Source organism: Lentzea alba (genome assembly GCF_011067745.1).
GTDB classification, from domain to species: Bacteria; Actinomycetota; Actinomycetes; order Mycobacteriales; family Pseudonocardiaceae; genus Lentzea; species Lentzea alba.
Genome location: NZ_JAAMPJ010000012.1, coordinates 114,265 through 229,607, shown reverse-complemented (window position 1 = coordinate 229,607; position 115,343 = coordinate 114,265). Strand labels below are relative to the sequence as shown.

Sequence of the window (115,343 nt, the reverse complement as noted above, 5' to 3'; positions counted from 1 at the left end):
CCGCTGCCACCTCGGGCCGCCGCCTGGACGCGGACTTCCGCTGCTCGTTCGTGTGCGGCAGCGGCGCTGTTGAAGCTCTCGCGCAGACTCTCCCGCGCTTGTGCCGCGTGGTGCAGGGCTTCAGCCAGTGCGGCCACCGCCGTTTCGGCATCTCCCGCCGTCGACGCTCTACCGCCGCGCGTGCTGAGCTGGGCACGGCGTGCCGACAGCTCGCGGATGCGCTCCGCGGTACCGCGCACCCGCGCTTCTGCCCGCCCTCCGGACGTCACCGAGAAAGCGTCGCGCCCCTCTGACCGCGGCACAAGTGCCCAACTCGCCCAGATCAACCAGCTGGGTTGTCGTGCAACGGCGTCACGGTGGCAGTGGGAGCTTCGGGCATGCGCACCAGTGGCTGCAGCGGCAGCGTGACGTTGGTGTCGGACATGGTTTCCAGGTGTTGCAGCATGATGCCTTCGCGCAGCGCCCACGGGCAGATCCGCACCCTCTCGACGCCCAGCGCGCTCATCGTCACGTGGGCCCCCGCCAGCAGTTGTCTGGCCCTCGGCTGCGACACCCCGCGCAACCGCGCCCGCTGCGCCGCGGACATCCTGGCCAGGCGGGGAATCCACCTCCGCACGTCCTCGATGGTCAGCTCCCGCCGGACGAACGGGCCTTCGCGTTGCGGCGGTGCCCCGGCCAGGCGGGCGAGCTGCTTGAACGTCTTCGAGGTGGCCACGATCCGGCGGGGCGTGCCCTCCCAGCGCAACCGGTCGACCACCTCGCCCAGCGTGTCGCGGACGTGCCAGCGCAGCGCCTTGACCTCGGCCTTCTTCGGCGGGTCGTGGTGCAGGAACGCGCGGGTCAACCGGCCCGCCCCCACCGGGAGCGACAGCGCGAGCTCGGGATCGGCGTCGCGGCCGAGTGCGATCTCCATCGAGCCGCCGCCGATGTCGAGCAGCAGCAGACGGCCGACCGACCAGCCGTACCACCGGTGCGCGGCCAGATAGGTCAGCCGCGCCTCCTCTTCTCCGGCGAGGAACTGCGGCCGGATGCCGATCGTCCGCTGGATGCGGTCGATGATCTCGTCGCGGTTGGTCGCGTCTCGCACCGCGGACGTGGCGAACGGGTACAGCTGGTCGACACCGTGGCGATGAGCGGCGGACACGGCGTCCGCGACTGCGACCGCGACGCGCTCGACGCCCTCGGGACTCACCGACCCGTCCGGCATGATCTCCTCGCCCAGCAGGGTCGGCGCCTTCACCGAGTGGGCCGGCAGCGGCGGAGCGCCCGGCCGCACGTCGACCACCTGCAACTGCGCTGAGTTCGACCCGATGTCCAGCACGCCAAGACGCATGCAGTGCGCATACCCGCGTCACGGCCGGTCTCAACCACGGTTTCACGCCCCGGAAACGTGACGTTGTTCCGTGTTTGCTTGCGGTCTGCCGGGCTAATTCCTCTGCACTTGAACGGACAGACCGGAGAGATGACGATGAGTGCTGTTGCACAACTGCGATCACTGGCACGCGAACACGTCGCCGTCGCCGCCTTCACGATCCCCCGTCTGCTGCGCCATTCGGTGTGGCGCGACGCGAACCCGCACGAGGGCGGCGGCCTCGGCGTGGTCCTGGTGCCCGGTTTCGGCGCGGGCGACTTCAGCCTCAGCCTCGCCACCACCTGGCTGCGCGACCGCGGCTACGAGCCGACCGGCGCGGGCGTCGGGTTCAACGTGGGCTGCACCTCCGAGCTGGTGGACCGCATCGAACGACGCCTGGAGGAGCACGTGGAGGCCACCGGCGGGCCGGTGGTGCTGCTGGGCCAGAGCCGCGGCGGTGGACTCGCTCGCCTGGCCGCGGCTCGCCGTCCGGACCTGGTGTGCGGGCTGGTGATGCTGGGCAGCCCGGTGCTCGATCCGATGGGCGCGCACCCGCACGTGCTGCTCGCCGCCAGGGCGCTCGCGGGGCTGTCCGCGATCGGCGTGCCCGGTCTGATGGACAACGACTGCCTGTCGGGTACCTGCTTCGAGGACAACGTCGCCGCGGCCACCACCCCGCTGGAGATGCCCGCGGTGTCGGTGTACTCCAAGTCGGACGGCATCGTGCCGTGGCAGCTCAGCCTCGACCCGTCCGCCGAGTGCGTCGAGGTGCACAGCACCCACACCGGTATGGGGGTGGACCCGGACGTGTACCTCGCCCTGCGGCCGCGCCTCGCCAGGTGGGCCGCCGAAAGGTTCGACCTGCGCGATGCCGGGTGACGAGCGACTTCTCCGGACGGCCGGATCTGCGCCGAGATGGTCACGCCCTACCCGCCCGGTGCGCCTGCCGTGCTGCCCGGTGAGGTGATCACCCAGGAGGTCGTCGACTACGTCCGCAGCGGCCTGAACGCCGGGATGCAGCTGCCCGACCCGGCCGACTCCGAACTGAAGAGCTTCCGGGTCGTGACCCGAAAGCCGTGACTCAGGAGCCGTGCCCCGGAAGCGGTGAACGGCCCGTGGTGGGGTAACCCGCAGCCATGAACCTTCATGACGCGTTGCGAGCTGTGGAGAACCTCCGTGCCGCCGACCGGCCGGCACTCGCGGTGGCGGCGGTCGCCCGGCGGTTGCTGGGGCGGTCGCGCCTGCGCGAGGTGCTGCGCGGATCGTGGCTCGGCCATCCGCTGCATCCCCTGATGATCACCGTGCCCATCGGCGCCTGGGTGTGCGCGTCGGCGCTGGACGCCCGAGCGGGCAACGAGGACGCGGCACGTCGCCTCACCGGCATCGGGCTGGCGGCGGCGCCACCGACCGTCCTCTTGGGACTGGCGGACTACGACCGGCTGGGACGGCGGCAGCAGCGGGTCGGCGTGGTGCACGCGCTCGCCAACACCACCGCGCTGGCCTGCTTCACCGCTTCCTACGCCGCGCGACGGCGGGAAGCCCACGCCGAGGGCAAGCTGCTGAGCCTGCTCGGGCTGGCGGCGATGGGCGTGGGTGGCGCGCTCGGGGGTCACCTCGCCTACGCTCAGGGCGCCGGTGTGTTCCGCTGGCAACGTCCGGCGGAGGACGAGAACGTGATCCCGTTCGAGGTGCGGCGGTCCACCCAGCGAGTCCGCTGAGACGAGCCCGTCGTCACCCTCCTCGGTTGTCCACCGCGGCGTTCAGCGTCGCGGCGACCTCGTCCAGGGCGTGGTCCGTGGTCGACCGTCCTCCGACGCGGTGCAGCAGCTCGTCTCTCGTGACCACGGGCAGGGCGCCGCGCAGCGCGTCGGTCGCGAGCTCCCCGCGGCCCGCCACCACGTAGCTGCCCTCGACCAGCACCAGCGTCGCATCCGACTGATCCGACTCGAGCAGTCTTTTCAAGTCGTCAACGGGAACAGGCATGACGACTCGCTCCTTCCCTGCGCTGATCAGCCGTCGTCGTCGCCGAAGCGGCCGCCGCCGTCCAGACCGGCACCCGGACCGTCGGGGTCGCTCGGCGCCCGGTTCGCCGCCTCTTCCTCGGTGGGCGTCAACGGCGCACCGCTCTGCTCCTCGGCCGCACCCCGTTCCACGTGGTCATGTTCTGGTTCGGTCACAACGAACTCCTCTCTTCGGTCAGCGGCAGCGCGACGGTCTCTCCGCGCGCCACCACCTGGACTTCGAACCCGGCACGGCGCCGCGAGATCTCCGCGGTGAAGTCGGACAGGGGTGACTTCATGACCCCGTACTCCTCGTAGTGCACCGGCACGGTGGTGCGCGGGGCGAGCAGCTCGATCAGGTCGGCGCCCTGCTTGCCGTCCATGGTGAGCAGCACGCCGAGCACCTTGGTGCCACCGAGGTGCACGACCGCGAGGTCGATGCCGTCGAAGCGGTCGCGGATCCGGCGCAACTCCGGATGCACCAGCGTGTCGCCGCTCAGGTAGATCCGGAACGGCAGGACACCCGCCGCCTCCCGGTACTCGATCATGGTGCCCATGACGGGAGGGAGCAGGCGTCCCAACGGCCCCAGGGCGTGTGCGCCCGGCAGCGAGGTGACCGTCAGCTTCGCCGCGCCGCGGGACAGCGCGACGGTCTCCCACGTCCGCAACGGCGCGGCTTCCCGGAATCCCCGGCGGGACAGGCGTTTCGCCGCGTGCGGGGTGGTGAACAGGGGCAGATCGCGGGCGAGCTCCCGGCTCGCCACCCGGTCGAAGTGGTCGCCGTGCAGGTGGGAGAGCACCACGGCGTCCAGCTCGGGCAGGTCGGCGATCTCGATCGCCGGATCGGTGAGCCGTCGCGACACGACGCCCTGACCGATGTGCGTCCACTGTCCTTTGTGGAGGAAGTTGGGGTCGGTCAGCAGCGTGAACGGCCCGAGCCGGAGCACCGTGGTGGCGTTGCCCACGAACTGCAGCGAGCCGGTCATGGTCAGCCCTGGTCCGGGTCGTCGGCGACCGAGTGGTCCGAGAGGCCCACGTTGCCCGTCGGGTTCGGTTCGGGATGCACCGAACCGGAACCGCTCCGCCCCGGGACGGTGTCGGCCTCGTCCGTGCCGGCTTCCTTCAGCGAGGCTCGGCTCGCTTCGTCGTACTCGTGCTCGGGGTTCTCCCGCTCGGCGCTCATGCCGAACGGCTACCCCGGCATCGGCCCGCTGAACGTGCCACCGGAAATGCGGTAACCGACCCCCGGAGTCGTCGCGATGACCGGTGGGTCACCGAGCTTGCGCCGCAACCGGCCCACCGTCACGGTGACCGTGTTGGTGAAGGGGTCGGCGTTCTCGTCCCACACCTGTTCGAGGAGGGCCTCGGCACTGAGGAAGCCGGGGCTCGCCCTCAGCAGTGCTTCCAGCACGGCGAACTCCTTCACCGAGAGGCGGAGCGGGCGCCCGTCTCGCACCGCGGTGCGCCGCAGCGGGTCCAGCTCGATCCCGGCCGCCTGCAGCGTGCGGGGCCGCGCGTGCGGTTTGCGCCGGGCCAGCGCCTGGATCCGCAGCACCAGTTCCGGGAAGTGGAACGGCTTGGCGAGGTAGTCGTCCGCGCCCAGCGTGAGGCCGCTGACCCGGTCACCGGGGGCGCTCGCCGCGGTCAGCATGAGCACCATCGGCCGTTCCACCCGTTCGGTGATCATCTGGCACAGGGTGTCGCCGTGCAGGCCGGGCAGGTCCCGGTCCAGGACGACCACGTCGTGGGCGGTGACGTCGAGCTTGGCGGCGGCGGTCAGTCCGTCGTGGGCCAGGTCGACGGCCAGGCCCTGGTCCCGCAGTCCTTCGGTGAGGACCTCGGCGAGGGCGTGGTCGTCTTCGACGACGAGGATCCTCATGCCGCCACCGGTGCGCTCACCGCGGGGAGGTGCACGGACACGCGCAGGCCGCCCTCGGGCCGGGCGAGAAGGGCGACGCGGCCGTCGTGGGCGGTGGCGACGGAGGCCACAATGGACAGACCCAGTCCCGCGGTGCCGGTGCGGTCGTCGCCGAGCCGTTCGAAGGGCAGCAGCAGCCGATCGACGTCCTGCTGGTCGAGGACCCGCCCACCGGTCTCGACGACCAGCACCATCTCCTTCTCGTGCAGCGAGCCGGTGATCCTGATCCATCCGTTGTCCTCGTTGTGCGTGACGGCGTTGTCGACGACGTTGCCGACCAGTCGTGCCAACAACGCCGGACTGCCACAGGTCGTCATCACCGGCGGCAGATCCACCGTCACGGTCAGGTTCTTGTGCTGTGCGTCGGCGCTCCTTTCGCGCAGCGCCGCGTCGACGAGCTCACCGAGGTCGACGGGAGCGGCGTCGGCCAGCGCGCCGTGCTGCGCCCGTGCCAGCACGAGGAACCCGTCGAGCAGGTGATCGACCCGGTCCAGCTGGGTCCGCAGGCGGTCCGCCAGCCGAAGGGTCGAGGCGGCCGGGTCGGGCTTGGCGACCGCGACGTCCAGCGACGCCCGCATCGTCGCCAGCGGCGTGCGGAGTTCGTGGGAGGCGTTGGCGACGAAGCGGCGCTGGGCGGTGAACGACGCTTCCAGCCGTTCGAGCAACTCGTCGATGGTGTCGGCGAGATCCTTCACCTCGTCGGCCGGACCGGTGACGGCCAGCCGCTGGTCCAGGCTGTCGGCGGAGATGCGTCGCGTGGCACCGGTGATCAGCCGCAACGGTCGCAGCACGCGCTGGGCCAGCCCCCGGCCGAGCACCAACGAGATCACCGCCATCACGACCAATGCCACCAGCGAGCCGACCAGCAACTGCCGGGACTGCTGCTCGTGCACGGTCCTCAGCTGCTCCTCCAGCAGCCGGACCCGCAGCTCCGCGCCGGCGGAACCGCCCTGCCCGACCTGATCCCCCGCCGGGGCGACGTTGCTCACGCTGCCACCGGACAGCAGGAACGTCAGGACGAGAAGCCCGGCACCGGACAACAGGAACACGACGGCGTACAAGATCGTGAACCGCCACCGCACGGTTCCTCTGCGCTGTCCGACCATGCTGTCAGCATGCCCTGGCCGACCTAACAACAGCATGACAACCGCGGTTCGGCCCGTGTTGTGCGCCGCTGCCTAGAACAGACGCATGTCAACCACCGAACACCTCCGCCGGGAGTGGACCGCGTTCCGCAGCCTCGGCCGCCTGATCGCCCTGGCGGTCGCGGGCCTCACGATCATCGCGCTGGGTCTGCTGTACGCCATGGGCAACCGTTCGTCGTGCGACGGTCCCTGCCCGGCGGTCCCCACCGCCGATGACGGCTCCTTCGTGAGCGACAGGTTCTGGTTCCGGCATCGCGAGCTGGGCGAGCAGGGCAGCATCACGGTCCGGCTCACCGCGATGACCGGGACGATCACCTATCCCCCGCCCGGCCACGACCAGATCGTGCCGGGACTGGTGCCGTGGGCGAAAGCCGGGATCATCGTCAAGGACGGTCTGCGGCAGGGCTCGCAGTACGCGGCGCTCATGATGACCGGCGCCCACGGAGTGCGCTTCCAGCACAACTACCGCCACGACGTCGCCGGAAGTGGCGGCAGCGTCACGGACCAGTCACCTCGCTGGCTGCGCCTGACCCGCGACGGCGACACCATCACCGGCTCCGAGTCGAACGACGGCGAGAGCTGGCACACCGTGGCGACGGTGCGGCTCGACGGACTTCCCGCCACCGCACAGGTCGGCCTCTTCGCGACCTCTCCCGGTGACCTCACCCTCCACCGAGTCGGCCTCGGCGGCGCGACCGAACAGGTCCGGTTCACCCAGGCGGTCGGCGTCTTCGACCACGTCACCGTCCAGGGCGGCGCCGCCGGCGCGTGGCGGAGCGAGGCGGTCGGCGACGACATGAACCGCACCGACTGGGAGAAGTACCACCACGCGTCAGGGTCGACGGAGAAGGACGGCGTCGTCACCGTCAGCGGCGTCGGCGACATCGGCCCGCTCAGCGAGCAGGGCGCACGTGTCGTCGAGAACTCCCTGATCGGCCTGGTGATCGCGCTGATCATCGTGATCGTCGTCGCCGCCCGCCACGGTGCCCGCACGGCCCAGCACTCCCGATCGGTGATCGCGGCACGTGCAGCCGTCGTCGGAGGGGCCACGTTCGTCACCGGACTGGTCGCCGTCGGCGTCGTTCTCCCGCTGAGCACGGCGATCCTGAAGGGCAACGGCATCGCGGTGCCGGCGATCCCCGTGCTGACCACCGTGCGGGTGGTCGTCGGAGTCTCCGCCGTGCTGGCGCTGTGTGCCGTTCTCGCTCTCGCGCTCGGTGTGTGGGTGCGGCGCGGTTGGGTGGCGGTCCTCATTGGACTGTCGTTGATCGCACTGCCCTATGCCGTCGCGACGTTGCCGCTGCTGCCCGACCCGGTCTCCGAGTGGCTGTTGCGGCTCACGCCGGCCGCCGCGTTCGCCGTCCAGCAGACCACGGTGGAGTACCCGCAGGTGATCGCGCATTACGCGCCCTCGGCCGGGTACTACCCGCTGCCCTGGTGGGCGGGTCTCGTCGTGCTCTGCGCGTACGCCGCCATCGTCGTGTGGGCGGCTGTGCGCCGTGAACCGGCGGCGGACGTCGACTGGCGATAATGCCTCTGACTGTCTTTCACTCAACACTGAAGCAATAGTGACTAGCACTCACACGAGCCGCGCGCGATGAGCGTGGGCTGGAAGACGATCCGGGCCGGGGCCGCGGGCTCGGAGACGACGAGCTCCGCGGCCGCGCGCCCCATCTCGTACGAGGGCTGGGCGATGACGCTGATCCCGAGCGTGCCGGCCCACGCGAAGTCGTCCATGGTCAGGAAGCCGATGTCGTCGGGCATCTTGAGGCCCCGTGCGGTCAGTGCGAGGTGAACGGCCACGGTCAACCGGCCGGTCGTGCACACCACAGCGTCGTTGCGGCGCAGCAACGACCCGACCGCGCCGTCCACCTCGTCCTCGTTGCCCACCAGCACTTCCTCGGGCTGCGGCAGACCGTGCTCGGCGAGGCCCTGCCGCAGCCCTTCCAGCCGCTTGACCTGCGTCGGCCGCGTGCCTCCGCTCACGACACCAACCTGGGACCGGCCGCAGTCGGCCAGGTGCGCGGCCATCAACCGCCCGGCCGCGACGTCGTCGAGACTGACCGAATGCAACCCCGGGGCGGTGCGCGCGACGAGCACGCACGGTGTGCCGTTCTCCGCCATCCGCCGGGCGTGGTCGTCGGCGGTCTCGTCGGCGGTGATCACCAGGCCACGCACCCGTTGCTGGTCCATCGCCCGCACCTGGGCGGCTTCCCGGTCGGCGCTGCGGTAGGTGTTGGCCAGCATGACCGGACTGCCGTTCGCCGCGGCCACCTCGTCGATCCCCCGGATCAGGTCCAGGTAGAACGGACTGCTCAAGTCCCGGATGACCACGCCGATCGTGCTCGACCGGCCGGCGAAGATGCTTTTGGTCAACGCGTTTGGGCTGTAGCCGAGGCGCTCGGCGGCCGCCCGCACCTTGGCGGCCGTCGGCTCGGCGACGAGACCTCCGTTGAGCACTCGCGAAACCGTCGCGGTGGACACCCCCGCGTGTGCGGCGACGTCACCGATCGTGACTCGCTTCATCCTGTGACCCGCCTGCCTTCCCGCACCACGATCCTGCCGCCGATCATGACGGTCCGGACGTCGTCCAGTGCCGCCGGGTCGGTCACCACCAGGTCGGCGACCGCGCCCGGCACGATCCGGCCGCGCCGGGGCGCGAGGCCGGGGAACGTGTCGGCGACGGTGGACGTGGCCATCGCGATCGCGGCGGGCAGGCCGACCACGCCCGCCTTGGTGGCCCGGTCGATCGCCAGCAGGATCGGGTCGTGGTGGCCGGCCGCGTAGTCGGTCGAGATCGTGTCCACCAGCCCCGCCTCGAACATCGCGTAGAGCAGTTCTGGCCCCAGGTCCGGCCGTCCGCCTCCGAAAGTGTCCAGAATGGACACGTCGATCACCACTCCCCGTTCCTTCAACCACGCCGCGTGGTCCAGGGCTTCTCGTGGCGTGAAGCTGGGGTGGTTGGAGTGCCCGGCGATCAGCCGCACGTCCGTCCGGGCGATCGCGGCGACCTGCGTCATCGACGCGGCGGCGTTGTGCACGAGCACCGGGACGTCGAGTTCCCGGGCCTGCTCAGCCGCTTCGGCCAGACCGCGCAACGCGATGTCGAACGCCGGCAGGACCACGCCCGACACGATCTCGCGAGCGTCTTCGACGGACAGCTTTCCGGTCAGGTTCGCGCCCGCCAACGCCTCCTCCACCGCGTCGCGGTCGAACGCCGACGTGGTGATGTGCCGGCCCAGCACCGCGATCTTCAGCTGGTTCGCCTGCCAGGCCGTGACTCGCACGCCCGTGCGCCGCGCGATCTCCTCGGGGATGTACAGGTAGCTCGCCCCGCCACCGCCGAGCGTGTGCCCCGCGCCGATCTCGCCCAACGCGACCGCGCCTTCGGCCACGGCCTGGCGCGCGGTGAAAGCCTTGTTCTCCTCGGTCAGCCCGCCTCCGTCCGCGACGATCGCCGCCTCCAGGCACGCGGGTGTGTTGCAGGAGGCCGCCTTCACGTTGACCGGATGCGCTTCGTCGGTTCTGGCAACGGCTTCCGCGGTGATGAACCCGTCAACGCAGAGCACTGCCGTCGTCCCCTCCAGCAGATGCCGGTCGAGGTTCGCGTTCACCTGCTGAAGCGGCAACGGTTCGTGGCCGCTGGGGAACAGCGGGCCGTACGCGGTGCCGTGCGTGTGGTTGTTGATCAGCCCGGGGATCACCAGCATCCCGGCCGCGTCGACGACTTCCGCCGATGGGTAGTCGCCGTTCCCCGGCTCGACGATCTCGCGGACGGTGTCGCCCTCGACCACGACGTCCACCCCGCGCCGCGGTTCGGTGCCTCGGCCGTCGACCAGGTCGCAGCCGCGGAGGACGGTCGTCATCGCGACTCCTCGAACCGTTCGAAGCGGAACGCCGCCAGCGCGTCGTCGCGATCTTCACCGAGCACCTCGTCGGCGACGAGTTCGCCGGCGTGCAAGCACAACGTCACGCCGCTGTGCGAGACCGCGAAGAAGTAGTTGCGCACCTGGGCGACCCGCCCGAGCACAGGCAGCCCGTCGCCGGGAATCGGCCGCTGTCCCGTGCGCACGCTCTCGACGGTCGCCGCCCGCATCGCCGGGTACAACGACCTGGCGTCGCGCACCAACCGGTCGACTGCCTCCTGCCCGCCCTGGTCTACTTCGCTGCAGTGCAACAGGATCCGGTCGCCGGGCTCCGGTCGCAGGTGGACGTTCGGGGCGTGCACGACCCTCGACACCGGGACCGCGACCGGCGAGGTGTACACGAGCACGCAGGGCAGGTTGCGCATCGGCAGCACCAGCCCCGCCATCGCGGAGACCTCGTCCGCCCGCGGCCCCGCGCAGTTCACGACCGCGTCCGCGGTCAGCACCCGCCCGGACTCCAGCCGCACGCTCCGCACCGCGTCACCGTTCAACTCCAGCCCGGCCACCGCGTCATCAGCCACCACGTCGACACCGCTCGACAGCAGGTGTGCGATCAACCGCGCCGGATCGACCCACGCCTCGCCGGGGAAGTACGCGGCGCCACCGGCCGGGACCCGGTCCGGATCCAGGCCGGGTTCCAGGTCCAGTGCCTCGGCACGGGTCAGCCACTTGGCCTCGTAGCCGAGCGCGAGCAGAGCGTCGACCTTCGCACGCAACGCCGCTTCGTCGGAGGTCCACTCGATGCCACCGCCACCGTGGTACCACTCGCCGAGCGGGACTTCGGCCGCCAATCGTTGGTGCGCCGCCATTCCCGCGACGTTCAGCTCGTGGTAGATCAGCGGCTGTTTGTTGCGGGAGTTGACCCACGAGAACGTCGTCCCGGACGTCCCGGAACCTGGCGCGCGGGCGTCGACGACCGTCACCTCCGCGCCACGTCGAGCCAGCGCCGCTCCCACCGCGGCGCCGTAGACACCGGCACCCACCACGACAGCCCGCATCGCACCCTCCCGGCTGATGTAACTAGTTACATGCAACTAGTTGCACAGTAGCCCCGCAGACCGCCGGCAGTCAATGAACGCGAGTGATCTTCAAATACGTGACCCGTTCTGCCGCGCGCCGTGGAATCACCCGATTGGCCCCAAACATCGTAATCATGCGAATTGGCACGCCATTGGCGCGGACCATTCGCCGACCGACACCGCAGGCCACCTGCGACGCGTCACCCAACGTGAAGGCGAAGTATCGGAAGTCATTGCTCCATTCGATAACGCCCGAACCGGCAGAAGGGGTTGCGCACACGGCTAAGCTTGGAATCTCAATTGCGACTGGAATCACGAGCCATTCCGTCCAGGTGCATGTCAAAGAACACGGAGTTTCCGGGGACCTCCGCATTTCGGTACATCAGAATGCGCACAGGAAGCGTGCAGACACCGATGACTGAGAGCAGCGGCAGACCGTTGCACGACAATTACGGCCCGGAGGCACGCGCCGCCGTCGAACGCGAGAGCGAGTTACCGACAACAGGATGGGAACGCGAGGTCGCGCGCGGCCTCGAACTGGGGCTCCCCGCTGCGGACTCCGTTGTGGACAGGCGCATTCCGACCTTCTCCCGCGGCGAGCTGCCGCACTTCGCGGGCATCAACACCTTTCTCAAGGCGCCGTTCGTGGAGGACGTCCGCACGTGCGGCGAGTACGACGTCGTCGTGCTGGGCGCCCCGTTCGACGGCGGTACCACCTACCGCCCTGGCACCCGGTTCGGGCCGCAGGGCATCCGCAAGATCTCCGCGCTGTACGGCCCGTACAACTTCGAGCTGGGCGTGGACCTGCGCGAGTCCATCACCATCGCGGACCTCGGTGACGTGTTCACCATTCCCGGCAACATCGAGAAGACCTTCGACCAGATCAGCAAGGCCGTCGGTCACGTGTACTCCTCGGGCGCCTTTCCCGTCGTGCTCGGGGGCGACCACTCGATCGGCTATCCCACCGTGCGCGGTGTTTCCGAACATCTGAGCGGAAATCTGGGGATCATCCACTTCGACCGGCACGTGGACACCCAGGAAACCGACCTGGACGAGCGGATGCACACCACGCCGTGGTTCCACGCGACGGACATCCCGAACGTGCCGGCCCGCAACCTCGTCCAGATCGGCATCGGCGGCTGGCAGGCGCCCCGCCCAGGGGTGAAGATCGGCCGCGAGCGCGGTACCACGATCATGACGGTGACCGACTGCGTGGAGATGGGCATCGAGGCCGCCGCGCAACGGGCGCTGGACGTGGCGTGGGACGGTGCCGAGGCCGTCTGGCTCAGCTTCGACGTCGACTGCCTCGACGCGGCGTTCGTCCCCGGCACCGGCTGGCCCGAACCCGGCGGGTTCCTGCCTCGCGAGGTGCTCAAGTTCATCCAGCTGGTGGCCGCGCAGCCGCTCGCCGGCATCGAGGTCGTCGAGTGCTCTCCCCCGTACGACCACGCGGAGATCACCTCGTTGATCGCCACCAGGGTCATCTGCGACACCCTCGGCTGTCTCGTCCGCGCGGGCCATCTGCCCCGTTCCGCAGGCGACTAGCCCTCCCCCACAACGGAATCTCACAGGAGTTCGGTTTGTTTTCCCGCCGCATCAGCCGTTTCTCGGCCGTACTGGTGTTGCTGTGTGCCACGGCCTGCACATCGACCCCCACGTCCACCGACAAGATCACACTGGGTCTGAGCGCGTGGCCCGGCTGGTTCCCCTGGCAGGTCGCGCACGAACAAGGCTTCTTCCGGAGCAACAACGTCGACGTCGAGCTGAAGTACTTCGACAGCTACACCGACAGCCTCAACGCCTTGTCGAGCGGTGCGATCGACGCCAACAGCCAGACGCTCAACGACACGCTCGCCTCGGTCAGCGGTGGCGCGCAGCAGACGATCATCCTCGTCAACGACAACTCCACCGGCAACGACCAGGTGATCGCCCGTGAGGGCATCTCGGGTGTCGCCGACCTGAAGGGCAAGAAGGTCGCCGTCGAGCAGGGCACCGTCGACCACTACCTGCTGCTGCTCGCCCTGACCGAGGCCGGTCTGTCGCAAAAGGACATCGAGCTGGTGCCGCTCGCCACCGACGCGGCGGCCGCGGCCTTCGTCGCGGGCAAGGTCGACGCGGTCGGCGCCTTCGCACCGTTCACCACCACCGCCCTGCAGCGCCCCGGCAGTCGCGCGATCGCGACCTCCGCCGAGTTCCCCGGCGCCATCCCCGACCACCTCGTCGTGTCCGGCGAGTTCGCGAAGAACCGCCCGGAGGCGGCGCAGGCGTTGGTGAACACGTGGTTCGACACGCTCGACTGGATCAAGCAGAACAACGGCCAGGCCATCGAGATCATGGCCAAGCGCGGTGGTGTGAGCACCGACGACTACCGCACCTACGACGCGGGTACCACCATCTTCACGTTGCGGCAGAACATCGACGCGTTCACGCCGGGCGTCACGCCCACGCACCTCAACCACCAGGCCGGCCGGATCGCGGACTTCATGGTGAGCACCGGCCTCACGCAGAAGCGGCCCTCGCTGGACGGACTGTTCGACGACAGGTTCGTCAAGGCGGTGCGGAGATGAAGACCGCACTCGCCGAGCGCGCGGCGGACGTCCGCGCCGCGTGGCCACCGCTGCCCCGCCGGACCCGCCCGCCCCGCACGCTGCTCACCATCCGCACACCGATCTCCCGCCGCGTCACGACTACGCTCACCGTTGCATCCCTGGCCGTGCCGTTCACGTTCTGGGTGGTGCTGAGCGCGAGCGGTGTCGTGCCCGCCACGTTCCTGCCGTCGCCGGGCGCCGTGCTCTCCGCCGGCTGGGAGATGGCCCGCTCGGGCGAGCTCGCGGTCGACGTGTGGACGACCACGCGGCGGGTGCTGGAAGGTTTCGGGCTCGCCGTGCTGGTGTCCGTGCCGCTCGGCATCCTGATCGGCACGTTCCACGCCGCGCAGGCGGTGTTCGAACCGGTCATCGGGCTGCTGCGCTACCTGCCCGCGAGCGCGTTCATCCCGTTGCTCATCATCTGGCTCGGGCTCGGCGAGCCCTCCAAGATCGCGATCCTGTTCATCGGCACGGTCTTCTTCAACACGCTGATGACCGCCGACGTCGTCCGGGGAGTGCCGCGCCCGCTCATCGACGTCTCCTACACGCTCGGCGCACGCCGCGGTGAGGTGTTGCGCAAGGTCGTGGTGCCGCACTCGTTGCCGGGCATCATCGACGCGGTTCGCGTCAACGCGGCGGCGGCGTGGAACTTCGTGGTGGTGGCGGAACTCGTCAACTCCACGGCCGGACTCGGCTACCGGATCGTTCGCGCGCAACGGTTCCTGCAGACGGACAAGATCTTCGCGGTGCTCGTCGTCATCGGCGTCATCGGCGTGACGATCGACGTGGCCCTGCGCCTGGTGCGCGCTCGGGTGGGGCGGTGGGCCGCATGACGCTGGAGCTCGTCGACGTCTCCATGTCCTACCCCCAGCGCGGTGGCCCGAAGCTCGCGCTCGACGGCGTGAACCTCACCGTGTCCCCGCGCGAGTTCCTCTGCGTCGTCGGCGCGAGCGGCTCCGGGAAGTCGACCCTGCTGTCGCTGGTCGCCGGGCTCACGACGCCGACCAGCGGCGAGATCACCATCGAGGGACACCCGATCACCGGGCCCGGACCGGACCGCGGACTGGTCTTCCAGACCGGGTCGCTCTACCCGTGGCGCACCGTGGAACGCAACGTCGCTTTTGGACTCGAGCTGCTCGCGCTGGACGCCGCCGAACGCCGCCGCAGGGTCGACTGGTACCTCGCCGAGACCGGCCTCGCGGACGTGCGGCGGTCGTTGCCGCGCCAGCTGTCCGGCGGCCAGCAGCAGCGCGTCGCGATCGCGAGGGCGCTGGTCTGCGAACCCGACGTGCTGTTGCTCGACGAACCGTTCGGCGCGCTGGACGTGCAGACCAAGGAGGACATGCAGCTGTTGATCAGGCAGATCTGGCGCGACACGGGCACGACCGTGCTCATGGTCACCCACGACGTCGAAGAGGCCGTGTTCCTGGGCACCAGGGTCGTCGTGCTCGCGAGCGACCCCGGTCGCGTCGCCGCCGAGGCCCGGATCCCGCTCGCGGAGGACAGGGATCTCGCCACCAAGCGCACGCCCGCGTTCCTCGGGCTGCGCGCGTCCATCGAGGACATGGTCCGCGCCCAGCACCGTTGCGGGGTGACCAGGTGAGACGAAGTGTGCTGCTGCACGGGCACTCCATCGGCCGCAAGCTCAACCTGCTGATCGTGCCTCCGCTGGTCGCCGCGGTGCTCGTGGCGGTGCCGTTCCTGCTCGGTCAGACCGGGGACGCCGGATCGGCCGCCGCCACCGCCGAGTCCGCCCGGCAGGTGCGCGAGCTGGGCAACCTGATCTGGGAACTGCAGAGGGAACGCGTGCTCACCGCCGCGCACCTCGCGTCGCCCGGCGGTGACGGCGAGAACCTGAAGCGCCAGCACGGCAACGTGGACGCCGCGGCCGAGGACGTGCGCACGGCGCTCGGCACCGAGATGTCCGACGAGCTCACGACCGCGTTGGTGCGCCTGGGTTCGCTGACCGGGATGCGGCAGAACGCCGTGCGCGGCAGCGCGTCGTTCGACGGCGTCGCGCGGACCTACCACGCCGCCATCACCGCGGTCATCGACTCGCTGCGCCTCGTGCCGCAACAGACCGGCGACGCCGAGGGCACGAGACAGCTCACCGCGCTCGAAGCACTGCTGCGCGCCTCCGAGCAGCACTCGATGCGCGACACCGGCCTGATCATCGCCGCGGCCCGGCGACAGACCGGACAGGCCGTGCAGAACGACGCCGTGATGCAGGCCCGCGCGTTCACCGAGCGGTTCGTGCAACAGGCCGACGCGGACCACGCCGCACTGGTCGTGACGGTCGAGGAGGGCACCGAGGCCCGCCAGGTCGACGAGCTCGCCACGCGGCTGCCGACCGAGCCGAGCCCGTCGTTCGCAACGGAAGCGCTGGCCGCCGTGTCCGCGCAGGCGGAGATGCGCAGGGTCGCGCAGGACCGGGTCACCGACGAGATCACCGCAGCCGCCGCGGCGCGAGCGAACCAGGCCGCCGTGGTGGTGTGGACCGTCGGCCTCGGCGGCGCCGCGCTGTTCGCCCTGGTCGTGTGGCTGGTGATCGCCGTCCGCCGCTCGATCGCGAACCCGTTGCGCAGCCTCACCGACGCGGCGGGCGCGGTGGCCGACCTGGCCGGCCGGGAACTGGTGCGCGTCACCGACACCGAGGTGCCCGACGAGCAGGTGGCGCGGCTCAGCGCGATCGACGTGTCGTCCGGCAACGAGCTGGGCCGGCTCGCCGAGGCGTTCAACCGCGTGCAGGGCACCGCGGCGCAGCTCGTGGAACGGCAGGCGATCACGCGCCGCAACGTGAGCCTGATGTTCGCCAACGTCGCCAGGCGCACGCGCAGCCTTGTAGGCAGGCAGCTCGCCCTCGTCGACGAGCTGGAACGCGACGAGCAGAACGAGAAGCTGCTCGCCGGCCTGTACCAGCTCGACCACCTGTCCACCCGGTTGCGGCGCACCGCCGACAACCTGCTCGTGATCGCGGGCACCCGCGAGGACACCAGGCTCTCCGGCCCGATGGAGCTGGGCACCGTCCTGCGTTCGGCGCTGGCGGAGATCGAGGACTACCAACGGGTCCGGCTCGGCACCGTCGCCAAGGTCACGGTGGCGCCCGCACTCGGCGCGGACCTGATCCAGCTGTTCGCCGAACTGCTGGACAACGCGACCTCGTTCTCTCCGCCGGAGTCCACTGTGGAGGTCGACATCACGTGCCCGGCCGGCAGGCCCTGCGTCGTGCGGATCGTCGACCACGGCATCGGGATGACCGAGGCCAAGCTCACCGAGGAGAACCTGCGCCTGGTGGAACGCGAGCGGCTGGACATCACGCCGACCAGCGTCCTCGGCCTGTTCGTGGTGGGCCGGCTGGCGCGCAGGCACTCGCTCGCCGTCGAGCTCCTCCCGACCGACGGCGGCGGTGTCACCGCGCGCGTCACCGTGCCGCCAGGTCTGCTCACAGTTGATGAGGGGAGCTTTCACAAACCTGAGGTTTATGAAAGCTCCCCTCATCAACTACGGACGCACGAGCAGGACTTCGGCTGGTTCATGGGCGACGACGACATCACGCTCACGTTGCCCGCCGCGATCTCCGAGCCCGACCACCTGTCCGGCGACCTGTCCACGGAGATCACGCTGGTGTCGACCGCCATCGCCCGCGTGGCGGTGCTGCCGCAGCCCTTTCCGGTGCCCGCGGCCACCCCGGAGGGCGACGGACGCGCCGGCCTGACCCGGCGGGTGCCGGGCGCCAGCCTCTCCCCCGGCCTGCGCACCGACATCACCCCGGTGCCGGCCCACCCCGCTGCCGAGCACGTCGCCGCCTGGCAGCAGCGCGACCCCGCCGCCGAACGAGCCGCCCTGGACGCGTTCGCGAACGGCCTGGCTCTGGGCGCCGCCGCCGGAGCAGGCACGCAACAGACGAAAGAGAGCAGTGAATGAGCGCGCTTCCCGCCGCACGGACCAGCGTCGAGGCCCAGAACTTCAACTGGCTCGTGTCCCGTTTCACCCAGGGCACCCCCGGCGCCCTGGCCGCGATCGCCGTGTCCTCCGACGGCCTGCTCGTCGCGATGTCGGCAGACCTGGTGCGGGAGAACGCCGACCGGCTGGCGGCGATCACCTCGGCCATGCTGAGCCTTGCGGGCGGCGTCTCCGACTGCCACCCGCTCGGCGCGCCGGACAAGGTCATCGTCGAGCTCGGCCACGGCTACCTGGTCGTCTGCACCATCAGCATCGGCTGCGCCCTGGGCGTGCTGGCGTCCAAACAGGCCAGTCTCGGCACGATCGCCTACGAGATGGCGATGTTCGCCAACCGCGCCAGCGCCGTCCTCACCCCGCAGGTGATCGAGGAACTCAAGTTCACGGTCGGGCGGTAGGGCATGCGGGACCGAGACGTCTCACTGCTGCGGCCGTACCTGCTCACCTCCGGGCGGACCGAGCCGATCGACCGCAACCTGGAGCTCGAGACCCAGGTGGTGACCAGTGATCTCGGCGCGGCGTCCCACGCGGTCCTGTCGTTCGAGCGCCGCGACATCGTGGCGCTCTGCACGAAACCCACGTCGGTGGCGGAGATCGCCGCGATTCTCGGGCTGCACGTCGGTGTGGCCCGAGTCCTCGTGGCGGACCTGGCCGCGCTCGGGTACGTCGCCGCCCACCGACCCAACGCCGACCTCGCCGGCGACCCCGCCATGATCGAGAGGATCATCCGCCGCCTTGAAGCCATCAGCTGAGCCCCGCACCCCGACGCCGGTCAAGATCATCATCGCCGGTGGCTTCGGGGTCGGCAAGACGACAGCGGTGTCGTCCATCTCGGAGATCACGCCGCTGCGCACCGAGGCGGCCATCACCACGGCGTCCGAGGACGCCGACCGCACCGCGCACACCCCGGACAAGACCACCACCACGGTGGCGCTCGACTTCGGCTGCATCACGATCGACGACGACATCAAGCTGTACCTGTTCGGCACGCCGGGCCAGGACCGCTTCGGGTTCATGTGGCGCGACCTGGTGCTGGGCGCGCTGGGCGCGCTCGTCATCGTCGACACGCGGCGCATCGACGAGTGCTATCCGGCCGTCGACTACTTCGAGAAGGCGGGCCTGCCGTTCGTCGTGGCGGTCAACCTCTTCGACGGCCGGCTCAGCCACGCCGTGGCGGACATCCGCTGGGCACTGGCGATCGGCGACCACATCCCGCTGATCAGCTTCGACGCCCGCGTGAAGCTGTCGGTCCGGGATGCGCTGCTGACCGTTCTGCGGACCACGCTGGCCAGGGCGACCGCCCCGCTGGCCTGATCACTCGACCGGCGCAATCGCACGTCCCCGAGAGGCGGTGCAAACCCGACAACGACAATGATTACCATGTTCCTCAATCTCGCCGCGGGGGTCGCGGCCGACGAGGAGGACATGTGGCTCACCTGTTGATGATCGAGAGCTGGGTCGGCGCGATGAGCTCGCTGCTGCCCAGGGCGATCAACGAGTCAGGGCACCGCTTCACCTTCATGACCCGCGATCTGCACCACTACCTGCGCGCCGCCCCCGCGCACCCGCATCCGTTGCTGGCCGCGGACAACGTGCTGACCGCGGAGACCAACGACGTGCCCGCCCTGCTCGACCACGTCGAACGCCTGCACGCGGTGCTGCGCTTCGACGGCGTGATCTCCTCGTGCGACTACTACCTCCCCACCGCCGCGCGGGTCGCCGCGCACCTGGGCCTGCCCGGTTCCGATCCCCTTGCGGTCGAACGGGCCTGCCGCAAGGACCTCACCCGCACCACCCTGCGCGAGGCGGGGGTGCCCGGTCCCCGGTTCGCCCTCGCCGAGGACTGGCCGGCACTCGCCAAGGCCGCTGCGGAGCTGGGGTACCCGCTGGTGGTCAAGCCGGTCGACCTGTGCGCCGGCATGTACGTGCGCAAGGTGACCGACGAGGCGGGGCTGCGCGAGGCGTTCGCCGCGATGGAGGCGTTCCCCGTCAACGCCCGCAACCAGCCCAGGGTGCGGACCGTGCTGGTGGAGGAGCTCCTGACCGGGCCCGAGGTGAGCGTGGAGACCGTCACCGCGGACGGCACCACGCACGTCGTCGGCGTCACCGACAAGAGCGTCGCGGGTGATCCGTGGTTCGTGGAGAGCGGGCACATGTTCCCCGCCGACCTGCCCACCGCCGAGGCCGCGGCGGTCGCCGTCGCCGCGATCGAGGCGCTGGGCCTGGACCGCTGCGTCGCGCACACCGAGGTCAAGCTGACGCCGGAAGGCCCGAAACTCGTCGAGGTCAACCCGCGTCCCGCCGGCAACCAGATCACGGAGCTGGTCCGGCGGGTGACCGGCATCGACCTTCCCGCCGTGTACGCGCAACTGGCTGTGGGCGAACGACCTGAGCCGCGCCCGGCGGACACCGGGGTGCGCAGCGCCGCGATCTCGTTCCTCCTGCCGCCGCGCTCCGGGCTGGTGGCCGCCATCAACGGCGCCGAACCGGCCCCGGACGTCGTGGAGTGGGTGCTCAAGCCGCCCGGCCACCGCGCGGGCGACCCGACCAGCAACAACAGCTACCTCGGCCACGTCGTCGTGACCGACCCGGACGGTCTCGGCGCGCGGGCGCGGGCTGAGCAGCTCGTGGGCGGTCTGTCCGTCGACTACGCCGAGGAGCCCGCGTGACGCTCACCGACCTCGTCGAACTCGTGCGTGGTGGCGGGCTGGGTCCCGATCCGGCGCTGTGCTCCGTGAGCGTCGGGTTCACCACCAGACAGGGCGCCCGGCACGCCACGCGCGGACAGTCCTACCGCAACACCGTCGTCAGCCTCCGCGTGGAGGACGCGGTCGGCTCCTGCGCGGTGGAGGACGTCGCCGACAACGAGGTGCACGGCTGTGTCGGTTCAACGGTGCTCGAACTCCTCGACCACCCGAACCCGGCCATCCGCACCGCCGCGCTCGACGCCTATCTCGCGCACGCCCGGCCGCATCACCTGTCCGCCACCAAGTCCATCACCGTCGGTCCCGGCAGTTCCCTGACCAAGTCCATGTCCCGCGCGGAGGCTGTGGTGGACCTGCTGGACCCCGCGCCGGGCGACCGGGTGCTGGTGGTCGGTGTGGTCAACTCGCTGCTGCACCACCTGCGCGAGCGCGGCGCGACCTACGTGGCGTGCGACCTCAAGGGCGGCCGGACCGAGTGGGACGAGCCGATCGCCACCGACGCGGAGCTGGACGGCTGCGACCTCGTGCTGGCCTCGGGCATGACGGTCGGCAACGGCACGTTCGAGCCGTTGCTGCGGCGCGCTGTCGCGGCGGGCACGCCGATGGTCCTGTTCGCCCAGACGGCCGCCGCGATCCTGCCCTGGTTCATCGGCAGCGGTGTGCGGGCCGTGTCCGCTGAGCCGTATCCGTTCTTCTGGCTCGACGGCGGTCCCACGACGATCCACCACTACACGGAGCGTCCGTCGTGATGATCCCGCGCCAGAACCGGCACCTGCTCGATCTGCTCGGCCAGAGCCCGGTCACCCGCATCACCACGCCGCTGCCCCACCGGCACGGCGGGTTCTGGGCCAAGCTGGAGTGCCTGAGCGCCGGCGGCATGAAAGCCCGGCCGGCCGTGTCGATGCTCCGCGCCGCTCGCGAACGCGGCGAGCTGCGTCCCGGCGCCGTGGTCGTGGAGTCCACCAGCGGCACGCTGGGGCTCGGTCTCGCGTTCGCCTGCCAGGTGTTCGGACACCCGGTGGTCCTGGTGGTGGACAACGAACTGGAGCCGTCGATGCGCGCCCTGCTGCGCGCGCACGGGGCCCGGCTCGAGGTGGTGGATCGGCCGCATCCCGTGGGCGGCTGGCAGCAGGCGCGGCTGGACCGGCTCCAGGCGGTGCTGCGCGAGTTCCCGGACGCCTACTGGCCCGACCAGTACAACAACCCGGACAACCCGCGCGGCTACGCGGGACTGGCCAGGGAGCTCGTCGAGCAGCTGGACCCGGTCGACGTCCTGGTGTGCAGCGTGGGCACCGGCGGGCACAGCGCCGGAGTCGTGCGGGAGCTGCGCCGGTACTGGCCGGGCGTGCGGCTGATCGGCGTGGACACCGTCGGCTCCACGATCTTCGGACAACCCGCGCGGGCCAGGGTGATGCGCGGACTCGGCAGCAGCATCCACCCGCGCAACGTGGCCTACGCCGAGTTCGACGAGGTGCACTGGCTGGGTCCGGTCGAGGTGGTGGACGCCTGCCGCCGGCTCGCCAGGGACGCCTTCGTCACCGGCGGCTGGAGCAGCGGCGCCGTCGCGCTGGTCGCCGCGTGGGCGGCCAGGGTCGAGCCCGGTGCGGTGGTGGCGACGATCTTCCCGGACGGTCCGCACCGCTACCTCGGCACGATCTTCGACGACGACTTCTGCCACACCCGCGGCCTGATCGGGGCCGCCTCCGACCGGCCGGTGGAGATCGGTGACGCCCACCGGGTCGAGGCGACGGGCTGGACGCGCTGCCGTTCGGTCGTCGCGCCCAAGGCGGTGGTGCTCACATGAAGCTTCGTTGGGAGGTCTACGGCCTCGAACTGGGCACGCCTCTGCGCATCTCCCGTTCCGTGATGTCACGCCGCGACGCCGTGCGGGTCGTCGTGGAGCACGACGGTCAGCAGGGCCACGGCGAAGTGGTGACCAGCACCTACTACCAGCTCGACGTCGCTGCGATCACGTCCTTTTTGGACGGTCTGCGGCCGGTGCTCGCCGGCGCGGAGTCCCCGTCGGTCGCTCTCGACCTCCTGCACGCGGACTCGGCGCTGCCGGCCGGTGTGCGGGCGGCGGTCGACGCGGCGTTGCACGACCTGCTCGGGCTGCGCCGTGACGTGCCGGTGCACGTTCTCGCCGGGGTTCCGGTCTGGCACGACACCCCGACCGCGTACACCATCGGCATCACCACGCCGGACGACGCCGCTGCGCAGGCCGCCGCGCTGACCGGACGCGGGTTCTCCGTGCTCAAGGTCAAGGCGGGCGCCGATCCGGAACGGGACGTGGCCACCGTGACCGCGGTCCGCGCCGCCGCGCCGGACGCCCGGCTGGTGCTCGACCCCAACGGTGGCTGGAGCCCGGACGAGACGGTGAAGGTGGTGGAACGACTCACCTCCGCCGGTGTCGTGCTCGACGCGGTGGAGCAACCGATCCCGCCCGGTGACCCGGACGCGCTGGCGTGGATCCGCGAACGTTGCCCGGCACCGCTGATCGCCGACGAGGACGCCGCCACGGTCGCCGACGTGCGGAAGCTGGCGGGCGCGGTGGACGCCGTCAACATCAAGCTCGCCAAGTGCGGCGGCCTGCGACCCGCGCTGGACATCGTCTCAGCCGCCCGTGACGCCCGCTTGGACGTGATGCTCGGCTGCCTGGTCGCCAGCTCACTCGGCATCGCGCCCGCCGTCCACCTCGCCGGCCACGCCAGGTGGGCCGACCTGGACGGCCACCTGCTGCTGTCCCACGACCCCTGGTCAGGCATCGGCGGCGAAACCGGCACCCTGCACCTCTCCAGCACCCCGGGCCTGGGGGTGACCCGCCGATGACCCACCCGTCCCCGCAGTTGCCACCGCACCGCCACCCATTCACCCACAAGGCCCCCACCAGCCCCACTTTTCGGCACGCGGGGCCCTTTCGTACTACTGGAGCGAACGAAAGGTCCCCGCGTGCACATTGGCAGGCAGGCGGGGATTACGGAGCGCGCTCGCCGTGGTGCCGCTTCACTCGAATGACGTCGTCTTCCATGCAAGTCCTTGTGCCGCACAACTACCGGCGACCGTGTGAGACGCCAGGTCTGGATGTGGGGCGGCGATGAAGCGGTTCGCGTTGCCGGTGCGGTTGTTGCTGGTGAACCAGTTCGCTGTCAACACCGGGTTTTATCTGCTTATTCCTTACCTCGCCGCGCATTTGGGCGGCCTCGGGATGTCCGCCGCGGTGATCGGCGTGGTGCTCGGGGTGCGGACGCTGAGTCAGCAGGGCCTGTTCCTGGTGGGCGGCACCGTGTCGGACCGGCTCGGACCGCGGACCGCCATCCTCGCCGGCTGCGCGCTGCGCGCGGTGGGGTTCGGGCTGTTCGCGATCGGTGAGTCGTTCGCCGTGGTGCTGGCCGCGTCGGTGCTCAGCGGGCTGGCGGGGGCGCTGTTCAACCCGGCGGTGCGGGCGTACATCGCGTTGGAGGCGGGAGAAGCGCGCGCCGAGGCGTTCGCCCGGTTCAACGTCTACGCCCAGGCGGGTGCGCTGTGCGGGCCGGTGCTCGGCAGCGTGTTGCTGCTGTGGGACTTCCGGGTCTCCGCGGTGGTCGCCGCCGGGATCTTCGCGGTGCTGACCGTCGCCCAGGCCGTGGTGCTGCCGAAGCGACCGGCCGCGCGCCGGGGCGGGACGATCCTCGGCGACTGGCGCGAGTGTCTGGCGAACCGGCGGTTCGTGGCGTTCACGTGTGTGCTCAGCGGGATTTTCGTGCTGCAGAACCAGCTTTACCTGCTGCTGCCGATCCAGGCACAGGAAGCCACCGGGAACGCGAGCGTGGTCGCCGCGCTGTTCATCGTCTCCACGGTCGCCACGCTGCTGTTCCAGGTCCGCATCACGCGCTTGCTGAAGAACCGGGAACGCGGACCGGTGATCGCGGCGGGGCTCGCCGTCATGGGTGCGGGATTCGTCGCGCCGGCGCTGTGGTCCGGACTCGTGCCGGTGCTCGTCGCCACGCTCGCGCTCGCGGCCGGCGTGATGATCGCGCATCCCCTGGTCTACGACCTGATCCCCTCGTTCGGCCCGGACAGTCTGGCCGGCACCCACTTCGGCGTGTTCTACCTGGGATCCGGGCTGGCCGCCGCCCTCGGCAACGCCGCGATCGGGTGGGTGATCGGGTTCGGTGACCGGTTCGCGTCACTGCTGTGCGTCGTGGTCGGCCTCGCCTGCGCCGCGGGCGTCTTCTGGCTGCACCGCCGCGGCGCGCTCACGCCACCACAGCCGGAGGTCGTTCGATGAACCTGCTCACCGACAACCCCGAGCTGTACGAGCACCAGTTCCCCGATCCCGAACACAGTGCGGCCCGGTTCGTGCACGACATCGTCACGAGGTTCGACGGCGGGCGGGACCTGCTCGACATCGGCTGCGGGACCGGGCGCGACGCGGGGTGGTTGTCCCGCAACGGTTATCGCGTCGCCGGACTGGACAGCTCGGAGGCCATGCTCGCGCACGTGCGGGAACACCACCCGGCGGTCGACGTGGCGCTGGCCGACATGCGGTCGTTCGACCTCGGCCGCCGCTTCGACGTGATCACGTGTCTGGACAGCGCGATGCTGTACTGCCACACCAACGCCGACCTCGACGCCTTCCTGGCCCGGTGCCGCACGCACCTCAACGCCGACGGCCTCCTGGTCGCCGAGATGCGCAACGGCGCGTTCTTCCTCGGCAACACCGAACTCCTCGACGGCGTGCGCACCCGCTCGGTGACGTGGCGAGGTACCGAGTACACCTCGCACACCGAGCTGTGGATCGACCACGCCGAACAGTTGTTGCGCCGCCGCCGCACCTGGGAGTGGGCCGGCACCGAACCGCTGGTGCAGCGGTCGGCCTGGCGGCTGCTGTTCCCCCAGGAGCTGCGCCACCTGCTCGACCTCGCCGGGTTCGACGTCCTCGCCCTGTTCGACTCCCCCGGCCCGCGCACCGACCAGCCCTGGACCGCCGACGCCCCGCTGAGCACAGCGCTGTCCGGCGACCGTCTCCACCTCGTGGCCCGCCTCCGCCGAAGCGGGCACCCCGGAAAGGAACCAGCATGTCCCTGAACCGCCGCGGTTTCCTCGGCCTCACCGGCCTGACGGTCGTCACCCTCGCCGGGTGCGGCACCCCGACCGGCCCTGCCGCCGCGCCCCGCACCGGTGGCAGGCTTCGCGCCGCCTTCGCGGGCGGTGGCGCCAAGGAGGTCCTCGACCCGCACCTGGCCAACCTGTTCGTCGAGGCCGCGCGGTCCAAGGCGATGTTCGACAAGCTCGCGGACCTCGGCAACGACGTGTCGCCGCAGCCACGCCTCGCCGAGAAGTGGGAGCCGAACGCGGACCTCACCCGCTGGCGGATCACCTTGCGCCAGGCCAAGTTCCACGACGGCAGACCGGTCCGCGCCCAGGACGTGCTCGCCAGCTATGCGCGCATCCTCGACCCGAACCGCGCGTTCCGCGCCAAGTCGAGCCTCGCGCTGATCGACCTGCCGAACAGCCGCGCGGTCGACGACCGCACCGTGGAGTTCGCGCTGAAGCGGCCGTTCTCCGAGTTCCCCAACGCCCTCGCGGCGTTCGGCGCGTACATCGTTCCCGAGGGCGCCGAGGACTTCGCCAAGCCTGTCGGATCGGGCGCGTTCAGCTTCGTGTCGTTCGAGCCGGGCAGGTCCGTGCTGCTCAAGCGGAACCCCGACTACTGGGAGGGCGCGCCGCTGCTCGACGAGCTGGAGTTCGTGATCGCCAACGAGGAGTCCGCGCGCACCAACGCGTTGCTGGGCGGCCAGGTCGAGTACGCGCACGACCTGACGCCGACCACCGCGCGCAGCCACGCCTCGGGCGACCGGATGGCGATCCACCGCTCCCCCAACAGCGCCGTGCAGGCGTTCGCCATGAAGCTGGACCGGCCGCCGTTCGACAACCGCGACCTGCGGGAGGCGCTGTTCCTGCTCGCCGACCGGCCGCAGCTGGTGGAGTCGGTGCTCGCGGGCAGCGGCCAGGTGGGCAACGACCTGTTCGGCAAGGACTACCAGCACTACGCCGGCGACATCCCCCAGCGGCAGCGCGACCTGGACAAGGCGAAGTTCCTGATCCGCAAGGCCGGCGCCGAGGGCCTGGTGGTCAAGCTCGACACGTCCACCGCCGCGGCCGGGATGGTCGAGGCCGCCACCGTGTTCGCCGACCAGGCCAAGGGTTCCGGCCTGACCATCGAGGTCGTCCAGGGCAACAAGGACAGCTACTGGGCCGACACGCTCAAGAACGGCTCGCTGTCGAGTTTCCGCTCCGGTGCCATGCCCATCGAGACCCACATCGCGCAACGCCTGCTCAAGGGAGCGGGCACCAACGTGACCAAGTGGAACCGGCCGGAGTTCGACGCGCTCTACGAGAAGGCGGTGTCCACTTCGGACCAGGGCGCGCGCGAAGCGGCGTACCGGGAGATGCAGCAGGTGCTGCACGCCGAGGGCGGCTACCTGATGTGGGGCTTCGCCGACTGGATCGTGGGCGCGAAGCCGAACGTCGGCGGGATCTCCACCGCACCCGCCAACACGCTCGACTGGGCCCGCTTCGACAAGGTGTGGCTGGGTTGAGCCTCGCGTCCTACACGGCCCGGCGGATCGCGCTCGGGCTGGTGCAGGTGCTCGCCGTCGTCACCCTGGTGTTCCTGCTCGTCCAGGCGCTGCCGGGAGACGCGGCGGTGGCACTGGCGGGCGACAACCCGGACCCCGCGCGGATCGCCCAGATCCGCGCGGCCATGGGCCTCGACCGTCCGGCGCCCGAGCGGTTCGTGGAGTGGCTGGTCGGGTTGCCACGACTGGACTTCGGCGTGTCGCTGGTGTCCGGGCGGCCGGTCGCGGACTTCCTGTCCGGCGGGATCGGCCCGACGCTCGTGCTGGCGGCGCTGACCCTGGTGCTGCTGGTCCCGATCTCGGTGCTGGTCGGTGTGCTGGCCGCGTTGCGCGAGGGCAGCCTGCTGGACCGGGCGTTGACGTCGATCAGCGTGGCGCTGCACTCGATCCCCGAGTTCGCGCTCGCCGTGGTGCTGATCGCGGTGTTCGGCGTGCAGCTCGCGTGGCTGCCACCGACGGCTGTCGGCGCGGATCTGTTCGCCCAGCCCGCGGTGCTGGTGCTGCCGCTGGTGGTGCTGCTGGCCCGGCCGATCTGCTCGATCAGCCGCCTGGTGCGCGCGGGCATGGTGGACGCCCTCGCGTCGGACTACGTGCGCCACGCCCGGCGGCTGGGCATCGGCGAGACGCGGGTGCGGTTCGCGCACGCGCTGCCGAACGCGCTGGCGCCGGCCGTCCAGCAGGTCGCGCGCACCACGGACTGGTTGCTGGGCGGGGTGATCGTCGTCGAGGCGGTGTTCGTGATCCCCGGCCTGGGCACCGTTCTGGTGGACGCCGTGGCCGCCCGCGACCTGCCGGTGATCCAGGGCCTGGCCGTGGTCTTCGCCGTCACCACGGTGGCCGTGAACCTGCTGGCCGACCTGGTGGCGTTCCGGCTGGCACCGCGCGCGGAGGTGGTCGCGTGAAACGGGCGGGCATCGGCGGACTGCTGATCGCGGTACCGCTGGCGTTGGCGCTGCTGGGTCCGCTGTTCGTGCCGGAGCAGCAAACCCGCAGTGCGCCTTTCATGCCGTTGGGCTTGCTGGGCACCGACTTCGTGGGTCGCGACGCCTGGTACCAGGTGCTCGCGGGTGGCCAGACGGTCGTGCTGGTGGCGTTGATCGCCACGGCGTTCTCGTACCTGGCCGGGGTGCCCTACGGCGTCCTCGCGGCCACCACCCGGCTGCGGCTGGTCGACGAGGTGCTGATGAGGCCGCTCGACGTGCTGCTGGCGGTGCCGTCACTGCTGGTGCTGATCCTCGTGGCCGCCATCGCGGGACAGGGCCTCCCGGTGCTGATCGGCGTGGTCACGCTCGTCAACTTTCCCGACGTCGCCCGGCTTTCCCGCGCGGCGGCACTCGAAATCTCGGGACGGCCCGCCCTGGAGGCGATGCGCATGCAGGGCGAGTCGTGGTGGCAGACGTCGATCGTCTACACCGGACGGTCGATGCTGCGCACGCTCGCCGCCGACGTCGGCGTCCGGCTCACCGCGGCGCTGTACCTGGTGGCGTCGGCCAGTTTCCTCGGTGTCGGGGTACCGCCCGACGCGGCGGACTGGGCCGTGATGGTGGACCGCAACCGGGGTGGGTTGTTCCTGCAGCCGCTGACCGTGGTGGTGCCCGCGTTGCTGATCGTCGCGTTGTCCGTCGGGCTGAACCTGGTGTTCGACCGCGCGCTGAGGAAGGTGCGGACATGACCCCGGTCGTGCACGTCGAGGACCTGCGGGCCGAGGCGAACGGGCACGTGCTGCTCGACGGCGTCAGCTTCGCGTTGTCCGCGGGCCGGGTGCTGGCCCTGGTCGGCGCGTCGGGCAGCGGCAAGACCACCACGGGGCTGGCTCTGCTCGGCGAGCACTCCCCCGGCGTCACGGTCAGTGGACGCGTCGAGGTGCACGGGCGCGTCGGCTTCGTACCGCAGCAACCGGCGTCCGCGCTCAACCCGGTGCGCCGGCTGGGTTCCGTGTTCCGCGAGGTGGCCGCGCTGCACGACGGTGATCCCGGCGAACTCGTGGACACGGCGCTGCGCCGGGCACGGGTGCCGGCCGACCTGCTGCGCCGCTATCCGCACCAGCTCTCCGGCGGCCAGCAGCAACGCGTGGTGCTCGCCCAGGCGTTGGTCGGCGACCCGGCGGTGCTGGTGGCCGACGAACCCACCACCGGGCAGGACGCGCTGACCCGCGCCGAGGTCGTGGACGAACTCGCCGCCGTCGTCGCCCAGGGCGTCGCACTCGTGCTGCTGACCCACGACGTCGAGGTGGTGCGGGCACTCGCCGACGAGATCGTGGTGCTGCGCGCGGGACGCGTCGTCGAAGCCGGTCCCGCGCGCGAACTGCTGACCGATCCCCGCGACGAGTACACCCGCGCGCTGCTCGACACCGCGCCGCCGATGTCCGCCGAGGTTCCCGAACGGGCGCCACGGCTGCGGGTGCGCGGCCTGACCGCCCGCTACCGCAACGCCACCGTCCTGCACGACGTGGACCTGGAGATCGGTGAACGCCTGGCGGTCGTCGGCCGCTCCGGCAGCGGCAAGACGACTCTCGGCCGTTGCCTCGCGGGTCTGCACCAGCAGGCAACCGGCGAGGTGTTGCTGCACGACCGGCCGCTCGCCAGGTCGCTGCGCCGCCGGTCGCGGACGGCTCTGGCCGCCGTGCAGTACGTGTTCCAGGACGCGCGGGGCTCGTTCGACGAGCATCGCACCGTGCTGGACCAGGTCGCCCGGACGGCGGTGCGGCTGCGCGGCGCCCGTCCCGCCGAGGCCCGTGCGTCGGCGCTCACCGCCCTGGTCCGGGTGGGCCTGGACGAGGAAACGGTGCTGCGCCTGCCGCGCGGACTGTCCGGCGGCGAGCTCCAACGAGCCGCGCTCGTGCGCGCCCTGCTCGCCGAACCCGAGGTGCTCGTGTGCGACGAGATCACCTCGGGCCTCGACGCGGTGACCCGCGCCGGGTTGCTCGACCTGCTCGCGAGCGTGCCGTGCGCGCTCGTGCTGATCAGCCACGACCTCGAGGTCGTGGCCCGCCTCGCCGACCGGGTGGTCGTGCTCCACGAAGGACGGGTCGTCGCGCACGGCCCGGTGGCGACGACCCTCGACGGCGCGAAAGAGAGGATGCAGTGAACAAGCACCACAAGGGATCCCTCGAGGTGCGGTTGGCGACTCACGCCGACCTGCCGGGGGCCCGCAGCGTCATGCTGGACACCTTCTACCGCGAGTTCGGCCACGGCTACCGCCCCCAGTGGCACACCGACGTGATCGACCTGGCCGGCACCTACCTGGACACGCCCCGGCACGCGCTGTTCGTCGCGGTCGACGGCGACGAGGTCGTGGGCACCACGGCCGTGCGGGCGCAGGGACCGGCGAGCCCGCCCCATCCGGCCTGGCTCGCCGAGCGCTACTCGGGCGACCGGACCGCGCAGCTGTTCCGGGTGTACGTCCGGCCGTCGCACCGGCGCCTCGGCCTGGCCCGTGCGCTGGTCGACGCCGCGGTCCGGTTCATCGCCGAAACCCCCGGCTACGAACAGATCTACCTGCACACCGACACCCGCGTGCCCGGTGCCGAGGCGTTCTGGCGCTCGGTCGCGGTCGAGGTGTGCGACGCGCGCGACGGTGATCCCGACCGCAACCAGACGGTGCACTTCGAGATCCCCGTCCCGGCGTTCGCCAGGTGACCTCAGTCGCGCGTGGAAACCGTTGCCCGGCGGCGGTTTCCACGCACGACCCGATCAGGCCGCCATCCCGAGCTGAGCAAGGCGGACAACGACATCGTGAACACGGCGACGAGCAGCAACATCACCGCGGGGCTCAACGCCGCGAACGGCGCCCGCTCGACGTAGGGCAGCGACTCGGCCAGCATCAGGCCCCACTCCGGCGCGGGTGGCTGGGTGCCGAGCCCGAGGAAGCCCAGCGAGGCGAGGGCCAGTGCGATGCCGGGCAGGCGGAGCACGGCGTTGCGGGCGACCGGGTCCGCGACCGCCGGGAGCACGTGCCGGAGCTCGATCCGCGACGGTGTCCCGCCGAGTGCGCGATGTGCCTTGATGTGCGTGGACGCCCGCGTCTGTTCCACCAACGCGGCGGCGTGCGCGGCCAGCGCGGGCCACGAGACCAGTGCGACGGCGAGCGAGGCGCCGAACGTGCCGGGGCCCAGCACCGCGGCCACGAGGATGCCGGCGATCACCGGCGGCACCGCGTTCGCCGCCTCCGCCGCGCCTCGCGCGAAGCCCGGCAGGAACCCGATGGCCACGGCGATCACGTAGGAGCACACGCAGACAGCGGCAGCCACCCCGACCGTCGCCGGTGCGCCGTGCGCGACGCGCGCCAGGACGTCGCGACCGAGTCCGTCCGTGCCCAGCGGGTGTGCCCAGCTCGGTGATCCGAGCCGGGCCACCGGGTCGATCCGCAGAGGGTCGCGCGTGAGGCCCCAGCCGATCACCGCCGCCGTCAGCGTCACGCTCGCCGCCGGAACGACGACGTGCCACCGGTTCGGCTCCCATCGGGACTGCGCGGGCAGAGACAGGGCGGCATCGCGCAGCGCGGGGCCCAGCATCCGCCGGCGCACCAGACCGACGGCTGCACCGGCCACCAGCCCCAGCAGGACGAGTGCGAGCACACAACCCTGCAGCATCGGCACGTCCTGCGCCCGCGCCGCACCCAGCGCCGTCCTGCCGATGCCGGGGATGGCGAAGACCGCCTCCACCGCCACGGCGCCGCCGGTCAGGCCGACCACGACCAGGCCGGCCTGAGGCAGCAAAGGAGGCAACGCGCGCCGCAGGACACCCCGGACGAGAACCGAGCGGCCGCAACCCCACGACCGCCACACACCCACCCAGGGTTCCTGGAGGACCGCGGGAAGAGCGTCGGCGAACAGCGTGCCCAGCACGGCGCCCGCGGGGACGCCGAGTGCGAGCGCGGGCAGCACCAGGTGATGCGGACCGTCCCAGCCGTACGGCGGGAACCACCCGAGCCACACGGACAGGGTCACCAGCAGCACCGCGGCGAGCAGGAACTCGGGCAGCGCGGCGAGCGCCGCCCCCGCGGCACCGGTCCCTCCGGCGGCACCGTCACGGGCGCCCCGCAGCAGGACCGGCAGGCACAGCGCGGACGACACCAGGAAAGCGACGACCAGTGCCGCGACCATCAGGGTCAGCGAGACCCCGAGCCCGGACAGCACGGCCGGCAGCACCTCGGCGCCGTTGATCCAGGACCGGCCGAGGTCGCCGCGCAGCAGTCCGGACAGCCAACCGGTGAGCATGTCGACGGGCCCGGCGTCGAGCCCGAGCTGCCGGCGCACCGCGGCCAGGGCCTCCGGCGTCGGCTCCTGCTCGGCCGACAGCGCCCGCAGCACGGACAACGCCGGATCGCGCCCGGACAGCCACGGCAGCAGTCCCACCACGACCGTGATCAGCGCGAGCGCGCCGAGCCGGGAGAACGCGACTCCCGCGCGTCCGCGCAACGGTTCCGCCATCACTTCACGTGCGTGGCTGCGGTGACGAGCGTCCGCTCCCGCGGATCCTTCACCGAGCCGGCGACCGAGGGGGCGTCACCCTGGATCACGCGTTCGTGCAGCATCGGGATGGCCGCGTCGGTGCGCAGCACGGCCGCTTCCGCCTCGAGGATCGCCGCACGACGCTGGTCACCGGCATCGGCGGCCTCCGCCTTGCGCACCGCCGCGTCGACGGTCTCGTCGCACAGCCGCGCGATGTTGAACGAGCCGGCGCAGGTGAAGTCCGACTTCAGGTAGGCGACCGGGTCACCGGAGTCGAGCACGGTCGCCCTGGACAGGATGAACGCGTCGAACTTGCCCGCCAGCATGTCCTGCTCGATGTGGGCGTACTCGCGCACGACCTGGTTCACCTTGAACCCGGCGTCCTGGAGCTGTTGCTGGACGATCGAGGCGACCTCGGGCAGTTCCGCGCGGTCGGTGAAGGTCGCCAGCGTGATCGTGGCCCCGTTCGCCCGCCCGGCGGCGGTGCGGCCGGTCAGTTCCTTGCGGGCCTGCACGGTCCACGGCAGGGCCGGCCCGAGCAGTCCCTTGGCCACGTCGGCGCGGTTCTCGTAGACGCTGCTGACGATCTGGCCGCGGTTGATCGTCTCTCGCACGGCGGCGCGCACGGCCGGATCGGCGAAGGGACCGGACTTCGTGTTGAGGTACACCGTGTTGGTGCGCGGCATCGGCACCTCGCTGATGGTCTGCGCGTCGAGCAGTGCCGCCTGCGACACCGGGACCGCCTCGGCGATGTGCGCCTCCCCGCTGCGGATCGCCGCCGCCCGCGCGGTGCCGTCCGGCACGAAGGACACGTCGATCCCCGCGGCCTTCGCCTTCTCGCCCCAGTAGCCGTCGAAGCGGTCGAGGGCGGCGCTCGTGGTCCCGTCGAGCCGCACCAGCCGGAACGGACCGCTGCCGGTGCCCACCGGGCTGGCCTTGCCGTCCGCCGCGTACGCGCTTTCGGCCAAAATGGACAGTTGAGGTGACGACAACCGCTGCGGCAGCAACGGATCCGGCGTCTCGGTCGCGACGACGAGCTTCTCCCCCGCCACCGTCGCGCTCAGCGCGACACCGTCGAGGATGCGCGGCTTCGGCACTGCCTTGGTCGCCCTGGTGAGGGAGTTCGCGGCGACCGCGGCGGTCAGGGTGCTGCCGTCGTGAAAGCTCACCCCCGGCCGGACGGTGAACTCCCAGGCGGTGTCCGAGGCGCGCCGCCACTCGGTGGCGAGCCCCGGACGGGCGTCCCCGTTGGCGTCCAGCGTCACCAGCGTCTCCGCGGTGGACCAGCGCGACAGCTTGAACGCGTCGTCGCTGAACGGCGACAGGCCCGACCGCGGCGGCTGCATCATGGCCAGCTTGATTCTCGCCTCACCGGCCGGCTCCCCCGCCCCGGACGCGAAGCATCCGGTGAGAAGTACCGAAACGGCGATCAGTCCGAGGGCGGCCATGGGCGCGCGGGGGTGCATGGAGCGTCCTGTCGTCTTGAGAGCGTGAACAACAGGACGCTAGCTCATGACAATCATTTGCATCTAGTCCACGAGTTGCACGTCACGTGACACCCTGATCAGTAGCGCACGCGGTCCGTCGCGCAGCCTGCGAGCAGCAGCATCGTGACGGCCGCGAGCACGTGGTCACCGCTGAGCGCACACATGCACGCCAGCCCGAACCACAGCAGCAGCTTCATGAAACGAGGTTAGGGGCGATGTGACGCCGAGCACAGCTGACTTAGCGAACCCTTGAGGTTGTGGCTACGAACTCGTCAGGTTGGCGTAAGCCGTTCGGACGGACTGCTCAGCCTGCGGGTCCCGGAAGTCGAAGGCGGAGCCGTCGGCGAACTCGACGCGCACGAACCACTCCGGCCGCACCTGCCTGCCCAGCGGCACGGCCAGGAACCGCCTGGCCACGCCGACCGGGGCCTCCCACCACGTGACCAACGGAGCGACCTCGCGCTGGGACCCCCGCCCCCGGCCGAACAGGCCCCCGCGGTCAGGCTCCAGCACCTCACCCTCCACCACGAGCCCCAGCCGCTGGTTGCTCAGCAGCAGCCAGCACTCGTCTCGTCCCGCGGTGAACAGGTCGGCCCAGCGCACCGCGACCTGGGCTGGACTTTGCGCGTGCGCCCAGCCCCACACGGCCGGGTCGTGGGCCCACTCGTCGGTGCAGAACCGGCCGCTGCTCACGGCGGTGGTCGGCAACGGCCACTCGGGCTCGATGATCTCGGCCTGGGGCACCTCGCCGGCGAGCGCGTGCGGTGCCTTGCCCGCTGAGCCGACGTGGCCTTTGCGTTCGACGGCCCACACGATCTGCTCGCCGTCGCGCACCCAGTGCTTCTGGGCGATCTCGGCCAGTTTGAACCTGTCCCTGGACATGATCACCCTTGTCCGTTGGCCATGGCGAGCAACCGTTGCGCGTTCTCCGGAGCCGATGTGAGCACGTCGAGCCCCGATCCGTCCACAAAGGACACGCGCAGGGCGTGAACGTCCCGGACCTGGTACTGTCGAGGCAGTTTCCTCTCGGACAGCGACACTGCGCCGATCTGCTCGCGGGGCACCTCGGCGACCGTGGTCACCTCGGCGGTCGCGACGGGCTGGTGCGGCGGATACGGGCTCTTGCCACCGAACACGTCCCGAGCGCTCTTCGCGAAGCCGCTGACCCGGTCGAGCAGGCTCTTCTCCGGTTCGGGCTCGGCGGGTTCCTCGACCAGGCTCACCTGGGCCAGCCGACGTGGGGTGAGCACCAGCCAGGACCGCGCGGACGGGCGGCACAGCCGGGTGGCGATGCCGTCGGGACGCGGGCCCCACACCACGACGTGCGGCGTGTCGGCTCCCCCGTCCTCCGGGCCGCTGCCCGCGAACGCGGCGTCCACGACACCCGCGGCCGCGTTGCCGAACGCCCCGGCGACCTTGCCCAGCCCGCCCTTCGCCGGCCTGCCCTGCCAGTCCAGGCCGGCGAGGTCGAACCGGGTGCTGCCGGCGTCGGCACCGACGCACAGCAGGATCGGTTCGCCCGGCTGGCACCAGGACTGCCGGATGGCGAGGACGCCGTCGAGCTTCACCAGTTGAACCCGCGTTCCTGAGCGTCGCGACGCTCCTCTTCGGACGGTTTGTTCTGCGCGGCGTCGTAGGCTTCCTGGCTGCCGAACTTGACGGCGCCGTCCACCGCGGCGTCGGCACCGGCGCTGAACACCGCGCCACCGACCCTGGTCTGGCCGCCGAGCATGCCGGTGAGCACGGTCTGCGCGACGTTGCCCGCCAGCGCACCCTCACCGGTCACGTTCTGCATGAACCGGTTGCCGGTGGTGGAGGCGAGCGAGGTGCCGTCGGCCCTGGTGAGGATGTTGACGACCGGGTTCGAGCCGAGGTGGCGGCCGGCCATCTGCTGGGCCATGTTGCCGCCGCGCAGGCCGTTCATCCGCTGGATGACCTGGCGCAGCGGGCCGCGCAGGCGCACCAGCAGCTTCTCGATCTGCTGCACGGCCTTGAACAGCTCCATCTGCAGCTTCGACACCCGCATGGTGATGCGCACACCGGTGCTGCCGACCTGCACGGTCGTCGTCGCACCCGCCGCCGCGACCGAACCGCCCGCGGTGATCCAGGAGGCCGCCAGCGCCGCCAGCCACTGCACGATCAGGCCGATGATCAGCTCGGTGAGGATCTGGATCACGAACTCGACGAACATGTCGAAGAGCTCGGCGATCGTCTCCAGGGTCTGCTTCAGGCCGCGAATGTCCTCGGCCAGCGCCTCGACGCCGCCGGCGAACTCGTTGACCTGCTTGCGGAAGCCGTCACCGGCCGCGCCCACCCACATGCTGGTGGTGGTCTCCGCTCGCTTCTTCTCGGACTCGGCGACCTCGTCGAGCCACTTCGCGACCTCTTCCCAGCCCTCGCCGGTGGCGCGCATCTGCTCGGGGTCGCCGATCGCCCACTCCGCGAGCTCGATCAGCGGGCTGAGCACGATCGAGACCAGGAAGCCCAGACCGTTGTCCAGCAACGCCTGACCGGGGCTGGCCAGCGTCTGCAGCAGCTCCATGCGGCCGGAGATCGTGGCGGCGGTCATCTGCGGCGGCGAGGTGGCGTCCGCCAGGTCCGCCATCGCGCCGTAGGCGGAGCTGCCGCGCTCGGCGGACTGCTGGAACCAGTTCTTCTGGTCGCCGTCGTTGAGGTCGGCGAACGTGCCAGGACCGGTCACCGCCCACCGCCCCCGAGACCTTTGCCGATCTGCCCGAACGCCTGCGAGATGCCCTGGTCGACACCCTGGTAGACGTCGAAGCTCTCCTGCAGCTGCTCACCGGTCTGCTTCAGGAACCCCTGCGCGTCGGTCGCGAGCTGCTGGCACTCCTGCAGGCTCTTGAAGTAGCCGCTGCTCAACCCGACGGCGTCGCCGATCGGGCCGAAGCACTGGTCGTCGACCCTGGCCTGTTCGAGCAGCTTCGCCAGCGCACCGAACTTCTCCGCGAGGCTGTCGCTGCCGCGCGCGAACGCGGTCAGCGCCTCCGGCTGAACGTGGAAATTCACCTGACTCCCCCTACCTCAGGTACGTGCTGGGTGGTTCCTCGTCTTCGACGTGATCTTGGGCCGGTCGGTTCCGCTGCGCGGGTCGCGGTGCGGCGGGAGGAGGGAACGGCGGCCGGGCCTGCGGCGGGTACGGCGGCTGCGGAGCACCGGGCGCAGGCGGAGCCGACGGCATCAACGGCTCGACGCCCGAGGCGGCCATGCCGTCCTTGAACTGCTGCAGCTGGTCCCCGAGGATCGGCGCCACGACCTGCTCCAGCTGCTGGGCGGCGTTCTGCGTGGCCATCCTGATCGCGTCGAGGATCTCCTGCTGCAACTGCACGTGCGAGCGGTTCATCGCGTTCGGCGCCAGCTGCAGCCCGAGCACCGCGCCCGAGGTCGCCGCGGTCACCGTGACCGCTCCGTCGCGGCTGCGGCCGACACCGCGCAGGTCCTTCATGGCCTGCTGGAGCTCACCGGCTTTCTTCGCCTGCTCCTCGAACGAGCGCATGAGCGACTGCATCCGTTGCTGGCGGTCTGTCACGACACTTCCCCCGAAACATCATCGGTCGACGTGACGAGGCTACGCGAACGAGCGACGCGCCTGGGCGCAGTGGTGACATTTCCCAGCTCATCGAACGCGCAGGAGATACAGGCCGGCGTCCCCCACGACGGCCAGCCGCTCCCCCGCGGGATCGAAGGAAACGTCCCGCAGCCGGCCGTTGACCTTGATCCAGCACACGGGACGAAGCTCGTCGATCTCGTAGAGGCCGAGCAGGCCGGAGCGCGTCACCACCGCCACGTGGCGCAGGCTCGCGGCCAGCTTGTCGGTGGTGCAGCTCAGCTGGAAGTCTCTCGCGCTCAACTCCGCGGTGGCTGTCCGCCGACCGGCGTCGAGATCCCAGACGATGATCTCCGCTGTCGTGTAACCACTGTCCTCGGCCAGGGAGACGAGGCGGGATTCGTCGGGGGTGAAGCACAGCGAAGCCCATCGCGTCGCGGCAGGTTTCTCCAGCGTGCACACGGGTTCTGGGCCGCCTGCCTGGAAAATCTTGACGGCTCCGAACCAGAAAGCCACCGCGCGCAGCGAGTTGGACGCGAACGCGACCTCGGCGTGCCATTCGTAGCCGGCGGGTTCGATCCCGGCAGCCTCCGCGCGGTCGTGCCGATCGGTGAGCGGAGGTGTCCCGAAGGGGTAGGAAAGTTGTTGCCGTGGTGGGTCTTCCGGACGGTCGGGGTCGACCAGGGCCCATTCCCGGTGACATCGAACAGCCAACTGCCGCCCGTCCGGACTCCACCGCACGGTGTCGAGCTCGCGCCAGGCCAGGTCCTGCTCCGCCGAGTTCTCGGGGTACCAGACCCGGACGACGGGCGCACCGACCGTGGCGACCATCGTGCCGGACCGCACCCACACGAGGTCGTCGTCCAGACCGTCGTCGACGCCGCAGCCGATCCTCCCGACGAGCTCCGGTGACCCCGCCGCGAGCTGCGGATCAGGTGGGACCCGCCAGGTCACCAGACTCGCCACCCGGTTCCTGTCACTGCGGTACGAACTGAGCGATCGACCGTCCGGAGACCATCCCGCGGTGTGGTAGACCAGCAGTTCAGCAGGCGACTCGCTCCACAACACGGCCTGGCTGCGCGGATCCAGGATCAGGAAACTGTCGCGTGTGGACAGTACGAGGGAGGAGCCTCCGGGCCGCCAGGCAAGTCGCACGCGTACGCCCAGGAACGCCTCGTGTTGCCACACAATCACCTCAGATGGCGACGAGACCGGACCACGCCACCACAGCAGCCGCCGGTCGGTCGTCACGGCGGCCAAGCCGTGCTCGCCGTGCCAGTCGAGCGCCACGACGTCGACGGGCGGTTTCAGGAAAGCTGGTGCACCACCCGCGACCGGCCACAGCCCGACTTCCTCCGCCGAGGAGAACGCGAGCCACGACGAGTCCGGTGCCCAGGCGATCGCCACGGGACTGCCGATCGAACGCCCGCGCGATCCGAAGGCGGTCACCTCGGCGCCGGTGCGCGCGTCGAAGATCAGGACGGTGAACACGTGCGGCGACGGCCCGCTGTCGTCCCGGAATCGGTCCGTCATGCCGACTACGGCGATGAACGCGCCGTCCGGGCTCCATCGCACCGTGTCCAGTGCCGCGCCCGGGACGACGATGACGTTCGTTTCGCTCCAGGTGCGCGTGTCCCAGATCCGGACCGTGGTGTCGTAGGCGCCGGCGGTGGCGATCAGGTTCCCGTCCGGATGGCACGTGACGGACGCGGCGGGTCCGCGGTGTCCGGCGACGACCCTGGTCAGCGCGTTCTCGGCGCGGTCGGGGAAGGGCCGCAGCGGAGTCACCCCGCCCACCTCCGGGACGTGGGAGATCCGCTCGAACAACTCCGGACGGCAGAACAGCCGGGTGTGCAGGGTGAGCGCCAGGTCGCGGCGGTCACGATGATCGACCAGCAGATGTGCCTCCTGCCGCAGCAGCGAAGCCAGCATCTCGACGGGTCCATCAGCGGCACACGCGGCCAAGTACGTGGCGACGTCGGCTTCGAACGCGAGCGGTCCATCCGACCACATGCGCTCCACCTGATATCGCATGTCGAGCAACAGCAGGCCGAGCTCATCGGCACGGCCTGCCTGCACGAGGTGGTACGCGAGCTGGTCGCCGAGCGGGCAGCCGCCGTCCAGCAAAGCCGCGCTGACAGCCGACATCGACCGGTTCTCGCGCAACGCCTCGCGGGTCACGTCGTGCAGCCGGACGCCCTCGACGCCGGACGCCGAGACCAGGCAACGGCGGACGAAGCGGTCGCATTCGATCCGCGTCTGCACGGCGCTGAGCTGCCACAGCTGCTCCAGCCAGGAGAACGGGACCAGCGTCCCCTGCGGGAAGGCCGCGATCGACCTGAGCCGGTCGACGCTCGCCACACCGGCGGAATCGGCGAGGTCCGCGAGACTCAGCTCCAGCGTGGTCGCGATGCCACGACGCAGCTCCACGTCGGACAGCTGGTCGGCGGAGGTGATGCCGTGCCGGTCGAGTTCCGCGACCACACCGGACACCGCCTCGGCGACCGGAAGCCCGTGCTGGGTCACCAAACTCCGCAAGGTGCCGCCGAGCATCGTCAGCGCCAGCGGCCATCGTCCGACCCGCGCCGCCAGTGAACCGACGTGCGCCGCGGCGTCGTCCGGCAGGTCCGCGCTCAAGATCGCCCGCGCTTCCTCGTCGTCGAGCGCGTCGACGATCACGCTGGTGCCGTCCACCACGCCGCGGTTGCGCGTGGTCACCAGACGCACGCACTGCGTCCCGCCCTCCAGGAACGGGTCCACCGCGTCACCGGCCCAGACGTCGTCCAGGACCAGAAGCAGCCGCCGTGTGGTGAGGACGTCGCGAAACGCCTCCGCCGCAGCGGGAACGGTCGCGAACACGCGCGGCGCGGTGCCTGCCACCAGCGCGGTCACGTCGCTGAGCAACGCCGCGAGCCGCTGTTCGGACGGCTTGCGCCCCAACTCGACCCACAGCACACCGTCGGAGAAACGATCGCGGACGGCCGGCTGGTGGCAGGCCCACGTCGCCATCGACGTCTTGCCGAATCCGCCGAGGCCGCTCAACACCACGGGGCGGCCCCCACCGGCGGCCGGCTCCAGCAACGCCTCCAGCAGCTGCGCGCCGAGGTGGACGCGGCCGGTGAAGTCGGCGGGCAGGCGCGGCGCCATGAACGGAGCAGCCGCGGACGGCCTGGTCCGGTCACCGATCACCACGTCGCCGATGACGGTGCCGATCTGCACGACGTTGTCCGCCGAACCGGACACCTCGTTGTGGACGGCTGGTTTCTCGTGTTCCGACCCCGGCATCCGATCATTGTCGCCGACAGGACCGGCTCACACGGTGAACTCGCAGGACCGCGGCCCACGAGCCGATGGCAGGGGGTCGCGCATCGGTTACCTTCTCCCGCCGTCGCCCGTCATACAGGTGACGACCGAGCAAGTCCGGGTCGTCGGACCGACAAGTGGAGCGGGAGAACAGGGTGCTGACGAACATCATGTACGTGACGGTCTACGTCACCGATCAGGACCGTGCGTTGAGGTTCTACACCGAAGGACTCGGCCTGGAGAAGCAGGCGGACTATCCGGGGCCTGATGGACGGTTCCTCACCGTGGGCGTCGCGGGCAGCCCGGTCAAGATCATCCTGTGGTCGCACGCGGCCGCCGCGGGGCAGCCAGGGCCGGGCGCGGTACCCGGTCCGCTCATCCTCGAGTCGGACGACCTGAGGAAAGACGTCGAGGTGTTCCGCCACCGAGGCGTGACCTTCGAACAGCCAGAACCGGAGGACTACCCGTTCGGCGTCCGCATCGAGGCAGTGGATCCGGATGGAAACCGGATCTCGCTCCGCGAGCAGCGCCTGGGGACTTCGTGACCACGACGGCTGAGTGTCCGCAGAAGCGCGTGGCCGGTGCTGGCCACGTCACGATCCCGCCCGTCTTCACCCAGGATCGAGCCGATCCGAGGAAGGTAGCAGCATGATCGACCCCAGTCCGGCGAACCTGGTCGCCGAGGTGTTCGAGGCTCAGCGCGATCGGCTCCGTGCGGTCGCCTACCGCGTGCTCGGATCGCACGCCGATGCCGAGGACGCGGTCCAGGAGGCCTGGATGCGGCTCGCGCGCCAGGACGCGGCGACCATCCAGAACCTGGCAGCCTGGCTGACCACGGTGGTCGGCCGAATCAGCCTGGACGTCCTGCGCTCGCGCCAGACCCGCCCTGAGGCACCTTACGGCGACGGGCTGACAGAACTCGTGGTGACGATCGACGACGGCCCCGCGCCGGAGGAGTACGCGGCGCTCGCCGACTCGGTCGGGCTCGCGCTCCTCACCGTCCTGGACTCGCTCGGGCCGGGTGAGCGGCTGGCATTCGTGCTGCACGACATGTTCGCGGTGCCGTTCCACGAGATCGGCCAGATCCTCGGCAAGTCCGCCGACGCCACCAAGATGCTCGCCAGCCGCGCCCGCGGAAAGGTGCGGACGACTGAGCGGCCGGCGGTAGTCGGACGCGAACAGCGCAAGGTGATCCACGCCTTCCGCGCGGCGGCGTCCGAGGGCGACTTCGAGGGGCTGCTGCGCGTGCTCGACCCGGAAGTGCAGCTGACGGTCGACACTCCTGGCGGCGTGGTCGTCACCCTCGGCGCTACCGAGGTCGCCGCCGGCGCGAAGATGTTCGCCGGCTCGGTCGCGCAGCACCAAGCCGTGCTCGTCAACGACCTTCCCGGGTACGTCTCCTGGCGCGAGGACGGTTCCCCGCTCTCCATCATCGCGTTCACGGTCGTCGACGACCGGATCACCGGCATCGAGATCCTGGTCGATCCGGGCAGGCTCGCGTCGATGCACCTTCCGGCGCCGGCGTGAGGACCGAGGCCGACTCCGCATCCCGAACAGGACTGCACCACGGCAGGTGCACGTGGTGATCAAGCAGGTGGTGCGGTGCTCAGGGCGAGCGAGAGTGCTCCAGAAGCACCCGGCGGTGCACGAGCTCGTGATCACCTGGATCATCTGCGCATGCGCAGCTCACTGTTCAACCACTCAGAACGGTCCGTCGAGCCGGGAAGCTTCCAGCTGCAGAACGACCGCATGCTCAAGGTGGACCTCACCGGCAGCGGCGGGCACTTCTTCGCCAAGCAGGGATCGATGGTCGCCTACCAGGGCGACGTCGACTTCGCCTACGAAGGCGCCGGCGGCCTCGGCAAGCTGTTCAAGAAGGCCTTCACCGGTGAAGGCATGTCGTTGATGAAGGTGTCGGGCAGCGGCGACGTGTTCCTCGCCCAGGACGCCGACGAGATCTTCGTGCTGCACCTGGAGAACGAGGGCGTCACCGTCAACGGCAAGAACGTGCTCGCCTTCGAGAGCACGCTCAAGTGGGACATCAACCGAACCGAAGGCGCGTCGATGCTCAGCGGCGGCCTGTTCAACACCACGTTCACGGGTACCGGAGCGCTGGCCGTCACCGCCTACGGGACGCCGGTCGTGCTGAACGTGGACGTGCCGACGTACGTCGACATGCAGTCCGCGGTGCTGTGGTCCACCTCGCTGCAGTCCTCGATCCGCAAGACGGCGAAGCTCGGTGCCGTCATCGGACGCGGCTCCGGCGAGGCGTACCAGCTCGCGCTGTCGGGTCAGGGCATCGTCGTCGTGCAGGCGTCGGAAGGTCACCCCGTACCGACCGCGCAGTGACACCAGTGCTCGGGTTCTCCTCGTGGGAGAACCCGAGCACCGCTGTTACGTCAGCTCAGAACGCGTAGGGCCCGAACCGGCCCCACGCCACCAGGGCCGCGCCGATGAGCAGGACCACGTTGAACGCGATGGCCTTCGGCTCCTTGCGGCGCGCGTGCACTCCCATGGCCGCCAGCATGATCACGGCCAGGCCACTGGCGGCCAGCGGCGTGAGCACCGTGGCGATGCCGGTGGCCGCGGGCAGCACGAGCCCCAGCGCGGCGGCGAACTCGGCCACACCGATCAGGCGCACCACCGGGGTGGAGAAGTCGTTGGCCCACGGCAGTTGTGCGGTGAACTTCTCGCGCGGCTGGGTGGACTTGACGATGCCGGCCATCAGGAACATCGCGGCCAGCACGCCTTGCACGACCCACAGAACCACGTTCATCGGGCAGAGGTCCTTTCCGGACGGATCAGACGGTGAAGACGCGTTCGGCGTCGTCGTGGTGGGTGTGCAGGTCCCAGTAGACCGGGGCGATCTCCTCGGCCGTGGCCGTCGGCGCACCGGGCGGGCCGTCGGTGCCGATCCACACGCCGATCGCGACGTGCGCGGCCTGGATGCCGGTACCGGCCAGCTCCTTGTGCAGGTTGATCACCCAGTTGCGCAACGCGGCCTGGGCGGCGTTGGCGTTGCCGAGCATCGGGAGCGGATCGATCGAACCGGCACCGCCGCTGTACAGCAGGGTGCCGGCGCCTGCCTCGCGCATCGCGGGCAGCACCGCCCTGGTCGCGGTGATGGCGCCGTACAGGTTGAAGTCCATCTCGCGGCGCACGTCGTCCGGAGTGGTCTGGGACGGAGTCGTCAGCGTGGTCGTGGCGATCGTCCCGGCCGGGGAGTACTCCAGGACGTCGATGCCGCCGAACCTGGTGGCGGCGTTCTTCAGCGCCTGGGTCAGCGCCTCGTGGTCTAGCACGTCGGCGGGGAACGCGGCGGCGGTGATGCCCTGGGCGGCGAGCTGGTCGACCAGGCTGTCGAGTTTGGCCTGGTTGCGGGCGACGAGGGCGACGTCGAACCCGCGGGAGCCGAAGGTGCGAGCGATGGCGAGGCCCATTCCGGGACCCGCTCCGACGATGGCGATGGTGGGCACAGCGGTCCTTTCACCTAACCGGAAAGGCCTATCCAGTTCCGGCTCGGCCCACCGTACACCAAAAACGGAAAGGGTGTTCCAGTTAGTTAGACTGACCCTCATGCCCGCCGAAACGTCCTTGCGCAGCGACGCCGAGCGCAACCGCGCGCGGATCCTCACGGCCGCCCGCGCGGTGTTCCGGCGCGACGGCCTGAACGCCTCCATGGCCTCCGTGGCCCGCGAGGCGGGGGTGGGTCTCGCCACCCTCTTCCGCCGCTTCCCCGCGAAGGAGGACCTGGTCGCCGCGGTCTTCTCCGACCGGATGGACGCCTACGCCGACGCGGTCGCCACCGCCCTCGCCGACCCCGATCCCTGGCACGGTCTCACCGAGTTCATCGAGACCGTCTGCGCGATGCAGGCCGCCGACTACGGCTTCGCCGACGTGCTGACCATGACCTTCCCGACCGCCAAGGGCCTGGAGCAACGCCGGGACGAGGCGTACCACGGCGTGGTGCGGCTCATCGAGGGCGCCAAGGCCGCGGGCAGCCTGCGTCAGGACTTCACCCCGGAGGACCTCGTGCTGCTGCACATGGCGAACGCCGGTGTCGTCAACGCGACCGGCGATGCCGCTCCCGGCGCCTGGCACCGGGTGGTCGCGCTGATGATCCAGTCCTTCGAGGCTCCCGCCCGCGGACCACTGCCCGCCTCACCCGAGCCCGACGCCATGTACCAGGCCATGCTTCGCGCCAGCCGCCAATGCCTCCCCTGAGCAGGCCGCCAGAAGTTGTGTCCGTTACCCGACCAGACCAATGCCCACCCCAGCCCCGCCCTCATTTTTCCCGGCGCGGAGGTTTCGGACAGCACATCCGGCCAGGTGCTCAGACGAGCAAGTCCCGAACTGGTCCGAGGATCGGCTCACGCTCCTGGCCTGCCTGTCGGCAACCGGGGTGGTTCCTCCGAACCACCCCCGCGCCAGTCGTGAGGCGAGAAATCACAGGCGGAAGACCGAGCGGACGCACTCGTCTTCCTTCTTCTTGAACAGCTCGTAGCCCCGCGCGCCCTCGCTCAGCGGCATGACGTGCGTCGCCAGGTGGTTGGTGGCGAGGTCGCCGGACGCGATGCGGTCCAGCAGCATCGGGATGTAGCGCTGCCCGTGCTGCTGCGCGCCGCGTACGGTCAAGCCCTTGTTCATCAAGGCGCCCAACGGGAACTTGTCCACGACCCCGGTGAAGACGCCCAGCACGAACACCGATCCGCCCTTGCGGCAGTTGTAGATCGCCTCGCGCACCGCGATCGGGCGGTCCGTCTCCAGCTTCAGCTTGCTCTTCACCTGGTCGTACACGTACTGCGGACCGGTCGAGTGCGCTTCACAGCCGACCGCCTCGATGCACACGTCCGGGCCGCGACCACCCGTGGCCTCCAGCAACGCGTCACCGACCGAGGTTTCGGCGTAGTTGATCGTCTCCACGCCGAACACCGACTCCGCCTGCCTCAACCGGTAGTCGAAGCGGTCGATGAGCAGCACGCGTTCGGCACCCAGCAACTGGGCCGCGCGGGCAGCCATCTGGCCCACCGCGCCCGCGCCCCACACGGCCACGACATCGCCCTGCTTGACGCCCCCCAGATCCGCGCCCATCCACCCGGTCGCCGCCGAGTCGGACGTGAAGAGGGCGCTCATGTCGTCCACGGCCTCGGGAATCGGGATCGCGGTGTGGTCGGCGAACGGCACGCGCACGTACTCGGCGTGGCTGCCCCGGAAGCCGCCCATCGCGTGTGAATAGCCGAAGATGCCGCCGGGATCGGCTCCCCACAGGTGCTGGGTGATCGCCGGGTTGGTGTTCGTGTTGTCGCACAACGAATACAGCTCGTTGCGGCAGTACCAGCACCGGCCGCAGGCGATGAACGAACACACCACCACGCGGTCACCCGGCCGGTGCCTGGTGACACCGGGCCCGACCTCGACGACCTCGCCCATGAACTCGTGGCCGATCACGTCACCCGCCTGCATGAACGGGATGTGGCCGGTGAGCAGGTGCAGGTCCGAGCCGCACACGGTGCTCAGCCGGACCTTGAGGATCATGTCCTGGTCGTTCAGCAGCTGGGGATCGGGCACGTCCTGCACGCGGACGTCGTTGATCCCCTCCCAGCACAACGCCTTCACAGCCGACCACCGCCACCGGCCCGGCTGGTCACCCGTTGCAGCACCTTGCCCATCGGGCCCGGATGCGTTGGCGCGGTGTCGGGCTGGATCACCTCGCCGGCCTCCAGCACCGCCTTCGCCTTGCGCAGCGCCAGCCTGACGTCGTCGTGCGACACCTCACCGGCGGGCTTGGCCCTGAGTTCGGTGCCCTTGTCGCCGGTCGCCGGCCGGATGCTGATCTCGATCTGGTCCCGCCACCGCGCCAGGTCGTCCGGCAGCGAGGACTGGACGTCGTCCGGTGAGCGGTTCACCGTCACGACCAGCCAGCGATCGGCCTGCTGGACGGCCGGGGTGCGGCGCCGTCGCCTGGCCACCGCCGCCACGGTCACCACTCCCGCGGCTAGAAACGCTTTTCCTGCTGTGTTCATGTTTCCGACCTCTCTCGGAGCACGAGTGCCGGGGATACCCCTGGCGCACCGGTTCAACTCGATTCGCGCGGGTATCACCCCCGTACGACAACCACGGGAGGTAGCGATGGCAACCGGTGAGACCGGCTTCGACGACGTCACCTACGACCTGATCTCCGTGCAGTACCACGCTCTCAAGGCAGGGCACGACTACGGCCAGTACGTCCGGGACGCGGACAACGCCGGTCGTCAGGACATCGCCGACTTCTTCCGCCGTGTCATGGAAGAGGATTCGGCGCGTGCCAAGCAGTGCCACGAGTTCATCGCGGCGCTGTCGGGATCGAGCGAATCCGGGCCCGCGGTCAGCTGAGCGGAACCCACACCGGTGATCACCGCCAGCGCGGATGTCATGCCCGCGCTGGCGGATTCGCCGACGCGCGCCTGCTCATCAGGACACCGACCACGACCAGTACCAACCCGGCCGCCAGGAACGCGAGGTCGTAGGCCAGCTCGCCTGGTCCGTGCCGGACGTGGTGCACGCCGAGGACGTGGTGGTCGACGATGCCCTCGACGAGGTTGAAGACACCCCAACCGGCCAGGATTCCGCCTGCCAGCACGGCGTTCGGCAGTGGCGGCCGCCGGTTGAGCATGGCGACGCCCACGAGCACCAGCAGCAGGCAGAGCAGGTGGAACAGGCCGTCGCCGAGCATCATCAGATGCACGTCGTCCAGCGGATACCACCCGGACAGCATGTGGTGCCAGCCGAGCAGTTGATGAATGACGATGCCGTCGACGAAGCCGCCGATGCCCAGTCCCAGCACCAGTGCCGCGCGATCCACCCACCTCATCCCGTCACCGTCCGCACCAGCAGGAACAGGTTCAGCGCCGAGATCACCAGGGCCGCCACCGCACCCGCCGCGGTGACGCCGCGACGGTTGACCGCCGCGCCCATCACGTCGGCGCGCCGGGCCAGCAGCACCAGGGGAACCAGTGCGAACGGGATGCCGAACGACAGCACGACCTGGCTCAGCACCAAGGCTTTCGTCGGGTCGACGCCCGACGCCAGCACCGCCAGCGCCGGTGTCATCGTGACCGCCCGGCGCAGCCACAGCGGGATCCGCCGGCGCAGGAACCCCTCCATGATCACCTGTCCGGAGTAGGTGCCCACGCTGGACGCGGCGAGCCCGGAAGCCAGCAGCGCCAACGCGAACGCCAGCGCCGCACCGGGACCGAGCAGCTGCCCGAGGCCGGAGTGCATGTCCTCCAACGACTCCCGCGGCGCACCGGCCTGGTGGAACGCCCCGGCCGCCACCACGAGCATGCTCACGTTCACCATTCCGGCGATGCCCAGCGCCGCCACGATGTCGGTGCGGCTGGCCCGCAGGGCACCGCGCTGGGCGTCCGGCGAGGTCGTGTGGTGGCGTTGGGTGAGCGCCGAGTGCAGGTAGATCACGTGCGGCATGACCGTGGCACCGAGCATGCCGGTCGCGAGCAGCACGCTGTCGACCCCGGCGAAACCCGGCACGAGCCCCGCTGCCGCGCCGGTCAGCGGCCCGAGGTGCAGGGTCTGGTAGAGAAATCCGCCGAGCACGATCGCGAGTAGGCCGATGATCACCGACTCGAACCGCCGCCGGCGCAGCGGGGCCAGTGCGAGGATGCCGAACGACACCACCGCGGTGATCAGCGCGGCCGGCAGCAGCGGCACGCCGAACAACAGGTTCAGCGCCACCGCCGCGCCGACGAACTCCGCCAGGTCGGTGGCCATCGCCACGAGCTCCGCCTGCACCCACAACAGCTTCGTCACGGGCCGCGGGTAGTGCTCGCGGCAGAGCTCCGGCAGGTTGCGGCCGGTCACGATGCCGAGCTTCGCCGACTGGTACTGGATGAACATCGCCAGCACGCTCGCGCTGACGATCACCCACAACAACAGGAATCCGTGCGTCGCGCCGCCCGCCATGTTCGTCGCGAAGTTGCCGGGATCGACGTAGGCGACCGCGACGACGAAGGCGGGTCCCATGACGAGCGCGGCCGACCGGACGCGAGCTGGCATCGTGATGCCGACCATCTTCGAGGCCTCCTCAGGTGAGCTTGCGGATGGCCTTCTCGATCAGCCCGAGGTTCGCGGGGCTGGTGGCGTACAGCAGCGGATCCGGTTTCGGCGCGGACGCGTGACCGCCCAACGGCTCCGGGTCCATCACGTAGGAGAACTCGTGCGCGCCGTCCGGCGCGGTGCCGGACGCCCAGCCGCCCTCGGCTCCCAGCGCCCCGTCGGAGTTGTGCCAGATCGTCCCGGCGTGCTCGGCGTGTTCCTCGTCGAACAACGCGCTCGGCGAGATCGGGCCTTCGAGGCCGTCCTCCTGCAGTTCCTCGATCGCGGCGAGCCACATGTTCTGGTGCGCCGTGTCACGGGCGAGGTTGAACTTCAGCATGTCGCGGACGCCGCTGTCGTCGGTCATGTTGTACAGCCGGGCCGTCTGCAGCCTGCCCTGCGCCTCGGCCGCGACGTTGGCGCGGAAGTCGGCCATGAGGTTGCCGCTCGCGACGATGTACCGGCCGTTCCACGGCACCCCGTTGGCGTCGGACAACGTGGGCCCGCCACCGCTCACGATGGCCTGCTGCGGGTCCATCCCGCCGATGATCGCGGCGACCACCGGGTCGTCGGACACCGCCTTGGCGGTCACCTCGGACGGCGCGCCTTCGAGCAGCCGCGCCACCATCGTCGCGAGCATCTCGACGTGGCCGATCTCCTCCGTCGCCACGTCCATGATCAGGTCCTTGTACTTGCCCTCCATCCGGCAGTTCCAGCCCTGGAACAGGTACTGCATCGTCACCGTCATCTCGCCGAACGCGCCGCCGATCAGCTCCTGGAGCTTGCGCGCGTAGTGCGCGTCCGGACGGTCCGGCTTCGCTTCGAACTGCAACCTGCTGGTGTGCAGGAACATCTCGCCTCCCGTGGGGGTGTGACTCCACGGCGAAGCTAGGCACCCGCTGTGACCCGTCCGACTCCTTGCCACCACTCCCTCGACACGGCCGCGTCACCGCCGCTGGTCAGGACGGAGCAATTTCGCCGCGGGGTGTGTGAGTCGGCAACAACCGGGCATCCGGCGACTCCTGGCCACGAGAGGAGTGAGCCTCCACCATGACCGAGCTGACCTCCGCACCGGACCAGCGGCTGCATCTCCAGTTGCTCGACGGTTTCCGGCTGGGCTTCGGCCGGACACCGATCCACGTCGTGCCCGGCGCCCAGAGACTGCTCGCGCTCCTCGCCCTGCGTGCGGCGCCGGTGCCGCGCGCCGTCGCCGCGGCCCTGCTCTGGCCGGAGGCCACCGCCCGCCGCGCCGGCGCCTGCCTGCGCTCGTCGTTGTGGCGGCTGAGCAAACCGGTACAGCTGGTCGTGGCCGTCGACGACGCGCTGACCCTGGACCTCGGGGTGGACGTCGACTTCCGGCGCGCCTGCGCGTTCACGGCCGAACCGGGCGCGAACCCCGCCGCGGTGGCGCTGCTCAAAGCCGACCTGCTGCCGGGCTGGGTCCAGCCGTGGGTGCAGGCCGAGCGGGACTGGTGGTGGCAAGCGCGGTTGCGCGCGCTGGAGGTGCTGAGCGAGAAGCTCCGGTCCTGCGGCGACCACCACCACGCACACCAGGCCGCCCTGGCCGCCGTCCAGACCGATCCCTTGCGGGAAAGCGCTCACCGGACCCTCGTCGAGCTGCATCTCGCGGACGGCAATCCCGCGCAGGCGGTGCGTCAGTACCAGAGCTACCGGGCGCTGCTGCGCGCGCAGCTCGGACTCGAACCGTCACCGCACATCCACGACCTCATGCGGCCGCTCCTGCGAAGCACGCGGTAGCGAACACGTCGGAGATCAGTCGGTCACCTGGCTCCGGCGGACCTCTGGCCTGTTCCGGCGTTGCAGTGCGCCCCAGGTCCACCCAGCTACCAGCGCACACCCCAGCGCGCCGGTCGTGTGCCCGAGCACCAACGCGACCACGCCCAGCACCACGGCGAGGACGATGAGGGCCGCATGGACGTGCCGGTGGTGTGCACGCTCGGAGGGCCATTCCAGCGTCTTGGCGAGTTTCGGATCGTCGTCGGAGAGGTTGCGTTCGATCTCGCACAACGTCTCGCGTTCGCGGTCACTGAGCACGACGCACCTGCCCGTAGGGCACGGCGTTCAGCAACGTGACGACGACCTCGACGCCGCTGGGTGTCCGGTAGGCTCGCTGTTCCCCTTGGCGGGCACCGTTGACAGCCGCTCCCAACGGCGAGTCCGGCGAGTAAACCTCGATCGTGCCGTGTTCCGCGCCGCGTGCGCCGAGCAGGAACGTCTCGGTCTCGCCGGTGTCGTCGAACCGGACGGTGAGCACCATGCCGGGTTCGGCGACGCCGTCGTCCGGAGGGTCTTCGCCCACGATCGCGTTGGTGAGGAGGTCGTTGATCTGGCGGACGCGCGTCTCTCGATCCCGCTGGGAAGTGAAGTCGCCGGTCTCGGCGCTGCCGCGTCTCGGCGCGAGCAGGGCCGTCAGTTCGTTGCGGAGCCGGTGATGCGCCTGCGGTGTCAGCCACACGCGCGGTGCGGTGCTCGTCATGATGCCTCCGTTGCAGGAGTTAGGTGCCGTCAGGGCGGTCTGGGGGGAGGTCCCGCCCTGACGGCGGGGGCGTCCGTGTGGGCCGGGTTCGGTCGGTCCACGACCCGCACGGACAGGAAGAAGGTCAGTGGTTGTCGCGGCGCAGCACGGCTTCGAAGTCGTGGGCGTAGCCGGTGGCCACGCGCACGAGGATGTCGCGCTGGACGCGGAGGAAGTCGTTCTCCTTGCGCAGCCACGCCAGTTCGGCTCGCTCGCCGTCGGTCAGCGGCGGATCGGTGGGGTCGGTTTCCACGTGGCGCTCACCTGACGGGGTCGAACTCGCGCAGCGCGGCGGGCTGTTTGCCGGTGGTGATCTGCTCCGCCAGCAAGCGTCCGGTGACGGGACCCTGGGCCAGGCCCCACATGCCGTGCCCGCCCGCCACGTACACGCCCGGAGCGCTGGTCGCGCCGATGAGAGCGCGACCGTCCGGGGTGACCGGACGCGGACCCACCCAGACGTCGGTGCGGTCCTCCCACCACACGCCGTCGAGCAGCGGCCGGGCGGAGGCGATGATCGCGTCCACTCTCGCCGCGTCCAGCGGTGCGTCCGGGTGGCGGAACTCCATGGTGCCCGCGACTCGGAGACCGTCCTGGTAGGGCGTGCACGCCACGCGTGCTTCCGGCAGGTAGACCGGACCGCGGACCGGCTTGCGCACGGGCACGGTGAACGAGTACCCACGCCCGGCCCGGACCGGAATGCGGACACCCGCTCGGGCCGCGAGTGCCGAGAGCCAGGCGCCGGTGGCCAGCACCGCCACGTCAGCGGAAATCGCGTTGCCGTCCTCGGCTTTCACGGTGACTCCGGCGTTGTCCGCACAGACGTCGGCCACCTCGAACGAACGGATCGTGGCCCCACGGGCCACCACCGCGCTGCCCAGTGCCCGCACGAACCCGCCGGGGTCGGCGAAACGCTGCCCGTCGACGCGCACACCGGCCGCCAGCGCGGGCGACGCCAGCGGGACCTGTTCCCTCAGGTCCTCTGTGGACAGTTGCGCGTACTCGACCGGTTGTCCGGTCGCCGCAAGCCGTTCCAGCTCCCGCACGAGCGACTGCGCCTGCCTCGCGGAGGTGAAGGCCGCGGTGATCGGGGCGGCGACGGTGGGCGCCTCGACGCCGTTGGCGGTGAGCACGTCGTAGGCCTCGATGCTCTCCTCGTTGAGAGGGATGTTCGCCTTCGCCACCCTGGTCCACGACGACCAGCGGCAGTGCGCGGCGAAGCGGGCCAGGAACGACCACAACTTCGGGTCGGTGGTCAGCGGGATGTGCAGTGGCGCGGCCGGGTTGAACAAGGAACGCAGCCCGTAGCGCAGCACCGCCGGTTCGTTCAGCGGGATCGCGAGCCCCGGTGCGATCCACCCGGCGTTGCCCCACGACGCGCCCGCCGCGACGCCGGTCCGGTCGACCACCGTCACCTCGACACCGCGCTCCTGCAGAAACCACGCCGTGGACAGGCCCACCACACCCGCACCGACCACCACCGCTGAGCGCGGACCGCCGTCAAGGCGCTCGACGCCGTCCATCCCTGCCTCCTGTCATCGCTGGTCCCGATGCCAGGATGCGGCGGAGGAGGCCCGAACCGATTGTCCGATTCCTACAATCGCGGGTCAGCGATTGTCGGTTTCCGACACCGTTGCCGCGAGGTCGATCATCATCGCGACCCGCTTGGCGGCGTCGTCCAGCCCGAGCCGGGTCACCTCGTTCATCTTCCGCAGCCGGTTGCGCACGGTGTTGCCGTGCACGCCGAGCCGTTCACCGGCCACGGCCAGATCGCCCTGCGCCTCGAGCCAGGCTCGCAGCGTCGCGACGTAGTCGGTGCCGTGGTCGCCGTCGTGCCTGCGCAGGTCCGCCACCGGCCCGCGCGCGGACGCCCTCCCGACCCGCGCCGCGGTCCGCAGCCGCTGCAACAGGATCTCGTCCCACGACTCGTCGTAAGCGGGCGGAGCCGTGTCGCCGGCCCGCATCTCGTGCAACGCCAGGCATTCGTCCGCTTCCTGCCGGGCAGCCGGCAGGTCCGCGGCCTCGGCGACCGCGCTGATCCCCGCCGACGTCGTGACGTTGCCGGGCAACGCCGACCTCAACGCCGCCAGCCAGTCCCGCGCCGCGTCGACCTGCTCGCCCGGCAGGACGGTGTAAATGCTGTTGCCAGCCAAGGCACTGCGTCCCGGTCGCGACCAGCCGAACCCGGTGGTCGCCTGTTCGAACGCCAGCAACACGGCCGCGTGCCGCTCGTCACCGACGTGCGCGCGCACCGCGACCACCCTGGCGGGCCCCGGCGGCAACCCGAGCTGGCTGATCACCGTCGCGGCGTCCGCCGTGCCCTCCAGCAGCCGGATCACCCACTCCGACTCCACCTGGCGCTCCAGGTCGGCGCTGGCCCGCAAGCGCAGCAGGTGCAGCGCCACGATCCGGGCGCCATCGGTCAAGGCGGTGCGCCGCGTGCCCTCCAGCGGCGCCGGGCACGCCACCCAGACCGCCCCCAGCAACTCCCGGCCCACCCGGACCGCGACCACCATCCGCCCGGTCAGGCCACGCGCGGGTTCGCCGGAGACGAACAACGGTTCATCGGACGCCAGCAGGTGCGCCCGCACGCCCGCCGCATCGAACAACTCCCGCACCCACGCGGGCACCTCCCGCCGCATGATGGTCTCCAGCCGTGCCGCGTCGACCTCCTCCTGCGGTCCCGAGTAGGCCAGCACGCGCGACAACCGGTCCTCGATGGTCACGGCACCACCGATGGCGGTGGCGAGACTGTCCGCCAACGCGAACAAGTCGGTGGGACCGCGCCCCGACTCCGTCTCCCTGCCCTCGAGCACCAGGCCGTAGACGACACCCGCGAGCTGGCTCCACGACAGGGCCGGATCCGCGAGCATCACCGCGACCCCCTCGGCCTCCCCCACCGCGACGGCGTCCGCCAGGAGTTCCTCACCGCCCCGCACGAGCACGACGACGGCACGCGCCGACACCGCCGCCCGCACGGCCTCGACCACCGACCCGGCCCCGACGGCGAGATAGACGTCGCCCACCTCGGCCCGATCGTCCGTGGCATCTCTCAGCACCACACCGCGCAACTCGGCTGACCGCGACACCGGACAGCAGCACAACCGGACTCCGTACCCGCCCAGCACGTTGACCAGACGGTCCAGCCTCACCATGAACGAACTCCCTGCCGCGCCGTTGACGCCACCGTAGATGCCGCGATCGCACAAGGCATCCCCGAGGACGAGATCCGTGATCTCCGGCCGGAGTCCGTGCCGGTCTCACCGAGCACTCCTGCGGAACACCCAGTTGCGGAACAACAGGAACCTCAACACGGTGGCCACGAGGTTGGCCAGCACGACGGCGAGGATCTCCGCGTGGCCACCCGGCGCGGTCACCTGCTGGATGAGGACGAGCGAGGCACTCGTGAGACCGAGGCCCAGGCCGAAGACGATCAGTCCCTCGAACTGGTGGCGCACCGCGCCCGCGCCTCCCCGCACCCGGAAGGTGAACCGCCGGTTGGCCGCCGTGTTGGCGATCGCGGTGACCAGCAACGCGATCAGGTTGGCCGCCTGTGCGCCGATCCCGCCGCGCAGCAACAGGAACAACGCGAGGTAGGCCAGGGTGCTCGCGACGCCGACCGCGCCGAACCGCACCAGCTGGGTGAGCAGTCCCGCCGGCACGCCGGGCCGTGGCTGTTCCAGCGGCGCCCGTCCCAGCCGGACCCGCAGTTCCGCGATCGGGATGACACCCGAGGCGAAGCCGCGCAACAGCCGCGCGATGCCCTTCACGTCGGCGATGGCGGTCGACACGATGTCGACCCGGCTGTCCGGGTCGTCCACCCAGTCCACCGGAACCTCGTGGATGCGCAGTCCGGCGCGCTCGGCGAGCACCAGCAGTTCGGTGTCGAAGAACCAGCCGGTGTCCTCGACGTGGGGCAGCAGTCCGCGGGCGACGTCGGCGCGGATGGCCTTGAAACCGCACTGCGCGTCACTGAACCGGGCGGCCAGGGTGCTGCGCAGGAGCACGTTGTAGCACCGGGAGATGAACTCCCGCTTGGGACCGCGCACGACGCGGGCACCGCGCGCCAGCCTGCTGCCGATCGCGATGTCGGAGTGACCTGACGTCAGCGCCGCCACCAGGGGAGGCAACGCGGCGAGGTCGGTGGACAGGTCGACGTCCATGTACGCCAGCACCGCGGCGTCCGATGTGGACCACACCGCCTTGAGTGCACGACCGCGGCCCTTCTCGGCGAGGTGCACCGACCGCACCTCGCTCATCTCGTCCGCCAGCGCGTCGGCGATCTGCGCCGTGCCGTCTGTGCTGGCGTTGTCGGCGATGGTGATCCGGAACGAGTGCGGGAACCGTTGCGTGAGATGCGCGTGCAGCTTCCGCACACAGGGGGCGAGGTCGTTCTCTTCGTTGTAGACGGGGACCACCACGTCGAGCACAGGTGCGGTGGTGGCCGTCGCCGTGGTTTCGGGAGCGGGCGTCGCGAGGCTCATGCGGCCAGGGTCTGCAGCGGAGATTGGCGCCCGATGTGGCAGAGCTGTGCGGAGGCTGTGAGGGCCGCAGACAGCCGCCGTTCTGGGGCCGGGCCGAGTCGTTGCCGTGATCACGGCCACGCAGGCTGGCGTTCATGCGAGCTGGGGTTTTCCTGCGCTGGGTGGCGCATCCACTGACTGTTGGGGCCACTGCGGTCCTGTTACTCAACGACCACGTCTTCAAACAGGCGTGGCCAGGTCTCGTCACCGGCAAGCTCAGTGACGTCGCCGGACTGGTGGTGGCACCGGCGGTGCTGGGGCTGCTGTTCGGGCTGTTCCGCGCCGGGCGGATCGGCGCCGCGGCGGCGACACTGCTGACCGGCGCCGGATTCGCGTGGGTCAAGCTGACCGGCACGGGCGCCGAGGTCGCGTCGGCGGTGTGGTCGGTCGTCAACGGTCCGTCGGTGGTCCTGGCCGACCCGAGCGACCTGGTCGCGTTGCCCGCACTGGGCCTCGCCTGGTGGACCTGGCGGCGGGTAGCCCAGGCGCCGCCGCTGCCGGACCGCCCGGCCCACCAGTTGCGGGTGATCTTCGCGGTGCCGTTCGCGGTGCTGGCGGTCGCCGCGACCTCGGCGCCGGGCTACACGCTCCCCTCGGTTTACTCCGTGCAGCTCGTGGGCGACCAGGTGGTGATCAGGGCGGACGGACGGTTCTACGGCTCCCCCTCCGGTGCCGGCGACTGGACGCCGCTGCCCGAGACGCCGCCCGGTGCGTTGTCCGAGCGCCGGCAGTTCGAAGCCTGCGCACCCGATGACGCCGCACACTGCTACCGGGTGCACGGCGACCCCGACGTCGACTTCGGGGACGACACGCCACGCGGCGGCCGTCTGCTCGGCGTCGACGAATCGACCGACACCGGCCGGACCTGGCACACCGCCTGGGAGGTGCCGGCCGCCCGCTGGCAGTTCGTGAAGCGCCAGCACCCGTTTCCCGGCGGGGTGGACCGCCCGGACATGGTGGCCAGTGTGGACCTCCTGGTGCGCGCCGTCTCCGGCGGACACGAGGTGATCGTGGCCAACGGCGTGGAAGGGCTCGCGGTCCGCGGCGCGGACGGCACCTGGCGTCGCGTGCCGGTCGTGGTCGCGGCGACCGGGCTGGACATCCGGCCCGCGCCGCTCACCGGGTTCGGCCAGGTGATCGGCGACGACGTCAGCAACGCCGGCATGATCACTCTGCTGGCCCTGCTGATCGGGATGTGGGTCGCGGCCGGCCGCAGCCGTGCCCGGCTCGGACACGTGCTCGTCGCGGTGCTGCCACACGTCTTCCTCCTCGTGGCGGCCATCCCGGTCACCGGCGCGGTGGTGTTCTTCACCTCCAACTCCGGGACGTCGACCGCGCCCAAGCTGGTGCTCGCGCTGTACCTGGTCGGTATCGGTGCCGGTCTCACGATGGCGCAGGGCGCGGTGCGCCGGTCCCGTGCGGCGGTGGTCAGCGCCGCCGCCGTGGTGACCGGTCTGGCGTTCCTCGGCCCCTTCCTCGGCTGGACCGTCGGCCTGCCGGCCGCGCGCGGGACGGCCATCCAACTCGGTCTGATCCTCGCGGCGGGAGGTCTGGTCCTGGTCGTCGCGACCGCCTGGTGGGCCGGCCGCGACCAGGGCCGGAGGGTGGCCGATCCCGACCGGGTCGTCCTCGACCAGCACCGGTGAGGATCCTGGCCGGCGACGGGAAACTCGCGAAGCTCTCGATGGCGCCCCAGGTTCATCGACGACGAACTCGCGGCGATCCCGGGGATCCTCGCCGTGGACGTCATCCTCACCGAGCCGCGTCGCCACTGGTTCGACAGTCACCGAACATGGCTGAGCCGGGCGAGGTGTGGCGGCGGGATCGGCAAGGCCAGTTGGTAGTAGCAGGAGTTCCGGTGACTGAGCACTGAATCGCTTGCGGGACAACACCCGCAGGGATCGGTCGAAGTGGACGAGATGCTCCGGCGTTGGCCGCACTAGGCTCGAACCGGAGACTCATCGACTGAGGGAGCTGCCGACGTGGTCGAGACGCACGACATCGTTCGCCCGCCCGCCGAACTCAGTGCGGCCCTCGCGGCCATCGGCAGCGCGACGGCCAGCGCCGAGCTCAGCCGCATGGGCATCCGCAGCGCGTTCATCCGCGGCCCGGTCTCGGTGACGCCCGGTGTGCGCGTGGCAGGGCCGGCGCTGACGCTGCAGTTCCTGCCCAAGCGGGAGGACCTGTATCCCGTCGACGAGTACGCGGAGCCGGAGAAGCAGCTGCACCGGCACGTCATGTACCACGCCCAGCCCGGCGACATGATCGTCGTCGACGCGCGTGGTGACATGGGCAGCGGCGTGTTCGGCGAGATGATGCTGACCTACTTCAAGGGTCGTGGCGGTCTCGGTGTGGTGGTCGACGGGTGCCTGCGCGACATCGGCGAGGCCAAGCACCTCGGCCTCGGGCTGTGGATCCGTGGTGCCACACCGAACTTCCACGCCCAGACCGACATCGTCCCGGCCGCCGTCAACGTGCCGGTGGCGTGCGGGGGCACGCTCGTCGAGCCGGGCGACATCGTCGTCGCCGACGACGACGGGGCGGTCGTGGTGCCGGTGAAGCTCGCGCCCGCGGTGCTGGCGGTCGCTCGGGAGCACGCGGAGTGGGAGGAATTCTCCCGGATGCGGCTGGCCGAAGGAGGCGATCTGCGGCGGTACTACCCGCTGTCGGACGAGGCCCGGCCCGAGTACGAGCGCTGGCGTGCCGAACAGGGCAAGGCATGACTCTCAGCTCCACAGCCGGTCGTGGCTCGATTCGGAGTCCCAGTGCGTCGTCTCGGCGAAGAACACCGGATCGCGCGGGTCGAGGTGGCGTTGCAGCAGTTCCTCGTCAAGGGAGCCGAACCCGAGTCCTGGCGTGTCCGGCACCGTGATGTGGCCGTTCTGGATCAGCGGACGGGGCAGGTCGGTGACGAGGTCGCTCCAGAACTCCACCTCGGCCGCGTGGTGTTCGAGTGCCAGGAAGTTCTCCGTGGCGGCGGCCAGGTGCACGCACGCCATCGTCGCGATCGGCGACGCCGCCAGGTGCAGCGCCATCGGGATCCCGCGCTCCTGCGCGTAGTCGCCGAGCCGCTTGGTCTCCGCGATCCCGCCCGCCGTCGCCGGGTCGGGGTGCACGACGCGGATGGCGCCGGCGTCGAGCAACGGCCGGAAGCCGTCGAGCAGGTAGATGTCCTCCCCCGTGCACGTCGGCACGGCGACGGCCTCGGTGAGCTGGCGCCACTGGTCGGTCAGCTGCCACGGGATCAGGTCCTCGATCCACGCCAGCGTGAACTCCTCCAGCGCGCGGCCGATCCGGATGCAGGAGTCGAGGGCGATGTGGCCGAAGTGGTCGGCGGCGAGGGCGATGTCGTAGCCGACGACGGAGCGAACGGTGTCCACATAGGACGCCAGATGATCGACGCCCTTCGCGGTGACCTGGATGCCGGTGAACGGATGCATCGTCGTCAGGTTCGCGCGGGCGCCCGGCGGCGCGATCAGCGCGCCCGGCACGTCCCACAGCAGGTCGATGCCCACGTCCATTTTCAGCATCGTGAACCCGCGCCGCCTGCGGTCGAGCAGCCGGGCGCCCATCGCGTGCGGGTCCGGCAGCGACGGCGTGTCGGCGTAGCAGCGGACCTCGTCCCGGAACCGGCCACCCATCAGCGCGTGCGCGGGCACGCCGTACGCCTTGCCGGCGAGGTCCATCAGCGCCATCTCGACGCCGGAGACCCCGCCGCCCTGGCGGCCGTGGAACCCGAACTGCTTGATCTTGCGGAAGATCTTGTCGACGTTGCAGGGGTTTTCGCCGACGAGCCGGCTCTTGAGCATGAGCGCGTAGGTGGCGCTGGCCTGGTCGCGCACCTCCCCGTAGCCGGCCAGCCCCTGGTTGGTGTCGATCCTGATGATCGACGAGCGGAACGGCACTCCGTCCACATTGGCCACCCGCAGGTCGGTGATGCGCAGGTCGCTCGGCCGGGATGACGTCGCGACGTGCTCCTCCGTGATCGCCGGGGTCATCCCTTCACGGCCCCCGCGGTGAGGCCCTCGGTCAGGAACCGCTGCCCGAACCCGTACATGATCACGACCGGGATGCTGATCAGCAGCGAGGCCGCGGCCAGCTGCCCCTGCGGCACGACGTCACCGAAGATCATCGACTGCATGCCGACGGGCAGCGTCTTGTAGTCGTCCTTGGTGATGAACACGAACGCGAACAGGAACTCGTTCCACGCGTTGGTGAGCGTGAACAGCGCGACCGCGAGCAGGCCCGGTTTGGCCAGCGGCAGCACGATGCGCAGGAACGCCCCGAACCGCGTGCAGCCGTCGACCAGCGCGGCCTCCTCGAGGTCGGCCGGGATCGACTTGAAGTACCCGACGAGCAGCCACGTCGCGAACGGCAGCGTGAACGTGGGATAGGCGAGCACGAGTGACCACAACGAGTCGTTGAGCCCGATCCCGCTCATCATCTGGTACAGCGGGATGAACAGCAGCGCGCCCGGCATCACGTAGGTGAGCAGGATCGTCACCGTGAAGCTCTCCGAACCCCGGAACCTCAACCGTGCCAACGCGTAGCCGGCCAGTGCCGCGCAGACCAGGGCGATCACGGTGGACGCCAGCGACACCAGGATCGTGTTGACGTACCAGGTGCCGAACGTGCCCGTGAACAGGTTGGTGAACTGCTCGGTGGTCCACGGGGTCGGCCAGAGGTCGTCGGTGCGCGCGACGATCTGGTTGTCGGACTTGAAGGCCGTGACCGTCATCCAGTAGAGCGGGGCGAGCACGAAGCCCAGCAGGCCCACCAGCGCGATGCCGGTGCCGGTGCCGCCGACCAGGCGTGCGGCCAGCCGGTTGCCCCGCGCCGCGAGCACGGAGACGACCCGTCCGACGGCCGCCGCGAGCACCACGAACACGCCCAGCACGAGCGCGGCCTTCCACACGATGTGCGGCGACGCCCAGACCAGCACGAGGATCGAGCCCACGACGATCACCCACGGCAGCGCCCTGCGCTGAGCGGGAGTGAGCCGCCTGCGCCCCAGGTCGCTCGCCCCCGGCTGGTCGCTGCGGCGCATCATCCGCACGAGGATCACCACGAGGACGCCGATGATCGGCAGCATCACCAGCGTGACCGCGGCGCCCGCGCCCAGCTGCAGCTGCTGGATGGCCTTCGAGTAGGCCACCATCACGTACGGGGCGGTGGCGTCCCCCGGTCCGCCCTGGGTCATCAGCCAGATCAGGTCGAAGTTGTTGAACGTCCAGATCGACGACAGCAACACCGTCACGATCATGATGTTGCGCAGGCCCGGCAGCGTGATGTGCACGAAGCGCTGCCACGGCGAGGCACCGTCCACAATGGCCGCCTCGTAGAGACCGCCGTCGATGGCCTTGAGCCCGGCCAGGAACGTCACCGTGAAGAACGGGATGCCCTTCCAGACGTTGACGAGGATGACCGCCGGCATCGCGAGCGCGGGATCGGACAACCACTCCGCGGGCCATCTGTCCACGAGCCCGACCGTGGCGAGAAAAGGCCCGATCCCGGAATCGGTGAGCAGAACGTTGACACTGCCGAAGATCGGGTCGAACAACGAGCGCCAGGTGAAGGCGGTGACGACCGTCGGCACCACCCACGGCAACAGGATCACCCCGGCGACGATCGCCCGGCCGCGGCGCATGTGGTGCAGCATCAACGCCGCGATGAGACCGAGGGTCACCTTGAAGATCTCGGCGTACGCGGTGAAGACGAACGAGTTGAGCACACCCTTGTGGAACACGGCGTCGTCGATGAGGGCGGTGTAGTTGTCCAGCCCGACGAAGACCGTCTCCGCACCGTGGCGTTCCGTGGCACTGGTGAGGATCGAGCTGACGATCGGGAAGAGGATCAGACCCGTGACGAGCAGCAGCGTCGGCCCGACGAACACCACTGCGAGGCGCCAGTCGCGCCCGAGCAGCCGTTGCGACGAGGTGAGCGAGGACGACCTGCTCGGCGCCGGACGGGCCGGCGCCGGCCGCGTGCGCAGGTCGGTCACTGCTTGTACCCCTGCTGTTCGAAGACCTGCACGATTCGGGCGTGGGTCGCGGCAACGGCTTCGGCCGGCTTGGCGCCCTGGATGACCGACTGCATCATGTCGGTCAGCAGGTAGGCGGCGGTGGCGGCTTGTTCACCGGGGCTCGGGGCCTGGGGGAACTTGAAGCCGGTCTTCGTGGTCAGCGGGAGTGGCGTGCGGGTCTGCTCGCGCAGCGCGGCGAAAGCCGGGTCACCGCTCGTGTAGTACGGGTCGGAGTCCCACACCTTGTCCCACGCGGGGTTCACCAGGCACGGCGCGCCCTTCGCGACACCGAGCAGCGCGGTCCCGCTGACCATGAACTTCGCGACCAGCTTGGCGAGGTCGGCGTTCTTCGCTCCCTTGAACACGACGAACGAGTTGGACTGGCCGTATGCGAGCGGCTTGTCGATCGCCGGTCCGGTGGCGCCGTTGAACGCGTGCGTGTTGGCGTAGACCGGGTTGTTCTTGGTCTTCGAGTCGGCGTAGACGCTGTACTGGTTGAGCGTGAGCCCCAGGATCTGGGCCAGCCAGTTCTCGTTGTTGCTCGAGTCGGTCCAGCTGCCGATCCCGGGTGGCAGCATCGGCGCGTACTTCGGGTTCGTGTAGATGTCGCCGATGAACGTGACGGCGGCGACGGTCTCCGGCGAGTTGAACACCACCTTCGTGCCGGTGTTGTCCGCGATCGCCCCGCCGTAGGTGTTGATGACGTTCGCGATGAAGCCGTTGGCATCACCCGAGCGGTTCACCGTGAGACCCCAGCCGAAGCGCCGCTTCGCCGGGTCGGAGACCTCCAAAGCGTTGTCGCGCAGCTCTTCCCACGTGTAGTGGGGCTTGAGCGGGAGCCCTTTCTCCGTGTACCAGTCCTTGCGCAGGTACATCCCGGCCGCGATGAAGTGGTACGGGATGGCGAACCAGCGCCCGCCGAACACGCAGTAGTTGGTCGCCTCCGTCGCGGGCTCCCCGTAGAGCTTGCGCATCTCCTCGACCACGTCGGTGACGTCGGTGAGGTTCCCGAGGTTGTGGAGCTGGCCGACGAACCGCTGGTCGCTCACGAACGCCAGATCGCGGCTGGTGCCCGCCTTCACCTCGGCGTCCATCTTCGCGACCATGTCGCCCGCGTCGCCGGAGACCAGGTCGTTGCGGACCGTGGTGCCGGTGGCCTGTGCGAACACCTGCAGCGATGTGTCGAGCGCCTTGTTGGCGGCCTCCGAGTACAGCTTCTGCGAGAGCATCCCCACCGACCCGCCGCGCAGCGAGGCCGCCTGGTCGAGCAGCGCCTGGGGCACCTGGACGTCGACCTGCGGCGCGGCGGGGCCACCGCCCCCGCACCCGGCGAGACCGAGTACGCCCAACGCGCTCATCCCGAGGAACGTGCGCCTCGATAAGTCCGACTTCTCTTCCATGACCACTCCTCTCGCGTCCGGCCGAGCGGACGCGTACCGACGGGGCGACGTTGCAACCGGCGGGACAGCGAGGCGAAGGCCGCGCTGCCGGGTCGTTCATGCGGCGAAGAACGGCGAAACGGAGTAGGTGCGCTAGCGGCGCCGGGCGGCCCGCCTGGTCTGCTTTCCCTTCTCCGCGAGGAGCGTGGAGTAGTTCTTGCTCAGGTGTCTGCGCATCGCCGCGCGGGCACCTTCCGGGTCGCGTGCCACGAGCGCCTCGTAGATCTCCGTGTGCTCGGCGGTGGCTCGGCGCAGCCCGGCCGGCGCCTCGTTGGTGATGCGCCGGCTGGCCGTGCCGAGCCAGCGGGCGGAGTACATGATCCGGTCGAGGATGCGGTTGTCGGCCGCCCGGCAGATCTCCATGTGGAACTCGTGGTCGACTTCGAGGTAGGCGTTGGGATCCGCTTCGAGCACCGCCATGCGGTCGATCCCATCCTTGAGCCGGTTCAGCGTCTCCTCGGTGATGCCGGCGGCGGCCATCGCGGCGAGTTCGGGTTCGAGCAGCACGCGCATCTGGTGCAGTTCCTGCAGCAGCTCGCCGACGATCTCCGGAGGCAGCCACTCGATCAGCAACGGGCTCAGGTAGTCCCACTCGGCACGGGGGCGCACCACGACGCGGCGGCCCTGCGCGACCTCGACGATGTCGAGCGAGGCGAGGATCTTGAGCGTCTCCCGCGCCACCACCCGGGAGACCCCGAACTCCCGGGAGATGTCGAGCTCCGACGGGGCCCGGCCGTCTTCGATGTCGCCGCTGACGATGCGGCGGGTCAGGAGTGCCGCCACCTGAACCGGAAGGGTCCGGACCTTGACAGCGTCCGGAGACTCTTGTCCCCTTTGCATGTCATCAGCTTATAGGACAAGTTGGACCACGCGACAGTCCGTTCCTGCACAACCCGACGGCGGGAGAGCAATGCGGATCGTGAACGTCACAACGGCGGTGGTGGCCTACCACGGTGAGGCCACGCTGGTCCGGATCGACACCGACGAGGGCCTCAGCGGGTTCGGCGAGGCCAATCCCGATGCCGGCGCGGGCGCCGTCGTCGGCATGATCGAGTTCCTGACTCCCCTCCTGATCGGTGAGGACCCGCGCAACGTCGAGCGGTGCTGGGAGAAGCTGCGGCGCAACAAGGTCTTCGCCGGTCCCCAGGGCGGGGTGTTCGTGATCGCCCTGTCCGGGATCGAGCTCGCGCTGTGGGACCTCGCGGGCAAGGCCGCGGGCCAGCCCGTGTACCGGTTGCTCGGCGGGAAGTTCCGCGACCGGATCCGCCTCTACGCCGACTGCGGCGACGGCGACGACCCGGCGGGCTCGATCGCCGGATGCGTCGACCGAGCCCAGCGGATGGTCGCCGAAGGCTTCACCGCCCTCAAGTTCGACGTCGACGACCTGCACCACCCGGCCAAGTTCGACGCCTTCAACCACACGATCAACGCCGCCGAGCTGCGGTCGATGGTCGAGCGCGTGGCAGCCGTCCGGGAAGCGATCGGACCGGACGTCGATCTGGCCATCGATCTGCACGCCCGCTACGACGTGCCGAGTGCCTGCCGGATCTCGTGGGAGCTCGAACCGTTCCACCTGATGTGGCTCGAGGAGCCGCTCCCGGCGGAGAACGTCGACGCGCTGGTGCGGGTCCGCGCGCAGACCCGCACGCCGATCTGTGCGGGCGAGAACCTGTACCTGCGGTGGGGATTCCGCGACCTGCTCGAACGCGGCGCCGTGGACGTCATCGAGCCGGACGTGCCGAAGTGCGGCGGCCTCGCCGAGGCCAAGAAGATCGCCAACCTCGCTGAGCTGCATTACGTTCCCTTCGCACCGCACCTGGTGTCCACGCCACTGGGCACGATGGCGACGTCGCACCAGTGCGGTGCGATCCCCAACTTCCTCGTCCAGGAATGGCACGCCCTCGACGAGCGCGCGGTGTGGGACAGCTACGTCCACGCGCCCGACGGGAGCGGCTCGATCGTCAAGGACGGTTACATCACGCTGCCCGACACTCCCGGCATCGGCGTGGAGCTCGACATGGACGGCGTGCGGGCGCACGCCGTCGCGGGCTACGGAGTGTTCGAGTAGGGGGACGCATACTTGGCGCCACTCGCCGCCCGACGTCCCCAGGAGTGCCGATGAAGACCCTTCGCCAGCTGCTCGCCGCAGCGCTCGTGGTGTCCACAGTGGCCGGTTGCGCCGCACGGGCCACTGTGGACACGAGCACCCTCGCCGCGGTGGGGAGCTGGTGATCGCGAGCATGCCCACAGCAACAGGACGGACATGGCGGACGAGTGCAAACGTCCGCCGGGCCCATCAGCTGATCTTGCCCACCCCCGCACCGGCCATGACCGCCGCCTTCACCGTGGCGGGGTCGTCGAGCACGTAGTTGTAGTAGGTGCGCGGTTCCTCCACGGTGCCACTGCAGTCGGGCTGCCCGGACTCGCCGGTGAACAGGTTGTTCCGGGCCACGCAGCGGCCCGCCGGTCCCGCGTAGTGGTTGCTCACCGGCTCCTCGACGTTCTCGAAGTGGTTGCCCTCGACGACGCAACCCGAGTTCGCCTGGCACGCGACGCCCACGTCGCTGTTGCGGACGTAGTAGTTGTTGAACAGGTGCACCGGTTCACCGAAGCGGACTCGCGGGTTGCGTTGCGGGGTCTGGTCGAACCAGTTGTGGTGATAGGTGATCTTCAACCGGCCGATGTCCTGGGCGCCGTTCTTGTCGTCGTGACCGAGCAGCATGTTCTTGGTGTGGTGGTGGGTGTGGTTCCAGGAGACGGTGATGTAGCTGGAGCCGCGTTTGATGTCGACGGCACCGTCGTAGCCGTTCGACAGGTCGTTGTGGTCGATCCAGACGTGGTGGGAGAACATCTGGACGTTGATCCCGTCGTCGGACCAGTTGCGGAACACCAGGTTGCGGATGATCACGTTGTGCACGGCGTTCGGCGGGGGCGCGGTGACGGCGTCGTCGATCGGCAGGCCGACGTTCAGGCCGCCGCCGGTGAAGCCGGAGTTCGCGCCGATGCCGACGATCGTCTTGTCGGACGCCACGTTGTGCATGCCGGCGGGCAACGCGATCATGCCGCGCACGCAGATCGTCAGCGGACCCGTCTGGCCGATCGCGCTCAGCACTTCTGCTGCCGTGTCGACCTCGATCGTGGGACCGCCCGCGCCGCCGGTGGTGCCGTTCTGGCCCCAGGCGTTGACCGAGGCGAACCCGGCCGGCGCACCGGTGGTGGTGCAGGTGCCCGGTGTCGGCGGTGTGGTCGTCGTCGTGGTCGGCGGTGTTCCGGTGCCGGGCGTGTCGGTCACCAGCACGTCGTCGAACGCCGCGCCGGTGTAGTGGGTCGACACGCCGGCCTTGCCGCTGCCGAAGGTGCTGTCGGTCGCGGTGACGACCTGGACGTTGTCGAGGAATCCGCGCAGCGTCGTGCCGAACGCCTCGAGTCGCAGGGTCGCCCAGGTGCCGATCGGCACGCTGGCGGGCGCGGAGACGAGCGGGGTGAAGCCGCCGCCCACCCGTTTGCCCAGCACGACGGCGCCGGAGTTGGTCACCGCCAGGTAGTAGTAGTTGCTGGTGCTCTGCGCTCTGGCGAGCACGGCCGCGTGCCGGTTCGCACCGTTGAACGCGATCGGCCGCACCCGTGCCTGCACCGCCTGGTCCGTCCAGCCCGACCCCGCCAGCGCTTTGGCGTCGGTGCTCGTGCCTGCCTGCTGGAAGGCGCCCGCGGTGACCGTCCAGGTGCCGCCGTTGGTGCTCCATCCGTTCGAGTTGCCGTCACCGAAGTCGTCGGCGAGCAGCGTCGCCGCCGAGGCGGCCGGGAACGCCGCCAGGGTCGCGACCAGGGTGAGACTGCCCGCCGCCGCGGCGAGCCTGAGCTTGTGGCGCATGCGCTTCTCCTCAGATCTTGCCCACGCCGACGCCCGCTCGGACGATGCGGGGCACGTCGGCGGGGTTGTCGAGGCTGTACGGGTAGAAGGTGCGCGGTTCCTGGACCGTGCCCGCGGTCTGCGGGACGCCCGAGCCCGCGAAGACGTTGTTGCGCTGGACGACGCGCCCTGGACCACTGTCGCCGTAGCCGACGAGGATCGGGTGTGGCACGTTCTCGAAGTAGTTGCCCTCGACCAGCACACCGCCGTCCATTGTGGACGCCACGCCGTAGAGTTCGTTGGCGCGGAAGTAGTTGTTGTAGACGTGCACGGGTTCGCCGAACCGCACGCGGGGGTGCCGCTGCCGCGAACCGTCGAAGAAGTTGTGGTGGATGCTGACCTTGAGGTGACCCTTGTCGGTGCTCGCCGCGCCGTCGGAGTGACCGATCAGCATCGACTTGTCGCTGCCGCGGAACCAGTTCCAGGACACGGTCACGTACTCGGCGCCGCGCACGATGTCCACCGAGCCGTCGACCGCACCCGAGAACTCGTTGTGGTCGACCCAGATGTGGTGGGAGTTCTGGCCGACGTTGACGGCGTCGTCCTCGGCGTTGGTGAAGCGGAGGTTGCGCACGATCACGTTGTACGAGCGGTAGAAGTCCAGCCCGCCGCCGTTGATCACCGCGGAGGTGCCGAGGCCGACGACCGTCTTGTTCGGGCGCACGCCCTGCTTGCTGGAGATGGTGATCGTGCCGGACACCTGGATGATCAGGGCGCCGACCGTGTCGATGTAGTCGAGGAACTGCTCGGAGGTGGTGGCGGTGACGACCCTGCCGCCCGCGCCTCCGGTGGTTCCGTTCTGCCCCAGCGTGTTCACGCTCGCGAACCCGTCCGGGACGGCGGCGGCAGCAGCAGCGGTGGCCGGTGTGGCGAGGTTGCCGGCGACGAGGGCGCCCGCGGTGCCCGCGAGCAGGGTGCGGCGGGTGATCCGGAAGTTCTCGGTCATCGCGGACTCCTTCAGATCCTGCCGACGCCGGCACCCGCGGTGACGGACGCCTTGACGGTGCCCGAAGCCTCTGCGGTGTACTGGTACGGAATGGCTGCCACAGTGCCGTTGACCTCGCACGGTCCGGAGTTGGTCAGCGAGTTGTCGCGTGCCACCAACCGGCCGGGGTCGGAGTCGGCATAACCGCTCTTCGACCAGCACGCCTGTTGCACGTTCTCGAAGACGTTGCCCTCGACGAGCAGACCGGCGTTCATCAGAGAAGCGATGGCGTACGAGTCGGAGTTGTTGTTGATGTTGGTGTAGTAGTTGTTGAACACGTGGACGGTCTCGCCGAAGCGCACTCGCGGGCTGCGCTCGAACGTGCGGTCGAACCAGTTGTGGTGGTACGTGACCCGCAGATGCCCGCGGTCCTCACCGGCGTTGCCGTCCGAGTGGCCGACCAGTGAGGTCTTCCAGTGGTTGCGGACGACGTTCCACGACACCGTGACGTAGTCGGCGCCGTGGGTGATGTCGAGCATGCCGTCGTAGTAGTCGGGGTCGTTCTCGATGGTGCTGGACATCGTGTTGTGGTCGATCCAGATGTGGCTGGCGTTCTCGATCTGGATCGCGTCGTTTCCGCGCACGCCACGGATGTTCATGTTCTGGATGATCACGTTGGCGGGCTTCATGTCCTCGATGTTGAGGGTCGTCCCGGAGATGCCCGATCCCGCGCCGACACCGCGAACCGTCTTGTTCGCGGCGATCTCGACGGTGCCCGAGCCGCTCAGCATGCCGTTGACCAGGATCGTCTTGGCACCGGACGACTGCGCCTGCGTCTTGAAGTCGGCGAACGTGCTGACGGTGACCGTCGAGCCGCCCGCACCCCCGGTCGTGCCACCGGCCTGCGCGGCCCAGCCGACCAGCCCACCCGGCGGCGGAGGCGTCGTGCCACCGCCTTCGAAGTCGAGGAAGTCGACGTTGGGCAGGCCGCCCGCGGTGGTCGGGTTCAGCCGGATCGTGTTGCTGCCCGCGTTCACCTGGACGGTCAGCGTCTTGGTCACCCAGGTCGACCACGCCCCGGTGCCCTCGAACGACGGCGACTGCACCGCGGACCCGTTCACCACGAGGCTGGCCGGCCGGGCGGTGGTGGTGCCGTTGGCGAACCGGATCCCCAGCGTCGCGCTGCCGGCCGCCGCCGCGGTCACCGTGAACTGGGCATAGCCGCCCGTCGAGTTCGTGCCGTTGCAGAACCCGGCGCCGCTGAAACCGGACCAGTTGGAATCGATCGTGCCGGAGCAGACCGCCGGCGAGGATTCCGCCTCATGCCGGACCGGCGCGGCCAGCGCGCCGCTGGACGAAACAGCGACCAGTGCACCGGCCAAAAGTCCCACGCAGGAATACAGGGCTTTCAAACGCATAGTAGGTCTCCGTTGATCTACTCGTCGTCAGACAGGGTTGGACGCGATCAGGAGCACTCTTCACAAACGTTGGTACGACTAAAACCGGGCGCCCACGTCGGCGTTGTTGGCGGGCCGCAGGAAATTCGACGACGGAATCGATCCGTCGGTGTTGCGCGGGCCGGTGACGACGGCCGGGTTCGTGCTCTGCAACGACCACGAGCCGCCGATGTTCCACGAGTTGCCGCTGCCGGTGGAGGTGGAGCCGAGCGAGACGTTGGTTCCGTTGGCGACGGCGAGGTTCTTGGTGAGGGTGCTGGAGGACCGGTTGAAGGCGAACCCGGTCTTCGGGTTGTCCCACGCGGTGCTGCGCTCGATCCGGTGGCCGCCGGGGTTGTTGTTGTCGACGAAGCCGCCGGTGGCGTTGTCCCACGTCATGCAGTTGCGCACGGTGTGGCCGGCCGCCACGCCGTTGCCACCCAGCTTGAAGCCGTTGCCGTCACCGACGAAGTTCGGGAGGTTCCAGCGGTTGAAGCCGTTGCCCCACGCGAGGCTGTTCTCCACGACGATCGGCGACTCGAACATCCAGAAGTCGAGGCCGTCGTCGGAGTTGTTCCAGAGCCGTGCGCCGCGCACGACGTTGCCGCTGCCCGCGCCCTCCTTGATGGCGAGGCCGTCGGCACTCTCGCCGTTCTTGCGCGGGTCGCGGTTGCCGTAGCTGTCCAGGTTGATGATCTGGTTGTTGCTCGAGCCCTGGACGAGATGCAGCCCGGACTCGTAGTTGTCCCGCGTCACGAGCCGGTCGTAGACGTTGTTGCTGGCGTCCAGGCCGAAGATGCCGTACGGCCCGTGGACGATCTCCAGGCCGATGAGCCGCCAGTGGTCGCCCTCGATGTGGATCGCACCGCGCTCGGCGCGCGGGATGCTGGAGCCGACCGCGCCCGGCGTGTGGGGCATGTTCTCGCCGTCGATGATCACGCGCTCGTTGTTGTAGCCGCGCAGGGTGATCGGCGCGCTCGACGTGCCGTTCTTCAGGATCTGAACGTTCGTGCTCGGCGCGTACGTGCCGCCGCGCAGATAGATGGTGTCGCCGGGCTGGGCGCGGTCCACCGCCTTCTGCACGGTCTTCAACGGCGCCGCCTGCGTGCCGGGGTTGCTGTCGCTGCCGTTGGTCGCGACGAACAGCGAGGTCGCCGCGTCCGCATTGGACGGCAAACCCACGGCAACACCCACGGCTAATCCAGCCGCAATGAGCAAAAGCTTCATTGTTCACGTCCCTGAATTGCGTCAACGTGTCCGGGAGCGCTCCCAGGCACGTTAACGCAAATCCACGGAAAGTTGCAATGTTCCATGCGGGCTAATGCTCACGCCCATTCATGAATGTGAACCGAAGAAATAACCGCGTCAGGGCTGGAACACCGGGGTGGCCCAGTAGTAGCTGTCGTTCCAGGTCTGCGTGGGGAACCCGTTGTCGTAGCTGAAGACACCCGCGTGCGCGGGCAGGACGAACGGGGCGTGGACCACCGTCGCCGGGAAGAAGTTCTCGGTCGCCTGGTACTCGCCGAGGTACGCGGTGTACGACGCGACGTACTCCTCGCCCGGCACCACCGGCACGGGCGTGGCGAACGAGTCGGGGTACGTCCCGGTGACGCCCTGATCGGCGAGCAACGTCCCGTCCGCCCGCCACAACCGCACCCTGCTGACCCGGCTGGGCTTCGACCAGACGCTGATCGAGCTCACGGAGCCCGGCCGGTCGACCTTGAACCGCAGCCCCAGTTCCACCCGTCGCGACTCGGCCACGTCCTCGTAGGGACGGTCCGTGCGGAAGGTGCACCAGTAGCAGACGCCGAGCTCGGGTGCGGGCACACCGACGTACAGCCTCCGGGGCGCGGAAACCTCGCCGAACAGGGTGTCGGTGTTGACCCGGCTGACGATCGTGTAGACGCCGGGCTCCTGCGGCGTGAACTCGTACGACCACAGCGCCTGGATGATGCCGGTTTCCCCGCCCAGCCGCGCGACGGCGGTCCGGTAGCCGGGTTCCCAGGTCGAGCCGCCGTCGAACGACACCTCGTAGGCCTCCAGCAGATCGGGCCCGTAGTGCTGGTCCCAGCCGCCGCCCGAGATCAGCACGGGCTCGCCCACCTCGACCTGCCCGTTGTTCGAGGGCGTGTAGATCTGGGATCGCGGGAGCGGGTCGGCCGCGTGAGCGGTACCCGAGGACAACAACAGCACGGTTGCGGCGGCCACCAAAACCTTGCGCCGCACCGATCTGACGCGGGTCGGGTCGATAAAGTCCTGCCAGGACATGCGTTTTCTCCTCGCGATCGCTCGACACGGGGAGGATTCCCCCGAGGTTGATCGCGCGAAGTGACGTGCCCGCTACACAGTGCGTCGACCAGCGCAGTGCAGGCCACGCAGACGGACCGTCACTTGACGCCGACCGGCAGAACACGCATCAGCACGGGCACCGTGGCGGCCGCGACGACGGTGTGCATCACGATGAGCGCCAGCGAGTTCGCCACGGTGGCGCCCGCCGCGAGAATCCCCAGATCCGGAATCCACGAGAGCGCGACCACAACGGGCACCAGCACGCGCAACACCCGCCGCGGCGCACGGGCGAAGCGGCGCACGAGGTACCAGCCGAGCGCGCCGAGCAGGATGCCGATCACCGTGGCGGGCGCGTACTCCCCCAGCGCCAGCCCCGTGCGTTCCGCGTCGGCCGGAATCACCATGCCCGCAAGCAGAGCGATCAGCGAGTTGACCGCGATCGAGACCACCGCGGCTCCGAGCAGGCCGACGACGACCTCGCCGGCTGTGGGCGCGAGAGCGGAGGAGCGAGCGGGGAAGCTGCTGTCGGCCATGAGCCCCGTCCTTAGGTAGGCTTTTTGCAAGTGGTCACTTGCAAGCTAGCGATGTCGACACCTAGATGCAAGTGACCACTTGCATTGGCGACGCATCGAGGAGGATCGAGTGGCTGGCCGGGTGCCCGACAAGGCGGTGTTCGACGCGGCCCTGGAGGTGATCGCCGAACAGGGCTACGAACGCGCGACCACCCGCGCGATCGCCGACGCCGCCGGAATCAACGAGGCGACGCTGTTCCGCCGGTTCAGCTCCAAGGAAAACCTGCTGCGCCAAGCCGTGCGCGGCAACTTCGCGGAGTTCGCGCTCGACCTGGACACACCGGGCGACGACGTGACCGCCGACCTGCTCACGATCGTGAGCTACTACGCCCGGCTCTACGAGACCCGCGGCGGCGTGGTGCTCACCCTGATGCGGGAGGCGAAGTTCAGCCCGGAGGTGGCGGCGGTGCTCACCGAGCCGGAGTCCCTGCTGGAGAAGGTGGACGAGGTCATCCTGCACCACCAGCGGCGGGGAGCCCTCGTCGTCGAGCCTCCGCGGCACACGTTCTTCGCTTTGGTCGGCCCGGTGATGATGCGGGCCATCGCCCGGCGGGTCGATCAGCGAGCCACCCAGGCGCCCGCGGATCCCGAGGCCGTGGTCCGGCGGTTCCTCGACGGGCACCGGGGTCGAGCCGACGTTTGAGCAGGTGGAACTGGCGGAAGTGCCGGTTTGGCATTACCGGGCCGGGTCGTTTCATCGCCGCTGCGCGACGATTGCGATTGGGGCTTGACGGCTCGGCTTCGCCTTCGCCCCACCAAGGCTGGCGGGGCGATCAGACGGCGGTATGGAGAAGGTTTCTCCGAGGTGTACGGTTTTCGTCCAGCCAGCGTGGCGCGTAGAACGTGGGGATGCCGTGCTCCATTGTCACGTCCCATTCACTTTGATGGATGAGCGTGTGGTGGTGGCGGCAGAGCAGGACGGCATTGTCGACTGACGTGTCGCCGCCGTCTGACCAGTGGCGCACGTGGTGGCCGTCGCATTGTCTGGGTGGTCTGCCGCAGCCGGGGAACGCGCAGCCGCGGTCGCGGGCGACGAGGGTGCGGCGGATTCCGGCGGTGAAGGTGCGGGTCTTGCGGCCGATGTCCATCGGCTGCGACTTCGCCCCCAGCAGCAGCGGGATGATGCCCGCGCTGCAGGCGAGCTGGCGGACCTGGTCGGCCGGGACGTGCTCGCCGTTGTCCAGCGTGGCCTGGCCGACCTGCTTGGCGAGGTCGTCGTAGCGCATGGTCACGGTGAGCGTGACCGGTTCGCCGCCGTGCTCGGGCAGCTGGTCGGCACGCAGCATCAGGTCGACCAGCTCCGCCAGCGCGTCACCTTCACGCACGGCCCGTGGCCGCAGGTCGGGACCGTCCTCGACGGTCTCCGGGCGCGGCTTCGCCAGCGGATCGAGCAGCGCCTCGTACTTGGCGCCAGTCACCGTGTCCAGCAGTGCCCGGATCTCCAGCATGCCGTTCTTCCAGTTCATCACATGCTGGTTGACCTGCGGCGCGGCCTCGGCCTCACGCGGCTCAGGATCGTTCTGATAGAGCAAGTAGGCCAGTTCCTTGCCGAACACGCGCACCGCACTGGGCTCATGCTCCCGAGCAAAGCCCACCACGGACTCTTCGGCCTCGGCGGGCAGTGCCTTCATCACCTCGGCGACCACCGCGACGTGCTCGACCGACAACGCACCCTCGGCCACAGCGTCAGCGGTCACCGGAAGCACGGGCGCGAGCTCACTGCCGGTCGGCGTGATCTCACCACCCAAAAGCCCGGCGTTCGTGACCCATTTCTTGGCCGTGGTGAGATCCCAGCGGACCGCGTGCCGCAACACCTGCGGCAAATTCTTGTACCCGAGCTCGCCCGCAGCCCCACGCCGATCCAACTCGGCAATCTTCTGCAACACGGAATTCTCACGAACCCGAATCTCCACCACCTCATCAACGAGGCTGCGCAGCAGCTCGTCGGTGGGGAGGAGTCGGGTTTCGATCACGTGTTCTACTTTACCGCAAGATCACGACGGGATAACGCCTAAAGGCGACCACGATAGAGTGAACCGCTGGCCAAGCGGCGATAAGGCGACCATCGCGCGATTGGGGCTTGACTTTGGGTGCGAGGTGCTACCGTGTTCGGATCGGCCGGGCGCTCTATCAGCCCGGCTTTTACAGGCCGATATGCGCCTCGCAAGGGCCCCGAAGTCAAGCCCCAATCGCAATCGTCGCGCAGCGGCGATGAAACGACCCGGCCCGGTAATGTCAGCTGATAACCCGGACCCAGCCGACCTTGACGGGCCGATCACCGTCGCCCCTGAGCGCGGCGGTCGGCACAGGAGCATGATTTTCGGCCAGGACCGATGAGTTCACGCGGCCACCGCAGTCCAACCATCGACCAAGAGCGGAAGGAAGCCCCATGACCCAGCTGGTGAAGGTCCAGAACTTCGTCGTGTCGCGGGACGGGTTCGGCGCCGGTGAGGACCAGAGTTTCGAGAGGCCGTTCGGCCACGCCGATCCTGGCACCATGTTCGCGTGGGCCGGCGCCACCGCGAGCTGGCCCAACCGCACCGACCCCGGTGGCAGCCGCGGCCTCGACGACTACTTCACCCGCGACTTCGCGCACAACATCGGCGCGGAGATCATGGGGCGCAACAAGTTCAGCCCGCACCGCGGGCCCTGGCAGAACCACGACTGGCAGGGCTGGTGGGGCGACGAGCCGCCGTTCCACACCCCGGTTTTCGTGCTGACCCACCACGAACGGCCGTCGTTCACCCTGTCCGACACGACGTTCCACTTCGTGAACGGCGAGCCGGCCGACGCCCTTCGGCTCGCGAAGCAGGCCGCACAGGGCAAGGACGTCCGGATCGGCGGCGGCGCCACCACCATCAGGTCGTTCCTCGACGCCGACCTGATCGACACCCTGCACGTCGCGGTGTCCCCCGTCGAGCTCGGGTCCGGGGTGTCGCTGTGGAAGACGCCCGACGAACTGCTCGACCGGTTCCACCTCGACGTCGTGCCGAGCTCGAGCGGCGTGACCCACCACCTGTTCTGGCGGAAGTGACGCTGCCTCCCGCACAGGGCCGCTGACCAGCGGATTCCAGGTTTGTGAGGTAATTGCGCAACAGCGGCCGCCCACCCTGGTCGTCACGGTTCTCCACTGAGCCGGCGGCGTTGCGGGGGAGGAAGAATGGTTCGAAACAGGACGGTCGCGGTGTTGTGGCAGGGCGAGGCGTCCGCGGTTGACGAGCTCAGCCGCGGGGGCGCGCCCTGACGCGCTGGATCTCCTCGTCGAGGTCGTCGAGTTGGCGCTGGACACGGGTGGCGTCGGTGTCGCGGCCCTGATCGCGGTACAGCGCCAACGCTTCCTGCCAGGCCTTGAGCGCTTGCTCGTGTTGTCCGAGGGCGGCGTGGGGGTGGCCGACGCGATCCAGGGTGTCCGCGGCCCGGAAGGCGTCGCTGAGGGTGCGGAGCTGGGTCAGGGCCTGGTCGTAGTAGTCGATGGCTTCCCGGTGGTCGCCGGTGCGGTAGGCGATGAAACCGAGGCTGTCCAGGGCGTTCGCCTCGCTGTCGCGGTCGCGGAGGTGTCGGTGCAGGGCCAGGGCGGCGCGGCAGTGGTCGCGGGCGGTGTCGAACTCGCCCAGACGCGCGGCGTACCAGCCCACCGAGTTGAGCGCCTCGGCTTCCCAGCCCCGCTGGCCGAGGGCGCGGTGGAGGTCGAGGGCTTGTCGGGCGTGTGCCAGGGCTTGTGCGTCGTCTCCACGCAGTTCCCAGGCGAAGGCGAACGCACGGTGGGAGTGCGCCTGTTCGGTCAGATCGCGGTGGCGCACGGCCAGATCCAGGGCCTGGCCGAGGTGTTCGGTGGCCTCCCCGTGCAGGCCCTGCAGCGAACAGGCGCGGCCGACCAGCCGGTGAGCACGGCTCAGGGTGGTGGGGTCGGGCAGGTGTGCGGCGGCGTCGAGTGCGGCCCGCCACGTGGCCAGCGCGTCGCGCCAATGCACCCGCCGGACGAGGAAGGTGTCCAGCACCCAGGCGAACTGCCAGACGACGTGATGGCGGCCCATGGCGGCCGCGGCGCGCTGGGTGGCCAGGAGGGTGGCGTGCTCGGCCTGCAGCCAGGCCAGCGCCGCCGCGGCGTCGGGCAGTGGGTGCGGGTGCACGCCGGCCGCGGGTGCGTCGGGTTGCAGTCGGTGGCGCGGCACCAGGAGTCGGTCGGCGGCGAACGCGGTGTGCAGGTAGAAGTCCGTCACGCGGATCAGCGCTGTCTCCCGCACTTCGTCGGGCAGTTCGTGGGCGGTGGTGGCGGCGTACGCGCGGACCAGGTCGTGCATCGCGTACCGGCCGCCTGGCCGCCGTTCCACCAGTGACGCCTCCTCCAACACCGACAACGCCCTGCGCGCACGCCCCGGCGGCAGGCCGGTGAGGGCGGCCACGGCGGGCAAGGTCGTGTCGGGGCCGGGCGCGATGCCCAGCAGCCCGAACACCGTGCGGTGTTCGTCGGTGAGCCGGCGCAGGGACCACGACAGAACCGCGGGCAGACTCGCGGCGGGGTCGGTGTCGTGGTCGAGCATCTCCAGACCGAGTTCGCGCAGCTCGGCGGCGACCTCCGCCAGCGACACGGCGGCGGCGTCGCGGGCGGTGATCGACAGCGCCAGCGGATAGCCTCCGCACAACTCGACCAGCTCGTCCACGGCGCCGGGTTCGGCGGCCACGCGATCGGCGCCCAGGCGGGCGGCGAGCAGTGCGTGCGCCTCCGCGCGGCTCAGGACGTCCAGCGTCAGGTGGCGGGCGCCGTGCCGGTCGATCAGCGAGGCCAGCCTGGTGCGGCCGGTGACCAGCACGGTGCACGCCGGGCTGCCGGGCAGCAGCGGAGCGACCTGCTCGGCGTCGGCGGCGTTGTCGAGCACCACCAGCATCCGCTTGCCCGCGACCAGGCTCCGGTACAGCGCCGCCTGCGCGTCGAGGTCGTTCGGGATCCGGCCGGGATCGACCCCCAACGCGTCGAGGAACCCGCGCACCGCCACCGCCGGTGCCATCGGGTCTTCCGCGGGGCTGAACCCGCGCAGGTCCACGAACAGCTGTCCGTCGGGGAACCGGTCCAGGTGGCGGTGCGCCCACGCCAGCGCGAGCCAGGTCTTGCCGATCCCGCCGGCCCCGCCGATCGCCGAGATCAGCACCGTGCCGGACGTTTCCGCCAGCGTTTCGTCGAGAAGCGACAGTTCGGTGACGCGGCCCGTGAGCACGGGCGGCGCAGGCAGTTGCCGTGGCACGTCCGGCGAGGAGACGCGGGCCAGCGCGGGATCCGCGTTGAGAATTCGCCGGTGCAGCTCGCGCAGCTCGGAGCCGGGGTCGGCACCGACCTCGTCGGCGAGACGGGCCCGGATGTCGTCGAACCGCAGCAGCGCCTCGGCCTGACGGCCGTTGCGGTACAAGGCGAGCATCAACTGGCCGGTGACCCGTTCGTCCAGCGGGTGCGCGTCCGCCCGCTCGGCCAGCTCGGCGCACAACGTCGCGTGCCTGCCCAGTGCGAGCGCCAGGTCGACGCGGTCGACGTCGGCGGCGAACCGCTCCTGCGCCAGCCCTTCCCGGACGGCGGCGATCCACGGGCTGTCCAGCCCCTCGAACGCCTCACCCCGCCACAGCCCCGCCGCCTCCTCCAGCAACGCCAGCGCCCGCGCGTCGTCCCGGCCGCGTGCCTGCGCCACGAGCCCGCGGAACCTGTGCAGGTCCACCGCCTCCGGATCCACCTCCAGGACGTGTCCACCGCCCTGTCTCGTGATCGCGACGTCGTCCGGCAGCACCTGCCGCAGCCGCGACACGTAGTTGCTCACCACCTGCCGCGCCTTGTACGGCAACCGATCCGCCCACACGCGGTCCAGCAGTTGTTCCACCGTGACGACCCGATTCGCCTCCACCAGCAAAACCGCGAGCACACACCGCTGCCGCGCGTGACCGACGTCGACCACCCGGCCGTCGACCCGCAGTTCGACCTGTCCGAGCACCCGCAGCTCTGCTGCCACGACACTCACCTCCCCTGGGCAGATTGCCAGAAATGCGGTCCGCACCAAGGCGAATGTTCGTGTGGACGGAGTAATTGCTTGCGCGACAAGGCTTGTTGCCCACGCTTCACCGCGGTTGGACACTGGAACCTTCGTGTCACCGATTGGCACCTGGGGATTCCATGACACATCGCATTCGTGAGTCTGGAAAATTTCGCCGATTGTGCGGAGCGGCTCTGCTGACCGCGGTTTCCGTGACCGCGCCGGTGGTGTTCACCGGCACCGCGGCACAGGCCGACACAGCTCGACCCGACGCCGTCATCACCTGGAACCTCCACGCGGAGAACGCCATCCACGACGTCGCCCGGCAGTCGCCGACCGCGTCCACGCGCAGCTTCGCGATGGTGCAGGGCGCGGTGTACGACGCGGTCAACGCGATCGCCGGCACCCCGTACCAGCCTTATCTGGTCGCCCCGCGCAGCAGGCCCGGCGATTCCACCCCGGCGGCCGTCGCCACCGCGGCCTACCGCACGCTCGTCTGGCTCTTCCCGGCCCAAGCCGATTCGCTGCGCGCGCAGTACGAGAAGTCGCTCGCCGCCATCCCCGACGGGCCCTCCGAACGCGGCGGCGTCGCGGTCGGCGAAGCCACCGCCGCGGCCATGATCAACGCCCGCCGCAACGACGGCGCGTTCTCCGACGCGACCTGGCCGAGCGGCACCGCGCCGGGTCAGTGGCGGCCGGCCCCGCCGGACTTCCTCGGAGTCGGCGCCTGGTTCGCCACCCTGAAGCCGTTCGTCGTCGACCCGCGACCGCACCGCTCCCCCGGCCCGCCTGCCCTGACCAGCGCCGCCTACGCCCGCGACCTGAACGAGGTCAAGGCCCTCGGCTCGGCCACCAGCACGGCGCGCACCCCCGACCAGACCGAAGCGGCGATCTGGTGGGACGACCCGCGCCTGGTCGAGTGGGCGATCAAACGTCAGCTCGCCACCACCCACCGGCTCGGCGCTCTGGGCACGGCCCGCATGTTCGCGATGGTGGACATCACCACCGCCGACTCGCTCATCGCCTGCTACCAGGAGAAGAAGCGCTGGAGCTTCTGGCGTCCGGTGACCGCAGTCCCGCTGGCCGACACCGACGGCAACCCGGCCACCATCGGCGATCCCGCCTGGACTCCGCTGCGGGCCACCTCACCGACACCGGAATACCCCTCGGGGCACGCGTGCTTCACCGCCGCCACCACGGCCGCCCTGCGCGCGTTCTTCGGCCGCGACGACCTGTCCTTCAGCGCCCACAGCGCCGACTCCGGCACCACCCGCCGCTACCACAGCCTCTCCCAGGCCATGGCCGAGCTGGACCAGGCCAGGATCTGGGCCGGGGTGCACTACCGCTTCGCCACCAGGGACGGACATCGGCTCGGCGCCGGCGTCGCCCGTGACGTCCTCGGCCACGCGTTCGGCCCCCGCGGCAACTGACTCGGGGACCAGCCCTCCGGTCCAGGCCCACGGCCTGGACCGGAAGGGTCAGGACTGCATGGCCTCGCGGACCTTCGCGGTGTCCACGAACTGTTCGAAGCGGACGATGAGCCCGCCCCGCACGACGAAGTGGTGCGCGACGCGGACGGCGAGCGGCTTGCCGGTGGCCTTGTTGACGGCCGTGTAGCGGGCGAGCACGACGACGTTCTCGCCGTCGGCGACGTAGGTGTCGTCGTGCGCGGCCCAGTCGTCCCATTCCTCGGCCAGCTTCTCCATCACGTTGGACGTGACACCGGACGGCGTGCGGTAGGTGCCGGCGAGCGGGAAGCCCGCCATCTCCGTCCACTCCACGTCCGGGGCGAGGGTGGCGCGCAACGCGTTCAGGTCGCGGGCCGCCGAGGCGAGGTACTGACGGCGGACGACGTCGGTGGGCGCCGTGGAAGTCTCGGTCATGTCGATCAGCCCCAGGTCATTTCGCCCTTGGCGACCTTCGCGCCGATGACGGCGGCGACGACCATGCCGTGGTCCGGGTAGCGCTTGGTGAGCGCTTCGGTCAGCGAGGGGCCGTCCGCGGCGGCGGCCAGCTCCTCCTCGAAGGCGAGGAGGTACTCACGGGTGGCGATGATCGCGGAGGCGTCGGCCGGCGTTCCGGGCAGGCGATGTCCCGGCACGACGAGCTCCGGGTTCAGCGCCTCCATCTCGTCCAGCAGGTCGCGCCACGCGGCCCGCTGCTCGGGCTTGGCGGTGTCGGCGACCCAGACGTGCTCCTGCTGGAACAGCAGGACGCCGCCGAGCAGTGCCCGCTGCTCTGCCTGCCACAGGTAGTGGCGGTCGGGCAGGACGGCGCTGCCGCCCTTGAGCTCGAAGCGGTGGCCTTCGAGCGTGAGGTCGCCGGTGAGCGGCTGGAGATCGACCAGGCGGGTGGGCAGGTTGACGCCGGACGACGCCCACGCCTTCAGCTTGCCCTCGTAGGAGTGCTGGATGTGCTCGATGACGTGCGGGGTGGCCACGAAGACCGCCTCCGGGAACGCGTCGGCGACCACCTCGGCGCCGAAGTAGAAGTCCGGGTCGCCGTGGCTGATGAACACGGTGGTGAGCGTCTTGCCTGCGTCCAGCACGGCCGCGACCAGGCGGTGGCCGTCGGCCAGCGTGAACCCGGCGTCGACCAGCAGCGCCTCCTGCTCGCCGGTGACGAGCGTGGCGGTCTTGTTCAAGCTGCCGACCGGGAAGTCCAGATCGAGAACGGTGAAGTCGAGGGTGCTCATGGAAACTCCTGGGACTCAGCGGGCGGACAGAACCGAAAGGCGGTGGTCGACCTCGTCGGCGGTGGCGTGGCCACGGGCGAGCACCGTGACGCGGGAGCCGTCCACCGCGAGGAGAGTGGGATAGCCGTCGACGCCGAACGAGGCGGCACGGCGGAAGTCGTCAGCGGCCGTCGCCGAGTCGAACGCGGCGAGCACTGGCCCCGGTTCGAGCCCGGCGGCCTCCGCGACGCGCCGGTACGTGTCCGGGTCGGACAGGCTGAGCCCGTCGACGTAGAAGGCGCGCTGCAGGGCGATGGCCAGCTCGGCGGCCCGGTCGGGCGCGGCGGCGCGCAGTGCGGCGACACCGCGGGCGGCGGCCTCGGAGTCCATCACGAACTCGCCGTCCTCGATCAGCCGCTCGTAGGCGGCCCCGAACTCGGCACCGGTCAGCTCGTTGATCTTGGCGTTCGCGCCCTGAACGTAACCGAACTCGCGGATCGGCACCCGTCGAGCACCGGTGAACAAACCACCGGAGACGACCTCCACCGGGAGCTCCGGATGGCGACCGGCGACCTCGGCCAGCACCCCGGAAAAGCCGTGGGACCACCCGCAGTACGCGTCGAAGACGTAGACCAGCTTCACGGACAAGACCTCGCTTCAGGTCGTGCCCGCACCGCGCGGGCAACTACCTGACACAACAGTATCTGACTTGTCAGATATTTCCCACGCGGGGTGTTCTGCGTCATGCCCGATCAGGACGGCCCGCTCAGGACGGACGGGGAAGCAGCTCCTTCGCCGCGTGGCTGAGGATCCGCAGGTCCTCCGCGAACTGCTCGCGGTGGGCCGCGGGCAACGGCTCCACGAAGTAGCGCTTGATGTTCTCCACGTGCACCCGCGAAGCCCGCACCACGGTCTGCTCCCCCAGCTCGGTCAGCCGGACCAGCCGGCCCCGCCGGTCACCGGGATCCGCCGCCCGTTCCACCAGCCCGGCCGCCTCCATCCGGTCCACCAGCCGCGTCACCCCGCCGGTGCTGAGCACCTGTTCCCTGGCGATCGCACCCATCGGCAGTCCCGGTTCGCCCGACCGTCCCAGGATCAGCAGCACCTCGTACATCAGGTGGCTGATCCCGCACTCCACCTCGATCGCCCGCCCCAGCACGTGCTCCAGCCGGTTGGCCGCGCCCTGCAGCCGCCCGAAGGCGAGGATCAGCTCGTGCTGGGCCGCCTCTGCCGCCGTCGAGATCGGAGCCTCGTCCACCACGCGCACATCTCCCGTTCGTCGCATCGCCGCCGCCGTCCGGATCATCGTCCACGCAACGGCGAGTCCGTGGCGAAACGGGTGCTATGTCGCGGCTCGCCCAGGCGGCGGAGGACGTCGAAGTGTTTCACCGGGACGTGCGAAGTCCTTGAGGACCGGTCAGGCTCGCAACACCGCGCAGGAGAAGGTGAAGCCACCGCCGACTCCGATCAGCACCACCGTCTCCCCCGCCCCGATCGCGTTCGACCGCACCAGGTGGTCCAGCGCGTAGAGGTGGTCGACGCCGCCCATGTGCCCGAGGCTCAGCCCCAGGTCGAGCAGCGTCCGGGACGGGTCAAGGCCCAGCGGCTCGGCGTAACCGAAGCGGAACGCCGTGCGTCCGACGAACGGCGGCACCACCCAGCGTGCCTGGGCGAGACTCACTTCCGCTTCGTCCAACGCGGTGTGCACGACCTGGCGCAGACCGCGAACGTGCGCCTGCACCACCGATGCCGGTGTCCTGCCGCTGACCGCGTAGAACTCCCTGGCCAACTGTCGCAGCACCAGCGGTTCGAGCGCGGCGGGTGAAGCGGCGGCGAACTCGCGGTCGCCGCGTTGCAGGCCCTCCAAGGACGGATCGGACCACGAAGAGCACGAGAGCAACCGCAGCCGCCCGGCCCCGCGGCTGAGCACCGCGGCGGCGGCGCCGTCGCCGAGCAGGATTCCGGAGTCGAGGTTCCACCGGTCGATCGCCGGTTCCGGGAACCAGTCGGACGCGGTCACCAGGACGGTGCCGAGGTCGGGCCGTGCGGTGAGCATCGTCGCGCCCACCTCCACCGCCGCGAGTCCGCTGTTGCACAAGGCGTTCAGCTGCAGCGACAGCCCGGGGAGCGGCCCGCCGAACAGGTGGTGCGCGATCCAGCAAGAGGCGGACCAGAGGTCGAGGCCCTGAAAGCCCGCCGCCGCGTGCAGGTGCAGCCCCGGCTCCTCCGCGCCCAGGGCCTGCCGTGCGGCGTGGACGGCCATCTCCGGCGGCGGTTGTGCCGATGCGGACACCGACGTCATACCCGCCTCGGCGGCATCGGACGGCGCATAACGCCCGTCAGCCACCGCCTGCCTGATCGGGACCAGTTCCCCGTGCACGCCACCGGTTCCGGTGATCCACACGTCGTCGAACCTCACTGCCGCGTCCTCTCCACACATCGTCCGTCGACCACGTCGACCACCCGGTCCGCCTGCTCGGCGAGCACTTCGTCGTGCGTCACCAGCAGCACGGCCAACCCTGCCGCGCGTCTTCTGTTCACCAGCCCCAGCACCACTTCCGCCGTGGACCGGTCCAGCGCGGACGTCGGCTCGTCGGCGAGCAGCACGTCCGGATCGCCCGCCAGCGCCCGGACCAGGGCGGCGCGTTGCCGCTGTCCGCCGGAGCACTGACCGGGCTTGCGGGTGAGGAACTGCTCGCCGAGTCCGGCCTCGGCCAGCAGTTCCGGCACGCGTCCGGGATGTTCGCCGACCAGCCGCAGCGGTCTGCCGACCGCGTGCGCCAGTGTGTGCGCCGGGTTCAGCTCACCCGCGGGATCCTGACCCAGCAACGCCATCCGTCCGGCGAGGTGGACGTGCCCGGACAACGGATGCAGCCCCGCCAGCGCACGCAGCAACGTGCTCTTGCCTGCTCCCGAGGCCCCGACCACAGCGACCATCTCGCCGCGGCGCAGGGTCAGGCTGACCTCGCGCAGCAGGTGTTCTCCTGTGGAATGTGCCGGCACAGCGACGTTCTCCAGCCGCAGCACGACTTCACCGGGCGCGATCGCGGCGCGCGGCGCCGCTACGGGTGCGTCCGTGGCAGACCTCAGCGCGCCCGACCTCAGCTCGACGACCCGATCACACACCGAACGCGCCCACTCCAGGTCGTGGGTGACGATCACCGTCGACCGCTGCGGTGCGGCGATCTCCTCCGTCACAAGGGCTTTGGTGACCGGGTCCAGTCCGCTGGTCGGCTCGTCGAGCAGCAGGAGTGCGGGATTTCGGTGTATTGCGCGGGCGAACACGACCCTCCGAGTCTGCCCACCCGACAACGCGTGGGGACGGCGCTTCCCGATGTCCGGTGGCAGTCCGAGCCTCGCGAGCGGCGCGGAGGAACCGATCCGCCGCAACGGATCCAGCGCGGCGACCGGATCCTGCGGCACCAGTCCCACGTTCCGCCGCCGCCATCGCCGCGCCGCCGTGCTGCCGAAGGCGACGGGCGTACCGTCCAGGAAAAGTTCGCCGCCGACCACGTGTGCACCTGGCCTGACGTCACCCAACAACAATCGCAGCAACGTGGTCTTGCCGCTGCCGGAAGCACCGACGATGCCCAGCACCTCGCCACGAGCGACGGTCAGGTCGAACAGTGTGATCCCCTCGTCGGACTGCAGGACGACACCACGCAGTTCCACCAGCCCACGGCCACTCCGTGCGCTCGCCGGTGGTGGTACCCGTGCCGTCCGCCGTGCGGGAGGCACGATCCGGGCGCCGAGCAGATCCAACCCGAGCAACACCACGGTCGTCACCGCCGCCACCGCCGCGGCCGGAGCCAGCACGGACCACGGGTTGAGGACGACACCCGGCAGGTTCTCGCGGATCATCACCGCCCAGTCGGCAACCGGTGGCGCGGGCCCGAGGCCGAGCACGTGCACCGCCACCGCGAGCTGGAACGCCGCCACGATCCGCAGGCCGAGATCGGACAGCACGGTGGCCGCGACCGCAGGCAGCAGTTCGCCGACGAGGACATACGACGTACGTTCGCCTCGCACCACCGCTGCTTGCACAAATCCGGCACGTCGTAGTGGCGCCGCGGCAGCGTGCACCACACGCGCCGACAACGGCGTGCCGAGCAACACCATGCTCGCGGGCACAGCTACCCAGGACGGCAGCGTCACGGCGCACGCCAATGTCACGAGCAGCCCCGGAACGGCCAGCAGACCCGCACTCACCCGCAACACCACGCGCTCAAGCCGCGGGGACCAGGCCGCGGCCAGACCGGTGGCGGTGCCGAGCAGTCCGGCGGCGAGGCCGGAGGGCACCGCGACTGCGAGGAGGACGGAGCCGCCCGCGAGCAGACGGGACAGGACGTCGCGTCCCAGCACGTCGGTGCCGAGCAGACCGTCGCGCGTCCACGGGCCGCCCACCACCTCGGTCGGGTCGTGGGGTGCGAACAGGCCGCCGAGGAACACGAAGGTGAGCGCTAGCGTCAGGCACACGACGAGCGGCCAACCCCGCCTCACCCGGCGCCCACCCTCCGCACCACCCACACCCCAACCGCGTCCGCCACCAACACCCCGACCAACACCACCGCGGTGACCACAGCGGCGACAGCCTGAATCACCGGCGTGTCCCGCGTACTCACCGCAGAAGCGAGCAGCTGCCCCAAACCGGGATAGGCGAACACCGCCTCGACCACGCTGGTAGCGGTCAACACCCCTCCTGCAAGCACCGCGCCAGCCTGAGCGAGAGGCGGCGCCAAGTGCGGCAACACGTGCCGGAACGCCACCACGCCACCCGGCACACCCCGAAGCACCGCGTCCGCGACGAAAGGACGTGCCATCACGTCCGCCACCGGACCGCGCAGCAGCCGCGCGAGCCAGGCGGTGGCGGGCAGAGCCAGGGCGAGGATCGGCAACACCAATACTTCCGGGCGGTCCGCCGGTGTACCGCCCACCGGCACCAGCGACACCGACGGGAACCAGCCGAGCCAGGTCGCGAACACCACGACGAGACCACCGGCCAGCACCACCTCCGGCAGGCCCGCGACCACCGTCAGCGCCGCGGCACCCGCACTGCGCAGCACGATCGCCAGCGTGGTGCCGAACACCAGCGCCAGGCACCACGCCGGCACCGCGAGGTACAGCGTGGTGCCGAGCCTGGACCACAGCACCGGAGCGACCGGGCCGCCGTCGAGCAGCGATCGGCCGAAATCTCCCCGCACGGCACCGGAAAGCCAGCCGCCGAACCGCAGCCAGACCGGGTCGTCCAGGCGCAGTGCGGCACGCAACGCGGCGATGCGCTCCGGGCTCGCCCGCTGCCCGGCGGCGATCACGGCGGCGTCGCCGGGCAGCAGGTTCGTGATCACGAAAACGAGCAGGCAGACGAGCAGGAACGTCAGCGCGGCCCGCGCGATCGTCAGCGCCGCACCCACACGTCTTCCAGGAACACGCGGGCGAAACCCGCCCCGGTCGGCAACCCGTGCACAGAAGGCGAGCTGAGGTCGAGCCCGTCGCCGTATCCCCAGACGAGCCAGCCACCGTCGGCCGCCATCCGCGAGCGCAGCTGGGTCAGCGCGGCAGCTCGCCGAGAAGAATCCACAGTGGACATGGCCGAGGCGAAGGAAGCGTCAAAGCCGGGATCACGCCAGCCAGTCTCGTTGAACGCCGAACCGGACAGCGCCGTCTGCCGCACCCACACCGGGAACGGGATGTCGGTGTAGTACCCCATCGCCAGCGGTTCGACCCCGTAGGCCTGGGTCCAGTACGTCTCCGGCGGGTGCTGACGAACCTCCACCTTCAACCCGGCCGCGCCGAGCTGCTGCGCGAGCAACGTCGCCGCGCTCACCATGCCCGGATACGCCGTGGTCGTGTGCAGCACCACCGGTCCAACGGCGGCGAGCGTCGACCCAGCATCACCAGAAGACGGCGGCGGAATGTCGGTACCGCCTTGCACGTCACCGCTCGTCTTGCCGTAGCCGAGGAACACGGCGTCGACGAGCGCCTGCCGGTCGACCGCGGACTTCACCGCGCGACGGACCTCCGGCCGGTCGAACGGCGCGCGGTCCAGCCGCATCAGCAACGGGTACGCCACCGCGGCCGGGCGGCGGGACACCGTGAGCCGTCCGGTCGTCTCCGCGGTCTTGGCGGCCGCCGGGCTGACGTTCGCCGCGACGTCGACCTCACCGGAGGTGACGGCTCCCGCCAGCGCCTGCGGGTCGGCGAACCCGCGGATCTCCAGCCGGTCCAGGTGCGGACGCGGTCCCCACCACCGGTCGTTGCGGACGAGCACGGCGGCTTGTGAATCCATTGTGGACAAGCGGAACGGGCCGGAGCCGACCGGCTGGTCGAAGTTCTCCGTTCCGTCCGGCACCACGAACGTCACGCCCGCCAGCGCGGCGGGCAGTTCGGCATCGGGTTGGCTGGTGCGCAGCACCACGGTGTGGTCGCCCTCGGCCGTGGACGCGGCGATGTCCACCGTGCCGAGCCGGCCGCCGTTCTGCGCGGCCTTGGCCCCGATGCGCCGCAACGAGAACAGCACATCAGCGGCACGTACCGGACGGCCGGCGCTGAACACCGCGTCGGTGCGCAGCTCGAACCGCCACGTGGACGCGGTGGCGTCCGACGACCACGAGGTGGCCAGGCGCGGCTCCGCCTCACCGTTGCGGCCCGGCACCGTCAGCACGTCGTAGAGAGCGGCCATCCGCACCCAGTCGGACTCGTTGAACAGGCTGCCGTGCGGATCGGCCACCGCGCTGCCACCGCCCGCGGCGACGGCGCCGTAGCGCAGGGTTCCGCCGTCCACCGGCGGGCCCTGCGCCGCCCCGGTGGGCGCGGCACAACCTGCGGCCACGAGACCGAACACCGCGACGAGCGCTGTTCTCCTGGAGAACAAGGACATCAGGCACTTCCTTCGAACGAGGTCCAGTCACCGGTGAGCGTCCGGGCGACGCGCTCGGACCACTCCCTGTCGTCCACGAGATCCGTGATCAACGCGCGGACGCACGCGCCGTCGGGCAGGAGGTCGGCGACGCGCACGAGTGCGGCGGCCGCGCCACGCACGACCGTCTGGAAGCTCGCGCGGACGGTCGCGTCCACTTCTTTGCCCTGCATCTGGAAGAGGTCGAGCATGCTCAGCACCCTGAGCAACGCCGCCTGCGCGGTGAGCACCTCGATCACGGCCGCACCGATCGCCGGTTCATCCGACGACGCACGCACGAGACGCGTCGCAACACCCACCGCCACAGACGTCCGCAGTGCGGCGTCGACGAGGTCGGTGGCCACAAGCTCACGAACGAACTCGACCGCGACCGGAGGCGACGCGGCACCAAGCGCCGCGAACGCCCTCCCGTGCTGTTCCCAGCCTCGGCGACCGGGCTCCCCGAGCGAGGCACGCAGCCGAGCCAGGAGCGCGGCCCGGTCGGCGGACGGATCCGCCACGGCCGCCGCGAGCTCGACCGTCAACAACTGTTGCGTGTAAAGCCAGTTGGGCAACATCAGGCCGCACCTCCGGTCCGGCGCAGCGCGGCGGCGATCTCGTCCGCCACGTGCTTGATCGCGGGATCGGCGAGGACCGAGTAGTGGTGAGCGTCGACCTCCACCACGCGGAAGTCGCCGTGGACGTGCTCCGCCCACCCGAGGCCGGGGTCGTCGAACGAGTCGTCCACGCCCATGCCGATACGAGCATTTCGCGGTGACGGCCGACCGGCGCGCAACAGCAACACGGGCACCTCATCGTCCAACGCGGCTGCTTCATGCACGCCCAACGCGTTCAGGTGCCGCCCGAACACCTCAAGACGGACGGGTGTCGTCGTCACGCCACGGTCGGCGAGAAGCGCTTCCAGTTCGTCCGCACCGCGTCCGGTGCCGCAGTCGAGCTCGAGGAAGGCCTCCAGCGACCGCAGGTACCGCAGCCTCATCTCGTCCTCGGTGCGCTCCTCGTCCAGACCCTCCAGCGCGACGATCCGCTCCGGGCTGTTGGAGTCGATCATCACCAGCAGCCCGACCTCGGCCCCGTCCTCCCGCAACGCCCGCGCGAGCTCGTGCCCGACCGTGCCGCCCATCGACCACCCGCCGAGGTAGTAGGGGCCTTCGGGTTGCCACGCCCGCACGACGTCCCGGTACCGGCGCACCATCTCGGCGATCGACTCGGGTCCGGCGCGCCCGGCGAGACCGGGGTCGGCCAGGCCGATCACGGGGTTCGGCACCTGCAGCTTCCTGGCGAGGTCCGCATAGCACAGCACGTCACCGCCGGACGGGTGCAGCAGGAAGAGCGGCGGTCCATCGCCGTCCCGCAGCGGCACCGCGATGTCCCGCTCGCGCAGGGCCTCGGCGAGCCCGGCCGGAGTCGGTGCGGCCAGGAACGTCCGCGGCGGGGCACTCAGCCCGTGCTCACGGGAGAGTCGGCCCAGCATCCGCACCGCGAGCAGCGAATCGCCGCCCAGCGCGAAGAAGTCGGCAGATCGATCCACGTGGGACAGTCCGAGCAGGTCCGCCCAGAGCGTCGTGATCCGCCGTTCGAGATCGTCACGGGCGGGACCGGAGTCGACCGGCAGCACCGAGCGCGGTGCCGTGGCGACAACGGTCTCGCGGGTCGGCAGCTCGATCACGTCCTGCCAGCCCAGACCCGCCGCCAGTTCGCGCACCATGCCCACGACTTCGGTGAACAACCGGTCGACGACGTCCGCGCCGAACAGTTCCTCGACCACGGCGACGTTGAGCACCAGTTCGCCGCGCAGCTCGAACACCCTCAACTCCAGGTGCACCTGCGGTGTGCGGATGTGCTGCACGTAGTCGGAGATGTCGACCTGCCCGAGCGGACCGGCGAAGAACGGGCGTTCCCCGCCGAGCGCCGCGTCCAGGCCGAGCGTGCTCTGGAAGACCACGGGAGCCACCGGCCGCCGGCTGCCACGCAGGCGAGCCAGCTCCCGGGACACCTCCACCCCGCTCACCAGGTTGTGCGCCAGCGAGTCGGCCATCTCGGCCCGCACCGCCGCGGCGAGGTCCGCGAAACGGCCCGACGCCGGCAGGTCGATCGACAGCAACGCCGTCGAGGAGAACGCGCCCATCATCCGGTCCACGTCCGGGTGCAGCGGCAACCTGTTGGCCTGCAAGCTGTTCAGCAGGAACCTGCGCTCGCCGGCGAGGCGGGCGAGCACGATCGCGTACACCGTCAGCACAGCGGCGGTGGGCGTGACCTCGTGGGCCGCACAGCGTTCCCGCAACGACTCCCAGTCACCCTCGGACAGGCGCGTTTCTCGCGCAGCCATCGAGGACACGTCGACCGCGTCCGGCTCGGCCCGCATCGGCAGCGCCGGAGCCTGCGGCAGCTGGGCGAGCCGGTCGGTCCACCACCGCTGGTCGGCCTGCCACGACTCCCCCGCACGTGCGTTGTGCAACGACGTCACGTAGTCGCCGAAATCGATCATCAACGGCGGCAGGACGGCGTTGGGTTCGGCGAGGTAGGTGAGCAGTTCCCGGTCGAACACGCCCGCGGACCACCCGTCGACGGCCAGCAGGCTGAAGGCCGTGTGCAGCCGCGCCGCGCCACCGGGCAGCAGGGTGAGCCTCATCTCGACCGGAGGACCGGTCACCGGGTCCGGGCCCGACGTGCTCATCTCGTGCCGGACGCGGGCCACCTCGGCCGCAGTGACCTCGGCCGTGGCCTCCCGCAGGTCCAGCACCTGCGGGACCACCGATGTACTCGGATCATCGGCGCTCAGGACGCGTTGCGTGCCGTCGGGCGACACCCGCAGCCGCAAAGCGGGCTGATGCGCGATGACCCGGCGCAGCGCGTCGGCCAGTGCCGCGGGAGCCCGTTCGGCGTCCACATCGGACAGTGCCACGTCGGTGCAGACGTGCGCGGACGAGTAGGAGAGCTCCCACTCCCCTTGCTGGCCCACGAAGTAGGCCTGTTGCAGCGGCAGCAGACCGAACGGCGCGGCGGGGTCGAGCCGCCTGTTCACCGTGATGTCGAGGGCGCGGCGCCGGGCTCCCTGGCCTCCCCGCGACGTCACCAGCTCCACCAGTTCGGCCAGCGTCAGCTCCGCGCGGATGTCGGTGAGCGCCAGCACTACGTCGAGCCGCTGCCGGATGACCGAAGCCATGCGGACCACCAGCAGCGAGTCACCGCCGAGGCCGAGGAACGACACGTCGGCGGGCACGGCGTCCGGGTCGAGGCCGAGCAGTTCGGCCCAGATGCCGCGGAGCTCGTCGAGCAAGCCTTCCGGCTTCTCCAGCACCGGTCCCGCGCTGACATCACTCCACGTCTCCGGCGTGCCGGCCAGTTCGGTCAGCCACGCCACGTACGCCGCGAAGGCCGCGTCGGCCTGCTCCGCGTCGAGCGACGTCTCGGCGACGTCCCACTGCAGCACCAGATCGCCCCGGTGCTCGTAGGCCTGGTGGTCGAGCCACACCTGGGGCGTCTGGCTGACGCCGAACCCCACGGGCCCCAGCCATTCGTGGTCGTGCGGCTCGCCACCGAGACGGTCGAGCCCGAGCATGCCGGTGAACACGACCGGCACGTTGCGCTGCTGCCCGGTCCGCCTGGCCTGCTCGGCGAGCACCTCCAGGCCGGAGAACGCCCGGTGGTCGAGATCGTCGAACAACCGCTCCTGGGCTGCCCGCACGCGGTCGGCGAAGGTCGCGAGCCCACGCCGGTCGCTCTCGAAGAGCAGCAACGACGAGAACTCTCCGACGACCTTGGTGACGTCGGGGTGCACCTCGGGCCGATCGAACACGGTCAGCGTGAGACTGAAGTGGTCGGTTTGCGACCAGTGTGCGAGCACGTCGGAGTACGCGGTCAGCAGCACGGCCGTCGGTGTGACACCGAGTTTCGCCGCCGTGGCCCGCACGGTGTCCCACAAAGGTGCGGCCAGTCGCGCGGCGCGACGTCCGAACCGGGGCGGCCCGTCCGCGGCACGCACTGGCAGAGCCGGCGCGGGAGGCAGGTCGTCCAGGCGACGGGACCAGTAGCCGGCGGCGCGGTCATCGCGTTCGGCGTGCAGGCCCTGGACGCATTCGGCGAACGTCGTGCCGATCGCAGGCAGCTCGGCCTCCGGGTTCTCGTACAGCGCACGGAGTTCGCGGTCGAGGATCAGGTAGCTGGCCGAGTCGCAGACGAGCACGTCCACGGAGACGAGCACGCGGTGGCCTCCCTGCGGCAACCGGACGGCGTGGACTTCGATCAACGGCCAGCGTCCGGGATCGGCGACGCGGTGCGACAGCCGGTCGCGCAACGCCTCGAACTCCGCCTCGTTGCGCGGTTCGTGCACCGGCACCACGTAGGTCGGCACCTCCGGCAGCACGAGGTTCCGGCCGTCGGCGGTGATGACGCTGCGCAGCATCTCGTGGCGGGCGATCAGCTTGTTCCACGCGGTTTGGTACCGCTGCACGTCCAGTTCGGCGCAGTCGTGTTCGAGGTAGAAGTGGCATCCCACCTCGCCGAGCGCGAACGCCGAGGACCTGCCGAGCCAGTAAGCGTGCTGGACGCGGGTCAGCGGGAACGGCTCGGAGGACGGCCTCGATTCGGTTGTCGCAGGTGCGACACGCTCGGCGCTCGCCTCCGCCGTACCGATCAGTTCCGCGAGACCCGCGACCGTCGGCCGCGTCAGCAGGTCGCGCAACCGCAGCTCGACGCCGTGGTGGTCGCGCAGGCTGGCCAGCACCCGTGTGGCGAGCAGCGAATGCCCGCCCAGCGCGAAGAAGTCGTCGTCCCTGCTCGTGACCGGACGTCCGAGCGCCTCCCCGAGGACCTCGGCGACCAGCCGTTCCGCCGGGGTGGACAGGCCGGCGCCACCCGATGCGCCCCGGATCTCGCGTTGTGCGATCGCCAGCGACCGGGTGTTGAGTTCGGCCGGGGACACCGCGATCTGCCGCGGAGCGACTCCTGCCAACGCCAGCGCGCACACCCTCAACAGCGCCCGGACCGCGTCCGGGGCGTCCAGCGCGTGCCGCATGGTGATCTCCGCCGCGGCTTCCCGTTCGAGTGCGGTGCCGAAGCGCCAGCGGTCCCAGTCCACGGCCACCCAGGCCGGGTCACCGGTGGCGAACCCGTCGAGGAAGCGGCTCGCGGCGACGTACGCGCCGAGGCCGAAGCCGCCGATCGTGCCCGCGGCCGAGGACATCAGCACCACGGCTCGCGGACGAACGTCCTCGGCGAGCGACTCGATCGCCGCGCGGAGGTTGACGGCGCCGCTCTCCTTGGGAGCGAGCGTGTCCCTCGCCACGCGTTCGTCCATTTCGGACAACGCGGCGAGCTCGACGAGGACGGGAGCGTGGATCACGACGTCGATCCGGCCGTGCCGCGCGGTGACGTCGGCCAGCAGGTCACGCAATTGCTCGGCATCCGTGACGTCCACCGACGGGGTTCCGCTGCGAGAAGCCAGCACCACGTGGGCGCGTCCCCGCAGTTCCTCGGCGACCGCGCGGCCGACTCCGCCGGTGCCGCCGGTGATCACCACGACGGCGTCGTCCGGCAGGTCCGGCACGGGTGCGGGCTGCCACGGTTCCCAGTGGCGCACCCACCGTTCGCCGTTGCGCAGAGCCATTTCCCACGCGTTGTTGCCGTCGTTGTCCACCAGGTCGGCGGTCTCCGCCAGCACTGCCGCCAGTGCCGCGGCATCAGGCTGATCCGCGGCCACGTCGAGCGTGCGCCATCTCAGGCCGGGGATCTCCTGGGCGAGCACCCTCGGCAGGCCGCGGACACCGGTCGCGACCGGGTCCACCACCTCGTCGCCCAGGACCCGTTCGCCGCGCACGGTGAGCTGCACCAGCGGTTTGTCGCCGAACCGGCCGTAGCCCAGCACCGCTTCGTGCAGTGAGGTCCCGTGATGGACAGCGATCACCGCTTCGGCTTCGTCGACCTCGCCCACCAGGTCACGCAACGCCTCTGCCCACGGACCGTCGCCCACCACGGCCCAGCGCCGACCGGGGTTGGCCACCAACGGCGTGAGCCTGCGCCACGACGGCAGCTGCAGAGGCTCGATCGTGTCCGGTTCGACGGTTTCAGGCCCGACGAGCACCGATCGGGTCGTGCGGGGCTCGACCCAGTAGCGCTCGCGTTCGAACGCGTAGCCCGGCAGCGGCACGCGGGCCCTGCGTCCGGTATGAGTGGCCGCCAGGTCGACCGGCACACCGTGCGCCCACAGCGTGCCGACGGATTCCAGCATCGCCGCCCGGCCGTCGACGTTCTCGTCAGCGCGGGCGCAGGTGGTCACCGCCGCCCGCACGGACTGGCGACGCGCGGCCAGTGAGGCGATCATCCCGCCGGGACCGCACTGCACCAGCACGGCGTCCTCGTGGCCCAGTGCCGTGTCCAGTGCGTCCGCGAACCGCACGGTCGCGCGGAGGTGACGAACCCAGCGCTCCGGGTCCGCGAGGTCGGCCTCGCTCGCGACCTGACCGGTGACCGTCGTGACGAGATCGACGGTGGTGGGGTGGGTGACCAGGCCCCGCGCCACCTCGCTCAGCAGTGGCATCGCCGGCTCCACCAGGCGGGAGTGCGCGGCGACGTCGACGCCGACGACGTGCGCCTGCACGCCCTGCGCAGCAAGGGTTTCGCGTAGTTCCGTGATCACGGAGACCGGTCCGGACAAAGCGCAGGAGTCGGCCGCGTTGATCGCCGCGACGTCGAGGTCGGGGTACTCGGCCAGCAGAGCGCGCACGTCGTCCTCGCCGAGCGGCACCGACAGCATCGCCCCGCGTGGCAACGTCTCCATGAGCTTCGACCGGGCCGCGACCAGCCGTGCGGCGTCCTGCCACGACAACGCTCCGGCCGCCACCGCCGCCGCGTACTCACCGACGCTGTGGCCGAGCACGACGTCCGGCCGCACACCCCAGGTGGCGAGAAGTTCCGTCGTGGCAACCGAAGCGGTGAACAACGCGGGCAAGCCGATGCGCGGGCTGCGCGCGTCCGCCGTCGCGGCCGGGTCGAGCAGCACGGTGCGCACATCACTGCCGATCAACGGCAACAGGAACTCGGCGATGTCGTCCACGACGCCCGCGAACTCGGGTTCGTCGTGGTAGAGCGACGACGCCATGCCGGCGAACTGCGCTCCACCGCCGGGGAACGCGAACACGATCCGCGGCGGCGTGCCGGCGGCCTCGGTCACCGTCGCCCGCCGCAACGCCTCGGCCGGATCAGCCTTGGATTCGACGGCCACCGCGATCCGGTGTGTCATCTCCCGGCGACCGGTCGCCAGCGTGTACGCCATGTCCTCGAGCGGCGCCGACGATGCCAGCGACGACGCCGTGTCCCGGCACGCACGGGCGGTCGCCGCGGAGACCACGACCAGCTGCGCGCGCTCGTCCGGATCGATCGCGGGCGCGGAGGGCGCCTCCTCCAGGACCACGTGACAGTTGGCGCCTCCCATGCCGAACGAGCTCACGCCCGCACGACGCAGGCCCGCGTCCCAGCGTTCGCTGCGCTCGACGAGCCGGAACGCGGAGCCTTCCAGTCCCAGCTCGGGGTTCGCCGGACTCGAATGCAACGACGCCGGCAGCACGCGGTGCCGCAACGACTGCACGACCTTGATCAGGCCCGCGATGCCCGCGGCCGAGTCGGCGTGCCCGATGTTGCCCTTGACCGACCCCAGTCCGCACCACGGCCGGTCGGCATCGCCGAACACCCGGCGCAACGCCCGCACCTCGATCGGGTCACCGAGCACGGTTCCGGTGCCGTGTCCCTCCACATAGGACACGGATCCCGGATCGACACCGGCGACGGCGAGCGCCTCGGCGATGGTGCGCGCCTGGCCTTCCGGCGAGGGAGCGGTGAAGCCCGCCCGGTCGGCGCCGTCGCTGCCCACCGCCGACCCGAGCACGACCGCGTGCACGTGATCGCCGTCGGCGAGCGCGTCGGAAAGCCTCCTGAGCACGACAACACCCGCGCCCTGGGTGAACACGGTGCCACGGGCGTCCGCCGAGTAGGGCCGCGTGTGCCCGTCCGACGAGAACGGCCCGTCCGGCACGTGCAGGTAGCCGAGCCCTTGCGGCACCCGCAGCGAGGTCCCGCCCGCCAGAGCCGTGTCGCACTCCCCCGCGAGCAATGCCTGCGCCGCGACGTGCACCGCGACCAGCGACGTCGCGCACGTGGCGCCCACCGCCACCGCAGGACCGGTGAGCCCGAGCCGGTGTGCGGTGCGCAGTGGCAGGTAGTCCGCGACGTTGGCGGTGTGCAGACCGAGGTTGCCCGCCGGGTCCGCACCGCCGAGCGGGTCGAAGCGATGCCCGAGGTTGGTCATCAGGTACGCCGACAGCGCCGCGCCCGCGAACACGCCGGTGACGTCCTCGGAGCCGATGCGCCCGGCGTGTTCCAACGCGTGCCACGCGCACTCCAGGAAAACCCGCTGCTGCGGATCGAGGAGCTCCGCCTCCACCGACGACAGGCCGAACGGCGCCGGGTCGAACCGGTCGTGGTCGTCCAGCAGACCCCCGACCGGCACGTAGGACGGATTGCGGCGCAGGCCGGCGGGAACATCGCGGCGCGCGAGCTCGTGGTCGGTGAACCGGGTGAGCGTTTCCTTGCCGTCGACGAGGTTGCGCCAGAACGCGTCGGCGTCCGGCGCACCGGGAAAGCGGCAGGCGAACCCGACGACCGCGATGGACTCTTGCACTGTGGTACTCCCAGAAAGGCGTGAAACTGCTTAGGCCGTCGCGATGAACACGTGCTGCCCGATCCGGGTGAGCGGATGGTCGGCCTCCGGCACCGCGAAGGCCTCGCGGAACTCCGCGCTTTCGAGCTCGCTCAACCACTCCTGCCGCGACGGGAAGATCCGGTCGGTGCCCCGCCGGAAGTCCTCGAAGTCGGCGTCCGGGCTGCTCGCCGGCGGTGACATGAGGAACTGCATCGAGGTCATCAGCTGGTAGTGGTCGCGGCAGGTCTCGATGAACACCAGCAGCCCACCCGGCGCGAGCAGCTCGCGGAGCCCACCCAGCACCCGGCCGGCGTGGCGCGCGTTGTGCAGCACGTTCGCCGCCAGCACCACGTCCATCGAGTGAGCCGGAATCTGTTGCTCAGCAGCGTTGATGTCGAAGATCCCGTAGCGAATCCTCGACCCGAACCGCTCCTCGGCGACGGTGAGGAAGTAGCGCGTCACGTCGGTGAACAGGTAGTCGACGCCCAACCCGTCCAGCTCGGGCAACACCTCGGCGGTCGTACCGCCCACCCCCGCGCCGACCTCCAGCACCTTCGCGGGGTGGTGACGCTGGCGCACGAAGTCGCGGATCACCGCGGCGGCGGCCTGGTTCGTGTACCTGCTGGCCAGGTTGCGCCGGTACACGTCGTCGGCCACGTCCAGGTCGTCGCCGGCGAACAGCAACGCCTGCAACGAGATCGCGTCGGTGAGCAGGTCCGGCAGGTATGCCGCGGACTGCTGGAAGAACCTCGTGAGCCCAGGTCCGTGCGCGAAACCCCTTGCTGCGGCGTCGAGTCCTGCGAGAGCACGCTCGACCTCGGCGGCTTCCACCGCACGCAGGTCCCGGTACCGGCCGTCGGCCAGCGTGATCATGTTCTCGCGCAGGAGCACCGCGAGCCACCTGCGCACGATCCGGTGGTGGCGCGGGGCCGCTTTCGTCGCGGCGAGCACGTCTTGAAGGCTGTGGGTGGCAGCGGGATCCGGGAACAGGCCGGACCGGCGCAGTGTGAAGGCGATGACCAGCAACGCGGCCTCGTCCAGCCGGTCGGCCAGCGCGCCGAGCCCGGCCAGGTCGGCCGACGCGACCGCGTTCTCTCCGGCCGCCGACGCTGCATCCCGCAACGCATTGATCATGGGACCGCCGTTCCCGGACGCCGATACCGCTTCCCCGACGTGATTTGTCACGAGACCGCCGCCCCCGAACGCCGTCCCGCCACCCGAGCGGTCCGCCTACGCCCGCGGTCACGGGCGGCGGCGACGAGCGAATCCTCGGTGTCGCCACGCCCGCGGTCACCGAGGTGGGCCGCCAGCGCGCGGATCGTCGGGTGCGAGAACAGGTCGAGCACCGTCAACTCGGGCGCGCACGTGCTCCGCAGCACCCGATGTGCCTGCACGAGCAGCAACGACGTGGCGCCGAGCTCGAAGAACGTGCGGGTCCGCTCCAACTCGCTGCCCGGCCTGCCGAGCAGGCCCCCGAGCACGTCCGCGATCGCTGCTTCCGTTGCGGGATCGGCTTCCTGACGCGGCCGCGCTACCGGGCGGCGACGTGCGACGTGAGCGCGCGGCCGAAGACCGTCGGCCGGCGTGGGTGTGTGCCAGGCTTCCGCTGCCACCAGACCGGTGACCAGGCTCGTGTACGCGGCGAACAGGCGGTCGAGGTAGCCGGCGGGGAAGGCGTCGTCGACGCAGTCCCAGTTGATCCGCAGCGTGCCCTCGTGCTCGAAGACCTGGCAGTCCAGCACGACGTGCGGCGTTTGGCTGATGGCGTAACCGGTGCGGCCGAAGCCCTCCAGCAGCTCGGACGCGTCCGAGCCGGTGCTCCCGATGCCGCTCGAGAACACCACCGGGAGCAGGACCTGCCTGCCGCGCCGAGCCGTGAGCTGCCGCAGGACGACGTTGCCGTGCACACCGGCGCTGTGCTCCAGGTCAGCCCACAGCCGGGTCTGCTGGGCCTGGGCCCTGTCCAGGAACGAGCCGCCGACAGCGAACATGTCGAGCAGCAACGTCGACGTGTAGTCACCGATCACGCCCTCGTGTCCGGCGGGCCGGTCGAACGCCGTCATCACGAGGGTGAAGCGGTCACCCGCTCCCCCGGCGCGCAGGACGTCGCCCAGCGCCGACACGAGCAGGCCGGCAGGGGTGAGCCCGTGGGTGCGGGCACGTTCACGCAGCGCGGTCCACGTCGCGGAGTCCAGCACGTGACGGCGCCTGCGGAACCTGACCGCGCCGGCAACCGGGACCCGCAACGGGAGGTCCGGGCCATCGGCGAGCTGTTCGGCGGCCTGGCGCCAGTAGCTCAGCGACCGCTCGTCCGCCTGTTGTGGCTTACCTGCCCACTCTTCGAACGTCACGTCCGGTGCTGCGGGCAGTCGCGCCGGATCCTCATAGGCGGTCACGAGTTCGCGCACGAGGATCACCGCACTCCGCGCGTCGCAGAAGAGCAGGTCGAGTCCGAAGTGGACACGGGACGTGCGCTCGGTGAGCCTGCTCACCGCCAGGTGCAGCATCGGTTCGCGGTGCGGGTCGAGCACTCGATGCGACCGTTCCTCCCGTACCCGCGCCAACGTTTGCTCACGCTGGTGCGGGCCGAGCTCGCGCAGGTCGAGCACCTCGATGGACGGCGTCAAGGCCGTCACCCGCTGCAGCGTCTCCTCCGTCACCGCCGCCCGCAGCATCGGATGCCGGGCCACCACCGCGCGCAGCGCGTTCTCCAGGCGGGCCACGTCGAGGTCGGACACGTCGGCCTCGGTGTAGTAGTGCGGCGCGACCGGGCTTCCGAGCCAGTCGTCCGCCCGGCCGACGAGGTAGGACAGCTGCATCTCGGTGAGCGGGAAGCCGTCCGACTGCTCCGGCGACGGCATCGTCTGGCGTGACCAGTCGTGGAGTTCGCGCAGCCAGCGGGCGGCCTCGGTAAGGGCGTCCGCGAGCTTCAGCGCCGCGTCTGGGAGGCGCACCTCCGGAACCCGAACGGGTTCCACCGGCGGTGAGACGGGCGCGGACAGCGATCGAACGAGGGCATCGACCGTCGGGTGGGCGACGAGATCGCGGAACGCGGGCCGGACGCCGTTCAGATCCTCCACGGCGTTCGCGATGCGCACCACGTCCAACGAGGTCGCGCCCGCGGCCACCAGTCCGACGGAGAAGTCCGCCTGCGACCCCAGCACCTCGCGCACGATCGCCTCGACGGGGTGCGCGGAAGGAACGGAAGCCTTGGCGCGGAACGGGTTCGGCAGCGCCTTGTGGTCCACCTTCCCGTTCTCCGTCACCGGCAACGACTCGTGCCACACGAACCGCGAGGGGATCATGTAGTCCGGAAGCTTCCGGCCGAGCGCGGCGGCGAGCACGCGGTCGGCGTCCGGAAGCGGGGTGTTCAGTGCGACGTGGGCGATCAGCCGCGGCCGTTCGTCGGGTCCCGGCACGACCGCGGCGACGGCCTGCCGCACCTCGGACAGGCGGTCCAGCGCCGACTCGACGTCACCGAGCTCGATCCGGTGGCCGCGCACCTTCACCTGACGGTCGGTGCGACCGAGGAACTGGATCTCCCCGTCGGCACGCCAGCGCCCGAGATCCCCGGTCCGGTACAGCCTCTCGCCGAGCACGGGGTGAACGGCGAACCGCGCGGCGGTCTGCGGCTCGTCACCGATGTACCCGCGGGCCACCCCGGCACCACCGATGAACAGCTCGCCCGGTGTGCCGACCGGACAGGGGCGTCCGTCGTCGTCCAGCACGTAGAAGGTCTGGTCCCGCAGCGCACGGCCGTAGGGAACGCTCGGCCATTCCGGATCGACGGCACCGATCTCGTAGGTGATGGACCAGATGGAGGCCTCCGTGGCACCTCCGAGACTGCGCACGTCCACGCCGGGCACCAACGCGCGCAACCGGTCGGGCAAGGTCACCGGGATCCAGTCACCGGAGAGCATCACCAACCGCAGCGAGCGGAGCAGGCCGGCGCAGACCGGGTCCGCCTCCGCGTACTCGACGAGCATCTCCAGCAGCGCGGGCGCGGTGTTCCACACCGTCACGCGGTGCGCGCCGATGAGTTCGCACCAGTGCTGCGGGTCGCGTTGCCGGGCGGCATCGGGCAACACCATCGCGCCGCCCGCGCCCAGGACTCCGAAGATGTCGTAGACCGAGAGGTCGAAGCTGAGCGCGGACAACGCGAGCACGCGGTCCGCGGCCGTGATCGCGAACCTGTCGGTGATGTCGTCCACGGTCGTGCGCGCCTGCCGGTGCTCGATCGCGACGCCCTTGGGCACGCCCGTGGAACCCGAGGTGAAGATGACGTAGGCCAGATCGTCGGGCGCGGCTTGCCGCGTGATGTCGGCGGAGAGCGATTCCACCGGCCGTCCAGAACTGTCCACTTCGGATACGGCGAGACCATCGGGCAGCCCGATGTCCGATCCCGCCGGCACAATCGCGTGCCGGATCGCCGCCCGCTCACACACTGCCTCGATGCGAACGGCAGGCCAGCCCGGATCAACCGGGACGTAACCCGCGCCGCAGCGATGCACCCCGAGCACCGCGGCCACCTGAGCCACACCCTTCGGCACGGCCACGAGCACCAGCTCCCCGGCCTTCACCCCGGACGCGACCAAATGGCGCCCCACCTCATCAGCCGCACGCGCAAGACCTTCGTGGGTGATCACGTGCGCTCCGCACAACAACGCGGGCGCGTCCGGCACCGCAGCCTGGCGCAACGGCGCGTCGAGCAATGGTCCGCAGTCCCCGAACGGTGCGACGTCCAGCGGTTGCAGCCGGTCGAACGACGGATTCCAGCCGAGATCCGGAGCGGTCCACAGCTCCGGCTCCCCGGCGAGCGAGCGGAGCAGCAGAGCCTGGGCCGCGGTCAGCCCGTCGAGGAAACCCGGCGGGAAGGCGGCGTCCAGCGCGTCCCACATCAGGCGCAGCTCACCGTCCTCCTCCCACACCAGATGGTCCAGCAGCACCTGAGGTGTCTGGGAGACACCGAAAGCCTCGGTGCCCAACCATTCCGCCGGTCGGCCGCCGTCACCGATGCCGACACCGGAGGTGAAGACCACGGGGTGGCCGCTGGTGCCGAGGCCGTCACCGCGCCGGGCGGCCAGTTCGCGCAGCACTTCGACGCCGGCGAACGTCCGGTGGTCGATGGCGGTCCACAGTTCGGCGTTGACCTCGCGGGCCAGCGACGCGAAGCCGTTCCACGTCAACGGGTCCACTCCGGTCAACGGCACCAGCGCGGTGGTCGTGAAGTCACCGACGAGGTGTTCGGCGCCGGGCACGTCCTCCGGCCGGTCGAACAGTGTCGTGTTGACGCTGAACCGCTCACCCGCTCCCCACCGGGACAGCACGAGCCCGAACGCGGCGAGCAGCACGGCGGTCGGGCTGACACCGTGTGCTGCCGCGGTGGCCCGAATCTGGGACCACTCGGCCGCCGTCAACCGCTGGGAACGGCGGCGGAACCGCGGTGCGCCGGTGAACTCGACCGTCGGCAGCGCGGGAGCGGGCGGGAGGTCCGCGAGCCGGGCCAGCCAGTGCTGCCGGTCGCGTTCTCGCCGTTCCCGCCGCACCGGATCGGTCTCCCGGTGCGCCACGATGTCGAGGAACCCGGCGGAGGACACGGGTAGCGCCGCCTGCGGATCGGCCACGAGCGCACCCCACTGGCTCATCAGGAGCCGCCAGCTCGTGAAGTCCAGCACCAACACGTCGAAACCGGCGCACAACCGGATGCCACCGCCGGGCAGCGTCACGGCGTGCAGGTCGAACAACGGCCATTCGTGCGCGGGACGCACCTGGTGGGAGCGCTCTTCCCGCAACGCGGCGAGAGCACGCTCGGCTTCGGCGGCCGTCATGGCGGTCAGATCCGTGCGACCGATTCGGTAGTGCGCAACGGAGGGGTGTTCCCGTTGCCTGCCATCACGTCCGATCGTCGTGCGCAGCATCGGGTGGTGGGCGACGAGCCGGTTCCAGGCCTTCTCCACCGCGTCGAGATCGACATCGGGGCCCAGGTCGTACTCGTGGTACCAGAACGTGGCGACGCCGCCGAGGGTGAAGTCGTCGCCGCGGCCGGCCCAGTACGCGGCCTGCACGGCGGTGAGGCCGACGACGTCACCCGGTGACACGGACGGCACCACCGCGACCGCCGGACGATCCGGCACCACGGCGTTCTCCAACGCTGCCAGGACGTCCTGGGCCGGACGGTCACCCAGGAAGCTGGTGAGCGGCAGTTCGACACCGGTGCGCGCGGCCACCAACCGGCGCAGGCGCAGCGCCGCGAGCGACTCCACCCCCAGTTCCGCGAACCGTCGCGAGAGGTCGACGTCGTGCGCCGGCAAGCCGATCAGCTCGGCGACGAGTTCTCGGACCAACGTCTCAGCGGAGGGCATTCAGACTCCAGAACGTGAACGACCAGGCCACCCGGCCGGGTACCTCACCCACCCTTGTCGACAACGACAACCGTTGTCAACTAGGGTTCGACGCATGCTTCCGCTTCGCACCGTCCGCGGCCGACTTCTACTGGGAATCGCTTGCCAGGCAACAGCTGCGCTGGCGGGAGTCACGCCGTTCATCGCCGTGGCGGAGACCGGCAGGGCGTTGCTCAGCGGTGAAGAATGGTTGCTCTACGTAGTGGTCGGTATCGCCGCGTTGCCGGTTCGCGTGATCTCGCTTACCGCGGCGACCACCCTCACCCACTTCGCGGACAACGACCTCCAGCTGCACCTGCGGCGCGAACTCGCCCGCCACGTCAGCCGGTTACCGCTGGGCTGGCTGTCGACGCGCGGATCCGGTGCGGTGAAACAAGCTGTGCACGACGACGTCGGGGCGCTGCACCACCTGGTGGCGCACGCGTTGCTGGATCTGGTGTCAGCACTGGTGATCCCGATCGCCGCCACGGTCTACCTGGTCACGGTGAACCCGTTGATGACCGTGATCACACTCGTCCCGCTGGCACTGGGGTTCGCGTTCCGATCCCGCGCCATGCGGAACGTTCACGTGCGCATGGCGGAATATCACCACGCGACGGAGAGCCTGAACACCGCGTCGGTGGAGTTCGTCCACGGCATCGCGGTCGTGAAGACGTTCGGCCAGACCGGCAAGGGCCACAACAGGTTCCGCGAGGCGGCGCGCACCTACGGCAAGTTCGTCAGCGACTGGGCCGAACACGTCACGCCGCCGTTGATCAGAAGCCAGATCGTCCAGGCACCCCTGGTCGCGCTGGTCGTCGTGCTGACCGCCGGCACCGCGCTCAGCGCCGCGGGTCTGTTGACTCCAGCAGACCTGGTTCCGTTCCTGGTGCTGGGCACCGGGTTGAGCGGTCCGGCGCTCGCGATCGGTTACAGCCTGCAGGAGCTGCGCGCCGGACGAGCGGCGGCGGACCGGATCAGCACGGTGCTCGCCACTCCGGCACTGCGCGAAGGAACCGGCGCCGCGCCAGTACCGATCTCCCCGGCACGGGTGGAGTTCGATTCCGTGAATTTCGGATACGACGCGGAAACCGAGGTGCTGCGGTCCATCGATCTCGTGCTCGAGCCGGGCACGGTCACCGCGCTGGTGGGGCCGTCGGGCGCGGGCAAGTCGACGCTCGCCGGGCTGCTCGGGCGCTTCCACGACGTGTCGGAAGGGTCGGTCCGGATCAACGGCGTCGACGTGCGGGACATCCCGTCGGCGGAGCTGTACCGACGGGTCGGGTTCGTCCTGCAGGACGTGCGGCTGCTCAACACCACCGTCTTGGACAACATCAGGCTGGCCAGCCCGGAAGCGGACGAAGCCGCCGTCGTCCTCGCCGCGAAGGCCGCACGGATCCACGACCGCATCACCGCGTTGCCCGACGGCTACCTGACCGTGCTCGGCGACGACGTGCACCTGTCCGGCGGTGAGGCACAACGCGTCTGCATCGCTAGAGCGCTGCTGGCCGACACACCGGTGCTGGTGCTCGACGAGGCGACGTCGTTCGCCGACGCCGAATCCGAGGCCGAGATCCAGGAGGCCGTCGGTGAGCTCGCCGTGGGCCGCACGGTGCTGGTGATCGCCCACCGGCTCACCACGGTGCGCGAGGCCGACCAGATCGTCGTGCTGGAGGACGGCGTGATCCGGGAACGAGGAACACATGACGACCTGCTCGCGGCAGACGGCGCCTACGCGTCGATGTGGACGGTGACCCGATGATCTCCCGGCTGCTTCGGTTGATGACTCCCACCCAACGCGCGGAACTGTGGCGTGCCATCGGTTTTCTGGGCGTTGCCGCGGCCATGCAAGGCGTTTCGTTCGCCCTCGTGCTACCCGTGCTGCGCGCGCTCCTGTCCGGTGCACCGGCGGACGCGGTGCCCTGGCTCGGCATCCTCGCCGCGCTGACCGTCTGCTACGCCGTCGTGCAGAGCCGAGGCGTGATCGCGGGCCGGCGAGCCGGTTACACGCTGGCAGGCGTGTTGCACGAACGTCTCGGTGATCACGTCGTCACGCTGCCGCTCGGCTGGTTCACCGCCGCCAGGACCGGCACGTTCAGCCGCGTGACCACGCAGAACGTCATGAGCGTCATGGGCGTGCCCGGACATCTGCTCGAACCGCTCGCGAACGCGGTCGTGACGCCGGTGGCAGCCGCGATCACCCTCGCGTTCGTCGACTGGCGGATCGCACTCGGCGTTCTCCTCACCGGCCCCGCCGTCCTCGTCACGTACCGCTGGACCAACCGGCTGGTGCGCCGCACCGACCGGGCGGTGGACGCGGCGAGCGCCGAGGCGGGTGGTCAGGTGGTCGAGTTCGCCCGCAACCAGCTCGTGCTGCGCGCGGCCGGACGCACCGCCGACGGCTTCCGGCAACTCGACGACGCGCTCGTCCGGTCGCGGAACGCGGCCCGGCGGATGCTGCGCACGGTGTTGCCCGGCTTGGCCGGTTTCGTCCTCTCGGTGCAGGCGATGTTCACGGCGTTGCTGATCCTCAGCGCGATCCTGCTGACCAACGGCGAGGTCGACGTCGCGGCGGCTGTCGTCGCGCTGGTGCTCGCGGTCCGGCTCACCGAGCCCCTGCTCGCCGCCGCGGAACTCGGTGCGGCGCTGCGGATGGCTTCCGTCGCGCTGGACCGGGTCCAGGAGGTGCTCGACGCCCAGCCGCTACCGGAACCGGCGCAGTCGAGTGCCCTGGGACCGCTCGCCATCACGTTCGACCGCGTCAGCTTCGGCTACGACGACGAACTGGTGCTCGACGACGTCAGCTTCACCGTCCCGCACGGCACGACCACGGCACTCGTCGGCGCTTCCGGTTCGGGCAAGAGCACGGCGATGCGGCTCGTGGCGCGGTTCTTCGACGTCCGTTCCGGCGCGGTTCGCCTCGGCGGCACCGATGTCCGCGACCTGCGCACCCCGGACCTGCTCGCGCTCATCGCCCCGGTGTTCCAGGAGACCTACCTGTTCGACGCCACCCTGGAGGAGAACGTCCGGCTCGGCAAGCCGGATGCTTCCCTTGCGCAGCTGGAAGAAGCAGCGCGGCGGGCGCGGCTGGACGAGGTCGTCACCCGGCTTCCGGACGGATGGCACACGCGCGTGGGCGAAGGCGGAACGCGGTTGTCCGGAGGTGAGCGGCAACGCGTCGCGATCGCACGGGCGTTGCTCAAAGACGCGCCCATCGTGCTGCTGGACGAGGCGACGGCCGCGCTCGACGTGCACGCCGAGTCAGCGGTCACGGAAGCGATGGCCGAGCTCTCCCACGACCGCACTCTGCTGGTGATCGCGCACCGCCTCGGCACCGTGCGCGACGCCGACCAGATCGTCGTGCTCGACCACGGGCGCGTCGCCGAACTCGGCCGCCACGAAGAACTCCTGGCGCACAACGGGTTGTACGCGCGCTTCATCGCACAGCGCGAGCACGCCCGCGGCTGGCACATCGCCACCCGGCTGAAACGAAAGGACGAACCTTGTACGACGTGATCGTCGTGGGCGGAGGCCCCGCGGGTCTCAACGCCGCACTCACGCTGGGCCGCCAGCGCAGGCAGGTGTTGCTGCTGGACAGCGGTGACTACCGCAACGCACCCGCCACCGAGATGCACATGTTCCTGTCCCGCGACGGCTTCTCCCCCGCCGAACTGCGCAGGCTCGGCAGGGAGGAACTGACGCACTACCCGACCGTCGAGGTCAGGGAATCGCGCGTGGCCTCGGCCTCCGGCTCGGCCGGGGACTTCACCGTCGAGTTCGAGGACGGCACCGCGGAACGGGCCCGGCGGCTGATTCTCGCGAGCGGCCAGGCCGACACCCTGCCCGAGGTGGACGGGGTCGCGGACCTGTTCGGCCGGGGCGTCTACCACTGCCCGTTCTGCCACGGCTTCGAGACCGCCGGCCTGCCGCTGGCCGTGCTGGGCGGCGATCTCTCGCACGCGATGCTGGCGCTCTACCTCGCGGACAGGTTCAGCGAGGACGTCGTGCTGTGCGCCAACGGTCCGCTCGATGTTCCCGACACTCTGCGGGCGACGTTGAAAGAGCGTGGCATCGAGGTCCGGGAGGACCTCGTCGTCCGCGTCGCCGGTGCGGCTGAGACGCTGGAACTGCACTTCACGGAGTCCGCTCCGCTCGCGCGAGGTGCCGTGTTCCACCGTCCGGTGTCGCAGCAGCGGGCCGGACTGGCGGCCAAGCTCGGGTGCGAACTCACGCCCGACGGCTGCGTCCAGGTCAACGCGCAGCAGCAGACCACGGTGGCGGGGGTGTACGCCGCGGGTGACACCGCACGGCAGCCCGAGACGCCGGGGCCGACGCCGTTCGTGATCACCGCGGCCGCGGACGGCGCGAAGGCCGCCATCTGGCTGGAGCAGGACCTGTTCCGGGCCGGGCTCGGCTGATCCACAGTGGACGGTGGTCCCGCGCGGGCGGGACCACCGGTCACCTGAAGGGGTTCGTCCCGGTCGCCGCGAGCAGGTACCAGGCGGTCGCGCCCACGTGCCGGTGCGGGAAGTAGCCGAAACCGAAGCCGCTGTCGATCGGGCTGCTCGCGGCGACCACACCGCAGCCGGCCGGCAACGCGATGCCCCCGACGGACTGGCCCGCGCCGAGCCGCGCCTGCGCCTGTTCGACGGACGCCAGCAGCCGCGAGGCGGCCCGGCGATCGCGGCCGCGCAGTGCGAGGGCGAGATGTGCGGTGCCCTCGAACCACACGCCGGCGCGGTTGGGATTGCGCACCGGACCGGAGTCGTCCGCGACGAGACTCGCCGTGCTGAAGGTGACGCCGTCGTAGCGCTGACCGTCGGGCACGGTGCTGTTGGGCTGTCCCGCGTGGTCCGTCACCGCCAGGTTCGTCACCACCCAGTCGAGGGCCTCGCCATGGCCGCCCAAGGCCAGGTGCGCCCACGTCTGCGCGTCCTCGGGCACGGGGAACGGGTTGACGGTCGCGCCGTCGTTCGTGCCGGTGTGGAAGAAATCGCCGTCGGGGTTCCACATCCGCAGCACGAACGCTCGCGCGTGCTCACGCCGCGCCGCCCACACCCGATCACGGGTGAGCCGGGCGAGCTTGCCGAAGAGCGCCACCAGGTCGATGTTGTGCTCGACCGACTGCTGCGGCAGCGAGTTGCCGCGTCCGTCCGCTCCGAACCGATAACCACCCAGCGGACCGTCACTGTGCGCGTTGCGCTCGATCCACTCGCCGATCGTCACGGCCGAGGTGAGGAACCGGGACTCGCCAAGCCGTTCGGCCAGCGCCGTCAGCGCGAGCCCCGCCCACGCCATGTCACCCACCGCGGTTCCGACGAACCCGAACCGCGCGCCGATGTTCGCCGAGCCGTCGGGAAGGACGAAGCCGTGCGGTTGCGGCGTTCCGTCGTAGAAGGTGTACGGCCCCACGTCGTACGCCTGCCGAAGGCGTCCGTCATCGTGCTCCGGGTCGTGCAGCTGGGCATACCGCAGCGCGTCACCGAGCCGGACGGCGCGGGCGCACGAGTCCTGGTCGCCGAGCGCGAGAAGGGCGAGCACCGCGAGAGCGTTGTCATAGGTGAACGCCGTGGTGAACAAGCCGGCCTCGTCGGCGTAGCTCTGGGACAGGCTGACCGGTCCCGGCGCCGCGTCCATCGCCGCGACCAGGAACGCACGGGCGTTCCGCTGCCCTGCCGGGACCGCCGCGGCACTCGCGCCCGGCACCGCCTCGACGGCCAGCAGTGCGGTGGCCGCGCCCAGGAACACCCGGCGACTCACCTCACGACGCTGCGGGGACCTCACGAAGCCGCACCTCCACGATTGCCTTGATCCCGAGGACTTCGGACGGCGAAAACCACGTCTCCGGCTCACGAACGACGTTAGCGACGGCCGCTCGTCGCGGACATCCGAACTTCGCGGAATCCGCTGCGGGGCAACGTCTTCGACGATCATCGCGCCAGCCACACCTTTTCGAGCATCATCCGCGCCAGGCCCGTGCCCGTCGGCATGTCCCGCACCTCGGACCGGGTGACGTCGAGCGCCTCGGCGAATCCCCACACCGCCTCGGGTCCGTCGGCGGCCACCTCCCGTTGCAGCGCCTCGAACGCGGCTCGCCGGGCCGGCCCGTCGGCCACGGCCAAGGCCTCGGCGACGCGATCGGCGAACACCCGGTCCGGCCACGCGGCGGCGACCTGCTCGGCCCATTCGGCGAACTGCGTCCCGGAACGGCACGTGACCACGAAAGCCTCGGAGTCGTACACCTGCGACCAGTAGGTCTCCCGCGGGTGCACGACGACCTGCACCCGGATGCCGATCGTCGCCAACTGCTCGGCGATCGCGTTGGCCGAACCGGCCATCGCCGCACGGGTGTCGGTGGTGTGCAGCACCACGGCGAAGCCGTCCGGGAAGCCTGCCTGGGTCAGCAGTTCCCGCGCCCTGTCCCGATCCGGACCGGGCGGAGCGACGTCCGCCGGGAACGACGGGTCGGAGGGCGTCGGTATGTCGTTGCCCGGCCGGCCCGCGCCACCGAGCACCGTGGTCACGAGCGCCTGGCGGTCGAGCGCGAGCTTGGCCGCCTGGCGCACCCGCAGACGGTCGAACGGAGCGCGATCGGTTCGCATGAGCACGCCGAACGCCCACATGTCCGGCGTGCGGACCAGTGCGCGTGCCTGCTCCCGCGCGGCGACGACGGCCGCGACGGGTTCGACGTCGCTCGCCGCGTCCAGTTCCCCGTTGGCGACCGCCCTCTCCAGCGCGATCGAGTCGCGGAAGCCCCGCAGGTTGATCTGCTCGATGCCGCGGGTCTCGCCCCACCAGGTGTCGCTGGGCAACAGCCAGACGTCGTTGCCGCGCAACAACGCCTGGAGGAACGGCCCTGACCCGACCGGCTCCGCGAACACCGTCGTCCTGGCGGGCACGACGAAAACCCCACCCACAACCCTCGGCAACTCCGGTTCCGGGGCGCTCGTCACCAGGACGACCGCCTGGTTCCCGTCCGCGACGCTGCGCCCGGCGTCCACCACCGCGAGCCGCGCCCGGCCGGCCATCCGCTTGGCCCGCAGCACCGAGTACAGCACGTCCTCCGCCCGAACCGGCCTGCCGTCGGTGAAGACCGCGTCGTCGCGCAGGGTGAACCGCCAGCGCGTGGCGGAGGGATCCATCTCCCAGGACGTCGCCAGCCGCGGCCGCGTCGTGCCGTCCGCGCCCGGCACCGTGAGCACGTCGTAGATCGCGGCCATCCGGTACCGGTCGAACGCGCCGGGCAGTTCGCCGTGCGGGTCGGAGGCGGGCGCACTCGCTGCCAGTGCGCCGAGGCGCAGTGTTCCGCTCTTCTTCGCGTCCTGCTGGTTCTGCTGCTCCGAGGTACACCCGCCGAGCAGGCCGCCGAGCCCGATCATCGCCGTCGCGCGCAGGGTCGTGCGGCGGCTGACGGGCGTCAACCGGTGGAACACGATCAGTTTTGTCCTTAACTACCGAGTCGAAACGTGCCAGCTACAGCGCCAAACCCGCAGTCAGCTGACCGTGGCGACCGCGTCCGCGATCATCGCCGCGGTCAGCACCTGGGCGCCCCGGCCGCTCGTCGGGTCGAACCCGGTGATGCTGGCGATGCGCTGCAACCGGTAGTCGAGCGTGCTGCGGTGGATGAAGAGGTCGCGCGCGGCCTTGTTGCGGTTGTAGTCCGCGTCGATCAGCACGGTCAGCGTCTCCCAGAGCACGCCGTGCGCCCGCAACGGCTTGATGACGGCGGCGAGGTTCTCGGTGACCCGCTCGTGGCTGGTCACCGCGTACTCGACCAGCACGTCCGAGATGCGGTACGCGCCGCCTGGCCGCCTGCCCGCGACGACGAGCCGCATGACGTCGGCGGCCTCGGCGTAGCCGTCGGCGATCTCTTCCTTCGGCCGCTCGGCGAGGGCCAGCCAGCCCTTGCCGGCCAGGCACTGGGTCAGCTGCTTGGTGATCCGCGCGGTGCGGTCCGCGTCCACGTCGGGCACGAGCAGCACCACCGCGTTGTCCCGGCGGGTCTTCAGCACGCCGGTGCCGGCCGCCTCGTGCAACGCGGGCCTGCCGCGGCCCGCGTCGGGGAAGCGCACGACGGCGATGAGGTAGCGGGAGGCGAGACCGGCGAGCACCTCGGGTGCCACGTCGCGGCCGTGGATCAGGTCGCCCGCGAGGTCGCGGTGCAGTGCCAGCGCCTGGTCCGCACCTGCCTGGCGGCGGAAGCCGTCGAGGAAGTCCTCCAGCAGCGAGCCGCCGACCCGCGCGAGTTCGGCGAGTTCGGGATCGCCTGCCGCGGCCTCGGCGAGCACCGCCGCCAGCCCGTCCTGCCGGTCGGTGACCCACCGCTCGCCCGCCGCGCGCACCCTGGCGCGGAAGTCCGCGAGCCGCAGGTCGTCGTCATCCGCCGGACGAAGGCGCCGGCGTCCGGCGTCGGTCGGCGAATCCCACCTGACTGCGGGCTCGGACATTTCGATCCCACCTTCCCGAAGGAGCGAACATCACTGAAACGGTGGATTCAGAAACAGGTTGCGCCGTCAACGAGCACAACTCGCAAGAGACCGGTCGACAGCCCGGCGAATGAGCTTGCTTCACCCGTTTTCCACTATCCGAACATACGGATTCTGAACTTGAACCGTCAACGAGCCGTACCAAATACTGTGGTGCCGTACCACAGATGGTTCGGTCGGCGCCCGAACAGAGAGTGACGGTTCGGTCGGTTACCGCTACACCCGAGTACGCGAAGTACCCCAAACGAGCGAATCGGACAGCACAACGGAGTAAGGGCTGTAATCCGTACAGGGGTACTGCTTCGTATCAAATGGCGCAGCGTCAACCGTTTGGCATCAACTGATGCAGCGCCTCGGCGAGGTCCGCCCGACCCCGTACTCCAAGCTTTCGATAGGTGTTGGTCAAATGTTTCTCCACCGCGCGTGACGTCACCGCCAAAGATTCCGCGATTTCCTGGTTCGAGCTGCCCGCCGCCGCCAGCAACGCGACTCGCTGCTCGGACGGAGTGAGTCGGGCCACCGAAACCGGCGCCCCTCCGCCCAGTGCTGCCCTGGCCTGCTCGGCGATTTTCCCGGAGCCGATTTCCACGGCCGCGTCCAGACATCGCCGCCAGACGTCGACCCGGCCCGACTGCCCAGCCCACTGCCGCAACGACAGCGTCAGTTCCAGCCGATGTTCCGAGCCCTCCAGCACCTCGACCGCACGACTCGTCAGCTCCGCGGCGTGGTCGCCGCTGCTCAGCGAGCCGAGCACCCGCCAGGTGCGGCCGATCGCGGACGGGGCACCCCACTCCTGCGCGATCAGCCGCTCTTCTTCCGCGAGGGCGATCGCCTCGTCGGTGTGCCCGAGCCGGTGCCGCATCTGCGCGAGCGTGGTCCGCCACGGGAACAGCACCGGGTTGCGCCAGCCGGACCGGTCGAGCACGTGGCCGCACTCGGTCAGTGCGACGACGGCGGATCTGAGGTCTCCCCGCCACGCCGCGGCCGACCCGCGCAGCATGCCGACGATCGCGGCGAGGCAGCCGGTCGGTGGCTCGGGCTGCGCGGACACGGTGGCCAGCACGTGCTCGATGAGCATCCGGTCGCGCAGTTGCAACGCCACCACCCCCGCCATCGCCGAGGTGCTGGACCCGACCGTGCGCCAGTCCCACACGCCCAGGTCGAACGCGCCGCGGGCCGCGGCGGCCGCGTCCTGGAACCGTCCGGACAACAGGTGCACGAGCGACTGCTCGGTGCTGATCGTCGCCTGATGGGCCGCGTCCCCGCACTGCCCGCCCGCGGTGGACGCGTCGCCGAGCCACTTCGCCGCCCTGCCCGGAGCGTCGGCGGCGGCGAGCGAGGTGACCAGCAGCGGCGCGACTCCGGCGATGTGCGGCGCACCCGCCGGCTCACGCACGAGCACCTCCTCCGCGAGTGCCGCGACCTGGGCCGACGGCCTGCGGGCGGTCAGCGTCGCGCCGTGCAGGAGCACGGCCAGCAGTTCGCGGTCCGCGCTCGTCTTCGTCGGCACGTCGGGCTCGAGCTCCGCGAACCGCATCAGCGCGGCGTCGAGCTCCAGCGCGTTCATCTGGCCCGCCTGCCACAACCGCGCTTCCACGCGCAGCGCCAGCTCGCGGTTCGTCCCGTCCAGCCGCGCCGGGTCACCCAGTGCTTTCGCCACCTCCCGCAGCAACGACACCACCGGCAGCGGAGCGTCGGCGACCACCGCCGGGGCGAGCTGAATGATCACCGCGGCCCGCTCCCCCGCTTCGGGGAGCAACGACACCGCGTACGAGGTGCTCCTGATCGCCGCCTGACGGTCGAAGCGGTGTTCCGCCGCGACCAGGTCGACGAGCACCTTCGCCCGGTCCTGACCGTCGACGGACGTGTCCAGCAACGCACGGCGCAGGTAGCGAGCGGCGGTCCGCGGGTTGCCGCGGCGCAGTTCGGCCTCCGCGGCGACCCGCAGCACGTGCACCGCCCACGGACCCTGCGGCACGGTGATCTGCATCAGCTGATCCGCGACGTGCTCCGCGGGCCGGCCGTTGTCGTAGAGCAACCGGACCGCGCGCAGCTGCAGGCTCTCCCGCTCGGCGGGGGTGATGAGCTCCTCCGCCGCGTCGCGCACCCCGAGGTGCGCGAACTCGTCGCCGGTGAGCAGCCCCAGCCTGCGCAGCGATCTTCGGGCCTGCGCGGCCACGCCCTCGTCGAGCTCGGCCAGCTCGCCCGCCATCCGCGGCTCTTCGGCGTCCACCAGCACCACCATCGCCATGAGCAACGCCCTGGCCGGTCCCGAAAGTCCGCGCATGCAGGCCACCAGGCGGTCCCGCACTCGCGTGGTCCGCATCGTGCGGACCTCCTCCGCCGCGGCCGCCACCGGTGCCCGCCCGCCCATCGCCCACGCCGACACCAGTGCCGTGACGCGCAGCGGATTGCCCAGGGTGGCCTCGTGACAGGCGAGCGCGAACTCCGCGTCGCACTCCTGGCCGAGCCGGTCGTGCACCACCTCCGTCACCCCGGCGAGGGACAACGGCGCCGGCCACAGCCGTTCGACGGCCGCACCGATGATCGACACCACCGAGGGCTGCTCGGCGAGCGGGTGACCCTCGCGCACGGTCACCACGAGCAGAACCCGCAGGTGCGTGCTCCGCCTGGCCAGCTGGGCGAGCACCTCCAGCGACCCCGCGTCCGCCCACTGCAGGTCGTCGACCAGCACGAGCAACGGCTGTTCCTCGGCAAGATTCGCCGCCAGCGCGCACAGGCCGGAACTCAGCTCGTGCCCGTCGTTCTCCGCATGAGCGCCTCGCGCGGGCGCCAGCACCGCACGGGCGGACGCGGCCCTGCCTCGCCACACCTCTTCCGGAGCGCCGACGAGCACGGGGTCGAACAGCTGACGCACGACGCCGTGGGCGAACTCGCGTTCCGCCGCCGAGGCCGAGGCGGTCAGCACCGTGCACCCCGCCGCCTCGGGATGCCGGCGCAAGGCGTGCAACAACGCGGTCTTGCCGTTGCCCAGCGGACCGGCGAGCACGATCACCCCGCCCGCTCCGGCGGAGGCTTCGCGCAACGCCCGGCCGACCACCGCCAGCTCGTGCTCCCGCTCCAGCACCAACACGCTGTTCCGCACCTCTCATCGACCGTCCGGTGCCCAGCCGAGGCCACGCGCACGAGTGACCAGCGGCATCGCCCGGCACGCCACCGCGAGCATGCCCGCTTCCCGCACCAGCGGCGCACCGGCCGCCGCTCCGACGACCTCGGCGAGTCCGAGCAACGCCTCGGCCCGCAGCAGCCGGTGCGGCGAGCCGTCCAGCAGGCGGACCGCCTCGCGCAGGTGGTACTCCGCCTGGCCGGTCGCCGCACAACTCAGATGAGCCCTGGCCACCGCACTGGGCGCGGTCCAGCGCCGGGCGAGCTCCAGTTCCT

At 70.5% G+C, this 115,343-nt stretch carries 99 protein-coding genes (2 of these 99 only partly in view); 38 read left to right on the top strand and 61 right to left on the bottom strand.

Going from position 1 to position 115,343, the window contains the following annotated elements; genetic code table 11:
* Positions 1-269 carry the 5' portion of a hypothetical protein gene (locus G7043_RS35945; protein ID WP_166053124.1) on the bottom strand. 79 nt of this gene lie to the left of the window's left edge, so the window shows 269 of its 348 coding nt (coding positions 1-269); it begins with the start codon at positions 267-269; its stop codon lies beyond the left edge, outside the window.
* A gap of 53 nt (positions 270-322) precedes the next feature.
* Entirely contained in the window at positions 323-1,333 is a 1,011-nt protein-coding gene (locus G7043_RS35940) for a Ppx/GppA phosphatase family protein (RefSeq protein WP_166053123.1), read from the bottom strand.
* Positions 1,334-1,468: 135 nt separating this feature from the next.
* Here G7043_RS35940 and G7043_RS35935 point away from each other — a divergent pair, with 135 nt between their 5' ends.
* From G7043_RS35935 to G7043_RS35925, 3 genes are read left to right on the top strand one after another with little or no spacing between them, the layout of a single operon-like run.
* On the top strand, positions 1,469-2,230 hold the full coding sequence (locus G7043_RS35935) for an alpha/beta fold hydrolase (RefSeq protein WP_242643041.1): 762 nt from the start codon (positions 1,469-1,471) through the stop codon (positions 2,228-2,230).
* 24 nt (positions 2,231-2,254) lie between these two features.
* Positions 2,255-2,431 carry an Orn/Lys/Arg family decarboxylase gene (locus G7043_RS35930; protein ID WP_313888247.1) on the top strand — a complete coding sequence of 59 codons (177 nt, stop codon included), beginning with the start codon at positions 2,255-2,257 and terminating at the stop codon, positions 2,429-2,431.
* 56 nt (positions 2,432-2,487) lie between these two features.
* Positions 2,488-3,069, top strand: coding sequence for a DUF2231 domain-containing protein (locus tag G7043_RS35925; protein WP_166053121.1), 582 nt, complete (start codon positions 2,488-2,490; stop codon positions 3,067-3,069).
* Between the two features lie 13 nt (positions 3,070-3,082).
* Here G7043_RS35925 and G7043_RS35920 read toward each other — a convergent pair whose 3' ends face one another.
* The 6 genes from G7043_RS35920 to G7043_RS35895 are packed head-to-tail and all read right to left on the bottom strand — an operon-like array spanning position 3,083 to position 6,375.
* A complete protein-coding gene (locus G7043_RS35920) occupies positions 3,083-3,334 on the bottom strand; it encodes a hypothetical protein (RefSeq protein ID WP_166053120.1) in 252 nt (83 codons plus the stop codon).
* 26 nt (positions 3,335-3,360) lie between these two features.
* The gene (locus G7043_RS35915; RefSeq protein ID WP_166053119.1) at positions 3,361-3,528 is read right to left on the bottom strand and encodes a hypothetical protein; all 168 of its coding nucleotides are present in this window, start codon (positions 3,526-3,528) and stop codon (positions 3,361-3,363) included.
* Positions 3,525-4,337 (bottom strand): MBL fold metallo-hydrolase, encoded by an 813-nt coding sequence (locus tag G7043_RS35910; protein ID WP_166053118.1) that lies wholly within the window; start codon positions 4,335-4,337, stop codon positions 3,525-3,527. The genes G7043_RS35915 and G7043_RS35910 overlap by 4 nt, the downstream gene beginning before the upstream one ends.
* A 2-nt stretch (positions 4,338-4,339) precedes the next feature.
* Positions 4,340-4,534, bottom strand: coding sequence for a hypothetical protein (locus G7043_RS35905; protein ID WP_166053117.1), 195 nt, complete (start codon positions 4,532-4,534; stop codon positions 4,340-4,342).
* Positions 4,535-4,543: 9 nt separating this feature from the next.
* Positions 4,544-5,230: a response regulator transcription factor gene (locus G7043_RS35900; protein ID WP_166053116.1), complete on the bottom strand. Its 687-nt coding sequence runs from the start codon at positions 5,228-5,230 to the stop codon at positions 4,544-4,546.
* On the bottom strand, positions 5,227-6,375 hold the full coding sequence (locus G7043_RS35895; protein ID WP_207312178.1) for a sensor histidine kinase: 1,149 nt from the start codon (positions 6,373-6,375) through the stop codon (positions 5,227-5,229). The genes G7043_RS35900 and G7043_RS35895 overlap by 4 nt, the downstream gene beginning before the upstream one ends.
* Positions 6,376-6,460: 85 nt before the next feature.
* Here G7043_RS35895 and G7043_RS35890 point away from each other — a divergent pair, with 85 nt between their 5' ends.
* A complete protein-coding gene (locus G7043_RS35890; RefSeq protein WP_166053114.1) occupies positions 6,461-7,945 on the top strand; it encodes a DUF1349 domain-containing protein in 1,485 nt (494 codons plus the stop codon).
* A 41-nt stretch (positions 7,946-7,986) separates the two neighbouring features.
* Here G7043_RS35890 and G7043_RS35885 read toward each other — a convergent pair whose 3' ends face one another.
* The 3 genes from G7043_RS35885 to G7043_RS35875 are packed head-to-tail and all read right to left on the bottom strand — an operon-like array spanning position 7,987 to position 11,338.
* A complete protein-coding gene (locus tag G7043_RS35885; RefSeq protein WP_166053113.1) occupies positions 7,987-8,940 on the bottom strand; it encodes a LacI family DNA-binding transcriptional regulator in 954 nt (317 codons plus the stop codon).
* Entirely contained in the window at positions 8,937-10,280 is a 1,344-nt protein-coding gene (locus G7043_RS35880; protein WP_166053112.1) for an amidohydrolase family protein, read from the bottom strand. The genes G7043_RS35885 and G7043_RS35880 overlap by 4 nt, the downstream gene beginning before the upstream one ends.
* Positions 10,277-11,338 carry an NAD(P)/FAD-dependent oxidoreductase gene (locus tag G7043_RS35875; RefSeq protein WP_166053111.1) on the bottom strand — a complete coding sequence of 354 codons (1,062 nt, stop codon included), beginning with the start codon at positions 11,336-11,338 and terminating at the stop codon, positions 10,277-10,279. Before G7043_RS35875 ends, G7043_RS35880 begins: the two co-directional genes overlap by 4 nt.
* A gap of 435 nt (positions 11,339-11,773) precedes the next feature.
* Here G7043_RS35875 and G7043_RS35870 point away from each other — a divergent pair, with 435 nt between their 5' ends.
* The 19 genes from G7043_RS35870 to G7043_RS35780 all read left to right on the top strand — a co-directional run bounded on the left by G7043_RS35870 (position 11,774) and on the right by G7043_RS35780 (position 30,870).
* Positions 11,774-12,904: an agmatinase family protein gene (locus G7043_RS35870; protein ID WP_166053110.1), complete on the top strand. Its 1,131-nt coding sequence runs from the start codon at positions 11,774-11,776 to the stop codon at positions 12,902-12,904.
* A 35-nt stretch (positions 12,905-12,939) separates the two neighbouring features.
* Positions 12,940-13,926, top strand: coding sequence for an ABC transporter substrate-binding protein (locus G7043_RS35865; RefSeq protein WP_207312177.1), 987 nt, complete (start codon positions 12,940-12,942; stop codon positions 13,924-13,926).
* On the top strand, positions 13,923-14,780 hold the full coding sequence (locus tag G7043_RS35860; protein ID WP_166053109.1) for an ABC transporter permease: 858 nt from the start codon (positions 13,923-13,925) through the stop codon (positions 14,778-14,780). The genes G7043_RS35865 and G7043_RS35860 overlap by 4 nt, the downstream gene beginning before the upstream one ends.
* Complete coding sequence (locus tag G7043_RS35855) at positions 14,777-15,550, top strand: ABC transporter ATP-binding protein (protein WP_166053108.1); 774 nt, start codon at positions 14,777-14,779, stop codon at positions 15,548-15,550. Before G7043_RS35860 ends, G7043_RS35855 begins: the two co-directional genes overlap by 4 nt.
* Positions 15,547-17,871 carry a sensor histidine kinase gene (locus tag G7043_RS35850; RefSeq protein WP_313888234.1) on the top strand — a complete coding sequence of 775 codons (2,325 nt, stop codon included), beginning with the start codon at positions 15,547-15,549 and terminating at the stop codon, positions 17,869-17,871. The genes G7043_RS35855 and G7043_RS35850 overlap by 4 nt, the downstream gene beginning before the upstream one ends.
* A complete protein-coding gene (locus G7043_RS35845) occupies positions 17,868-18,305 on the top strand; it encodes a roadblock/LC7 domain-containing protein (RefSeq protein ID WP_166053106.1) in 438 nt (145 codons plus the stop codon). Before G7043_RS35850 ends, G7043_RS35845 begins: the two co-directional genes overlap by 4 nt.
* 3 nt (positions 18,306-18,308) lie before the next feature.
* Positions 18,309-18,659 (top strand): DUF742 domain-containing protein, encoded by a 351-nt coding sequence (locus tag G7043_RS35840; protein ID WP_166053104.1) that lies wholly within the window; start codon positions 18,309-18,311, stop codon positions 18,657-18,659.
* A complete protein-coding gene (locus G7043_RS35835) occupies positions 18,643-19,221 on the top strand; it encodes a GTP-binding protein (RefSeq protein ID WP_166053103.1) in 579 nt (192 codons plus the stop codon). Before G7043_RS35840 ends, G7043_RS35835 begins: the two co-directional genes overlap by 17 nt.
* Before the next feature lie 113 nt (positions 19,222-19,334).
* Complete coding sequence (locus G7043_RS35830; protein WP_166053102.1) at positions 19,335-20,576, top strand: ATP-grasp domain-containing protein; 1,242 nt, start codon at positions 19,335-19,337, stop codon at positions 20,574-20,576.
* Positions 20,573-21,361 carry a Rossmann-like domain-containing protein gene (locus G7043_RS35825; RefSeq protein WP_166053101.1) on the top strand — a complete coding sequence of 263 codons (789 nt, stop codon included), beginning with the start codon at positions 20,573-20,575 and terminating at the stop codon, positions 21,359-21,361. The genes G7043_RS35830 and G7043_RS35825 overlap by 4 nt, the downstream gene beginning before the upstream one ends.
* Positions 21,361-22,416, top strand: coding sequence for a PLP-dependent cysteine synthase family protein (locus G7043_RS35820; RefSeq protein ID WP_166053250.1), 1,056 nt, complete (start codon positions 21,361-21,363; stop codon positions 22,414-22,416). The genes G7043_RS35825 and G7043_RS35820 overlap by 1 nt, the downstream gene beginning before the upstream one ends.
* A complete protein-coding gene (locus G7043_RS35815; protein ID WP_166053100.1) occupies positions 22,413-23,441 on the top strand; it encodes a dipeptide epimerase in 1,029 nt (342 codons plus the stop codon). Before G7043_RS35820 ends, G7043_RS35815 begins: the two co-directional genes overlap by 4 nt.
* A 301-nt stretch (positions 23,442-23,742) precedes the next feature.
* Complete coding sequence (locus G7043_RS35810; RefSeq protein ID WP_390828883.1) at positions 23,743-24,879, top strand: MFS transporter; 1,137 nt, start codon at positions 23,743-23,745, stop codon at positions 24,877-24,879.
* Positions 24,876-25,679: a class I SAM-dependent methyltransferase gene (locus tag G7043_RS35805; RefSeq protein ID WP_166053098.1), complete on the top strand. Its 804-nt coding sequence runs from the start codon at positions 24,876-24,878 to the stop codon at positions 25,677-25,679. Before G7043_RS35810 ends, G7043_RS35805 begins: the two co-directional genes overlap by 4 nt.
* Complete coding sequence (locus tag G7043_RS35800) at positions 25,670-27,193, top strand: ABC transporter substrate-binding protein (RefSeq protein ID WP_166053097.1); 1,524 nt, start codon at positions 25,670-25,672, stop codon at positions 27,191-27,193. Before G7043_RS35805 ends, G7043_RS35800 begins: the two co-directional genes overlap by 10 nt.
* The gene (locus G7043_RS35795) at positions 27,181-28,134 is read left to right on the top strand and encodes an ABC transporter permease (RefSeq protein WP_166053096.1); all 954 of its coding nucleotides are present in this window, start codon (positions 27,181-27,183) and stop codon (positions 28,132-28,134) included. The genes G7043_RS35800 and G7043_RS35795 overlap by 13 nt, the downstream gene beginning before the upstream one ends.
* Positions 28,131-28,904, top strand: a complete 774-nt coding sequence (locus tag G7043_RS35790) for an ABC transporter permease (protein ID WP_313888233.1) — start codon at positions 28,131-28,133, stop codon at positions 28,902-28,904. The genes G7043_RS35795 and G7043_RS35790 overlap by 4 nt, the downstream gene beginning before the upstream one ends.
* Entirely contained in the window at positions 28,901-30,319 is a 1,419-nt protein-coding gene (locus tag G7043_RS35785) for an ABC transporter ATP-binding protein (protein WP_166053095.1), read from the top strand. The genes G7043_RS35790 and G7043_RS35785 overlap by 4 nt, the downstream gene beginning before the upstream one ends.
* The gene (locus tag G7043_RS35780; protein ID WP_313888232.1) at positions 30,316-30,870 is read left to right on the top strand and encodes a GNAT family N-acetyltransferase; all 555 of its coding nucleotides are present in this window, start codon (positions 30,316-30,318) and stop codon (positions 30,868-30,870) included. The genes G7043_RS35785 and G7043_RS35780 overlap by 4 nt, the downstream gene beginning before the upstream one ends.
* Before the next feature lie 2 nt (positions 30,871-30,872).
* On the opposite strand, the gene G7043_RS35775 is transcribed toward G7043_RS35780, so the two are convergent.
* From G7043_RS35775 to G7043_RS35740, 8 genes are all read right to left on the bottom strand, one after another.
* Entirely contained in the window at positions 30,873-32,663 is a 1,791-nt protein-coding gene (locus G7043_RS35775; protein ID WP_166053094.1) for an ABC transporter permease subunit, read from the bottom strand.
* A complete protein-coding gene (locus tag G7043_RS35770; protein WP_166053093.1) occupies positions 32,663-34,150 on the bottom strand; it encodes an ABC transporter substrate-binding protein in 1,488 nt (495 codons plus the stop codon). The genes G7043_RS35775 and G7043_RS35770 overlap by 1 nt, the downstream gene beginning before the upstream one ends.
* Positions 34,151-34,432: 282 nt before the next feature.
* Positions 34,433-35,053, bottom strand: a complete 621-nt coding sequence (locus G7043_RS35765) for a hypothetical protein (protein WP_166053092.1) — start codon at positions 35,051-35,053, stop codon at positions 34,433-34,435.
* A gap of 2 nt (positions 35,054-35,055) precedes the next feature.
* Positions 35,056-35,739 (bottom strand): hypothetical protein, encoded by a 684-nt coding sequence (locus G7043_RS35760; RefSeq protein ID WP_166053091.1) that lies wholly within the window; start codon positions 35,737-35,739, stop codon positions 35,056-35,058.
* Positions 35,736-36,872, bottom strand: coding sequence for a WXG100 family type VII secretion target (locus G7043_RS35755; protein ID WP_166053090.1), 1,137 nt, complete (start codon positions 36,870-36,872; stop codon positions 35,736-35,738). Before G7043_RS35755 ends, G7043_RS35760 begins: the two co-directional genes overlap by 4 nt.
* Positions 36,869-37,198, bottom strand: a complete 330-nt coding sequence (locus G7043_RS35750; protein ID WP_313888231.1) for a hypothetical protein — start codon at positions 37,196-37,198, stop codon at positions 36,869-36,871. Before G7043_RS35750 ends, G7043_RS35755 begins: the two co-directional genes overlap by 4 nt.
* 10 nt (positions 37,199-37,208) lie before the next feature.
* Positions 37,209-37,718 carry a YbaB/EbfC family nucleoid-associated protein gene (locus G7043_RS35745; RefSeq protein WP_313888230.1) on the bottom strand — a complete coding sequence of 170 codons (510 nt, stop codon included), beginning with the start codon at positions 37,716-37,718 and terminating at the stop codon, positions 37,209-37,211.
* 87 nt (positions 37,719-37,805) lie between these two features.
* Positions 37,806-41,021, bottom strand: coding sequence for an NB-ARC domain-containing protein (locus G7043_RS35740; protein WP_166053089.1), 3,216 nt, complete (start codon positions 41,019-41,021; stop codon positions 37,806-37,808).
* 173 nt (positions 41,022-41,194) lie between these two features.
* On the opposite strand from G7043_RS35740, the gene G7043_RS35735 reads away from it, so the two are divergent.
* The 3 genes from G7043_RS35735 to G7043_RS35725 all read left to right on the top strand — a co-directional run bounded on the left by G7043_RS35735 (position 41,195) and on the right by G7043_RS35725 (position 43,388).
* Positions 41,195-41,584: a VOC family protein gene (locus G7043_RS35735; protein WP_166053088.1), complete on the top strand. Its 390-nt coding sequence runs from the start codon at positions 41,195-41,197 to the stop codon at positions 41,582-41,584.
* Positions 41,585-41,687: 103 nt separating this feature from the next.
* On the top strand, positions 41,688-42,566 hold the full coding sequence (locus G7043_RS35730) for a sigma-70 family RNA polymerase sigma factor (protein WP_166053087.1): 879 nt from the start codon (positions 41,688-41,690) through the stop codon (positions 42,564-42,566).
* A 150-nt stretch (positions 42,567-42,716) separates the two neighbouring features.
* Entirely contained in the window at positions 42,717-43,388 is a 672-nt protein-coding gene (locus G7043_RS35725) for an AIM24 family protein (protein ID WP_166053086.1), read from the top strand.
* Positions 43,389-43,443: 55 nt separating this feature from the next.
* On the opposite strand, the gene G7043_RS35720 is transcribed toward G7043_RS35725, so the two are convergent.
* Together G7043_RS35720 and G7043_RS35715 are read right to left on the bottom strand one after the other, a co-directional pair.
* A complete protein-coding gene (locus G7043_RS35720) occupies positions 43,444-43,815 on the bottom strand; it encodes a DoxX family protein (protein WP_166053085.1) in 372 nt (123 codons plus the stop codon).
* Between the two features lie 25 nt (positions 43,816-43,840).
* Positions 43,841-44,515 (bottom strand): SDR family NAD(P)-dependent oxidoreductase, encoded by a 675-nt coding sequence (locus G7043_RS35715; RefSeq protein ID WP_166053084.1) that lies wholly within the window; start codon positions 44,513-44,515, stop codon positions 43,841-43,843.
* Positions 44,516-44,615: 100 nt separating this feature from the next.
* On the opposite strand from G7043_RS35715, the gene G7043_RS35710 reads away from it, so the two are divergent.
* On the top strand, positions 44,616-45,263 hold the full coding sequence (locus tag G7043_RS35710) for a TetR/AcrR family transcriptional regulator (protein ID WP_166053083.1): 648 nt from the start codon (positions 44,616-44,618) through the stop codon (positions 45,261-45,263).
* 222 nt (positions 45,264-45,485) lie between these two features.
* On the opposite strand, the gene G7043_RS50115 is transcribed toward G7043_RS35710, so the two are convergent.
* Both G7043_RS50115 and G7043_RS35700 read right to left on the bottom strand, forming a co-directional pair.
* Entirely contained in the window at positions 45,486-46,655 is a 1,170-nt protein-coding gene (locus tag G7043_RS50115) for a zinc-dependent alcohol dehydrogenase (RefSeq protein WP_166053082.1), read from the bottom strand.
* On the bottom strand, positions 46,652-47,062 hold the full coding sequence (locus G7043_RS35700) for a hypothetical protein (protein ID WP_166053081.1): 411 nt from the start codon (positions 47,060-47,062) through the stop codon (positions 46,652-46,654). The genes G7043_RS50115 and G7043_RS35700 overlap by 4 nt, the downstream gene beginning before the upstream one ends.
* A 106-nt stretch (positions 47,063-47,168) precedes the next feature.
* Between G7043_RS35700 and G7043_RS35695 the strand changes: the two genes are divergently transcribed.
* The gene (locus G7043_RS35695) at positions 47,169-47,411 is read left to right on the top strand and encodes an acyl carrier protein (protein WP_166053080.1); all 243 of its coding nucleotides are present in this window, start codon (positions 47,169-47,171) and stop codon (positions 47,409-47,411) included.
* Positions 47,412-47,448: 37 nt separating this feature from the next.
* On the opposite strand, the gene G7043_RS35690 is transcribed toward G7043_RS35695, so the two are convergent.
* From G7043_RS35690 to G7043_RS35680, 3 genes are read right to left on the bottom strand one after another with little or no spacing between them, the layout of a single operon-like run.
* Positions 47,449-47,889 (bottom strand): DUF2243 domain-containing protein, encoded by a 441-nt coding sequence (locus tag G7043_RS35690; protein WP_166053079.1) that lies wholly within the window; start codon positions 47,887-47,889, stop codon positions 47,449-47,451.
* Complete coding sequence (locus G7043_RS35685; RefSeq protein ID WP_166053078.1) at positions 47,886-49,106, bottom strand: Nramp family divalent metal transporter; 1,221 nt, start codon at positions 49,104-49,106, stop codon at positions 47,886-47,888. Before G7043_RS35685 ends, G7043_RS35690 begins: the two co-directional genes overlap by 4 nt.
* Positions 49,107-49,119: 13 nt before the next feature.
* Complete coding sequence (locus G7043_RS35680; protein WP_166053077.1) at positions 49,120-49,983, bottom strand: manganese catalase family protein; 864 nt, start codon at positions 49,981-49,983, stop codon at positions 49,120-49,122.
* Between the two features lie 197 nt (positions 49,984-50,180).
* Between G7043_RS35680 and G7043_RS35675 the strand changes: the two genes are divergently transcribed.
* Entirely contained in the window at positions 50,181-50,888 is a 708-nt protein-coding gene (locus G7043_RS35675) for an AfsR/SARP family transcriptional regulator (protein ID WP_166053076.1), read from the top strand.
* Positions 50,889-50,903: 15 nt separating this feature from the next.
* Here the strand turns inward: G7043_RS35675 and G7043_RS35670 are convergent, their stop codons facing one another.
* From G7043_RS35670 to G7043_RS35645, 6 genes are all read right to left on the bottom strand, one after another.
* Positions 50,904-51,185: a DUF3040 domain-containing protein gene (locus tag G7043_RS35670; protein ID WP_166053075.1), complete on the bottom strand. Its 282-nt coding sequence runs from the start codon at positions 51,183-51,185 to the stop codon at positions 50,904-50,906.
* Entirely contained in the window at positions 51,175-51,627 is a 453-nt protein-coding gene (locus G7043_RS35665; RefSeq protein WP_166053074.1) for a GreA/GreB family elongation factor, read from the bottom strand. Before G7043_RS35665 ends, G7043_RS35670 begins: the two co-directional genes overlap by 11 nt.
* A 124-nt stretch (positions 51,628-51,751) precedes the next feature.
* Positions 51,752-51,919, bottom strand: a complete 168-nt coding sequence (locus tag G7043_RS35660) for a hypothetical protein (RefSeq protein ID WP_166052946.1) — start codon at positions 51,917-51,919, stop codon at positions 51,752-51,754.
* Positions 51,920-51,926: 7 nt separating this feature from the next.
* Positions 51,927-53,186 carry an NAD(P)/FAD-dependent oxidoreductase gene (locus G7043_RS35655; protein ID WP_166053073.1) on the bottom strand — a complete coding sequence of 420 codons (1,260 nt, stop codon included), beginning with the start codon at positions 53,184-53,186 and terminating at the stop codon, positions 51,927-51,929.
* Between the two features lie 84 nt (positions 53,187-53,270).
* Positions 53,271-54,818, bottom strand: coding sequence for a PucR family transcriptional regulator (locus G7043_RS35650; protein ID WP_166053072.1), 1,548 nt, complete (start codon positions 54,816-54,818; stop codon positions 53,271-53,273).
* 105 nt (positions 54,819-54,923) lie between these two features.
* Entirely contained in the window at positions 54,924-56,147 is a 1,224-nt protein-coding gene (locus tag G7043_RS35645) for a bifunctional glycosyltransferase family 2/GtrA family protein (protein WP_166053071.1), read from the bottom strand.
* A gap of 134 nt (positions 56,148-56,281) precedes the next feature.
* Here G7043_RS35645 and G7043_RS35640 point away from each other — a divergent pair, with 134 nt between their 5' ends.
* Positions 56,282-57,832, top strand: a complete 1,551-nt coding sequence (locus G7043_RS35640) for a hypothetical protein (protein ID WP_166052944.1) — start codon at positions 56,282-56,284, stop codon at positions 57,830-57,832.
* A gap of 336 nt (positions 57,833-58,168) precedes the next feature.
* Complete coding sequence (locus tag G7043_RS35635) at positions 58,169-58,909, top strand: ribonuclease activity regulator RraA (RefSeq protein ID WP_166053070.1); 741 nt, start codon at positions 58,169-58,171, stop codon at positions 58,907-58,909.
* 3 nt (positions 58,910-58,912) lie between these two features.
* On the opposite strand, the gene G7043_RS35630 is transcribed toward G7043_RS35635, so the two are convergent.
* The 4 genes from G7043_RS35630 to G7043_RS35615 all read right to left on the bottom strand — a co-directional run bounded on the left by G7043_RS35630 (position 58,913) and on the right by G7043_RS35615 (position 64,487).
* Positions 58,913-60,184 (bottom strand): mandelate racemase/muconate lactonizing enzyme family protein, encoded by a 1,272-nt coding sequence (locus G7043_RS35630; protein ID WP_166053069.1) that lies wholly within the window; start codon positions 60,182-60,184, stop codon positions 58,913-58,915.
* Positions 60,181-62,187, bottom strand: a complete 2,007-nt coding sequence (locus tag G7043_RS35625) for an ABC transporter permease (protein ID WP_166053068.1) — start codon at positions 62,185-62,187, stop codon at positions 60,181-60,183. The genes G7043_RS35630 and G7043_RS35625 overlap by 4 nt, the downstream gene beginning before the upstream one ends.
* Positions 62,184-63,608 (bottom strand): extracellular solute-binding protein, encoded by a 1,425-nt coding sequence (locus tag G7043_RS35620; protein WP_166053067.1) that lies wholly within the window; start codon positions 63,606-63,608, stop codon positions 62,184-62,186. Before G7043_RS35620 ends, G7043_RS35625 begins: the two co-directional genes overlap by 4 nt.
* A 132-nt stretch (positions 63,609-63,740) precedes the next feature.
* A complete protein-coding gene (locus tag G7043_RS35615; protein ID WP_166053066.1) occupies positions 63,741-64,487 on the bottom strand; it encodes a FadR/GntR family transcriptional regulator in 747 nt (248 codons plus the stop codon).
* Between the two features lie 70 nt (positions 64,488-64,557).
* Here G7043_RS35615 and G7043_RS35610 point away from each other — a divergent pair, with 70 nt between their 5' ends.
* Positions 64,558-65,715 carry a mandelate racemase/muconate lactonizing enzyme family protein gene (locus G7043_RS35610; RefSeq protein ID WP_166053065.1) on the top strand — a complete coding sequence of 386 codons (1,158 nt, stop codon included), beginning with the start codon at positions 64,558-64,560 and terminating at the stop codon, positions 65,713-65,715.
* Positions 65,716-65,943: 228 nt separating this feature from the next.
* On the opposite strand, the gene G7043_RS35605 is transcribed toward G7043_RS35610, so the two are convergent.
* From G7043_RS35605 to G7043_RS35580, 6 genes are all read right to left on the bottom strand, one after another.
* Entirely contained in the window at positions 65,944-67,518 is a 1,575-nt protein-coding gene (locus tag G7043_RS35605) for a pectate lyase family protein (RefSeq protein ID WP_166053064.1), read from the bottom strand.
* A gap of 10 nt (positions 67,519-67,528) precedes the next feature.
* Positions 67,529-68,503 (bottom strand): pectate lyase family protein, encoded by a 975-nt coding sequence (locus G7043_RS35600; protein ID WP_166053063.1) that lies wholly within the window; start codon positions 68,501-68,503, stop codon positions 67,529-67,531.
* A gap of 11 nt (positions 68,504-68,514) precedes the next feature.
* Positions 68,515-69,900 carry a pectate lyase family protein gene (locus G7043_RS35595; RefSeq protein WP_166053062.1) on the bottom strand — a complete coding sequence of 462 codons (1,386 nt, stop codon included), beginning with the start codon at positions 69,898-69,900 and terminating at the stop codon, positions 68,515-68,517.
* A 78-nt stretch (positions 69,901-69,978) separates the two neighbouring features.
* Positions 69,979-71,112, bottom strand: a complete 1,134-nt coding sequence (locus tag G7043_RS35590; protein WP_313888229.1) for a right-handed parallel beta-helix repeat-containing protein — start codon at positions 71,110-71,112, stop codon at positions 69,979-69,981.
* 171 nt (positions 71,113-71,283) lie between these two features.
* Positions 71,284-72,186, bottom strand: a complete 903-nt coding sequence (locus G7043_RS35585; protein WP_166053060.1) for a DUF4082 domain-containing protein — start codon at positions 72,184-72,186, stop codon at positions 71,284-71,286.
* A gap of 119 nt (positions 72,187-72,305) precedes the next feature.
* Positions 72,306-72,740, bottom strand: coding sequence for a DUF6069 family protein (locus tag G7043_RS35580; RefSeq protein ID WP_166053059.1), 435 nt, complete (start codon positions 72,738-72,740; stop codon positions 72,306-72,308).
* Positions 72,741-72,849: 109 nt separating this feature from the next.
* Between G7043_RS35580 and G7043_RS35575 the strand changes: the two genes are divergently transcribed.
* Positions 72,850-73,422, top strand: a complete 573-nt coding sequence (locus G7043_RS35575; RefSeq protein WP_166053058.1) for a TetR/AcrR family transcriptional regulator — start codon at positions 72,850-72,852, stop codon at positions 73,420-73,422.
* A 130-nt stretch (positions 73,423-73,552) separates the two neighbouring features.
* Here the strand turns inward: G7043_RS35575 and G7043_RS35570 are convergent, their stop codons facing one another.
* The gene (locus G7043_RS35570) at positions 73,553-74,752 is read right to left on the bottom strand and encodes an HNH endonuclease signature motif containing protein (protein WP_166053057.1); all 1,200 of its coding nucleotides are present in this window, start codon (positions 74,750-74,752) and stop codon (positions 73,553-73,555) included.
* Between the two features lie 416 nt (positions 74,753-75,168).
* On the opposite strand from G7043_RS35570, the gene G7043_RS35565 reads away from it, so the two are divergent.
* Positions 75,169-75,813, top strand: coding sequence for a dihydrofolate reductase family protein (locus tag G7043_RS35565; protein ID WP_166053056.1), 645 nt, complete (start codon positions 75,169-75,171; stop codon positions 75,811-75,813).
* Positions 75,814-76,000: 187 nt separating this feature from the next.
* On the opposite strand, the gene G7043_RS35560 is transcribed toward G7043_RS35565, so the two are convergent.
* Positions 76,001-78,769: an AfsR/SARP family transcriptional regulator gene (locus G7043_RS35560; protein WP_166053055.1), complete on the bottom strand. Its 2,769-nt coding sequence runs from the start codon at positions 78,767-78,769 to the stop codon at positions 76,001-76,003.
* Between the two features lie 233 nt (positions 78,770-79,002).
* Here G7043_RS35560 and G7043_RS50110 point away from each other — a divergent pair, with 233 nt between their 5' ends.
* On the top strand, positions 79,003-80,220 hold the full coding sequence (locus G7043_RS50110) for a vanadium-dependent haloperoxidase (RefSeq protein WP_207312175.1): 1,218 nt from the start codon (positions 79,003-79,005) through the stop codon (positions 80,218-80,220).
* A gap of 48 nt (positions 80,221-80,268) precedes the next feature.
* On the opposite strand, the gene G7043_RS35550 is transcribed toward G7043_RS50110, so the two are convergent.
* The 12 genes from G7043_RS35550 to G7043_RS35495 form a co-directional block, all read right to left on the bottom strand.
* Positions 80,269-80,673, bottom strand: a complete 405-nt coding sequence (locus tag G7043_RS35550; RefSeq protein ID WP_166053053.1) for a nuclear transport factor 2 family protein — start codon at positions 80,671-80,673, stop codon at positions 80,269-80,271.
* 5 nt (positions 80,674-80,678) lie between these two features.
* A complete protein-coding gene (locus G7043_RS35545) occupies positions 80,679-81,485 on the bottom strand; it encodes an MBL fold metallo-hydrolase (protein WP_166053052.1) in 807 nt (268 codons plus the stop codon).
* Between the two features lie 15 nt (positions 81,486-81,500).
* Positions 81,501-82,106 (bottom strand): DsbA family protein, encoded by a 606-nt coding sequence (locus G7043_RS35540; RefSeq protein WP_166053051.1) that lies wholly within the window; start codon positions 82,104-82,106, stop codon positions 81,501-81,503.
* A 124-nt stretch (positions 82,107-82,230) separates the two neighbouring features.
* A complete protein-coding gene (locus G7043_RS35535; RefSeq protein ID WP_166053050.1) occupies positions 82,231-82,725 on the bottom strand; it encodes a MarR family winged helix-turn-helix transcriptional regulator in 495 nt (164 codons plus the stop codon).
* A 156-nt stretch (positions 82,726-82,881) separates the two neighbouring features.
* On the bottom strand, positions 82,882-83,883 hold the full coding sequence (locus G7043_RS48790; protein WP_166053049.1) for a ketoacyl-ACP synthase III family protein: 1,002 nt from the start codon (positions 83,881-83,883) through the stop codon (positions 82,882-82,884).
* Positions 83,880-85,964 carry an ABC transporter ATP-binding protein/permease gene (locus G7043_RS35525; protein ID WP_166053048.1) on the bottom strand — a complete coding sequence of 695 codons (2,085 nt, stop codon included), beginning with the start codon at positions 85,962-85,964 and terminating at the stop codon, positions 83,880-83,882. Before G7043_RS35525 ends, G7043_RS48790 begins: the two co-directional genes overlap by 4 nt.
* Complete coding sequence (locus tag G7043_RS35520) at positions 85,961-86,875, bottom strand: ABC transporter permease (RefSeq protein WP_166053047.1); 915 nt, start codon at positions 86,873-86,875, stop codon at positions 85,961-85,963. Before G7043_RS35520 ends, G7043_RS35525 begins: the two co-directional genes overlap by 4 nt.
* A complete protein-coding gene (locus tag G7043_RS35515; RefSeq protein WP_166053046.1) occupies positions 86,860-88,341 on the bottom strand; it encodes an ABC transporter substrate-binding protein in 1,482 nt (493 codons plus the stop codon). Before G7043_RS35515 ends, G7043_RS35520 begins: the two co-directional genes overlap by 16 nt.
* Complete coding sequence (locus G7043_RS35510) at positions 88,341-88,937, bottom strand: hypothetical protein (RefSeq protein ID WP_166053045.1); 597 nt, start codon at positions 88,935-88,937, stop codon at positions 88,341-88,343. Before G7043_RS35510 ends, G7043_RS35515 begins: the two co-directional genes overlap by 1 nt.
* The gene (locus tag G7043_RS35505; protein ID WP_166053044.1) at positions 88,937-97,054 is read right to left on the bottom strand and encodes a type I polyketide synthase; all 8,118 of its coding nucleotides are present in this window, start codon (positions 97,052-97,054) and stop codon (positions 88,937-88,939) included. Before G7043_RS35505 ends, G7043_RS35510 begins: the two co-directional genes overlap by 1 nt.
* Before the next feature lie 30 nt (positions 97,055-97,084).
* On the bottom strand, positions 97,085-98,197 hold the full coding sequence (locus tag G7043_RS35500) for a class I SAM-dependent methyltransferase (protein ID WP_166053043.1): 1,113 nt from the start codon (positions 98,195-98,197) through the stop codon (positions 97,085-97,087).
* A gap of 59 nt (positions 98,198-98,256) precedes the next feature.
* Positions 98,257-103,437 (bottom strand): non-ribosomal peptide synthetase, encoded by a 5,181-nt coding sequence (locus G7043_RS35495; RefSeq protein WP_166053042.1) that lies wholly within the window; start codon positions 103,435-103,437, stop codon positions 98,257-98,259.
* Positions 103,438-103,531: 94 nt separating this feature from the next.
* Here G7043_RS35495 and G7043_RS35490 point away from each other — a divergent pair, with 94 nt between their 5' ends.
* The 3 genes from G7043_RS35490 to G7043_RS35480 are packed head-to-tail and all read left to right on the top strand — an operon-like array spanning position 103,532 to position 107,873.
* Positions 103,532-105,217, top strand: a complete 1,686-nt coding sequence (locus tag G7043_RS35490) for an ABC transporter ATP-binding protein (protein WP_166053041.1) — start codon at positions 103,532-103,534, stop codon at positions 105,215-105,217.
* Complete coding sequence (locus tag G7043_RS35485) at positions 105,214-106,971, top strand: ABC transporter ATP-binding protein (RefSeq protein ID WP_166053040.1); 1,758 nt, start codon at positions 105,214-105,216, stop codon at positions 106,969-106,971. Before G7043_RS35490 ends, G7043_RS35485 begins: the two co-directional genes overlap by 4 nt.
* Entirely contained in the window at positions 106,968-107,873 is a 906-nt protein-coding gene (locus G7043_RS35480; protein WP_313888246.1) for an NAD(P)/FAD-dependent oxidoreductase, read from the top strand. Before G7043_RS35485 ends, G7043_RS35480 begins: the two co-directional genes overlap by 4 nt.
* Before the next feature lie 40 nt (positions 107,874-107,913).
* Here the strand turns inward: G7043_RS35480 and G7043_RS35475 are convergent, their stop codons facing one another.
* The 5 genes from G7043_RS35475 to G7043_RS35455 all read right to left on the bottom strand — a co-directional run.
* A complete protein-coding gene (locus tag G7043_RS35475; RefSeq protein WP_207312172.1) occupies positions 107,914-109,239 on the bottom strand; it encodes a hypothetical protein in 1,326 nt (441 codons plus the stop codon).
* Positions 109,240-109,385: 146 nt separating this feature from the next.
* Positions 109,386-110,888 carry an ABC transporter substrate-binding protein gene (locus tag G7043_RS35470; RefSeq protein ID WP_166053038.1) on the bottom strand — a complete coding sequence of 501 codons (1,503 nt, stop codon included), beginning with the start codon at positions 110,886-110,888 and terminating at the stop codon, positions 109,386-109,388.
* Between the two features lie 60 nt (positions 110,889-110,948).
* Entirely contained in the window at positions 110,949-111,902 is a 954-nt protein-coding gene (locus G7043_RS35465; protein ID WP_166053037.1) for a PucR family transcriptional regulator, read from the bottom strand.
* A 361-nt stretch (positions 111,903-112,263) separates the two neighbouring features.
* A complete protein-coding gene (locus G7043_RS35460; RefSeq protein WP_166053036.1) occupies positions 112,264-115,035 on the bottom strand; it encodes an ATP-binding protein in 2,772 nt (923 codons plus the stop codon).
* Positions 115,036-115,050: 15 nt separating this feature from the next.
* On the bottom strand, positions 115,051-115,343 hold the final stretch of the coding sequence (locus tag G7043_RS35455) for a tetratricopeptide repeat protein (protein ID WP_166053035.1). Its footprint extends 2,080 nt past the window's final position; 293 of the gene's 2,373 nt are visible here — the last part of the coding sequence; its start codon lies beyond the right edge, outside the window; it ends in the stop codon at positions 115,051-115,053.

What these genes read in the sequence shown, in the direction of transcription:
- G7043_RS35655 (WP_166053073.1), bottom strand. Translation starts at nt 53,186, where the DNA reads ATGGACGGCGTCGAGCGCCTTGACGGCGGTCCGCGCTCAGCGGTGGTG.
- G7043_RS35675 (WP_166053076.1), top strand. Translation starts at nt 50,181, where the DNA reads ATGACCGAGCTGACCTCCGCACCGGACCAGCGGCTGCATCTCCAGTTG.
- G7043_RS35490 (WP_166053041.1), top strand. Translation starts at nt 103,532, where the DNA reads ATGCTTCCGCTTCGCACCGTCCGCGGCCGACTTCTACTGGGAATCGCT.
- G7043_RS35495 (WP_166053042.1), bottom strand. Translation starts at nt 103,437, where the DNA reads ATGCCCTCCGCTGAGACGTTGGTCCGAGAACTCGTCGCCGAGCTGATC.
- G7043_RS35465 (WP_166053037.1), bottom strand. Translation starts at nt 111,902, where the DNA reads ATGTCCGAGCCCGCAGTCAGGTGGGATTCGCCGACCGACGCCGGACGC.
- G7043_RS35685 (WP_166053078.1), bottom strand. Translation starts at nt 49,106, where the DNA reads ATGGTCGGCATCACGATGCCAGCTCGCGTCCGGTCGGCCGCGCTCGTC.
- G7043_RS35775 (WP_166053094.1), bottom strand. Translation starts at nt 32,663, where the DNA reads ATGGCGGAACCGTTGCGCGGACGCGCGGGAGTCGCGTTCTCCCGGCTC.
- G7043_RS35690 (WP_166053079.1), bottom strand. Translation starts at nt 47,889, where the DNA reads ATGAGGTGGGTGGATCGCGCGGCACTGGTGCTGGGACTGGGCATCGGC.
- G7043_RS35645 (WP_166053071.1), bottom strand. Translation starts at nt 56,147, where the DNA reads ATGAGCCTCGCGACGCCCGCTCCCGAAACCACGGCGACGGCCACCACC.
- G7043_RS35895 (WP_207312178.1), bottom strand. Translation starts at nt 6,375, where the DNA reads ATGGTCGGACAGCGCAGAGGAACCGTGCGGTGGCGGTTCACGATCTTG.
- G7043_RS35730 (WP_166053087.1), top strand. Translation starts at nt 41,688, where the DNA reads ATGATCGACCCCAGTCCGGCGAACCTGGTCGCCGAGGTGTTCGAGGCT.
- G7043_RS35510 (WP_166053045.1), bottom strand. Translation starts at nt 88,937, where the DNA reads ATGTTGCCCAACTGGCTTTACACGCAACAGTTGTTGACGGTCGAGCTC.
- G7043_RS35820 (WP_166053250.1), top strand. Translation starts at nt 21,361, where the DNA reads ATGATCCCGCGCCAGAACCGGCACCTGCTCGATCTGCTCGGCCAGAGC.
- G7043_RS35910 (WP_166053118.1), bottom strand. Translation starts at nt 4,337, where the DNA reads ATGACCGGCTCGCTGCAGTTCGTGGGCAACGCCACCACGGTGCTCCGG.
- G7043_RS35875 (WP_166053111.1), bottom strand. Translation starts at nt 11,338, where the DNA reads ATGCGGGCTGTCGTGGTGGGTGCCGGTGTCTACGGCGCCGCGGTGGGA.
- G7043_RS35815 (WP_166053100.1), top strand. Translation starts at nt 22,413, where the DNA reads ATGAAGCTTCGTTGGGAGGTCTACGGCCTCGAACTGGGCACGCCTCTG.
- G7043_RS35620 (WP_166053067.1), bottom strand. Translation starts at nt 63,608, where the DNA reads ATGGAAGAGAAGTCGGACTTATCGAGGCGCACGTTCCTCGGGATGAGC.
- G7043_RS35580 (WP_166053059.1), bottom strand. Translation starts at nt 72,740, where the DNA reads ATGGCCGACAGCAGCTTCCCCGCTCGCTCCTCCGCTCTCGCGCCCACA.
- G7043_RS35615 (WP_166053066.1), bottom strand. Translation starts at nt 64,487, where the DNA reads ATGCAAAGGGGACAAGAGTCTCCGGACGCTGTCAAGGTCCGGACCCTT.
- G7043_RS35890 (WP_166053114.1), top strand. Translation starts at nt 6,461, where the DNA reads ATGTCAACCACCGAACACCTCCGCCGGGAGTGGACCGCGTTCCGCAGC.
- G7043_RS35605 (WP_166053064.1), bottom strand. Translation starts at nt 67,518, where the DNA reads ATGCGCCACAAGCTCAGGCTCGCCGCGGCGGCGGGCAGTCTCACCCTG.
- G7043_RS35925 (WP_166053121.1), top strand. Translation starts at nt 2,488, where the DNA reads ATGAACCTTCATGACGCGTTGCGAGCTGTGGAGAACCTCCGTGCCGCC.
- G7043_RS35840 (WP_166053104.1), top strand. Translation starts at nt 18,309, where the DNA reads ATGCGGGACCGAGACGTCTCACTGCTGCGGCCGTACCTGCTCACCTCC.
- G7043_RS35720 (WP_166053085.1), bottom strand. Translation starts at nt 43,815, where the DNA reads ATGAACGTGGTTCTGTGGGTCGTGCAAGGCGTGCTGGCCGCGATGTTC.
- G7043_RS35665 (WP_166053074.1), bottom strand. Translation starts at nt 51,627, where the DNA reads ATGACGAGCACCGCACCGCGCGTGTGGCTGACACCGCAGGCGCATCAC.
- G7043_RS35920 (WP_166053120.1), bottom strand. Translation starts at nt 3,334, where the DNA reads ATGCCTGTTCCCGTTGACGACTTGAAAAGACTGCTCGAGTCGGATCAG.
- G7043_RS35695 (WP_166053080.1), top strand. Translation starts at nt 47,169, where the DNA reads ATGGCAACCGGTGAGACCGGCTTCGACGACGTCACCTACGACCTGATC.
- G7043_RS35630 (WP_166053069.1), bottom strand. Translation starts at nt 60,184, where the DNA reads ATGACCCCGGCGATCACGGAGGAGCACGTCGCGACGTCATCCCGGCCG.
- G7043_RS35855 (WP_166053108.1), top strand. Translation starts at nt 14,777, where the DNA reads ATGACGCTGGAGCTCGTCGACGTCTCCATGTCCTACCCCCAGCGCGGT.
- G7043_RS35710 (WP_166053083.1), top strand. Translation starts at nt 44,616, where the DNA reads ATGCCCGCCGAAACGTCCTTGCGCAGCGACGCCGAGCGCAACCGCGCG.
- G7043_RS35905 (WP_166053117.1), bottom strand. Translation starts at nt 4,534, where the DNA reads ATGAGCGCCGAGCGGGAGAACCCCGAGCACGAGTACGACGAAGCGAGC.
- G7043_RS35845 (WP_166053106.1), top strand. Translation starts at nt 17,868, where the DNA reads ATGAGCGCGCTTCCCGCCGCACGGACCAGCGTCGAGGCCCAGAACTTC.
- G7043_RS35740 (WP_166053089.1), bottom strand. Translation starts at nt 41,021, where the DNA reads ATGCCGGGGTCGGAACACGAGAAACCAGCCGTCCACAACGAGGTGTCC.
- G7043_RS35725 (WP_166053086.1), top strand. Translation starts at nt 42,717, where the DNA reads ATGCGCAGCTCACTGTTCAACCACTCAGAACGGTCCGTCGAGCCGGGA.
- G7043_RS35485 (WP_166053040.1), top strand. Translation starts at nt 105,214, where the DNA reads ATGATCTCCCGGCTGCTTCGGTTGATGACTCCCACCCAACGCGCGGAA.
- G7043_RS35900 (WP_166053116.1), bottom strand. Translation starts at nt 5,230, where the DNA reads ATGAGGATCCTCGTCGTCGAAGACGACCACGCCCTCGCCGAGGTCCTC.
- G7043_RS35585 (WP_166053060.1), bottom strand. Translation starts at nt 72,186, where the DNA reads ATGTCCTGGCAGGACTTTATCGACCCGACCCGCGTCAGATCGGTGCGG.
- G7043_RS35805 (WP_166053098.1), top strand. Translation starts at nt 24,876, where the DNA reads ATGAACCTGCTCACCGACAACCCCGAGCTGTACGAGCACCAGTTCCCC.
- G7043_RS35650 (WP_166053072.1), bottom strand. Translation starts at nt 54,818, where the DNA reads ATGGTGAGGCTGGACCGTCTGGTCAACGTGCTGGGCGGGTACGGAGTC.
- G7043_RS35935 (WP_242643041.1), top strand. Translation starts at nt 1,469, where the DNA reads ATGAGTGCTGTTGCACAACTGCGATCACTGGCACGCGAACACGTCGCC.
- G7043_RS35545 (WP_166053052.1), bottom strand. Translation starts at nt 81,485, where the DNA reads ATGAGCACCCTCGACTTCACCGTTCTCGATCTGGACTTCCCGGTCGGC.
- G7043_RS35770 (WP_166053093.1), bottom strand. Translation starts at nt 34,150, where the DNA reads ATGCACCCCCGCGCGCCCATGGCCGCCCTCGGACTGATCGCCGTTTCG.
- G7043_RS35800 (WP_166053097.1), top strand. Translation starts at nt 25,670, where the DNA reads ATGTCCCTGAACCGCCGCGGTTTCCTCGGCCTCACCGGCCTGACGGTC.
- G7043_RS35885 (WP_166053113.1), bottom strand. Translation starts at nt 8,940, where the DNA reads ATGAAGCGAGTCACGATCGGTGACGTCGCCGCACACGCGGGGGTGTCC.
- G7043_RS35515 (WP_166053046.1), bottom strand. Translation starts at nt 88,341, where the DNA reads ATGTCCTTGTTCTCCAGGAGAACAGCGCTCGTCGCGGTGTTCGGTCTC.
- G7043_RS35640 (WP_166052944.1), top strand. Translation starts at nt 56,282, where the DNA reads ATGCGAGCTGGGGTTTTCCTGCGCTGGGTGGCGCATCCACTGACTGTT.
- G7043_RS35595 (WP_166053062.1), bottom strand. Translation starts at nt 69,900, where the DNA reads ATGCGTTTGAAAGCCCTGTATTCCTGCGTGGGACTTTTGGCCGGTGCA.
- G7043_RS35700 (WP_166053081.1), bottom strand. Translation starts at nt 47,062, where the DNA reads ATGAACACAGCAGGAAAAGCGTTTCTAGCCGCGGGAGTGGTGACCGTG.
- G7043_RS35870 (WP_166053110.1), top strand. Translation starts at nt 11,774, where the DNA reads ATGACTGAGAGCAGCGGCAGACCGTTGCACGACAATTACGGCCCGGAG.
- G7043_RS35565 (WP_166053056.1), top strand. Translation starts at nt 75,169, where the DNA reads ATGACCCAGCTGGTGAAGGTCCAGAACTTCGTCGTGTCGCGGGACGGG.
- G7043_RS35600 (WP_166053063.1), bottom strand. Translation starts at nt 68,503, where the DNA reads ATGACCGAGAACTTCCGGATCACCCGCCGCACCCTGCTCGCGGGCACC.
- G7043_RS35610 (WP_166053065.1), top strand. Translation starts at nt 64,558, where the DNA reads ATGCGGATCGTGAACGTCACAACGGCGGTGGTGGCCTACCACGGTGAG.
- G7043_RS35880 (WP_166053112.1), bottom strand. Translation starts at nt 10,280, where the DNA reads ATGACGACCGTCCTCCGCGGCTGCGACCTGGTCGACGGCCGAGGCACC.
- G7043_RS35680 (WP_166053077.1), bottom strand. Translation starts at nt 49,983, where the DNA reads ATGTTCCTGCACACCAGCAGGTTGCAGTTCGAAGCGAAGCCGGACCGT.
- G7043_RS35550 (WP_166053053.1), bottom strand. Translation starts at nt 80,673, where the DNA reads ATGACCGAGACTTCCACGGCGCCCACCGACGTCGTCCGCCGTCAGTAC.
- G7043_RS35785 (WP_166053095.1), top strand. Translation starts at nt 28,901, where the DNA reads ATGACCCCGGTCGTGCACGTCGAGGACCTGCGGGCCGAGGCGAACGGG.
- G7043_RS35940 (WP_166053123.1), bottom strand. Translation starts at nt 1,333, where the DNA reads ATGCGTCTTGGCGTGCTGGACATCGGGTCGAACTCAGCGCAGTTGCAG.
- G7043_RS35860 (WP_166053109.1), top strand. Translation starts at nt 13,923, where the DNA reads ATGAAGACCGCACTCGCCGAGCGCGCGGCGGACGTCCGCGCCGCGTGG.
- G7043_RS35765 (WP_166053092.1), bottom strand. Translation starts at nt 35,053, where the DNA reads ATGTCCAGGGACAGGTTCAAACTGGCCGAGATCGCCCAGAAGCACTGG.